The organism is Arthrobacter sp. LjRoot78 (assembly GCF_964254335.1).
Classification (GTDB): Bacteria; Actinomycetota; Actinomycetes; order Actinomycetales; family Micrococcaceae; genus Arthrobacter.
Window position 1 is genome coordinate 2,040,205 of the sequence record NZ_CAXUTG020000001.1, and the last position, 109,409, is coordinate 2,149,613.

The window sequence follows — 109,409 nt, forward strand, 5'->3', positions numbered from 1 at the left end:
CGGCTCCGCCTACGCACGCGTGCTTCTTGAGCAGGTCCCGAACGCCCGGGTGGTGATGTTCGAAGCCGGGCCGCAGCTGACGGAAGTTCCCGGTGAGAGCGTCCGGAACATTCCCCACGCCGCGAAAAAGGCCCGCGCGAGGGAAATATCGCAGGGGCCGCAGGCCGGTGCCTACCGCGAGTCGCTCGGTATCCCTGCCGGGACCGTCACCGAGGGAATGTTCACCGCACGCCAGGGCACCCACCTGCTGGACTTCGGCGGCGCCGGCTCAGCCCACGCGCCAAGTTTCCCCGCAGCGGCGGCGGCCACCAACGTTGGCGGCCAAGGGGCGCACTGGACCTGCGCGACGCCGTCGCCCGCCTTCAGCGAGAAAATCCCGTTCATTGCAGGCAACGAGTGGGATGCGCTCATCGAGGAGGCCAAGCAGTTGCTGCACGTTCACAGTGCAGCGTTCGCTGATTCCGCGGTGGGCGAAGCCATTAGGTCCCTCCTTGATGAAGAGTTCGGCGCGGAACTGCCGGACGGCTACGGCGTTGGCACGCTGCCAGTGGCCGGCGATCCGCAGCCGGACGGCTCAGTGCGCTGGGCGGGGGCCGACGTCGTCCTCGGCCCGCTGATCGATCAGGGCAGCCCGCTCTCGAAGCAGTTCGAGCTCCGTGACCTCACCCTGGTCCGTCGCGTGGAACTGGACGGACGGCGGGTCACCGGAGTCACCGTCCAGGACCTCCGCACGGGGGAGGTGTCGTTCGTGGCAGCTGACGTCGTTGTCGTGGCGGCGGACGCCTTCCGTTCCCCCCAGCTCCTGTGGGCATCGGGTGTTCGGCCGAAGGCGCTCGGGCACTACTTGACTGAGCATCCCGTGGTTATCTCCACGGTGGCCCTGGACGCCGAAAAGATGGGGCGGCACGCCACCGAAGAGGACCTCAAGGCCGAACTGGCCCGGCGTGCACAGAACCCCGCAGATCCCGTCGCTGCCGTGAACCGCATTCCGTTCTCCGAGCCGGAGCACCCTTTCTCCGTGCAGGTGATGTACACCGAGACAACGCCATTCCCGATGGAGCCGGGAACCCCGTACTCCGAGAACCGCTGGGGCTACGTCAACATGGGCTACGGGACGCGAAAGCACCCCCGCTACGAGGATGCCGTCACCTTTGACGACAACGAGACGGACTACCGGGGATTCCCAAACATGACCATTGAGTACACGCTCACCGAGAGGGAAGACGCGGAGATCGCTCAAGCCACGGAGCGGCTCCGCCGTGCCGGGAAAGCTCTCGGCGTCTTCGTCGCCGAGCCGCGCCTCATGCCGAACGGCTCCAGCCTGCACTACCAGGGCACAATGCGCATGGGCGACACCGACGACGGCACCTCGGTGGCGGATCCGTGGTCTCGGGTGTGGGGGTACAACAACCTGGTGGTGGGCGGCAATGCTTTGATTCCGACGGCTACGGCGATGAACCCGACGCTGATGAGCGTAGCCATCGCAGTGCGTGGCGCCCGAAAAATGGCCGAGGCGATCAGTCTCGCGGCCGAGTCCGCTGCCGGCTGAACTACCGCGCGGGCCATAACGTGTCACGGGGGCAATCGAACGGGACCTTGCCCATGGAGTCCCAAGCCGGTTCCATATTTTCGAAGGCAATGGCGTTGTCGGGCCCTACGGGCTTAGCCTGGGGGCCCGGTACCTCTTCCAGCGCTGGGCAGCTCTTTCAACTTCTCCGGGACGGCAGGTCCAGAACACGCGCAGAATTGGCCCGCAACACGGGTCTTGCGCGTTCAACGGTCAAATCCCGCATCGAGGACTTGTTTCATTTGGGGCTCATCAAAGATGGTGGGGGGACGGCGTCCAGCGGAGGGCGGCCTCCGGCGACAGTTGCGTTTGACCCGTCTGCACGCGCAGTACTCGTCATTGAGATGGCCGTCAGCCGGATCCTGGTTACGGTGACAGACCTGTCGGGGAAGGTACTTGCGGACCAACAGTGCCAGCGTCTGCAAGCACAAGAGCCGCCGGCAACCTTGGGCCGGGCCATTGCCGTGGGCAGGCAACTTCTGGGAACTGCCGGCTGCGGGGGCGAAATGCTTGCGGGCGTTGGGATCGGGCTGTCCGGTCCAAGCCACCGCACCGACAACCACGCGGGGTCTCAACTCAGGCCCGGCTGGCATGGATTCGACTTCGAGAGCTTCATTCAACGGTCACTCCAAGTGCCCGTTGTCGTCGATAGCGTCGTCAATCTGATGGCGCGGGGGGAGCACACAGCCCATTGGTCCGGTCACGGCAACTTCATGTTCGTGAACGTCGATTCGAGTATTGGCTCTGCGATTATCAGCGGCGGTAGATTGCAGCCTGGCGCCAATGGGGCGACGGGTGGCTTGGGGCACGTTCGCGCGTCCAACGGTGGCGACCTTGCGTGCCCCTGCGGGAACTCTGGCTGCTTGGACATGATTTCTTCAGTGCCGGCACTGGTCCGGAAAGTTCGCCAGCACGGCGTGGATGCCCGAACGGGTGAAGATCTTTTGCGTCTGGCAGCTGACGGTCAGCCCGAAGTCATATCCGCGCTGCATCAAGGGGGCCGTGAAATAGGAGACGTCCTGGCAACGGCCGTCAGCTTGCTGAACCCCTCGGTCATCGTTCTCGGCGGTAGCCTGGGGGAGTCGGCGGATGTCCTTGCCGGGGTCCGGGAAGTTGTTTACCAGCGGGCTCTGCCGCCGGTGACGTCCCAGCTGCAAATCAACCACTCGCTTCTGCATCACCAAGCCACAATTGCCGGAGCCACTCAGGTGGTCGCGGACCGTGTACTCTCACCGGCGGCAATAGATGCAGCTGTGCTGGACCTACTGTCGTAGCGGCGCAGCCGGGGGCTTTGATAGTCCCGTGATGGTAGGAGACTCCGGCCGGCGGCCCATCTCCAAGGCTCACCAGGGACTGTTCCAGCCGATTTGTCTCACCACTTCACTCAGAGGCCGCGGCGTCCCGCCCACAGCCCGTGCAGCAGCGGCACGAGCGACGCGATCATCAGCAGGTTGCCTAGCAGCGTGTCGTCCCCCCTGACCACAGAACCTGCGATGAGCAGGGCGCCGAAAACCAGCGCCGCTGCGGTTCGCTGCGCCGTCCGGTCCAGCCGTGCCATCTGACGTTCGAGACGCGGATTGGCCACGGATAGTGAGCCGTCCTCGATTCGAGTGAGAAGCCCGTCCAGGCGTTTCGGCAGCCCCAGTGCGACGCCGGCGGCGTCGAGCGCCTGCTTGGCCACGTCCTGGACGATGTTTCCACGCTCGTCGCGCAGCAATTGCGCCGCATAGGGTTCCACCGCGTCCCACAGATTGAACCTGGCATCCAGCGAGCTGCACACCCCCGAGGTGAGTGACATCGCCCGGATGATGAGCAGGAAGTTCTCCGGCAACTGGAAAGGCAGCGAGCGGACCAGGTCGCCGAACTCCACCGCAAAATCGAGGAACTCCCGCGGGTCCACTTCGCGCAGTTCTGCGAAGCCCATCCCGCCGAACCGGGCAAAGAGATGCGTCATTGCCCGCTCAAGCTCGGCCGTGTCCGCCGACGGCACCAGCACACCCACATCGCGGATCGCGGCCACCAAGCCCTTGCCGTCACGCGAGGCGGCCGCGATCAAAAGCTTCCGCAGGCCGCTGCGGGTACCGGCAGGAACCTCGCCCATCATGCCGAAGTCGATGAACGTCAGCTTCCAGGGGCGTCCTGCGGTTGCATTGGAAGCCGGTGTGACGAAGATGTTCCCGGGGTGCGGATCGGCATGGAAAAAGCCGCTGCTGAACAACTGGTCGAACATGACCGAGGCGAAAACCGGGGCAACCTGAGCCGGATCGATACCCGCGGCAAGAAGTTCCTCCGCATCAGTGATCTTGATTGCCGCGACATTTTCGAGGACGAGCACGCGGCGGGTGCTCCACTCCCACGCGACTTCGGGCACACCAACCCGGTCGTCGTCGGCGAAATCAGTCGCGAAGCGTTCGGCATTCGCTGCTTCATGCAGGTAGTCGATCTCCTCAAGGCTAATTTGCGCAAACTCCTCGACCAGCGCGGGCATGTCCGCACGATCGGACACCAGACGCACATGGCTGAGCCAGCCGGCCACTTTGCGCAGTGCCGCCAGATCGACGTCGACAATCGCGTTGATGCCGGGGCGCTGCACCTTCAAGACCACGCTGTGGAGCCCGGCGTCGGCGGCATTGGCGGGAAGGAGTTGCGCACGGTGCGCCTGCCCGAGGGATGCGGCGGCGATTGGCATCTCTTCGACTGAGGCGAAAACCTTGTCCAGCGGCGCGCCCAGCTCCGCCTCGGCAAGTGCTCGGATTGCGGGAAACGGGACGGGGGGCACCTCGTCCTGGAGTCCCTCAAGTTCCTTGGTGATCTCGGGCGGAAGCACGTCGAGTCTGGACGACAGGAACTGACCCACCTTGATCATCAGGCCGCCCAAATCCACGGCCAGCACGTGGAAGCGCCGCGCGAAGCGCCGCATCCTCGTCGTCCGGGTGCGCTCGGCAATTTTGCCTAGCCCGACGCGGGGGAGGAACAGCTCAAACCACCAGGTCACCGCGAGATGCCACGCGGCGAAGCGCAGGATGCGACGGTAACGGGCGCGGGTGCTCCCGGCGCCGGGTACCGGATCCGCCCGGTCCCGGCGGACCGACGTCACCCCGTCAGTCCTGGGCGAGGATCGAATACAGCCGGCGACGTGCCTCGTCGAGCACCGCCACGGCCTGCTGCACCTGCTCCGGCGAGCCGGTGCGACCTACCTGCGACGCGGCCTGCGCTAGCTCAAGGCCAGCCTTGGGCAGTGCCGCGAATCCGGTGCCGGAAGCCTGGCCTCCTGACTCCCACGGCGCTGATGCATGCGCACCCGCCACTTCCTCCCGGCCTGCTTCGGTGAGCGAGTAGATCTTGCGGCCGTTGGACTCCTCGGCACGGATCAACCCCTCATCGGCCAGAAGTTGCAGCGTGGGGTAGACGGAGCCGGCACTGGGCTTCCATCTGCCGCTGCTGCGCTCCTCGATTTCACGGATGATCTGATAGCCGTGCATCGGCCGCTCCGCGAGCAGGGCCAGCACCGCCGAGCGCACCTCGCCCCGCCCCGCGCGGGTGCCGGAGCGATTCTCAAACCTTGAACGCAGCTCTTCAACGGCGTGCCACATACCCTCGATGTTGGGGCCGCCAAATCCGCCCGCAGGGTATGAATTACGCATGCTGCTCTCCTAATGGGACGCGAACGATACTCAACGATACATCCCGATACAGGCGAAAACCAGCACCTCGAAGAGGGCTGCGGAGTGGAGGATTACGCACAAGGTTCCCGGCAACGTCGACGTAAAATCCCACCCCACCGGATCTGTGCCGCCCGGTTGTGGAGCCTTGGGCGTGGGCTGGTTCGCGCTAACGGGGGTCAGTCAACCCCCGAGGCGCTGGCTAAATGACATAAGACGCGATTGCATCTCCCAGTACGAAGTGGCGGCCGGCGATTGCTTGCCGTCACGCAGGGCGCTGACGACGTTCACGGCCGCGTCAACTGCTGCGCGGTACGGCAGGGAACCGGAACTCACCCGCCGGACGCCCAGCGCACCCAGCTCGGCAACAGTCAGCGAGGGATGCGCCAGCACGTTGAGCGGCAGCCCAATGCCGGCGGTAATGGTCCGGATGTCCTCCGGAACCACAAGTCCGGGGACAAATATTCCGTCCGCCCCGGCGTCGGCGTAGGCAGAGGCACGGAGCAGGACGGCATCCACAGTGGCCTGTTCGCCGAACCATATGTTGTCCACCCGTGCGTTGACGAACATGGCCGGGCTGCGTCTCTTGACGGCGGCAACCTTGTCGGCAAAGGCTGCTGGATCGACCAGGTGCCCGGCCGTGCTGTCCTCCAGGTTGACCCCGGCCACGCCAAGGGTAGCCAGTTGGGCCACAAGTTCCGCAACCTCTGCAGGGTCATCGGAGTAGCCGTCCTCGATGTCCGCCGTGACGTGGACAGGCAGGCGGCACAAATGCTCCACGAGTGCCGTGGTTACTGCCTTGCTGGATCGACCTCCGTCCGGCAGGCCGGCACTTGCCGCAACGCCAAAGCTGGTGGTGCCGACTGCCGGGAACCCCGCTGTCGCGAAAGCCAAGGCGGATCCGACATCCCATGCGTTGGGCAGCAGGAGTGGCGCCGCAGCGTGATGGAGTTCCCGAAAAGTGGCCATTTCATTGCCATCCCCTGCTAACCGAATAGGTGAATCCCCGTTCAGTCTACAAACGCGGCCGGACGCCGCAAGGGACCGACGTTTCGCGGAACAAGTGATGGCCTAACGGGACAAGATGCTCGGGTCGTGGCCGCCTGGTCGGTACCGGCGGACATTCGTGCTGTGGATGTACTGTACGGATAACCTGTGGGTATGAAGAACCTGGACCTGAACCTGCTGCCCCAACTTCAGGTCCTGCTGGAGCTACGCAACGTTTCCCGGGCGGCCGAGAGGCTTCAGCTCAGCCAGCCTGCCACCAGCGCGGCGATGGCCAGACTCCGCCGGCACTTCGACGACGAACTCCTGGTCCGGAACGGCCGCACCTACGACCTCACGCCCTTTGCGCAATCCCTGGTCCCGCTGGTAGATGAAGCCATGCTTCACATCCAGCGGGCCACCCGGGTGCGGTCAGGTTTCGACGCCGCCACGAGCGAACGGGAATTTGTGATTGCGGCGTCGGACTACGCTGCGGCGCTGATTGTTGGTCCGTTGCGGGGGATTCTGCGGGAGGAGGCCCCAAGCGTGTCCGTGGACTTCGTCCCGACGGCCAAGTCCGGCATCCAGGGCCAAATGGCCGACTATTCAAAGATTGACCTTCTGGTGGGGCCAACCGGTTACCACATGCAGGGTACGAGCAAGCAGGTGTTCCGGGACAGTTTCGTGGCAGTGGCTGATTCCGGAAATTCCCTGCTCCAGCAGCCCCGCCTCACGCTGGACGACCTGGCCACGGTGCCTCACGCCGTCGGCTATTTCGGTGAGGGCATCAGCACCCCGGCGGACAAGCTGTTTGAATCCCGCGGTGTTCAGCGCCGCGTGGCAGCCGTGGTGGCCGGGTTTCTGTCGCTGCCGCTGCTGGTCGAAGGAACGGATCTGGTGGCACTGGTCCCGATGATGCTGGCGGCACGTGCCCAGCGCGGAGGGGACATTGTGGTGCTGGAGTTCTCCGAAGGCACCGAGGCGTCCCTTGTGGAGGCCATGTACTGGCACCCCTCCCAGACGGAGGACCCCGCCAGCGCCTGGTTGCGCTCCGTGGTGCAGCGGGCCTGTTCGCGGCTGCACGGACTTTTCCCCGTCACGGTCCACCCGGTGACTATCGACGCGGCGGATACCAGGTAGACCAAACGCGCTGTTCCCCATCCCGGGCATCACTGAGAGAGTCGGAGAAACATCCCTTCGAAAGGAAGACCCATGCCTGTCTCCAGCCAGCGCCTGGCCGGCAAAACCGCCGTGATCACCGGAACCGCCAGCGGGCAGGGGAGGGCGGCCGCCCTCGCCTTCGCTTCCGAGGGTGCGCTGGTGGTCGGCTGCGACATGGACGACGACGGCGCCGCGGCCACCGTTGAGCAGGTCACCGCGGCCGGTGGCCGGATGGCCAGCAGCAGGGTTGACCTGACGGATGAGGGCGCTGTGGCGGCATGGGCGCAGGATGTGGCCGCAACCCACGGCCAGGTCCACATCCTGTATGCCAACGCGGCGGTCACCCGCTTCGCCCCGGTGGAGCAGCTCACGTTCGCCGACTGGAAATGGAACGTGGCGCATGAACTGGATGTGGTGTTCCTGCCGGTGAAGTACTTCTGGCCCCGGCTGATCCAGGCGCGGAACACGGCCATTGTCCTGGTGGGCTCAACGGCAGGGGTCACCGGTTCCATGACCAACGGCCGCCTGGCACACACCGCCACCAAGGGAGCCGTGGTTGCCATGACGAAGCAGCTCGCGGCCGAAGGGGCTCCGCACGGACTGCGCGTCAACGCCGTCAGTCCCGGAATGATCCGCACCGCCGCAACCGAGGGCAACCTCCTGGCCGCAGACCACCCTATGCGAACCATCGCAGGCAGCATCCCGCTGGGCCGGATTGGCACGCCGGAAGAAGTCGCCAAGTGCGCACTGTTCCTTGCCTCGGACGACGCGTCCTACGTGACGGGCGCCAACCTGATGGTCGACGGCGGCTGGTCGGCGGTGCTGCCGGGCTAACGCATGGCGTCCGAGACCGACTTGGCGCCGCCGTGGCCCGACTGGCCGCCATCCACCGGAATTTCCGCGCCTGTCACGAAGGAGGACAAAGGACTGAGCAGGAACAGCACGACGCCGGCCACCTCCTCCACGCCTCCGGTGCGGCCCAGCGGGATTTCGGCCAGGGTGGCCTGCCGGAACTCCGGCTTGGCGCTCGCCGTCATGGGCGTATCAATGAAGCCCGGGTGGACGGTGTTCACCCGGATACCCTGCGGGCCAAGCTCCGTGGCCGCCACCAGGGAGAGCCCGCGCAGGGCCCATTTGCTGGCGGTGTAGGCGACCGGATAGTGCGCCGTCAGTCCTGCGACCGAACCCACGTTGACGATCGCGGAGCCGGACCTCATCAGGGGTGTGAGGGCCTGGATTCCCAGCAAAGCTCCGGCAACGTTCACTTCGTACACCTTCTGCAGGTCGGCCACCGAGGCATCCAGAAGCCGGCTCCTCCGGGTGATTCCGGCATTGTTCACCAGGCCGTCCACCCTCCATCCCCGGGACTGTATCCATTGAGCGAGACCGGACCAGCCGGAGGCATCGGCAACATCAAGCTGGCGGTACACCAACGCACCACCGGACGACGACGACAAAGCGGCCAACTCAGCCGGCATATCCGCCGCGAGGTCCGTCGCGATGACGCACGCTCCGGCCTCCACCAACAGCCGCGCTTCGGCAGCCCCCTGACCCTGGCCGGCCCCCGTTAGCACCACTGTCCTGCCCGCGAGCTGGAAGGAAACCACTCTCAGGCCCCCGAAGCAGCCGCAGCCGCAACCCGGTTCCGCGGGCGGGTCCGGGCAGGAATACGGGTAACGGCATCGCGCCGCTCACCCACGGTGTTCTCGATGCGGCCAATGCCTTCCACTGTCATCCGGACCACGTCGCCGGTCTTGAGCGGCGGGGGAGTCTTCGAGCCGTTCCGTCCCCAGAGTTCCGCGAGGCAGCCACTTCCACACGTGCCGGAGCCCAGGACATCGCCGGGCTTCATCACTGAGTCCTGCGACGCGTAGGCAACGAGCTCGGCGAAGGGCCAGCCCATGTTGGACAGCAGGTCCTGCCCGATGGCTTCCCCGTTGACTTCCACGGCCATGGAGATCGGCAGGAACCCCTCGGCGTCGTGCAGGTCCTCGAACTCGTCCGCCGTGACTATCCACGGGCCCAGGGTGTTGGCGAAGTCCTTGCCCTTGCACGGGCCAAGGCTTACTTTCATCTCGCGGCGCTGCAGGTCCCGCGCGGACCAGTCATTGAGCACCGTGTAGCCGAAGATGTGCTGGTGCGCCTCCGCTGCTGTCAGGTTCCGGCCGTCGCTCCCGGGAACGCGTCCGACGACGGCGGCGACTTCGGTCTCGAAGTCCAGGTCGTCGCAGCCGGCCGGAATCCCGACCACCTCGCCGGTTCCCGTCACGGTGTGCGGATTGGTGAAGTAAAACGTGGGTGCCTCGTACCACTCGGGCACCACGCCGGCCACGCCGTCGATGCTTTTCCGCACCCCTTCGACGTGCTCCTCGAAGGCCACAAAATCACGGATGGTGGCAGGCGCCAGCGGGGCAATCAGCTGCACGTCCGCCAGCGGCACGGGCGCCGCCGACCCGATGCTTTTGCCGGCGAGGGCCAGGGTTTCGGCAAGTCCGGCTTCCAGCAGGCTGTTGACGGTCCTGCCCGCGGGCAGGGCGTAGCAGTTTCCGCCGACCACAAAGCCGGACTGCGTCCCGCCGTCGTAATTCCAGCGTGCAATCTTGACCATGACGTTGTCCCTTAAGCTGTGGGTCGGGCGGTGAGGATTGAAGCGGGCGTGATGCCGAGGGCTGCGGCGTTACCGGCCAGCACTTTGGCTTCGTCGTCCGCGGGAAGGCTGGCCGCGCGCACTTCGTCCACAGGGAGGTCGGATCCCATGTCGAAGGGGTAGTCGGAGCCCAGCAGCACCTGCTCCGGGCCGGCTGCCGCCACCAGCGCCCGCAGCTCAGCCGGGTCATGGACCAGCGAATCGAAGTAGAGCTTCTTCAGGTATGACGACGGCGGCTGGGCGCAGCCATGTGCTTCCGGCCGGACTTTCCACGCGTGGTCGGAACGGCCCAGGCTTGTGGGAAGGTATCCGCCGCCGTGGGCAGCCACAACCTTCAGCAGCGGGTGGCGGTCCAGGACTCCGCCGAAGATCAGGTGCGACAGGGCCACCGCGTTTTCGGCCGGCTGCGACACGGTGTTGGCCAGGTAAAAGCGGTCCAGCCGTTCATCCAGGGAGCAGCCGAACGGGTGCAGGAACACCAGTGCGCCCAGCTCTTCAGCCCGGGCCCAGAACGGCTCAAGCCTCGGATCGGAGAGTTCAACGGTGCTGCGTTCCGGGTCGCCGGGAGTGGCGGCGAACGAGCCGATCTCCACGCCGAGCAGCCCGCACTCCAGCACCGCGTGCTCCAGGGCGTCCACCATCAGCCCGGGATGCTGGAGCGGCACCAGGCCCAGGCCGTTGAGGCGTTCCGGGGCGCGGTCAACGAACTCGCGCACCGCCCGGTTGGCGGCCAGGGCCAGCTGAAGCGACAGTTCCTCGCCGGCGAAGTAGTAGAAGTGCGACGGCGACGGCGAGACCAGCTGCACGTCCACGCCCTGGGCGTCCATGTCCTGCAGCCGGCGGTCCAGGTCCGTCAGCTGTGGCCAGCGCTCCTTGATCATCCGGCCTGAAGCGGCCATCGACTCCGGGCCGTTACGGCGCACCTCCAAGGCCTGTTGGGCACCAAAACCTTCGGAGTCGGCGTCGGAAACCAGCTGCTGCAGGGCCGGAAGCAGGATGTGGGCGTGGACGTCCACCGTGGGGTTTGCAACAGGATCGGTGCTCATGCGGGTTCCTTGACCATGCTGGAGATCGAGTGCATGAGGCCCGGCACGTCGGCGTCGCGGACGCCGTCGAGCATCCACTGGCCCAGCTGGACGGAGGCGTTGACCACTGCCTTGGCACGGTCCAGCCGGCGGTCGGCGAACTCCTTCCAAAGCGTCTCGGTGACGTCATCGGCGCTGATCAGCAGTTCGGCGAGCACCGCCGCGTCCTCGAGTGCCATGGCAGCGCCCTGCGCGATGGTGGGCGGGCAGCTGTGCGCGGCGTCCCCGATGATCACGGTGCGGCCGCGGTTCCAGGGCCCGTCCACCAGGTGCGTGGTGAACCACGTGTAGTTGATGCGGGCACTGTGGTCCAGGTTGGCGCGGATCTCGTTCCATGGCCCGCCGTAGGCAGCGGCGAGTTCGGCCATGATGCGCGGGCCGTCCTCGTGCCTGCGCTCCTGGGCCTTCTCCACCAGGTAGGCGTAGATGGTGTCCGGGCCGGTGGGGCAGTAGCCGGCGATGAAGCAGGGGCCGCCGTAGGTGAGGTCGGTGCGGACCACATCCGCGGGACGCTCCACAAAGGCACGCCAGATGCCCATGCCGGTGGAGGCAGGTTCCACGTCGATGCCGATCGCCTTGCGGACGGCTGAGTGCAGGCCGTCGGCGCCGATCAGGAGGTCATAATTCTCGGTCGTGCCGTCGGCGGTGCTGACGGTGACGGAGCCGCCGTCGTCCGCTATTCCGGTGACCGTCCTGCCGTAGCTGATGCGGGCCCCTGCCTGTTCGGCGCGTTCGCGGAGGATGGTGGTGAGGTCGGGGCGGTACATGCCCAGGGTGGCGGGGAGGTCGTCGCCGCCGGTCCGCATGTCCTCCAGGACCGCGATCACGGTACCGGCGGGGTCCGGTGCGCGCAGGCCGAGGGTGCCGAATGCGTAGCCCTTGGCCTCGACCTGCTCCCAGACCCCGAGCTGGCGCAGGATCCGCAGGGCGTTCCCTTGCAGGGTGATTCCCGATCCGAGGGTCTGCGGAGCGTCCGCCTTTTCCAGGATTTCGACGTCGATTCCGGCGTCGGCCAGGAGGATGGCTGCGGTCAGTCCCGCGGCTCCCGCCCCCACGATTCCGACGTTCTGTACTGCTGCCATCGCTGACTCCTTTGTGTTGACGGCGTTACTGCTGGTGGATTGTTGTTGCTGTTTAGCTGAAAGCTACCGGACGGCGATCGGGTTGACGGGCGATCCGACCGCACCCGTGATGGGGAGCGGCGCAGCGGTGAGTATGAAGTCGTACCGGCCATCAGCCGCGCAGGCCTCGGCCAGCGCGTCCGGGTCCCACATTTCGCCCAGGAAGAGCCCCAGGTTGGGGATGGCGATCTGGTGGAGGGGCTGGAAGGCGCCGTCGAATTCGTTGGGACGGACTTCGAAGCCCCAGGTGTCCGTGGCGATCCCGGCGATTTCGCTGTGATGCAGCCACGGTGCGGTGCTGAAGGACAGTCCGGGTGCGGGGCCGCCGGCGTATTCACCCCAGCCGTCGCGGCGGACCCGGGTGTGCTGGCCGGTGCGGATCACCACAATGTCGCCGCGGCGGACGATGGAGCTGGGTCCCTGCAGTTCGATGGTGCGCTCAAGGTGTTCCGGGGTGATGGCAAACCCGTCCGGCAGCTCGCCGTCGGTCCTTCCCAGTTCCGGGCCGAGCGCGCGGCCGACGTCCAGCAGGACGCCGCGGGTGACGATCTTGGCCGCGGCGGTTTCGATGCCGGTCACAAGGTCGCCCTCGGAGGTGACCACGTCGCCGGCGGCCCGGCCGTTCCAGGCCTTGCCTTGGTCGAAGATATGGCCGAGGCCGTCCCACTGTGTGGAGCACTGCAGCGGCATGGCAATGACATCATCAGCGCCGCCGAAGCCGTGCGGGAAGCCCTGGTTGCCGCGTTCGGCGTCCACGCCGGTGTCCGTCATGGTGTGGACAGGGTTGGTGCGGCGCCGCCAGCCTTTTTGCGGGCCGTTGGTGTCGAACGGCTGGGAGAGCGAGAACGCATCGCCGGTCTTAACGAGCGCCGCAGCTTCAACGCGCTTCGCAGCGTCGATGAAGTTGAGGGTGCCCAGGACGTCATCTGCGCCCCAGCGGCCCCAGTTGTTGTGCGCCTCCGCCATGGCCCGGATGCTGCCCAGCGGATCCTCACGCCGGATCACCGGGGAATCGGCTGATTCCCCGGTGCCGGTGGTGCGTGTGTCCTGGGTGGTCACGGCTTGCTGCCTTCAGTGTGAGCTTCATCCTTGCAGCGGATCAGCTGGGTGCCCAGGCCGGTGATGGTGCCTTCCATGACGTCGCCGTCCTGGAGCAGCCGGCCCCAGTGCTGGCCATTGCCGGCAGGGCTGCCGGTCAGGACCAGGTCGCCCGGACGCAGCGGCATGATCTGGGAGGCCTCGCTGACCAGCTTGGCCACTCCGAAGATCATGTCCTGCGTTGACTCGTCCTGCATGGCCGTGCCGTTGAGCTTCAGGGTCACCTGCACGTCCTGCGGGTCGCCGAAGAACTTGGCCGGCAGCAGCACCGGACCGGTGGGGAGGAAGCCCGGGGCGTTCTTGGCGCGGTACCAGTCCGATCCGATCGCGGGCATGTCCTTGCGGAAAACGTACTCCCGCGTGGTGATGTCGTTGACCATCGTGTAGCCGAACACATACTCCAGTGCCTCCTCTGGTGTGACCCGGAAGGCCGTCCTGCCGATCACCGCCGCCAGCTCCAGTTCCCAGTCATGGGACTTGGAGTAGGCAGGCAGGGTGAGGTCGTCCGTTGCGGAAGCGATCGCCGTCGGAAGCCCGATGAAGAAGTACGGGGTGCCCTGGCCTGCCCGCTTGTCCATCATCGCGGCGGTCGTGGCGCGGACTTCTTCTTCGTCCTGGCCCGGTTCGCGGTGTGCGGCGGCGAGGTCGATCACGTGCTTGCGGTAGTTCGCGCCGGTCTGCAGGACCTGGACCGGCTCCACCGGGGCAAGAATTTCGACGTCGGCCAGCGCCAGGCCGGTCTCCTCACCTGCAGAGGCGGCCAGGCTGTCCAAGCGGCCCTCGGTAGTGTTCCAGTGCTCGATCAGGGAGTTGATGTCACCGTCCACCGGCAGGACCCGCTGGTCCACCAAGAGGCCCACGCGAGCTTTGCTGTCACCCGGCTCCTGGAAACGGATAAGGGAGTACGTTGCTTCGGTCATGGTGTTTTAACCCCGACCCTGCTTGGCGTAAGGGTTCAGCAGGGCTTCCTTCATTTCGGGAGAGGCGCCTTCTTCGGTGGCTGTGAAGCCTTCGGCCGGCGGGAAGGATTCGGTCATGGAGTGCGGCATGGCGCCGTTCTTGTAGAAGTTGTTGGAGCCCTCGGACGGCTTCCAGGTGTTGGCTTCCCAGTCCGGGACGTAGTTGCGGTAGCCGCCGGAATTGAGCTCCACGCGCAGCCCTGACGGGTCCCGGAAGTACAGGAAGTTCTGCTCGCCCACGCCGTGGATGGAGGGCCCGTATTCCATGGCGGTGCCGTTTTCCATCATGACGTCCGCAGTGCGGAGGAGGTCTTCGGTGGCATCCACCCAGAACGCGATGTGGTTGACGCGGCCGGCGCGGGTGGAGGTGTCCAGGACGACGCCGAGGTCGTGGGACTTTTCGTTTGTGGTCAGGACGGAGAAGACGGTGATGGGTGCTTCGTCCAGGTCCACGAAGGCCATGACGCGGAAGCCCAGGGATTCGTTGTGCCACTTAGCGAAGCCACGGACGTCCGAGCAGGCGACTGTGACGTGGTCCAGGAAGCGGGGTGCTGCGGCGTGGCTGCTGCGGCGCTCCGGCCGGTCCGGGTAGGTGGACTCGAAACCGGGTTCTGCCACGAACTTTTCGACGTCGAAGAAGAGGCGCATGCGGTGGCCGTAAGGGCCCGTGAATTCATAGGCCTTGCCGTAGCCGTGGCCGCCGGCGGTCCAGGTGCCCTGCACGCCCGTTGCTTCGACGCGCTGGGCGGCCGCTTCGAGGGCTTCCTGGGAGTTGGTGCGCCAGGCCATCCGGCCCAGGGATGCTTCCGGTCCTTCGGTAATGACCAGGCTGTAGCGGTAGTAATCGCCCCAGCAGCGCAGGTAGACGTTGCCGTCCGCCCGGTCGATGATGCGCATGCCGAACTTTTCCTCGTAGAACCGTGCCGAGGCGTCGACGTCCGGGGTGGTGATTTCGAGGTGGGCAAGATGGGACAGGGGAGTTTCCACGTTGAATTCCTTCTGCGTACTGGCTGCTTGTTTTTGCAGGTCTTGGAACTACTCTGCGGCAGGTTTGGTATACGTGGAAGCCGTAAATCAGGATATGTGCTATTCGCCGTACGGATATATGAGGGAGGTTTGCCGCCGGCCGTTCGAGACGGCTAGTGGATTCTCCGCAAGGCGTAGCGATGGTGGCCATGACGCTCGACACGGGGAGAGGCGATCACGGATGCTATTGAACATGCCCCGCACCCAAAGGGGAGAGTCGGTACTCTCCCGAGTCGTCCGCATCGTCGAAGCCTTCGGGCCGGGCGATTCCGCGCTGACCATCACCGAAATTGCCCGCCGTTCCGGATTGCACATCGCTACCGCCTCCCGGCTGGTGGAGGAACTGGGCAGCTTCGGCTGGCTGCAACGGGACGAGGACCGGAAGGTGCGGATCGGGGTCCGCATGTGGGAGCTCGTCTCCCGGGCTTCACCGACGCTCAGCCTGCGGGAAGCAGCGATGCCTGTCATGGAAGACCTGCATGCAATCGTTGGCCAGCACATCCAGCTCGGAGTCATGGAAGGCGATGAGGTGCTCTTCGTGGAGCGCCTGACCGCGCGCCAAGGGTATGCATTGCTCGCCGGGCACATTCACCCCGACGCCACCGGCGTCGCCATGCCGGTCCGGGACCCTGCGGGCAAGGTGGTGGCCGCCCTGGCAATCATTGTGCCCAATGACGATACTGCACGCTCCCGCATCGCAGTCCTTCAAGCCGCGTCAGGCGCCGTTTCCCGGGCGATGCTGTACCCGGCACCGCCACTCCCGTAAGTCGTCCCACGTTTTCCTCTCAACCATTGAGAGTTGCGTAGTGGCGGCGGTCACCCGTGAGTGAACCTTTGTGAAGAACAAGACGAGCAAAGGAGCCGAGATGTTCACTGGAGAGAATTCCGCCGCCGAAGCGTCACAGGTCAAGCTGACGGTGACGGCGAAGGCCGGGGTCGCTGACGAAGTGGTAGCCCTGACATTGGCCCATCCCGACGGCCGCAGGCTGCCTGACTGGACACCAGGATCCCATGTCGATGTGGTGCTTATGGTGAAGAAGAAACCACTGTGACGGAGCATACGTCGGAAAGAACTTCCGCCGTACCGGCACTATAAGGTTCAGTGATACGACGCAAAGCTGCATGGATATCGGTTTTAGTGATGCGGCTCGCTTGAATGGCCGACCTTGTGAGGTGATTTGAGTAAGAATGCAGTATGACTGCTCAATTTAGAGCAAACTTAACGACTCGAGGAGTCGTTCTTGGAATGCTTGCGGCGCCGTTATTTGTGTCGGTTCTGATCGGCACCTGGATTGCTTCGGGCAAGTTTAGCGTTCTGACCTTTTCCGTTGCTGTTTTTCTGGCCGCAATTGTAGGTTCTACTTTTGGGTACTCGGCATGAGCATAGTGTTCGGCCTTATTTCCTCTGAAGCAGCAAGGCTGGCAGGGTTGTCTACAGGAACGTGGAGGCGCCACTCGACCACTGATCGAATGGCGCCTCGTTCCGAATAAACTAACGGAATTCTGTCCAGGTTACAGGATACGGATCGTAGTACTCGCCAAATGCTGTCATGATATTGACAGCAAAGGCCTGCCATGACTCTTCCGCGCCAATCACGTACAGATGATTTCCGGCATCTCCTAGATCGTTATCGGCAATCCATCCTGAAACTGAAAGAAATGTAGTCGTTTCCAGGGGTCCGTATTTATCGAAGTCAAACGAAATGGATGACCCTAATCCATCTACATGCCCTGCCGCGGTCAAGAAGCGAAAGCCAAAGCCGGTTATCTCTTGGCTCCGTCCATTTGCCGGATACCAATGAATGTACGTAGAATCAAAATGTTCAGTTGTAATTTGCCCCAAGCGCAGTGAGCGGTAAGAACTGTCCTATGGATGGAAAACCTCGTGGGGCTCCGGCGATTGGAAAGTAGCAATCGTGCATTATGTCGCTGATCGCTAAGGGAGACATAGCAACGGGAAATGCAGTTTCGGTGTTCGGAGAGACTTTCTGCGTCAAAGTTCTTGTCTCGGGAGACCAGTCATAAGAAGTTTCAACAGAGCCAAATGCCGCCCGCCACCTGCATCGTGGTAGTGTGTCGCCGATGACGCACCTTGCTCGCCTTGAAACTTGGGTTGCGGCGCACCGGGATGTGCTCGAGCAGCACGGTCAAGTCACGCTTCTGTCCGGCCCGCCGGGCACGGCAAACCCGTCAGTTCATCTCCTGGTGGCTCTGTCTACTGACTCGGACGTTGAGTTGTTACTTTGGGAGTCTGGTGACGCCGAGTTCAACCATGGGCCCTTCACTGCCTCGGTCTTTGAGCACCTCGAGTTGGAGTCTCCCGAGGAACTGGCCGATCTCCTCGGGAGATTCCTAGATGCTGTGACAGGCGGAGCGCGGTGATTCGTCTCCTGTTCTCGCATTCTCGTGCGCGCTTTGGTCACGGTTGGCATCGTCTGAGCGTTGCCAACCGCAACTCGGTGACGAGCGCACAGAAGACTTGCTTTATGCCCTTTCTTCAGCGCCGGAGCCAGCTACTACTACAGCACTGATGTTCGGTTCAACCATTTTGCTCGGTTGGGCCGGTCGCTGATCGACGTGCTCAACACCGTGACCCTGCTGCGCGACCACGGCGTCCATGTGCGCTCGATCGCCGACGGCATTGACCCGGCGACATCGACCGGGCGCACGATGCTGAATATGCTCGCCACCCTCGCCGAGTACGACCGCGATCTGATCGTTGAGCGGGTCAACGCCGGCATCGCAGCCGCGAGGCAGAATGGCACACGTTTCGGCCGGCCGGTCTCCGTGGCCCCGCCGCACGTGAGTCAATCGGCTAGCGTGCAGCCGCGAGTGGAGGGGCTTCCAGATAGACGTCGATGAGATCTTCGTGATCGAGGACGAATCCGTGGCGCTCGTACAAGTGGCGTGCAGGGCTGCCTCGAAGGACGTTAAGACGGTAAGGTCGACTGTCATCGCGTTCCGCCATGATCTGGGCCAGAACTTTGCTCCCAATACCCTGTCCCTGATGTGCCGGCGCGAGGTAGAAGTGTTCTAGCCATAGAGCATCGGATTCTGGACGGAGTGCCACGAGCCCAATGTCTTCCGCGTCGACTTGGATAACGCGAGTGTGCGCGGGAATGAAGGCGTCAAGGAAGCGCTTGCGAACACGGCCCGGGTCATAACGACCAAGTCGTTCCAGGTCGGGGCGCATGACTTCGGCTCGCAACTCCGCCATCCATTGCGCGTCAGAAAGATCACTTGGCCGGAACACCCATTCAGCTGACACAACAATCATCCAACCGGACAGTCCGCTTCGACGCAAAACGCTTGCCGGATAGCTGCTCGACAGCAACGCCCGTAAGGCGGTGGCTGATCGACGACTCCAGCAAGAAACGTTGACTTTTCGTTGATCGGCACCCGGGGATACCCTTGTTCCGTTCCGTCTTCAGGACACGCGGCCAGGCTCCGCAAGACTGTCAGTGCCCGGGAGCACCATGGAGATATGACGGCTCCAACTGTGGAGGCGGCCATCCATGACCTGATGGATCTCGCCTGGAAAGTTGTCTATAACCTGCTCGAGGAGCGGGGCCTGCTCGGCGACGGGTTGTTCGTCGAGGAGTACACCGGCATCCACTCCTGGCTCGACGGGCCCACGCGCTACACCATCGTCCACTCCCGGACGGTCGGGGTCCTGTTTGTGGACACCCGGCCCGTTGACGCCATCGCCTTCCACCATGACTTGCTGGGCTCCGACGACCCGAAACGCTTCTTCAGCATCCCTGGCTATATTGGACGACCCCCGTCTAGATGCCCGACTCTTCGGTGGCAGACGGATTGGCCAGCCGGTCGATCTCGAATTCGGCAACGTCCAGAAGGCGGCGGCTTCCGGTGAGGTAGTCCGTGATCCAGAACAGCTCCTGGCTGGGGGCGATCTCCGTGACCTGGCCGCGGTTGCACCAGGGTGCCCTTGTAGGAGGCTTCAATTTGATCGCCGCAGGAAAGGGCCGCCATCGAGAGGATAGCGGTTCTTTCAGGACTGGAAGTGCCGGGCGTGTCTGTCGTGGTGCTCGTGCTTGAAGGATGGTGGGCGAAGGTTGCCTGCTGATGTCCGCAGGATGATGGGCAGGAGGCGGCCGTTAACCCCGCCCGGCGAAAAAAACCAGTCTTGTATCAGGGGATGGCCGGCCCGAAACTCTCCCAATGGGAGTCATCGAAGAATTGCGGGCACTTGACCATGTCGTGGACCGGCTCGCCGAAAAGTATCCGGCCGTGCCGCGGCAACACATCGAAGACCTCGTCGAGCAGGAACACCGGACGTTGGACACCGGCAGGGTCCGTGACTATGTTCCGATCCTGGTCGAACACGCCGTCAAGGACCGGCTAAGACAGTAGTAGCTGCACGCGTCCCGAGGCTTCTCCGCCCAGATATAAGGAAGCCCCTGCCCAGTGAAGGTGCAGGGGCTTCCAGTGGCCTGGCTAGTGGTCACCTTGTTGCCAGCGCAGGGGTAAGGGTGTACTGGTTGGGCAGCTTCAGTGACCCGTTCAGCCGACGTCGCGCAACCGGTCCGGGAAGTCGGCGTCTTGGCCTGTGCCGGGCTACGGCTTGCGGCCGGGCAAGACGAGGAGTGCGTCTCCGACCGGGCGTTCACCGGCCGCGTCGGACGGGGAGTTTACGACCTGACCGCTCTGGACCATCGTTGTTGATCCGCCGCCGTCCAGGTTGATCGCGTTGACCATGCCCAGGGACCGGGCCACGTCGGCGGATTCTTTGATGCTCAGTCCGAGAGACGTCGTCTGGCGCCCGTCGGCGGTGACCAGCAGGGTACGGCCCTGGGCGTCAACGCCTGCAATGGTGCGCGGATTCCGCTTGTGCACCCACCCGTAGAAGAAGGAGTTGCCGTCTCCGGTGCGCACCATGCCGTCGCGCTTGGCGGTCACGTTGAGCTCGCCGTTTTGGACCAGTGTCGGTCCGCCGTTGACCACGTCGGTGGTGGCGCTGGTCTTGAGGGGTTTCCCGGCTTCGTTGAGCAGATCCGTGTTGACCGTCAGCTTGGAGCCGGCCTTAGCCAGGGCTGCGAGCTTGTCGACCTCCGCTCCTGTGGCCTGCAGGGTGTGGCCGCCGGCCGGGACAGTGGTGCCCCGGGTGTTGTTGACGGCGGTGACCGTGCCATGGGCGTCGAGGAGGGCTTCGAGTCCGGGACCGGACGGTGTTGTAGCGCCGAACTCCGGGGTGAAGGCGACGATCTCGTTTGCGTCGGTGCAGGTGAAGTCGTGCAGCGGAAGGTTCGTCGGCGTGTCGTCGGTGCCGCCGCAGTTGCGGATGAGGCCCGGCACGCGGTTCAGACCGTCCAGGGCGAGCTCTGCCGTGTTGACGGGGGTGGTGACTGTGCCGTGCCATTGCAGTCGCTGGATGGAGGTCTCGTTCTTGGCGCCGATGACGAGGGAGGGCCGGTCCCCGACGGGTTCGCTGAGGACCTTGCCGTCGTGCACCGCGGCGCCTGCGGGATCGCCCGGGGCTCCAGCGGCGGGGTCCATGACGAAGTAGCCGCCGTTGGTCGCTGCCAATGCGCCGGAGGCGGCCGCGAGCTGGCCGGTCGTTTCCCGGTCTTCGAGGTTGGGGCCGAAAGAGGACGTAAGGTCGCCGCGGAATTCCTTGGGATCAATGGTGAGGACCTCCAGCTTCCAGGGCCCGCGGTCGTTTTGGCTGGAGCCTTCGTCGCCATCCCAGCCGGTGTAGATCACTGAGGATTTGTAGCCGGCCGCCTGGATCTGGGCGACAGTGGCGGCACCGTCGGTTTTGGCCGAGAAGTGGCCGGCACGCACACGGTAGCCGAGGTCCCCGCCGGCATCGGCCAGCTGCGGTGACTGGACATGCTCAACCCGTGCAACAACACCTGCGGCGGTGAGCTTGTCGGCGACTTCATCGGCTTTTGCCTGGGTGGACAGCGCTGATGCCGGAGCGTCCGGATCCAGGGAGGTGGACGGAACGGCAACCTCAGCGGTCCAGAAGAAGTCCTGGTTAGGGGCACCCCGGGGTGATTGTGGTCCGGGTAAGGCCCGGGGCCAGAGTGGTCACGTTGCGCGTCTCGGGCAGGTCCGGCGCGCCCAGATCCAGGTGGGAAGGCTGTAATGATCGGGCGGTCTGCTGATCCAGTTCCGGAGCCGTGGGTGCCGCGGTGGAGGCGCCTGCTGGTGCCAGGAAGGCAATGGGGAGGGACACGGCAAGCGCGGTGATAACCGCACGGCGGTGACGATGATTGGGATTGATCATGGTTACCGACACTAGGGTGTTTCGGGGTCGGACTTGGCACGCAAGCGCCCTCGTTAACTATGCTTTCGGGAAGTGTTCTCCACGCGTTTGGGAGGCGGTGTCCAGATGTTCCCGACAGTCGCCACCCAAGCAACCTTCACTCCTATTTTCGTCGAGAACCGGGTACTGGTCCTTGGTTGATACGCGCGCGTACCTTGTCCAAAACGGCTTCATTAGTTTGTTCTTTCAGAAGTCGGTCCTGGAAGATACCGCTGAGTGGCTTGCCCTCCATGGTTACCGGGTCATTTCGCTTGACGCCGCAGAGTGGGAAGAGTTGGAGCAAATGCACGTCGACATCGCTTCGGCCCTCGAATTTCCCGCCTATTACGGAGGCAGCTTGGACGCGCTCAACGATTGCCTGAGCGAGGTTGCTGTCGGTTCTTATGGATGGTCCGTCGCCGCAGATACCGGGCTAGTCTTGGTACTTCGCGGCTACGCGGAATTTTCAGTTGTTGACCCCGTCGGGGCTCATAGGCTTTTGGACGTGTTTGCCCGCCAAGCCTCCTACGCAGCCTTGTTTGGTCACCGCCTGATGTGCTTGGTGCATAGCTCAGACCCGAAGCTTTCCGTTCCGCCTGTCGGCGGAACAACAGTCATGTGGAACTACCTTGAAGCTGCCGATTCAGCACGCCAAACCCGCGGCCTCTAAGTAGTTTTGAGATCCGTCCCGCATAGGGTTCCCCAAACGCGACAGCAGCATCGCACCGCGGTATGGAGTCCCGTACGCATCAAGCGATTTCGACGGCTTCTCCGTGCACGATGATCCCGCCGGACGGAGGCATGTCGACGGTGAGCACGCTCGGGCGGCCGACATGGCTTCCCTGTCGCACCACCACGCGGCTTGGCGGTTCCACGAGTGAGAGCAGGCGCAGGTATCCGCCGAAAGCGGCGGCAGCCGAACCGGTCGCCGGATCTTCGGTGATGGTGCCCACCGGGAAGAGGTTGCGCGAGTCGAATTCGCCCGGCCCCATCTCGTAGAGCGTCGTGACGGTGCCAGCCCAGTCTTGCGCATCCATCAGTGTGCGCATGGTATCCGGGTCGAAAACGAACGAGTCAAAGGCCTTGCGTTCCGCGAAGACGAGAATGGGGTGCCAGTTTCCGGCAAAAGCGACCATCGGCGGGTACGCCGGGTGCAACTCGCCCCGGCCCATGCCGAGCAATCCGAGCAGGGTGGTTAGAACATCGTCGGGGAACTCGGCCACTCGCGGCTCCACGCTCGTGAAGGATGAGGTCACCGCTGAGCCATGGCCTGCAGTCTCGATCACGACGGGCCCCACCAGAGTCTCGAAAACAAAGGTCCCCGCGCCATCCCGCCCTGACAGCGCGACGGCCAAAGCAATTGTGGCATGGCCGCAGAACGGCACCTCGGCGATCGGGGAGAAGTACCGCACCCGGTTCCGGCGGGAGTCCCCGTCAACCGACACCTCCGTGACAAAGACCGTTTCCGCATACCCGACGTCGGCCGCGATGGCCTGCATCCGGGCGTCATCGAGACGGGTTGCGCCCAGTACTACTCCCGCCGGATTTCCCCCGTCGGGGGTGCTGGTAAAGGCGGCATAACGAAGTACGTCGGGTGTCTGATTCATTGCTACATCCTCGGTGGGTTGTGAAGATACGGGCGTGGCGAAGACCAACAGGGCGAAGCGAAATGCGACTGTAGCACTAGTCCTGTACGGCTCTGCCGGCCATGGCGAGGGCGATGTTTCGGGGGAGGCGCTGCGCGATGCCGGCCAGCAGGCGATTTCCGAAGCCTGAGACGACGCTCACGGGTGTAGTGCGGCGATCGAGAGCGCGCAGGGCGGTGTCGATGACATCGCTGGCGCCCTGCAGCCGGCCGACCGCTGCGGCCTGGCTCCCGAGTACATCGAAAAACTCGGTGCGGGTAGCCCCCGGGCAGAGCGCGAGTACACGAAGGCCGGATTCCTTCGTCTCATGCGCCACGGCTTCGGTGAAGCTCAGGACAAATGCCTTGGTTGCTCCGTAAACCGCCATCCCAGGCACCGGCTGAAAAGCTGCGGTACTGGCCACATTGATGAGTGCGCCCCTCCCGGCGGCGAGCATCTCGGGGAGGAATGCCCGCGTGGTCTCGACGAGAGAGGCCACGTTGAGGGAGATCTCCGATGCGATGACCGCGGGGTCTTCCTTGACCAAAGGGCCGCTCGTGGCGAAGCCCGCGTTGTTGATCAGGGTGTCGATGCGGATGCCCCGGCCGGCAAGCTCCTCGCGGAGTTCCGCTCCGGCTCCCGCACGGCTCAAATCCTTCGAGAGCGTAGTCACTGAAATGCCGTGCGCGTCGCGCAGCTTCCGGGCGAGATCCTCAAGCCTGTCGGTCCGCCGTGCGACCAGCACAAGGTTGGCCCCGCGCGCTGCAAATCGTGCGGCAAACTCCGCGCCGAGCCCGGAGCTCGCTCCAGTGATGAGTGCCGTGGTTCCGGTGTAGCTCATGGTCATGTCGAATCCATTCCGTGTGGCAGCTACTCTATGTAGCCAATGGCTACATAGTAGACATTGGCATCATTGTAGTCAATGACTACTTTGTGGCTATACTCATCTCATGACCGATCAGCCCTACCATCACGGCAAGCTCCGCGAGGCGCTGCTGGCCCGTGCAAGGGAAGTCATCGAAGAAGCAGGAGTCGAGGGGCTTTCCCTGCGGCAGCTCGCGCGTGACCTGGGTGTGAGCCACGCGGCACCCGGCAAGCATTTCCGTGACAAGCAGGCGCTTCTCGATGCCCTCGCCCTAGACGGTTTCCGCAGCATGAATGCCCGGATCACAAGAGCGTCCAAAGCCGCCGGAGGCCATCGGTCACGCTTTGTCCGGATCGCCAGGGCCTATGTGGACTTCGCGGTCGCCCACCCGGTCCTGTTGGCCGTGATGCACTCCACCAAACACCATCCTGACGCCAGCGATGAACTGCGCAGCATCGGTGAAGACGGCATAGCGGTCGCCAGGGCGCTCATCGCTGAAGCCCAGGACGCCGGGGAGCTGGCGCCAGGGGACCGCGAGATGCTCGCGCTCGTCTGCTTTGTGAACCTGCATGGAGCCGCTGTGCTGGCGGCGGGCAACCTCCTGGATGGAACTTCCATCGACGCCCTGACGGTTGCCACAACAGACCTGTTGTGGGCAGGCATGGCCGCAGGTCCCGCACCCCAGGGAGCCTCGGGAATCGGCGCCTGAGCCGCTCGCCTAGATGAACTCAGCGTCATAAACCCCCGTTGAGACGAACCAGCCGTCAGGCATCCTTCCTGCAGAGAAACCGCATCATCGCCGCCCTTGCAAGGGTGACCTGTGTCGTGGAAGCCCGCTGGCGCTCAGGGGCGCCCAACACTGCACACCACGCCGAAACCATTGCCTGGCATGTCGCGGCCGTCCCCGGGAGCGTGCACAGCGCCAACTCCGCAGGATGCCACAGGCTCCTGAAAGAAGGCGCGGCGGTGCTGGTGTCCGATGCAGCCGAACTTCTCGCAGACTAATCCTTCAGGTGGCCGTCCCGTTGCCGGGGCGGTCACCGCTGGCGGTCCGCCGCCGTGGTCGGCTTGCGCCGTGGGTCGGCGGCGGCGGACCGCCATACGCACACGCACCGCCGGCGACCGGGGACGCGCGGCCACCGAAGTCAGGGAGGCCGAAAGAAGACCGGGGTCCTGATGGAGCGTCCGCAGGGCTCACCAGAAAAGGGCGTCCGCTGGCGCGGCCGGCTGTGGGGCCAGTGCCGGCTCCGCAGGGCTCCGCCGCCCCTGGCCCTGTTCTGGAGGACCCGCTTCCCTTCCAGGCAGACCTCCGCGCCGCGGGCCCGGTGGTCCATCTGGACGAATACGATATGTTCGCGATGGGCCGCTCCAACGAAGTGCACGCCGCCCTGACCGACTGGCAAACCTTCCAGTCCGCGGCCGGCGTCGGACTGAGCAACTTCCGCTATGACAAGCCGTGGCGTCCCCCGAGCCTGCTGCTCGAAGCGGACCCACCCCACCACGACGCGCCCCGCGCGGTCCTCACCAAGATCCTTGGGCCCCGTGAAATCCGCAGGCTGGGCGAATCCTGGGCCACCGACGCTGAGGAACTGGTCGAGGACCTGCTGGCAAGAGGCAAAGAGTTCGATGCCGTCACGGACCTGGCCGCGGCGTTTCCCCTCCGGGTCTTTCCCGACGCCGTGGGAATACCCCAGGCGGGCAGGGAAGACCTCCTTCCCTACGGGGACCGGCGTCTTCAACGCCTTCGGCCCGCCAAACGAGCTCGTCGCCAAAGGGGCGCCGCGCGTGGCCGGGCTCTCGGCCTCGATAGCCTCCCAATGCGCACGCGACGTCCTGACCGCTGACGGATTCGGTGCCCAGATCTGGGCCGCCGCGGACAGGGGAGACATCACCGAGGCCCAGGCGCCCCTGATTGTCCGCTCGCTGCTCACCGCCGGAGTGGACACGACAGTGAATGGCCTGGCAGCCGTCCTCTACGCCTTCGCCACCCACCCTGACCAGTGGGACCTGCTGCGCGAAAAACCCGCCCTGTCGTGCACCGCCTTTGACGAGGCCGTACGGATCGAGTCACCTGTCCAGACGTTCTTCCGGACCACGACACGGGACATCGAAGTCGGCGGCGCACTCATCCCCGAAGGCCGCAAGATCCTCATGTTCCTCGGATCAGCCAACCGGGATCCGCGACGCTGGGAAAACCCGGATGCTTTCGACCTGAACCGGGATCCCTCCGGCCATGTAGGTTTCGGTTTCGGCATCCACCAATGCGTCGGCCAGCACATCGCGCGCCTGGAGGCAGCGACCATCTTGAGCGTCCTGGCCAAGAGGATCACCTCCATAGAGATTTCAGGACCAACCCGCAGGCACCACAACAACACCCTGCGGGCCTGGGCATCCCTGCCCGTCCGCGTCCGAACCGCCTGAACAACCCGAAGGCAGTACCGGCCGCGTACTACCGCAACCACAACCAGACACGACGCCAGCAACCAGACAGCCGCTTGCGGCTGCCCGGTTCAGTGCGCCAATTTACAAGGACGTAAACATGTCAACGAAGTCCGCTCATCACCGATGAGCAGGCTCCAATGCGGGCAGTCGCCGTCGCCATTGCCCTGATGCTGATAGACGGTATGGACGTGGCAGTCGCCGCCTACGCAGCGCCGTCCCTCTCCAAAGCCTGGAGCCTTGACCCCGTTACTCTCGGGTTCCTGCTCAGCTCCGGCCTCGTGGGCATGGCCGCTGGCTCCCTATTTCTAACGCCGTTCTCGGACAAGATCGGCCGCCGCAGGATGATGCTGGTCGCCCTGGTCCTGGTCAGTGCAGGCATGGTCCTGTCCGTCTTCGCCGGGGACGTCGTGCAGCTCATGGCGTACCGCGTTCTCGCCGGTCTCGGTATCGGAGGCATGATCGCGAACCTGAACGTGTTTGTTTCGGGGACCCGACCGGCCTACGAGTGCTGGCAGGCAGACAGCGGTGAGGGCGGCATCAGCGGCCCTCACCGTCGTTGGTTCGTCCCGAGGACTTCGACCTGGACACCATCGGCAAAGCACCGGCAACCGCCAGCAACGATCGCGCGCCCAGAACGTCTACCCGCTGACCTCCCACAAGCCGGACCAGGCAACCCCCGGCCAGCAAAGACGGGTCCCACGGCTAAGCCGCGGGACCCGTCTTCCTGACATTTGCGCGGGAGGCTTTGAAGGGGGTGCCTCGTCACACGAGGGCATGTCCGATCAATCCGCCATGCAGCGGCGCAGCTTCGCCTTTTCCGTGATGTAGGGCGAGGTGGACCGCTAGATTTATGATCCCGGGGCGCCAAAATAGCTTGAAAGCCGTCGACCCCCATCGCAGGCCAGGTCGATGATGCTGGGTGAGGAATCCGGTTGGTGGAGGATACCGTCTCGTAGTCCGCTGACCGATAGGGACGCCATCACATGGCCGCGGTGATCAAAAATCGGGGCAGCGACGGCGGCCATTCCCAAGGTGACTTCGTCGTCGCTGAGGGCGAAGCCGGCATCGCGGATTTCTTTGAGCTTTCCATAGAATTCCGCGCGGGATCGCGCGCCGAGACTAAAGTCCGAGCTCTGGACCATGACCGCAGCGTAGTCCTCCCAGGACTTGGGGGTGTCGAAAGCCAACAAAGCGCGAGGTGCGGCACCGAGGTGCAAGGGCAAAGAGCTTCCAAGGGCCAAGCGGCGACTGTTCACTCGCTTTCCGTCTATCCGCTCGATGCATACGGCACGGGTACCGCTCCTGATGCAAAGGAATACAGTTTCCCCGGTTGCATCGTGGATTTCGCGGAGCACGGGAAGCGCAGCCCGCCGCAAGTCCAGTTGGTTCAGCAGATTCCCCGCGAGGGAGATCATCTTACTGCCGATTCGATAGGAACCGCGGTGGCCAAGCTGCTCTATCCAACCGGTCTCAACAAGGGTTCCCAACATGCGGTATACGGAGCTGATGGGTTCGCCTGTGAGGTCGGCGAGTCTAGCGGAGGTTGAGACGCGTTCGACAGCCAGCGCATCCATGAGGGAGCTGGCTTTGGCCAATACCGACTCGTTCGATTCGGGGGCGTTGAACTCATGAGTGGTCGGGACCGGCTTGAATTCCGCCATCAGATCGGTCAGGGCCTGCGCTGCAGCCGCGAGAACGGTTTTGGCTTCTTCCTGCTGGTTGACCACTTGGTCGACCAGACCCGCTGCCGTCAACGCACCGAAGATGCTGCCGTCCGCGTTGAATACGGGAAATCCCAAGGCCGCGATCCCATCGACAACCTCATTGGATTCCATTCTCCAGCCGTCGCGTTTAGTGTCTGCGACCAGTTGGCGGAGAGTCTCGGAGTCAATGGGCGTCCTTGACGCCCATTGAGCATACGGGGCTTGGGCAAGGAGCTCGTCGAGTACTTCGGGGGGTTGCCACGCCAGTAGCACATGGGATGCGGCACCGGCGTGGAGTGGAAGGATCCGCCCGGATGAGAGCTCGTGCAGATCGACTTCCGTGGAATCAACCTGCTCCAAGCAGACGGCAGTGCCGTTGCGCGGTATCCAGAATGCCGCCGTTAAACCCAGCTCGGACTGGATGCCCTCCAGCAAGGTATTGAGGGCTTCATGATCGAGGAGGGCGTCGGTTGCCGCCTCCGCAAATCGCAAGATCCCAATGCCCAATTCAACGAGCCCGGCCGGGGAGCGGCGGAGAATCCCGGACTGTTCCAGCGCGCTGATGATCCGGTAGACAGAAGGCCGCGGTTCGTCGACAGCTTTCGCCAGGTCCGCCGGAGTCGAGGGGCCGAGGGCGGACGCTTCATCAACCACTTGTGTAGCCTTGAGCACCAGCTGAATCAGCTTGGCTGCCTGTGTCATGGTTGCACCCCTCGAATCGAACTGCCTCGCGCCACAAGCGACATGAATCGGGGGACCGGGCAGGATGTGTCGCCTTTCATGAACAACCTGTCCAGTATATGCGACTAGCAGTCGAGGGCGACCGCGCCAGGCCGATCTCGCCGCGATCCCTTAGGGCCACACTGGAGCGCCCGACTTGGCGTTGGACGCTATGAAACTTCCAGGCCTGAATCAGCATAGGCAGTCTTGGCCTGCGGCCCGGTGAGGAATCGGGTGAGTGCTTTAGCCGCCGGTTTCCGTGCCGCTGGCGCAGTGAAAGCAATCGCAAAGTTCGTGTAATGCTGGACGGAGTCCGGCAGCGGGCCGATGACCCGTGCGCCGGGCACATGCAGGAGTTCGCTGATCTGCTGGACCGCGAGGTCTGCTCGTCCGTCGATGACAGCTGCCGCGGTGGGCCCGTGGTCGATGAGCGTGGCTCGCGAATTCACCTCGTCGGCAATGCCGAGCTTCGTGATCAGGGTCTGGAAGTACAACCCGCTGGGGCTGTTGCGTGAATAGGCGACGGAGCCGGCGGCGGTTAGGGTTCCCGCCAGCGTCCTGACTGTGGAAATGTCCGGCTGTTTCCTGCCAGGGCATGCCGCGATGCCTATCCCGGATTTCGCTAAAGGGACGATGGTGCCGGCCGCCAGGACGCCTGAGGCTGCCAGAGCTTGGAGGGAGGCCGACATGCCGATCATCACGTCCGGCAGAGCGCCGGCGTCGATCCGCTGCACCAACACGTTGGTTGAGGCGTAGACGATGTCCACGGCAGCGCCGATCTCGGTGCTGAGGGACTCCTGGCCGAGGCTTTCTAGGGCCGGCTTCAGTGCGGCGGCGCAGAAGAGCGAAACCCTCGGGCTGCTCTTGTGATGGGAGCTCATGTGGCTGTCCTTATCCAGGGTGGGCATGCGGGTACTGCCCAGCAGGTATGTGGGGAGGGGAGGCAGGAGCTGCTGTCCTTCCCCTGGTGACTACGGTCAGCTCGTGAATGGGGCGAGAACGATGTCGAAGCGGGTTCTGGCCCAGGACCGGCCCCCGAGGTCGCGTCCGTCGGGCGCAGCCGTACCGGGTGCCTGTTCTTCGAAGTCCCTGATGAGAGATTCCTTGACCCCAAAAACGCTGTCGTGCTTCAACAGTTCGTCGCCGCGGACAAAGATATGCGTTACCAATGTCCGCAGGCCCGGCGCGGTGACCATGAAGTGGAGGTGCGAGGCCCGCATGGGTGACCGTCCGACGGCCTCCAGCATTTCCCCCACCGGGCCGTCGTGGGGGATCGGGTATGGGGTCGGCGTCAGCCCCCAGAACCGGTAGTTACCATTCGCGTCGCTGAAGAGATGGGCCCGGCCGGACACTCGCTGGTCAGAGTACTGTACGTCGTAGAAGCCGTCCTCGTCGGCTTCCCAAACTTCGATTCTCGCATTTGGGATGGGGTTGCCGGCGGTGTCCTTGACGCTGCCTTCGATCCAGCATGGCTGGCCGGGAGCGGCGCCGGCGATGTCCCCACCGTTCTCGATTTCCGGAGCGTCTTCGACGAAGAAGGGGCCAAAAACTGTGGCCTCGGTCGCGTTGTCAATGGTTTCGTTGTTGACGGCGATCGTTTGCATCGATGCCCCGAACACGTCGGAGAGCAGGATGAATTCCTGCCGTTTGTCGTCTGTGATGTGGCCGGCCGCCGTCAGGAAGCTGATTGCGGCATTCCATTCGGCTTCTGTCAGGCGCACTTCACGGATGAAGGAGTGGATGTGCCGGGTCAATGACTGCATGAGTTGTTTGAGTCTCGGGTCCTGGCAGCCCTCGAAGGAGGCCAACACATTCTCGACCAGTTTCTGCTCGACCCTTTGCTGGGCCTCGGAGACTGGGTGCAGGGCTACATGAGTGCCGGTTTCAATGACTCGGGTCTGGTTGTTCACGATGGTTCCTAGCTGTCGGTGGGGGTGGTGGTGCTTCTCAGGACGGGGGCAATGAATCGGTTCTCTAAGCGCGGACCAAGGGCTGGGATGCGGCGTCGAGGGCCTGAAGTTCGGCGTCGGTGAGTCTGATGTCCATGGCCGCCAGCAGAGGGGGAACCTGCCCGTTAGTCCGCGCACTGGCGATGGGGGCGACGACCCCGGGTTGAGCAGCCAACCACGCGAGGGCGATGGAGGCGGGCTGGACATTATGGTTGGAGGCAACGAGACGCACAACGTCCAGAACCCGGAGTCCTTGAGGCGTGAGGTACTTCGAGGCGTCGGCGGCTCGAGGACCCTCGATCGGCGCCGTGCCGGCGTATTTTCCCGTCAGGAAGCCGTGGGCCAAGGAGTAGTAGGGCATGACTGCCAGGCGGTGCTTGATCGCCAGGGGCAGGATGTCTGCTTCGACGCCACGCTCCATGAGGCTGTATTGGGGCTCCAGCGCGACAGGTGTGTGGAATCCTTCCCGCTCGGAGATCCTAAGCCATTCCTCGATGCGCTCTGCTGAGTAGTTAGAGATCCCGAGGGACCGCACCTTTCCTTCGTCCACCAGCGAGGACATTGCAGCGATGCTGTCGGCCAGGGGTGTCCCCGGGTCGTCGAAGTGGGCGTAGTAGATGTCGATGGTGTCGACGCCGAGGCGGGTGAGGGAGCCGTCGACGGCGGTACGGATTGTCTTGGGGGCCATCCCTTGGAGGTCGGGGTGGTGGCTGACTTTGGTTGCCAGAACGAGATCATCCCGGTTGGAACGGCCGGCCAGCCACTTGCCGATGATGGTTTCGGACTCGCCGCCAGAATTTCCCTCTCCCCAGAAGGAGTAGGAATCGGCGGTGTCCAGAAAATTCCCGCCGCCTTCGATGTAGGCGCCGAGGATCGAGTGGGAGGTCGCGGTGTCAGCGGTCCAGCCGAAGACGTTGGTGCCAAGTGCCAGGGGAGATACTTCGATTCCTGGGGCGATGGTCCGCATGGTGGGCAAGGTCGGTCTCCTAAGTAGTTCTGCTGAACGAGATTCCGGATGTTCGAGGTTCAGGGGGTTGGGCGGGCCAGCGGGCCTCCGGCGGGTCATCGTTCAGACGTTTCCGGAGGCCGCCTTCCGTGCCTCAAACGGAGGGGGTGGGGCTTGGCGGCTTTCCGGCCCAGGCGGCGTTCAGGATTCCCACGACATCGTCGTAGGTGATAGGGCGCGGGTTGCCGTAGGAGCGGCTGGTTACCTCTTCGGCGATTCGGGGGATGTCCTCCTCCCGCATGCCAAGTTCGGCGAGGGACCGTGGCGCGTTAAGTTCGCCGGCGATCTCCCACAACCGTTCGGCCGGGTCGGCCGCGCCACCCAGGGCCCGTGAAAGGGCCGCGGTGGCCTCGGGTGCTGCCGGCTGGTTGAAGCTGAGGGCGTGGGGGAGCACCACCGTGTGGGTTTGGGCGTGCGGAAGGTTGAGGGTTCCGCCCAGCGCGTGGCACAGCTTGTGGTGCAGGGACATCGTGGTGGCTCCCAGGCACGCGCCGCACAGCCATGATCCGTAGAGGGCGTTGCTTCTGGCCCCTGGGTCCGAGGGATCGGCGACTATCGCGGGGAGGGCGGCGGCCAGGGCTTTGACGCCTTCCTCGGCCATCAGCGAGATGATCGGGGTGGCGTCCGGGGCATAAAGGGCCTCGACGGCGTGCGCGATGGCGTTGATGCCGCTGGTCACCGACATGGAGGCTGGCAGTGTTGCGGTCAGCTCGGGGTCGTAGACAACACTGCGGGGCAGTACCCGGGGGTCGCGGCCGGTTTCCTTACGCCCGTCGGTGGTGAGGCCCCACACGGGGGTCATTTCGGAGCCGGCGTAGGTGGTGGGCACGGCGACGATCGGAAGGCCGTGCTTGAGAGCGATTGCCTTGCCGAGTCCGATGGCCGAGCCGCCGCCGACGGCGACGCAGCCGTCGGCACCGACCCTTGCTGCCTCGTCGCTGGCGCGTTGGGCGACCTCGTTGGGGACGTGCATGACGGCTTCGGGCAGCACACCCACGCAACGGTCACCCAGTGCCTCGGCCACCCGCCGGCCGGTGTCCTCCTGTTCTGGGGAGCAGAGGACCAGGACCCGCTTGAGCCCGATCTGGTCGAGTTCCTCGGGGAGAGTCGAGAGTGAGTCGGCGCCGAACCGCACTCGCATGGGCAGGGCTTCGTATACAAACTGGCGAGTCATAGGGGTGAGCTCCTTTGTAAATTCTTGTCGCTGAACATTGTGCGCAGGCGAGGTGTTCCGGAAAGGGTGGGGCGGGCGGGTCAGCGTGAGCCGGCGCGGCGCTTGTTGTAGATGTCGAATGCGACGGCCAGCAGCAGTACCAGGCCCTTGATCACGGACTGCACGGACTGGTCGATGCCCATCAGCTGCATTCCGTTGCTCATGACGGCCATGATGAGGCCGCCCGCCATGGCGCCGGCCACTTTGCCGACGCCGCCGGTGACAGCGGCGCCGCCAATGAATGCTGCGGCGATCGCATCAAGTTCGAACATGTTGCCGGCGCCGGGCTGGGCGCCGTTGGATCGGGAGGAGAACACGATGCCGGCCAGGGCCGAGAGGAGTCCCATGTTCACGAAAATCCAGAAGTTGACGGTGCGGACCTTGACTCCTGAGAGTGCGGCCGCGACCACGTTGCCGCCGATGGCATAGACCTGTCGACCGAAGACACTTCGCTGCATCACGACGCTGTAGGCCAGTATCAGGATGGCCAGCATGATCAGGACGATCGGCATGCCGCGGGCCGTGGCCAGCTGCCAGGCGAAGGTCATGACCGCGATGGCGACAACGACGATTTTCGCGATGAACAGGGGGAAAGACGGGACCAGCTGGTTGTAGCTGATGAGCGCCTTGCGGGTGCGGTACTGGCTGAATGCGTAACCGGCCACTGCGATGGCGAAGATTACAAGGGTGAAGACGTCGTAACCGGCACCGCCCAGGAGCCCGTTGAGGAAGCCCGACGCGATCTGGCCGTACTCGGCAGGGAACGGGGAGAGCGAGACGTTGTCCAGCACCACCAGGGTCAGGCCGCGGAACAGGAGCATGCCTGCGAGGGTGACGATGAAGGCCGGGATCCCGACGTAGGCCACCCAGTAGCCGTGCCAGGCCCCGATGAGCAGGCCTGTTAGGAGTGCGGCGATGACGCCCACCCACCATGGCTGGCCGTATTGGATGACGACCACTGCCGAGACGGCTCCGGTGAGGGCGACCACGGAACCCACCGAGAGGTCGATGTGGCCGGCGATGATCACGATGACCATGCCGATCGCCAGGATCAGGATGTAGGAGTACTGGAGGACGATGTTGGTGATGTTTCCCGGTCCGAGCGAGGCTCCGCCGGTCAGGACGCCGAAGAGCGCGACGAGCGCTACGAGTGCGACGTAGATTCCGCTGGTGCGCATGTTGCGGGTGAGCAGTTCGCGGATTTCGCTGGTGCCGGCGGTGACGACTGATGCGGGAGGCGAGGCCTTCCCCATTTGGGATCCCTTGGGGGCTGTCATGGTCATGCGATGAGTTCCTTGTCTTTGGTCATGAGTGTCATGAGGCGTTCCTCTGAGGCATCGGCCGCCGGCAGTTCCCCGGTGATCCGTCCTGTAGAAAGGGCGTAGATGCGGTCGCAGGTGCCGAGGAGTTCGAGCAGGTCGGAAGAGATGACCACTACTGCTTTCCCGGCGTCCACAAAACTGTTGATCAGCGTGTAGATCTCGAACTTGGCGCCGACATCGATGCCGCGGGTCGGTTCGTCGAGTATCAGTACCTCGGGGTCGGTGAGCAGCCACTTGGACAGCACGACCTTCTGCTGGTTACCGCCTGAGAGTTTCCCTACGATGGATTTCACGTTCGGCGCCTTGATGTTCATCGATTTCATCGCGAACTCGGCCGCGGCTGCTTCCTCGTGGTGATTGACGAAGCCCCAGCTCGACAGCTTGCCCAGCGCCGCGCCGGAGATGTTGCGTGCAATGTCGTCGATGAGGTTGAGGCCGAAAGCCTTGCGGTCTTCGGTTGCGTAGGCAATCCGCGCTTCGATGGCTTCCGCCACGGTGCGGGTTCTGGTTTCCTTGCCGTGCATGAATACCCGGCCCGAGATGTAACGGCCGTAGGACCGGCCAAAGATGCTCATCATCAGTTCAGTGCGCCCTGCCCCCATGAGCCCGGCGATCCCGATAACTTCTCCGGCCCTGACCTCGAAGGTCGCCTGGTCCACAACCTGGCGGTCCTGGGTCGGGTGTTTCACTGTCCAGTCCTCTACCCGGAGCACAACTTCTCCGGGTTTTGAGTCTCGGGAGGGGTAGAACGCTTCGAGGTCGCGGCCAACCATTCCCCGGATGATCCGGTCGACGTTGACGTCGGGGTCCGCCATATCGAGCGTTTCCACGGTCTTTCCGTCGCGGATGACCGTGGTGTGGTCCGCTATCGCTTCGATCTCGTTGAGCTTGTGGGAGATGATGATCGACGTGATGCCGCGGGTGCGCAGATCGCGGACGAGTCCGAGCAGGTGGGCGGAGTCGTTGTCATTCAGCGCTGCGGTGGGTTCGTCGAGGATGAGCAGCTGCACCTCCTTGGACAGGGCTTTGGCGATCTCCACAAGCTGCTGTTTGCCCACGCCGAGTTGCCCGACCGGAGTGGTGGGTTCTTCGCGGAGGCCCACAGAGTCCAGCAGCACGCCGGCCTCGGCGTTCGTCCTGTGCCAATCGATGAGTCCGGACTTGCCGCGGCGCTCGTTGCCCAGGAAGATGTTTTCGGCGATGGATAGGTGGGGCACGAGGGCCAGTTCCTGGTGGATGATCACGATGCCGGCGTGTTCGGAATCCCGGATACCGGAGAAGGAACAGGTTTGCCCCTTGAAGAGGATTTCGCCGCCGTAGCTCCCGGCCGGGTAGACGCCGGAGAGCACCTTCATCAGGGTGGACTTGCCGGCGCCGTTCTCGCCGCAGATCGCATGGACCTCGGCGCGCTCCACGGCGAGGGACACTCCGGACAGCGCCTTGACGCCGGGGAAGGACTTGGTAATGGATTGCATTTCCAGGATGTGTTCTACCATGGCACGCCGTCCTAATCAGGGGTCTTGAAGGGAAAGGGTTTGGGGGAGGGGCACCGGCGAAGGCTCGGCACCCCTCCCGGGGTGCTACTGAAGGCGGCCGGCTTCAACCTCAGCAGCGGTGTAGTAGCCGCTGTCGATCAGCGCGGTTTTGATGTTGTCCTTGTAAATCGGCTGGATGGGCACGAGGAACGAGGGGACGATCTTGGAACCGTTGTCGTAAGACTTGGTGTCGTTGACCTGGGGCTCTTTGCCGGCCAGGAGATCCTCAGCCGCGCTTACCGCCTGCGCGGCAAGAGTGCGGGTGTCTTTGAACACGGTGGAGAACTGGATGTCGTCGTTGACCAGCTTCACGGACGCGACCTCGGCGTCCTGACCGGTGGTTACCGGCATGGGCTTAGGCCCGGAGGTGAGGGTCGGGCCATAGCCGGCGTTTCTCAGCGAAGTGATGACGCCGCGGGCGACGCTGTCGTTGGGGGTAAGGACTCCGTGGAGCGCGGGACCTCCGGTGTAGCTGGCGGTCAGCAGGTTGTCCATGCGCTCCTGGGCCTTCTGCTGGGACCAGTTTTCCGTGGCGACCTGGGCGAGTTTGTTCTGCCCCGATGTAATGACGAGCGTGCCGTTATCGATGTATTTCTGCAGGATGGACATGCCGCCATTGAAGACGAACGTCGCGTTGTTATCGTCCAGTGAGCCACCGAACAGTTCGATATTGAACGGGCCCTTCGCGCTGCCCTCGGATCCGTCTTTGTTGAGCACGCCCAGGCCGATGAGGAGCGAGGTTGCCTGCTGTGCTCCGACTTTGAAGTTGTCGAAGGTGACGTAGACGTCCACATCAGCGCTGTTCCTGACGAACCTGTCATAGGAAATGATCGGGATGTTAGAACCTGCGGCAGCCTGGAGTTGGGGGGTCAGCGCGGTCCCGTCCAGCGGAGCCAGGAGCAAAAGGTCAGCGCCCTGGGTGATCATCTGGTCCACTTGCTGCTGCTGGGTGGGAATGTCGTTGTTGGCGTACTGAAGGTCCACCTGGTAACCGATCTTCTCCAGGCCCTCCTTGATGGCGGAACCGTCGGTAATCCACCGCTCCTCATCCTGGCTCGGCAGGGAGACACCGATCCGGGTGTCCTTGGGTGCCGCGGGGGAGCCGTTGGATCCGCCGCCGGAACCGGCGCCGCCACCGGCACATCCCGCCAGTAGCAGTGAAGCGGCAGTAGTAGTTGCAGCGATCAGGAAAAATTTCTTTTGCACCGTTCTCCTCCTTTGGAGCCCGAGTGGCCCTTGGGGCCACTTCCGCGCGTCGTGGTTGCCGCGCCTAAGTTTTGTCTGTGACTGCCAGCACCTAGTGCCGTACAGTGGACAACATGTTCGCACAGTACCACCTAAGAAAGCTAGTGGTGTCGTGCATTACATTCGGGCAGGGTCAGCCGCGGCCGGGGAGTTCAAGCGCTAGCGCCCTTGAGGGGTAATGGAAGAGACGGTCAATGAGCACCATTCAGTTGTTGAAAAAGGCCAGCCAGGTGGTCGACGAACTTGCCCGCATCGGGCAATCTACGCCGGCGGAATTGGCGAGGGTCATCTCGGAACCGCGGCCAACCGTCTACCGAATAGTTGCAGCATTGGAACAGGCCAAACTGATCCGTTCGGCGGGTGACGGCAGGCTTGAACTCGGTACAGCCCTACTCAAGCTTGGCGACGCGGCGGCCGATGCCCTCGTCGATCGGGCCGAGTTACATTCCCGGCTGCGCTGGGTCCGCGGGCAGTTGGGCATGAGCGCGTACTTCTGTGTCCTGCGCGAGAACGGAGCGGTGTGCCTCGACCAAGTTGAGGGTTCCGATGTCAACCTGCTTGACCTGGCCCCGGGGCGCACCATTCCGCTTCATGCAGGGGCAGCGTCCCAGGCCCTTCTTGCCTCGGCTTCAGCGGAGTTCCAGACAGCCGTGTTGCAGAGTGGCCCCTACGGGCGCATTGCATCACAGACGCCCCTCACTGCCGATGCGCTGAGAAAAAAGATCGAGCACGCGGCCGAGCGCGGGTGGAGCGTCGAGGACAGCGAAGTAACAGAAGGTGTCGCCTCGGTTGGTGTCCCGGTTTTCCACCGCGACGGCAGCCTGCTCGGTGCCATAGCTGTTGCCGGACTTCGGGGAAGTGTTCTGGGCCAGGCGGCGATCGCCAGGCAAACGCTGGATGAAGCCGCGCAGGCCATCACAGCGTTTACGACCCAAGATGGCGCCAATGACACCAGGGATACCGCCGGACCCGAAAAGCCGCAGGGGTCCGAGCGGGAGGCTACTCGGACCCCTGCAGTCATCGCCAAGGCCAGTGCCCTTATGGCGGCGCTGGCGGAAGAGCGGATCGCCACCTCGGCCCGGCTGACCGAACTCCTCGAGGAGCCCGTAAGTTCGGTCTACCGCATGCTGGCTACTTTGGCGGAAGCTGGCTGGGTGGAGCAGATCGGTCACCGTGGAGCCTACCGTGTTGGCAGCAAGCTGCTCGCGCTCTCGGGCGAGTTCTCCCGCAGGGCAGATATCCGGCGGGCTGCCGCCCCGATTCTCCGGGAAATCCATGAAGCGACCGGCGAGACAACCTTCTTGTGCATCCGACGTGGGACCCGGGCCGTTTGCATTGAGCGTATCGATGGGATTCGGGTGAACAGCCGTGTCCTGCAGTTAGGGGAGTCACTTCCGCTGCACGTCGGTGCTGCGCCCCGGGCGCTCCTTGCATTCGAGGGGCGCGAATCATGGGAGGAGTACGCCGCGATCTCAGCCAACACCGGCGAACCATGGCTGCGGGGGCGGTCCCGATCTGAGTTCTACGCGGAGCTCGAAGAGATCAAGGAGCAGGGCTTCGTGCGCAGCGATAATCAGGTGACCCCGGGCATAGCCGCCATCGGCGCGCCGATCTTCAACCACCGCGGTGAGGTGGCCGCCTCGCTGTCGGTCAGTGGACTGCGCGAAGGGCTCCTCGCGCGCCCTAACGACGATCCCATAGCTGAACTCGTTCTCCGGGGGGCGCATGCACTGTCGGACTACCTGGGCGCACCGCCCCTCCGGGCCGCGAATCACGTCGATGTGCTTCGCGCCATAGTTGACCACGCATCCTCGGCATGAAATGATCTGGACAGCCTGTCCATTAGATGACACCAAGTTGGCCCCTGTAAATCACTGCACCGGAGCAGGGACAGTGCTGGCCAACAAGCACAACCACACAAAAATCCCGATCGAGCCTCAGGGCTCAACCGACAGGAGACAATGTCTTGAAACCGATTGTCGTAGGACTTCTGGGAATAACTCACCCGCACGCCTCCGCGAGGGTTCGTGCGCTGAGGGAGATTGAAGGAGTCGAAGTAGTCGCCGCTGCCGACGACGACCCGCGCCTGACATATTTCACCGAGAAGTACGGCGTGGAGGCCAGGACCGTCGACGAGGTCCTCCAGGACGACCGCATCGATGCGGTCATGGTTCACTCCAAAAGCAAGGACATGGTCCCGCATGCACTGCGGGCACTGGCGGCCGGGAAATCAGTCGTCGTGGAAAAGCCCGGCGGCGGTACCGTCGAGGACCTTCTGCAGCTGGCCCAGGCCGAAGCGCAGGCCGTGCCCGGTCTGGTCGTACAGGTGGGCTACAACGTGCGCCTGGCCGGGTCCATCGGCCAGGCGAAGGAGCTGATCGAGGCCGGCGTGATCGGGGATGTGGTCAGTGTTTCGGCCCGAGGCGCCGCTTTCGTGGGTGAACATCTCACCGCACACCTCAACCAGCCGGCAGACATGGGCGGGGCGCTCTGGATCATCGGATGCCATATGCTCGACTCCCTCGTGCACATGTTCGGCGCCCCGGACTCCGTCAACGCCCGCGTGCACAAGTCAGCCCGCCTCTCCGACGACACCAGCCGCGAGGACTCCGCAGCTGTCCTGCTGAATTACCCGGACATGTCCGTGACGTTCAGTTTCGACGGCCACGATCGTCTTGAGTGGTTCGAGAGCTCACGCATTTCCGTGTACGGCACCGCCGGGATGGTCGAAATTGGCATTCTTCCCCAGAAACTTCGGGTCTATGTCGACCAGGACCGGGCAGGATGGAAGGCCGGCTGGACTGAATGGACCGAAAGCTACTTCACGCCCCCGTTTGCCCGCACCGAATCGAATAAGTTCTCCGAGCTGCCCGAGCTGGAGAACATCAGCAACTTCCACCCCGAAATGCGCGGCTGGGTCGACAGTATCCGCACCGGTTCTCCTGTTGTGGCACCTGTCGCGGATGCACTGGCCGTCGCCCGGATTGTCGACGCCTGCTACCGCTCGGAAAAAGAGCTGGGAGCCTCCATCGAGGTGGAGTCAGCATGACCAAGGAGAACACGATGACACCGCAGCTGATTGCCTCCTGCTGGATCAGTGCCGGCGACGCCGCGCCGGGGCGCACCGACGAACGCAGCCCCTTACCGATCGCCGAGCGCATCGCTTCGGTCGGGCAGACAGGGTGGTCCGGCATCGGGCTCGTTCATGCGGACCTGGTCCAGGTACGCGACACCATCGGGTATGCCGAACTCTCGCGCTTGATCCGGGAGGCTGGCATCGACATCGTGGAGGTCGAGTTCCTCAACGGTTGGTGGGCCACCGGAGCTGAACGCGCCGAATCCGACATCCACCGTGCAGAGCTTTTCGAGGCCGCCAACGCCCTGGGCGCCCGCCACATCAAGGTCGGCGCCGGCATGTCGGATGACCCGCTTCCCCTCTCGACCATTGCCAGCGCCTTCTCCGACCTCGCAGATGAGGCCGACGAATCCGGCATCCGCCTGGCACTGGAGGCGACGCCCTTCTCCCATCTGCGCACCACACAGGAAGCGGTCAAAGTAGTCACCCAGTCCGACAGCCCAGCTGCTGGACTCATGATTGACATCTGGCACACCTACAGGGGCGGCCTGTCGCACAATGACCTGTGGGACGTCGTGCCCATGGAAAGGGTTGCCGCTGTGGAGATCGACGACGGCTACAAAGACGTCGTCGGCACACTATTCGAGGACACCATCAACAACCGCGTTTACTGCGGCGAGGGTGACTTCGACACCCGCACGTTCATTCAACGGACCCTCGACGCCGGGTACGAAGGTCCGTGGGGCGTTGAGATCATCTCGGCCGAACACCGCAGCCTCACCCTCACTGAAGGCCTCAAGCGGGCGTACGAAACCGCGATCGGCTGCTTTCCTGGCGCGCAGCACCAGCGCTGACACCCCTGTACGCCTCACCAAACAACTTGAAAGGTTCACACACCATGTCTAAAGACCGACGCTTGCGCCTGGCCCTGTTCGGCTCCGGCCGCATCGGGCAGGTACACGCCCGCAACATCGCAGCCCACCCCGACATCGACCTCGTCCTCATCGCCGATCCCTTCATCGACGGGGCCCGCCGTCTGGCAGTGGAGACCGGCGCGCGGGCGGTGCAGGACCCCGAGGAAGTTTTCGCCGAAACCGGACTCGACGGTGTCATCATCGGCTCACCCACAAGCACCCACGTCGACCTTATTTCACGCTCGGTCGCCAAGGGCCTCGCCGTCCTCTGCGAAAAGCCCATTGATCTGGACATCGACACCGTCCTGGCTTGCCGCGAACAGATCAAAGACTCCAACGTTCCAATCATGCTTGGATTCAACCGACGCTTCGATCCTTCTTTTGCCGCCGTACGGAACCGGGTCGAGGCAGGCGAAATCGGCAAGCTCGAGCAGCTCACCATCACAAGCCGCGACCCGGAACCCGCCCCACGCGACTACATCGCCGGCTCAGGCGGCATCTTCAGGGACATGACAATCCACGATTTGGACATGGCACGTTCCTTCGTCCCGAACATCGTCGAGGTTACGGCCGTCGCATCGAACGTCTTCAGCGAAGACATCGCTGAGCTGAACGACTTCGATTCCGCCGTGGTGACACTACGCGGCAGCGGCGGGGAGCTGATCACCATCACAAACTCCCGTCACTGCGCCTTCGGTTACGACCAGCGATTGGAAGCCTTCGGCGCCAAGGGCATGCTTTCCGCCGGCAACGTAGCACCGACAACCGTGCGGAAGTCCGGTGCCTCCGGGACGGAAGAGTCCGACCCCTACCTTCCGTTCTTCCTCCAGCGCTACCCCCAGGCCTACTACGCGGAACTGGAGGCCTTCGCCCACTCGATCCGAACGGGATCGCCATGCTCGCCCAGCTTCGCGGACGGAGTGTCCGCCCTGGTCCTGGCGAACGCAGCGGCCGAGTCTGCCGCCACCGGAAAGTCCGTGAGCGTCGTCGAATACTAGTCCTGCTGGGCGGAGGCTTCCCTGGAACCGCAAGGAAAGCCTTTGTCCCAGGAGCCCGGCGTCCCAAGGATTGAACATTCGATCACACCACCCCCTGGACGACGACTTTGACGCAAGCACGAAGGACGACGGGTCTCCGGATCCCGGGAAAGTGGAGGAAGCAGCACCGGGGTGTGCACAACCTGCACCCTTCAGGTGTCGGATAGGGGTCGTAGTGCGGCTGGATTGCCTCGGATCGCCTTGCGGCCGACCCGTCGCCGGACTTGTTTGGTTCGGCGGCGGGACGTGGTGCTGATCGTCTGATTAGAAGAACGTGGGCTGGCGTGGGGTGTATGCGGCCTCTAGTGTGGCCACTTCTTCGTCGCTGAGCGTCAGCTCGAGGGCTGCTGCCGCATCTGCGAGGTGCTTCCCCTTCGTTGACCCAATGATCGGTCCAGACCGGAGATCGTGACCATGAAAGTCACCAGGGCTCCCAAGGTGAAGTTCGTGGCGAACGCCGTAACGAAGGCCTGTTGGCGGGCACGCAGCATAGCGATTCCGCCCAGGGCAAGAACGAAAGCTTCGGGGGTGGCCAGCATGAGGCGGGTGTCGCCCGCTCTGCGGATGTAGACGCCTTCGTTGCGGCTTATTCGAGCCGGCGCTAACCCATGCCGGCCGGACCCGCCCAGGCGCCGCCGGTACCGGTTCCGCCGCCTCCACGGTCGTCGTCTTTGCCGCAACGTTGACAACGTTTATACAGGGAGCCGTCTTCGGCGTGTTCGAGGTGCCAGTCGTGCTGAATGTTCAGCTTGCATAGCAGGGCCTTGAGCATGGGCTTCTCCGATCTGACGAGTGATCGACCGACGTCGGCACTCCAATCATCGCCTGTCCGTCAGATTTGTGCGTCGATCTGATACGGGACTCACCGCTGGGTCGGAGCGCCGAACCAAACTTTGGATCGTGAGCGGCCCGTGATAGCGGCTGCAGTCCACCACCGTGCCCGTCGTTCGATCCACCGCGTACGCCACGGCAGCGCCACAGGCATAGGCCAACACATCCGCGGCGCCGAACGTGGTTCCGAGGATCAGACGAAGGGGTGGCCAGGATTCTCCGAGACTGGCAGGAAGGCCGGTGAGTTGGAACAACTCGATCATCAGGCAGACCGTGACGGCTGCGGCGGCAATCAGTGCCTTGGACCTCGACGGAATCAGGATGGCCACCAGAACATAGACCAGAACTGCGTACAGGCCATCACCTGCAGGACCCGTCCACGCCGCATCACGGAGCGTCCGAATGCTCAACCCAAGCACAACGCTCATCACCCCGGCGATGCACAGCCAGGACCGTCTGATTCTTGAACGCCCCGGTACGACGGTACAGCTCACAGCCCCGGCACCGTCGCTGTTGGCACACAGATCATTGCCCCAAGCCCCCCCGTTGACGAAGCTGCATTTCCCCCGAGTGCGGCAACAGGGGAATCTTCCCATTCAGCCTAGCCCAGCGCTCTGCCCAGAATTACTGGGGCTCAGTGGAGGTCATTAGGAACCGAAGGAGAACGCTCAGGAAGCAGGTGCCACATTGATCGGTTCTCGGGGGAGGCGGAGCCCTCGCCACCCTGGAGATAGTCGCTTCGCCTTCTCGCGCTGGTGCGGAATAATGCTCTCCATGACGAGCGGGGAGATCAGCGAGAGCGAAGCCCGAAAGCCGGCCGCGCGCGCAGCGGCAGATGGCGATGCAGCCATCACGCTGCCGGAAGCCATGACCGGCAGGGCCAGCCCCGCGAAAGCGGCCGTCGGGGACAAGCCGGTCTTCGCCTATATCGCCAGCCTGCCCCAGCCGCAGCGCGGCATTGCCGAAACGGTGGATGCCTTGGCGGCAAAGACGCTGCCCGGCCTCCGGCGCTCAGTGAAGTGGGGTATGTCGTACTACGGGGTTGGCGACGGGTGGTGCTTCAGCTGCGGCGGTTTTGCGGGCCATGTAAAACTCATGTTTGTCAATGGCGCGGCGCTCGAGCCTGTACCGCCGGTGACACCGGTCGGGATGGGCAAGTCGACGCGGGGCGTGGAGCTCGAATCCATCGAGGACATCGACGAACGCCAGATTGCGGCGTGGATGAAGCAGGTCGCGTCCGTGCCGGGTGTCGGGGGCGGGAAGCGCTGAACCCTAGGGGACGGTTTGTTTGCAGCAGATTCAGCTGGAGGAGCCAGGCTGGTCAGGGCGAGCCAGGTCGGACTGGATCGCTCGGATGATCGCGGCAAGGATTCCAGACGCGAGGAGTCCCGACCCCAGCGGACCGGCGGAATTCCCACCCAGAGGGGGCAACTGCCGAAGCGCGGAGCGGACTTCGGCAGTCATGTGATCGAGTTGCCAGCGGACCTCGTCGTCGACCGTCAGGGACCGGTCGGGCGCTGCCAGTCCGGCCGCTTTAGCGGCATACGCGGCTGCCCCCAAGGCGTGCGCGCCCATGTGGGCGACGGCTGCGGCTTGCGTTGCAGACCGGGCGGCAGCCACCGCAGCAGGGCTGGTCACCTCTCGTGCGGCACGGCCGGCAACGAACCGCCGGCGGATCTCCTCGGCGGCACTGAGCTCACCGCGAGCGAAGGCCCGGGCTCGGGCGATGGCGTCGCGGGGGCGACCATCCGCCGGTGCCTCTGCCTCAAATAGGGCGACGACCCGCTCGGCGCAGTCGGCGGCCCAAGTCGCGACGACGCGGCGCTCGGCCTGGCTTAGCGTCTGCGGAGAAGCCATATCAGTACAGTACACACTGCTCGCAGACAGATCCTGGCGCGGGCATCCGGCGCCCCGTTTAGCGATACCCAGCGAATCTCCGCTGCCCCTGCGCCGTACCTAACAGCGTGGACGGACGACGGCGGGCCCGCCTCCCGCTACAGTGAGCCCATGAGCATGGCTGGAGGGGAACAAACCCCGCCGGACGGCAATCCCGGGGCCCCGACGGACGGCCCGGTCGGCGTCGGTCCGGCTGCTGCTGCGCCCGCCAACAGGAGGGCACGGAATCCTGTTTCCCGGCCCTCTACCGCGCCGACTGTCCCGCTGCCTCAGCGGCTGCCCGCCTGGCTAGTCCGGAATCCGCTGCATGCTGGCTGGACGTGGACGGGGTTCTGGGCGTTGCTGATCGTTGTTGACGAGTTCGTGGACCTGGCCGGTTGGACCTGGTACGTGCTTGTGGGGATGGCTGCGCTGCCCACACTGGCCTGCACTGTGGTCGTTCTCCATGCGACACCCCGCCGCTACCTCAAGTCGCAGAAAGAATCGGTTCTCGCCCACTTCTTTGTCCGGTTCCTCGCGCTGACGGCAGCGTTTTTGGTGTGGGGCCTCTCCGTGGTGGCCAGCGCCTCGATTTCCACAACGGTGCAGGCACTGGCCGGGAACTCGGAGCGTGAGGTCACGTCGTTGGGGTTCAACCTGCTCCTTGCGGCGGTCCCCTTGGTTGTCTCGGTGTTGTGGATGGCCCTCATTGTGCGCTGTGCGTGGTTCCTGCGCCGTCTACGCGGCTGGCGCCAGAACCCGGAAGGCTCGCGGCTGCCCAAGAGGTTCCTGCGGGATTCGCCCCAACTCCGGCGCGTTGTGGTGGGTCTCGCCCACCCCGGCCTGCTCCTGGTGGCCGGGCTTGGCACGTCGGTTCTGGCACTCTTCCTCGGCGCCGTGGAACTCACGCTCAACCTGATTTCCTGATTTCCTGAGGACCGGCAGGATCCGGCCGGAATGAAACCGCTACCCCGGGCGCGGGCTGTTGCGCCGGGTCTATTCGATTTGGGTGGGCGTACGATCACATCATGGGTACGGCAGTCAGAGGCCGGTCACAATAATTGCCTGAAGACAGCTTGAAGGAGGCGTGGGCACTATGTTCACAAAGAAGGGTGACGCGGCTGTTCTCAGCAAGCTCAGTGAAGCACCCGCACAGTACCGTGAGATTGGGGAACGCCTGCACAGGCATCATCCGGGAGAGCGCGCCCTCGCTAGAGCCGATCGTGCGCTGGGGACTGCCGTTCTATGTGAAGGACGGTAAGGACATCTGCTACATCAAGCCGGATAAGGACTTCATCGCATTCGGCTTTGGCGAAGTTGTGAACCCCGCACGGGAGGAGGGTGCCCATATGCACCCAATCGCGTGGACCATCACCTCGCTGGATGCTGCGACGGAGGCCAAGATTCGTGCGCTCGTCGAGAAAGCGGTTGGCTGACTCGGGCGTGCGCTGGGAATTACCCGGCGTCCGGCTTTAGGGGTCCTCTGTCTCTGGCCGCCGTCTGTGCCTGCCTGAATTGGTCTGGGCGTAGGGTGGAAGTGAGACAAAAGGAGCACTTCATGAAAAAAATCCTCATGGTTCTGACCAGCGTTTCCGAGATCGGCGATACCGGAGAGAAGACCGGCTACAACGTGGCCGAAGCTGCACATCCCTGGAAGGTCTTCAAGGATTCCGGGCATTTCGTCGACTTCGCTTCCATCCAGGGAGGCCAGCCCCCGCGCGACGAGGTGGACTCGGAAGATCCCATCCAGGTCGCCTTCACGGAGGACGAGGCCACGCGAGCCGGTCTCTACAACACCGCCCGCGTCGACGTCGTTGATCCCGACCAGTACGACGCCGTATACCTTGTGGGCGGCCACGGCACCATGTGGGACTTCCCGGACAGCGAAGGCCTGCAGAACCTCGTAGCCAGCGTCTACAACGCAGGCGGCTTGGTGGGCGCGGTCTGTCACGGACCGGCCGGCCTGCTGAACGTGGAACTGGAGAACGGGCTTCGCCTCGTCGAGGGCAGGAAGGTGGCAGCCTTCACCAACGACGAGGAAGTGGCTGTAGGGAAGGACAAAGTGATCCCCTTCTTTTTGGCTGACCGACTTGTGGAACAGGGCGCCACCCACGTTTCCGCTGATGTCTTTGAGGAGAAGGTCGTGGTTGACGACCGGCTGGTGACCGGTCAGAACCCGGCCTCAGCGGCTGGCGTGGCCAAGGAGATGGAGAAGCTGTTCGCTCAGGTCATTCACCAGGAAAAAGCCGCGGAACAGCACGACGCGGAGGCTCTGCGCGCCGAGAAGGACGCCGAGAAGAACGCCAGGAAGGCTGCTGCGGCAGGGACCGAGCACTAACGCCCGCAGCGCACTGGCAAGCCGGGCAAGTCCCGCGGGCGCGCAAGAGGGATGTCCTCACCACCCGGCGGTACCCGGGGCACCCTTGAACGGCCCAACGATCTGCTGGGTGATCCAGCCGCCGTAGAAGTTGCCTTCCTGGGCGGTCACTTGCTCGCCGTTGACCTCGCAGGAATCCATGGAACCGGGGTAGAGGGCCACCCGGGTGCTGAGCGCCTCGAAGCCACGGGTGGGTTCCGGGTAGGTCCATCCGGCACGGGGAGCAGTGACTCCGCCGGCAACAACGTCGAAGTAATGCGCTTCTCCCTTGAACTCGCAGAAGCTGGTGCCTCCGGCCGGGACGAGTGCGCCGGCCGGGAACGCCTCCATTGGCAGGTAGTAGACAGGCGGATGACTGGTCTCCAGGACGCGCACCGCGTCGGTGGTGTCGGCAATCACCTGCCCGCCGAGTCTCACGATGACTCGTTCGGATCGCGGCTCGACCCTCGGCGGACGCGGGTAGTCCCACACCGATTCTTGACCGGCCTTGGGCTTGATGGGTTGGGGACGCCGAAAGAGGCCGGAAAAACCGTGAGCAGGAACCATATCCCTATGGTGCCATCTTCGGGTCCGGTGATGGCCGTTACGGCAGTCCATAGACCCTTCGGGCGTTGTCCCGCGCGACAAGCTCCACAACGCGGCGGGCATCTGCCTCCGACCACTCGTCATCGTCAATCCATCGGCCGACGATGGCTGTGATCGCGTTGCGCCACAGCCGCGCGCCGAGGTAGTGGAGTTCAGCCGGGCCGATGGCATCGGACGAGTAGAGGATTTTCCTGAATGGGGCGAGTTCGAAGGAGCGCGCGATGAGGCTCCGGCTACGGGCGCCGAGATGGTTCACCGCCAGGCCGACGTCGAGGTAGACGTTGTCGAAGGCCTGGGCGAGATAGCCGGCCTCACGCTCGAACGGGTAGCAGTGCAGGAGCAGGACGGGAACCTTGCTGGCCTCCACAGACCGGAGAAACTCGAGCAGAAGCAAAGGGTTTGCCTTATCAAGGTCCAGCTCGCGGTCCCCGAATCCGACGTGGAGTTGGAGTGGCAGCCCGAGTGAGATGGCGCAGTGCAGGCCGAAACAGATGAGGGTGGGGTCATCAAGGCGCACCGCCCCACCGGACTCCATCCGCTGCCGCCACATCTTCGCGGACTCAGCGACGTCGCTGTCGGCCGGCCGGCTAAGGTCGTGCTTGAAGCCGGCCCGATAGGCAAGAACTGACTTCGCTCCCACAACAATAGGGGGAAGGCCGGCCAGCAGCCCGGTGAACGCGTCCACGTAGCCGCCCGGGTCCTGGTCCGATTGGATCAGGGTTTCGGCGAGGGCTTCCAGTCGCACGATCTCGTGGACCGTGGCCCCCGTAATTTCCGCCATCCCGGGTGGATCGAGCAGGGCCCCGGTCTTGAACCCGGTATCGATCAGCCAGTGACTGACTCCGGCCGCCCTGGTCATCCGTCGGCTGATTTCCAGTTCGCCCAGTTCGGTGCGGCGCTTCCAGTATTGCTCGGCCGTGGCCTGCCGGGGCAAGTCCATGATCTCGGCGCACCAGCGGCGGAGGGCGAACCCCAGCTGGGAGTCGTAGGCCGTCGAGGGTTCGGCGAGGAGTTCGCTGTTGCCCTCGTTGAGCGAATTCTGAAAGCGTTCTTCGTCGCCATCGACCCCATACGCGCCGTGCACGTGATGGTCGATGAGCTTCACGTCTTCGACAAACCCGGCGAAAGACTCTGCCATCAGATTGACCATGCCAGGCGGAAGAGGGCGCCCAGTTCCCTGTGGTCCTTGGCCCCGTGCGTCTCCTGCTCATGGCGCCGCACCGCAACGGTGGTGTCGACCACCTCGCTGCCGAGCAGCCGACGGGCGTAGGCGGAGTTGGCCAGCGATGTGATGATGGCCGACGGCGAGTCCGACACGGTGCCGATCCCCGCAGCCTGCCGTTCCGCCGCGGTGAGGCGCGTTGGGTCGCCGGGAACTTCATCGGGCAGGCGACTGCCGCTGGTGATGCCCTCGAGCGCGAGGGCCAGGATGGCGGCGGAGGCCAGGTATACGTTGGCGGACGGGTCAATGACCTTGACTTCGACGCTGGCCCCGTGGGGGTTTCCCACACCGCCTTCGACGAAACGGACCGATGCTTCACGGTTTTCCAGGCCCCAACACAAGAAGGCACCGGACCATGCTCCGGGCGCGAGCCTGATACCGGACAGGATGGAACCGGTGAGCAACCCCTGCACCTCGGGAAGCCCCCGGAGGATTCCGCCGATCGCGGCTCCGCCCTCCTCGGTGATGCCGTACGGGCCGGCGCCGCCGCTGAAGAGGCGTGAACCGCCACGGGAGAAGGAGAAGTGCTGGTGGGCGCCATTGCCGACCGAGCCGGGGAAGGGTGCGGGAGAGAAGGAGGCCTGCAGCTTGTGTGCACGGGCGACCCTGCCGATGATGATCTTTGCCAGCACCACGGTGTCCGCTGCTGCGAGTGGATCATTCGGGGCGAGGGAGAGCTCAAACTGGTTGCGGCCGTATTCAGCGTGAAGCTGTTCAACCTGGGCACCCGAATCCTTCAGGGCGGCCAGCAACTCGGCCAGGAATTGCTCGCGGTCAAGCAAGCCGGTCAGCCCGTACGGAGCCCAGGGGGCGTCGTCGAGCGCCGTGCCGTCGGTGGCGACGAGCACGAACTCCAGCTCGTGGCCCACGAGTGCCTGATAGCCGGCGTTCCCGGCCCGCTCCTGGACGCGTGCCAGCGTGCCACGCGGACAGGCCGGATCCCGGCTCCCGTCCTGGCGGAACATGTCCGCGGGCGCCCACGCCAGGCCTCCGCCGAGACTGCGCAACCCTCTGGGATCGATCCTCAGGCGCAGGTCACCAACGGCGCTGATGCTGTCCGTGAAGGCGATTTCGCCGTCGATGCAGAACACATGCCAGACCGGAGCGGCACCCATGCCTGCCCGGTGGAAGGCGCCAAGCCGGGCCACCGGGACGCTCTTGGCAAGCGTGATTCCGGCCGCGTTCACCATCGATCCGATGACCAGTCGAACGCCAGCCTCTTGGAGCCGGCCCGCTTCCGGATCCAGGTCGGTCGCGTCGAGGGCAGGGAAGCCCGAACCATCGCTCATAGGGATATTCTGCACCTTCTGTCCAGCGTCTAGTGGTGGCGACGGCAGCCAACCACCGTGGCCGACATCCGGTCCACGATGTAGGCGACTGCAGCACCACCGGTGTATGCCAGCAAATCCACGGTGCCGAACGTGGTTCCAAGGACCAGCCGAAGGAGTGGCCAAGATTGCCCGAGCTCGGCAGGAAGACCAGTGAGCTGGAAGAGCTCGATCATGACACAGACAGTAAGGGCAGCGGCCGCAATCAATGCCTTGGACTTCGACGGAATCACGATTGCCACGAGAACATAGACCATTACCGCGTACAGGCCATCGCCTGCAGGACCTGTCCATGCCGCATCGCTGAATGTGCGAATGCTCAGCCCAAGCACAACGCTCATCAGCCCGGCAATGCACAGCCAAGCCCGTCTGATTATTGAGCGCCCCGGTTCGACGGAATCGCTCACGGCCCCAGCACCGCCGCTGTTCCCAGCCAGATCATTGCCCAAGCCCCCATTGTCGAATCTGCACTTTCCATCCCTGATGCGGATCCACGGGAATCAACGCGTTCAGCCTAGCTCAGGGCCTTGCGTCGGTTGACGGGCCGGCAGAAGAAAGCGAGCCGTCCTGCCGGAATGTCAACGGCCGCCCGGGCCCAGGAGGTCCTGTGGCCCTAGTCCAACGGGACGCCAAAGGACAAGACTGAGTCATGGAACAGGTTCAGCACATGAGCGCTGAAGAACCGGCGTTGTCTGTCACCACCGCTTTTGCCAGCCTTTCTGAGCTGAGGGACGCCCCGGCTACAGCCCGAAGGCCATCGCCGAACGGCTCATTGGATCGTTGGGCGCGGACGCCGCGGCACCGCTGCTGGGGGTCAGCGAAGAACTCCTAGAACGCTGGGCATCTGCCCAGGATGCGCCGGACGTGCATGGCAGGCTTCAGTTGGCGGACCTCGACGCTCTGGTAGGTCATCTCCACGGTGCTTTCACACCTGCCCAGGCCATGGTCTGGATGTGCAGCCACAACACGCAACTGGGATCCAAGCCAATCGATGTGTACCGCATCCAGGGGTCAGGACCGGTGATTGGGGCCATTCGTGCCCAGGCGAAGGAAGCCTTCGGCTGACCGCATCTGCTGTCAAGCACCATCCGATCCGTACGGACGTGTGATCGCCTCCAGGAAATGCCCGTCAGGGTCCGCGAAGTAGACGCCGCGTCCGCCGTCGTTGTGGTTGATCTGCTGCGGGCGGGACCGTCCCGGGTCCGCCCAGTAGGCGACGTTCTCGGCCTGGATCCTGGCGAAAATTCCGTCGAAGTCCTCCTCGCTGACCAGGAAGGCGTAGTGCTGCGGGGAGATCGGTCGGTCCGTCGTGGCGAAATCGAGGGTCACTCCATGGTCCAACGCAACGGTCACAAAGGACCACATGGCTTGGGGTGCCGGCAGTCCAAGCACGCTGGCCAGGAACCCTGCCGAGCGCTGCTTGTCCGTTGCATAGACGATGGTGTGGTTGAAAGCGACTGTCATGGAGACCTCCTCGGGTGATTTGTCTGCAACCATCTACGTCCGGCACTTCTCAGGTTTCAGGAGCGCCGGATTCTTCCTTGCAGTTCCGGTCAGGCCTTGGCGACCGGCAGCACCAGCAGGTAGCCGGTCGGGAGATCGGTGCTCCAGCGCCGCGGTTCGCGGACGACGAACTGCGTGGCCAACTGCTCGGGGGTGAGCAGGCTGTTGGGCGCCGGGGACGGTCCCCACTGCACGCCGCCGTACGGGTAGAGCGGATCTTGGACGCGGATTCCGGTGACAGAGAACTCCGGGAACTGGTCGGGATCGCCGAGGGATTCGAAGCCGCTCATCACCGATACGTGGCGGCCGCGCCACAGGACCAGCCCGACCGGCCGGTCCGTCTCGGCGATGGCATGCGCCGCGGTCCGCAGCGCTTCGCCGTAGTCAGCGACGCTGACGACGGCGTACGGCCCCATCCCGAGCTCGTTCAGCACCTGCGCCCAGCCCAAGGGGTTGGCACCGTTGAACGAGTTGAACGACCGTGCCCGGGCCATCTCCCAGAGCTCACCTTGCTGGGCACTATCGGCCCATGTGCCGGCCCGTGCGTCGTCGGTGAGGTTGTGCATGATCTGGATGCTCGCCGCCACACACCACTCAAACGTGTACTGCGGGACGAAGTCCCCCTCCCGGTAGAGGTTGAGGGCGAACGCTTGGGGCACCGGGGGCGGCGCGGGAATCGATGTCGGGTCCGGGGACGGGGTCAGCAGGGGAACGGGGGCGGCTGGCGGCGCTGAAGCGGTCTGGATTGGTTGACCGGTGGTGGTCTCATCGAGTCTGGTCGGGGGCGTACAGGCCGAGAGGAGGGTCGCCAGGATGACTACCCAGATCAGAAGACGACGGAGCGGGGCACCGATCATGATCGGTCCAGTTTATCGCGATGAGGCGGAATTGGGTCCAGCAGGGATGGTCTGCCCTGACGTCCGAACTCTGCTGGGATGACCTCGGTCTTGTCCGCTGCGGCGAAGCTGAGCGCGGGCTGACAAGCCCAGACGTCGGGGCGAGGGCCTCGACCCGGCCCAGGCACCGAATCAGATGTCCGCAAGAGTAAGGACTGGCGGCGAACTTCCATCGATGTCCAGTACGCCGAACTCCTTCGCTGCCGCGGCGGCAACGAGCACCCGGCCGGTGCGCGACATCAGGTTCGGGTCGCGGAACAGTGCATTGATCACGCGGCCGATGAACTCGGGGCTTTCGCTGGTCGAGAGGTCGAACGCGCCACTTTCCGCAGCCGCCAGAACCGCCTCGGTTCGAACCAGGCCGGGGTAGAGCGCGATCACCGGAATGTCGAACGGCTTCAGCTCGACCGCCATGTCGGACGTCATCTTGTCCGTCGCCGCCTTTGCGATGCCGTAGATAGTGTTGCCGAGGTGACGCTGCGCGGCCCAGAAGCTGATGTTGACTATCAGGCCGCGGTGCCGCGGCGTCATCATGCGCGCCGCGTGCGCCGAACAAACATAGGCCGCGCGGACGCCGGCGTCCATCATGCCGCTCCAGCGGTGCATCGGCTGCTCCCAAAACGGCACAGTCCACGTAAACGCACCGCCTTCGACCATCTTCTCGTAGCCGCCCCAGGCGCAGTTGACGACGAGGTCGAGGGCGCGGCATTCGGATCGTATCACTTCAAAGACATGGGCGGTGTCCTCGTCGTTGAGATGGTCGCAGCGCACTCGCCGAACCTCCCTCGGCAGATCCGCCTGGTCGATTGAGCGCCCCGTGCCGTACACACGAAAGCCCGCCGACAAAAGGCCCAGCGCGACGCCCCGGCCTACGCCTCGGCTCGCGCCTGTCACAAGCGCCACGCTTCTCGTCTGCGCTTCGTTGCGTTCACCATCGTTGGCCATACGACGCGGCCCCCGCTCACCCTCAATCCGTCGATGTCCACGATACGCCGGGCCCGAGTCCCCGGGCCAGCAACGCACGTCGGTTCCGTTTCCCCTGGACGTCGGATCACGGCCCCGTTCGTTACCTTGTGCTTCGGGCCGTGAAGCAAGGTTGCGTTGCGCGTCGGTGCGTTTCAGCCCCGGTTGAACGCGGTGCAGGGCGGGTGGTTGGTTTGGTCTACCGGCCTTGAAAGGAAAAAACATGACCGACCACCTTGATCTCACGCCGCAGCGCCTGCGTCACGTCCTGGGCCATTTTGCGTCCGGGCTGACGGTGATTACGGCCGCGACGGATAACGGGCCCGCGGGTTTCACCTGCCAGTCCTTCTCGTCCCTTTCCCTGGATCCGGCCCTGGTCACCTTCAGTCCGGCCCGCAGTTCCAGTACCTGGCCGCTGCTGCGGCAGGCCGGTCGCTTCACGGTGAACATTCTTCCTGCCGGGCACCGGCATCTTGCGGCCCAGTTTGCCCGCTCCGGGACCGATAAATTCGCCGGTGTGGAGTTCTCGGCGTCACCGCTGGGCAATCCGGTGCTGGATCAGGCCCTCGCCTGGGTGGACTGCGAACTGCACCAGGAGTACGACGGCGGCGACCACACCATTGTGGTGGGGGCGGTCCGTGCCCTTGGCGCGCGGGACGGTGCGGAGCCGCTGCTTTTCTTCAAGGGCGGGTATTTCGACGGCGTGCCGTCCCGGGCCGGGCTCCTGGAAAGCGTCGCATAACGCGGACCAAACCAGGCACCCGCAGGTGCATGCCTCGCCGGCTTTAGAGGACGCCGGCCGTGGAGACGAGCTGCGCCCGGCCCTCTTCCAGCCGGTACGCGACGCCGACCACCGCGGCGGAGTAGTTGTCCACTGCGTCGAAGATCATCCGTGAACTGTCCAGCAGCCGGCGGACGGTCTGCTTGACGTGCTCGACAACCATGTCGTTGACCTCGGTCTTGTCCTCTCGCATCGACCTCAGCACCGACGGTGTGATCCGTTCTACCAGGTCGCGGATGTGGCCGAGGGGCGACTCCCCGGTTTCGACGGCTTCCTTCGCGGCCGTGACGGCGCCGCAATTGTCGTGCCCGAGAACAACAACCAGCGGGACATGGAGGACCGAGACCGCGTACTCTAGCGAGCCGAGAACGGCGTCATCGATCACGTGTCCGGCTGTGCGCACGACGAAAACGTCGCCGAGACCGACGTCGAAGATGATCTCCGCGGCGAGGCGGGAGTCCGCGCAGCCAAAGATGACCGCGAACGGATTTTGGGTGTTCACCAGCTCGCTGCGCCGGGAGGCGTTCTGGTTCGGGTGCAGCGAAGCTCCCGTAACGAAACGCTCGTTGCCGTCAAGGAGCCGCTGCCATGCCTCGTACGTGCTGATTCTGCTGCTCACCCTAGTTACTGTAAGGGCGAGCATGACCCTCTACTCGACACCCAACTGGAGCTCACGGGGAAATGGACGCTTAGGTCAGGTGGTCGAAGTCGCCTCGCGCCCAGGCAGCGTGCCGTTGGGCTGCATCGTGCAGAACGGCCTTGGCTCCGGACGCGATTGCATTGTTGAAGTTGCCGTAGATGCGGTCGAACTCAAGGTCCTCCAGTTGCGCCGCGATTCGCAAGGCCACCGCACCGGAAAGCGGCAAATGATTCGGGTAGCTGCGCATGAAAGCGATGGAGCGACGGTCCGGATTCGGATACACACTGTCACCGCTCAGCAGAACTCCTCGGCCGCCCGCTCCTGCAGCCCAGTGCACCACCGCGCTACCCGGGAAGTGCCCACCGGTCTGGTGGAGGGTCAACCCTTCGGCGACACTGTGACTGCCCGCCCAGTATTCGATCATCGGATCATGGCGGCCCAGCCATCGCCGGTCTGCGTCCGCCACAAGGACCGGGACGCCACCGAGCCGGTGCGACCACTCGACCTGCACGCCGAACATGTGGGGATGGCTGGCCGCGACCGCCAGGACCGGGCCTCGCTCGAGCACTGCCTTCACAGCGTTGTCGTCGACATATCCGACCGGATCCCATAGCAGCGAACCCCGGGGTGTCACCACAAGCTGGGCGGTCTGTCCGATCCCGACCTTTGGCTCCGTCCTGATCCCGATGAGTCCCGGCTCATTCTCCTTCAGCGATATCTGCTGGCCCTCCTGGGCCAGCGCGTCCAGCGTGAGCCACTTTTGTCCGTCCTCGGGCACGTATTGCCGCTCATCGGTGCAGATCGGGCAGAGCTCCGGGGCAGGTTCGTCGCGTTCGACGGCGCAGGTTGCGCAGATCAGCATGGCTGGTCCCTTCCAAACGTCTTGCGTACTGCCTTCCGCCTTGATCACCTTCGGCCGCAGGCCGGCGTGCCCAGAATATGGCACGCGAAAGTCTCTTAGGAAGACAAATCTTTTATACAAAGCCGGACCTGAGGACAGCGAGTAGATTGTTGGCATCTGCTGATCTTGAAGGGCTTGGGTCGGCGCACAGAGTACGTTGGGCAGGGGATCTGGATGAGTCGGCCGCACCGTATTGATACTCACCAGCACATCGTTCCGCCTGAGTATGCGCGTTGGCTCAACGGGAAGGGCATCCGCCCGGGAGGTTTGCGCCTGCCGTCCTGGTCGGAGCACTCCGCGTTGAAGTTCATGGACAGCCACGATGTGCAGACGGCCATCCTGTCCCTGTCCACGCCCGGTGTCTACCTTGGGGATGCTCTGGAGGCGCGGCGATGGGCGCGGGAGGTCAATGAGTACAGCGCAGAGGTCGTAGCCAGAAGGCCGGCACGATTCGGGTTCTTCGCGACACTTACGCTGCCGGACGTGGAAGGCGCCTTGGCGGAGGCGCAATACGCCTTGGACAGCCTGCATGCGGACGGCATCGTGTTGCTGGCCAACAATGAGGGCCGCTACCTCGGCGATCCGGACTTCGAGCCTCTGCTGGAGTTCCTGCACCACCGGCACGCCGTAGTGTTCATTCACCCTGGCGAGCTCCCCGCTCCGGCGGTGCCGGGCATCCCCGCCTTCGCCGCGGATTTCTTGCTCGACACTACCCGCACCGCTATCAGCTTGATCCTGTCCGGCGCGATGGAGAAGTACTCGGGAATCAGGTTCCTCCTGGCCCACGCGGGCGGCTTCGTGCCGTACATCGCCTTCAGGATCCTGCTCACGATGCTCAACGACAAAGAGCTGGCCCTCAGCGCGTTGGCAGCGTTGATAGACGAGAAGCAATCAATCCTGCGGCGGTTTTACTACGACGTCGCCCTGTCCGCGAGCCCGTCGGCGCTACCCAGCCTGCTCGAGGTCGCTGACCCCGGCCGCATCACGTACGGCACTGACTTTCCCTTCGCCCCGTCGATGGCGGTCGGGTTACAGAATGCGCAGTACGAGAACTACCCGCTTGACCCCATCCTGCGCACAGCGATAGACCGCAACAACTCCGAGGCGCTTTTTCCCCGGCTGAAGAGTACCCAGGCCTAAATCGATTTCAGCCGGGACTGACTTTGAGGACCTCACCTGGTTCTACAGCGGTGTGGTTTTCCGGAACGACAGTGGCCAGCTCTGGTTCAGGTATCGGGGATCCGGAAAGTGGAGGCGGGGCGACCTCGTGGTCACCCCGCCTCCTCTGCGTGCTGCGCAGTTCTCGCGCCCGTCTTTCGGGCTACCTGTTGCGATGAAGTGCGGGAACGGCAGCACGCGTGCCGGATGCTGAGTCCGGCGGTATGCGGGACAGGCAGCTTTCCCTCATCGGCCTCGCCCAGGCCGTTGGATGAGGTGCGGGGCCCGTCACATGATGCCGGTGGGTACCAGCAGGACCCAGGCCAGGGCCGGGGCCGCCAGCACTACTCCGCCTGCATAGGCCATCAGTTGCTTGTAGACGCGCTGCCGGTCGTCCTCCCGGGCGTTGGCGACAACCAGCGCACCGTCGGTGGAGAACGGAGAGACATCCACCACGGTGGCAGCGATGGCAAGCGCCGCGACAGTTCCGGAAGCGCTCAGCGAACTGGTGGCCAGCAGCGGACCGGCCAGCGGAATGAACGCGGTCAGCAATGCCGTGGAGGACGCGAAGGCTGAGCCGACTCCGATGACGTAGCAGAGGACCAGTGCGACCAGCAGCGGTGCGCCCAGCGCCAGGGCCTGCTCGGCGAGCGTGTCGATGACGCCTACATGCTGGAGCAGTGAGACGTAGGTGATCATGCCGGCCACCAGCAGGACGGTGGACCAGGAGACGCCGCCGATGAAGGTCCGGTGTTCCTTGATGTTGACCAGTGCCAGCAGGAGTCCGGCGGAGAGAGCGACGAAGCCGATCGGCATGTGGAAGCCAAGGGTGCACAGCAGCATGACAGCGATCAAGGCCAGGGTAAGGATCTGCTGTCCGCGAGGCCGGATGGTTCGGGCGGTGTCGACGTCGGCCTGCTGGCCGCCTATTCCGTCGCGGAGACGTCCGATCAGGGCGAACAGGACGATGGTCAGGGCGGAAAGAATGAGGTTCAGGGCGAAGCTGGCAGTGAAGAGTGCGCCCTGGGAGATGGGAAAGCCGTTTTTAAGGGCGATGTCGTGCACCAGCACACCGGCCACGGACAGCGGGGAAAAACCGCCGGCGTGGGCTCCGTTGATGATGAAGGCACCCATCAGGACAGGATGGATGCGGGACTCGTAGGCAAACCCGATGGCTGCCGGTGCCAGCAGTGCGACGGCGGCGGGCGAGAAGGTGCCCAGTGACGTCAGCGCGGCAGCGATCAGGAAGAAGACCCAGGGGAGCAGCATTGTCTTGCCCCTGACGAGGCGCACGCAGGACTGGACGATGATGTCGATGGTGCCGTTGCGCTGGGCCATGCTGAAGAAGTAGGTGACTCCGATGATCGTCAGGACGATGCTGGCAGGGAAGTCCTTGAGGATTTCCTTGTCGGTCATTCCAAGCATGAAGTAGCCGACGCCGAAGGAGGCGACCAGCCCCATTACCCCGATGTTCAGCGGCCATTTCGTGGCGACGACGAACATGACGACGAGGATGACGAGCGGGATGATCTGGACTGCTGTCATGGTGTGCTCCGGTTCCGAGGTAGCAGCCGGGTTGAACATGTCACCCCCCAGCAGGAGGGCGATCAACGCCAGGATCGCGAAACCGGCGGCCACCGCCACCAGTAGGATACGGCGACGGGTTGGACGCTTGGGACCCTTGTCACGGGTCTCGGCCGCAGCGGCGGCGGTGCGGTTCTCAGTCTTGGTCATGGTGGTCTCCTCAGCGAGTGGCTCCCGCGAGGAAGGCGGCGACGGCGCTGCCGGGAACCTCGGGGAGATGGATGATGGTGGTGGCGATGGTGCGGGCTGTGCGGTCGACGCCGACCAGGAGCGTCCCGTTATGCTCCTGACTCCACGTCTCGATCACTCCGGCAGGGGTGCGGAGCCGGAGCTTGCTCCCCGGAGTGTCACCCGTAATGCCGTGCATCACGGTGCCGGGGGTGCGGGCCGCCAAAGTCAGTGCGATGCTGCCGGTGATGGCCAGCGCCGGGTGGGGCTTGCCCATGGAGAGCATCATGACGTTGACGTCGCAGGTCTGATCCGTGGCCGCGGGGGCGGCGGCGATGGCGAGTTTGGGTATGGCCCGTGCCGCTTCAGCGGTGGAGGGGGCCAGCCCCATCCGCACCGCCGCCTGACGCCGGATCTGCTCCAGGGTGTCCAGCTGTAGCTCCAGGCTGGCGCCCCAGCTGTCGTACCGGGCCTGGTCCAGGCCCAGTTCTTCGGCGCGGACAATCACCACGGGCGCTCCGGCGTCGACCATGGAGACTGTCCAGCGGGTTCCCCCCGCGGTGATGGTGTCGGTGGCCGCGCCGGTGGGCAGCAACGCACCTGTGGTTTTGCCGGCGGGGTCCTGGAAACCGAGCCCTACAGGGTGGCCGGGGAACGGCACACCGGGCATCCGCGCGTCCGGAACGCTGGCCAGTGCACCACCGGGGGTGGCCACGCGCTGGACGATGATCTGGTTCGTGTTGGTGTTGCGGGTTACGATCCGGGTGACGTCTCCGCTGGGGAGCACCCATCCCTTCTCGATGGCGTACAGGCCCACAACGGCTGAGCCGTTCCCGCAGTTGCTGCCCCAGTCCACGGCGGCCTCTTCGATGCCCACCTGGGCGAAGGTGTACTCGACGTCGACGTCGACGTCGTCGCCGACCGGCCGGTGCAGGATCACGGCTTTGCTGGTGGTCGAGGTGGCCCCGCCTACGCCGTCGATCTGGCGGGGGTCGGGACTGCCGAACAGCCGCGGCAGTAGCACGTCCAGGCTGGTGCCGCCCTCCTGAAGGTGCTCTGCTTCGAACACCCAGCACTTGCTGGTGCCTCCGCGCATCCATTGCGCTTCGATCTTCATGGTGGTTCCCACTTCTCCTCGTGCCTCAGATTTGGATGAGGGCCTGAAAAGAGATTGAGCCAGATCACAATTTTAGACAATGTTGGATTTTCGAGGGGGGATGTAGAGTTACTTAATTCATGGAGAGCCCAAGGGATTATTCCCACTGTTTTCTTCCCGCGTCCCGGAGACTGCCACCGGCATCGCGGGGCGATGTCGTCTCCCGGCAGGGAATGAACCAAGTTTGCAGAAGGGTGAAGCGTTGCTTAATGATGAGAAGCAGGATTTGTTCGACATAAGGCGGCTCGCGTTGCTGCTTGAGGTGGTGGAGCAGGGATCCATTACGGCCGCGGCCGAGCTGATGATGTACACGCCCTCGGCCGTCTCGCAGCAACTGCGCAAGCTTGAACAGGAGGTGGGGCAGCCTCTGCTCAATCGCCGCTCCCGCGGTGTGGTGCCCACCGAGGCCGGCCAGGTGCTGGCCGGCCACGCCCGCAAGATCGTCTGGCAGATGCAGGCAGCCCGGTCAGACCTGGACCAGATCGCCGGCCTGAAACGCGGGTCACTGACCGTGGGAACCTTCCCAACCCTGGCAGGGTCCTTCCTGCCCCTCGTCATCCGGACGTTCAAGAAGCGCTACCCGGCCATCGGACTGTCCTTGCGCAGCGCACGTTTTGATGAACTCGTGGCGGATCTGCACTCCGGGGTCACAGGGCTGTGCCTGCTCTGGGACTACCCCTGGAACCCCTTCCGGGACGATTCCATCCGCGTAACAGAGGTCTTCCGGGAAAGCACAGTGATCCTGGTGGCCCGCAGCCACCCGCTCGCCGACCGCGAGCAGGTCAGCATGGAGGACTTGCGCAACGAGTCCTGGATCGTGCGTGCGGAGGCCCACCCGGTAGTGGAGGTTCTGCAGCGTTCCGCCCACGACGCCGGATTCGAGCCGGAAATTGCCTTCCTGGCCAACGACTACCAGGAGGCCCAGGCCATGGTCAGCGTGGGAATGGGTGTGGCCATGGTGCCCAAGACCGCCGTGGCGCTCCAGCATCCTGACGTAAAGGTGCTGAGCCTGGGTTCCGCCGCCCCGCTGCGGCGGGTACTGCTGGCGCAGCGTGAGGACAAGGTCTACGCCCCTGCTGAGGTGGCGTTCCACTCCACCCTGCTGGAAATCGCCCGCGAGCGGGCCGGCGACTACCTCTAGCAACCCGGTCGGGACGCAGATATTCGTGACTGGCCTGCCCAACGCAGTGGCCCGGCCGTACCATGGAAGCAGATAATTGCACGGGGTTGCCAGTTCGCTGAAAAGGACTCGAGACGTTGCCACTCGAAACACTGCCCGTAGTCGACTTCTCCCGATTGAACTCGGGCGCGGAGGAGGCGGCGCAGTTCCGTGACGAGCTGCGCAACGCCCTGCATAAGGTCGGTTTCCTGTACCTGGCCGGCCACGGCATCCCGCAGGAGCTCACGGACGCCATGCTGGACGTGTCCCGCCGCTTCTTCGAGTTGCCGGAAGAACAGAAGCTCGACATTGAGAATGTCCACAGCCCCCAGTTCCGTGGCTACACCCGCGTCGGCGGCGAACTCACCGACGGCGCCGTCGACTGGCGCGAGCAGATCGACATCGGAGTTGAGCGCCCCGCGGTGGCGCCGGGTCCGGGCGTCGCGGACTATTGGCGCCTCGAAGGGCCCAACCTGTGGCCGGCGGCGCTGCCTGAAATGCGAGGGATCGCCGCGGAGTGGATGGAGCGGCTGAGTGCCGTCTCGTTGACTCTCCTGCGGGCCCTGGCGGTGTCCCTCGGGGCGCCCGAAGACGCCTTTGATGACGCGTTCGCCGCACGGGCTTTCCCGGTGCTCAAGGTTGTGCGTTATCCGGGGTCATCCCACGAGGAACCCGGGCAGGGGGTGGGCTCCCACCGCGACGGCGGGGTGCTGACGCTCCTTCTGGTGGAACCTGGCAAGGGCGGCCTCCAGGTGGAGTACCAGGGGACATGGATCGACGCCCCTCAGGTGCCCGGAGCCTTCGTGGTCAACATCGGCGAGATGCTGGAGCTGGCCACGAACGGCTACCTCAAGGCGACCCTGCATCGCGTGATCTCGCCGCCTCGCGGCACCGATCGGATCTCCCTACCCTTCTTCTATAACCCGGCGCTGGATGCGAAGATGCCCCAGCTCGCGGTGAGCCCTGAGTTTCAGGCCAAAGCCCGCGGCCTGTCGGTTGACCCGACGAACAGCCCGATTCTGGAAACGTACGGGGACAACGCCCTTCGCTACCGGCTTCGGGCCCACCCGAACGTCGTAGCGGTGCAGCACGCGGACCTGATTTCAGGCTGACGGCGTCACCATCTGATGTTCGTACCCGGTCCGGCCTTCCGGGACAGCTACCATATGGCGGGACCTTTTGATAGGAAACGATGGCACGGGACTATCATCTCTTCGACGCGCCATTCCGCCCGGCATTCTGACCGGGTTTTCCCTTCATGGTCGGCAGGGACTATTGAGCGTGGATAGCGGGGGCCGTCCAGCTGGCGAGAATCCGCATGGCGTCGGCGGTCGGGGATCCGGGCTCGACGGTGTACACGAGCATGACAAGGCCAGGGTCGGTGGACAGTTCGAATGATTCGTAGCCGAATTCGAGATCGCCGACGGCGGAGTGCGTGAGCATCTTGGCCCCGGACCGGTAACGGAAGACGTCGTGGGAGGCCCAGAGCGCGCGGAACTCCTCGCTTTGGGTTGAGAGGGTGCCGATGATGTGGATGAGCTCTTTGTCGTAGGGGTCCCGGGCCGTCGCGGCGTGGAGGAGTGCGACGACGTTGTGTTTGGCTGTGTCGAAGTCGCGGTGGAATCGTGGCGCCCGTGAGTCCAGGAAGAGGTAGTGAGCGTAGTTGAATCGGTCCCGTGATCCGTTCTCGGGCAGCGAGTACAGTGCGCGGCCAATCCGGTTGGAGGCGAGGCGGTCCAGGCGTGCGTTCTGCACAAAAGCCGGGGCGTCGATGGAGTCGAGGACGCGTTGGATGCCTGGCCTGACAGTGGTGCGGTTGGAGGGTTTGCGCCGCGGGGACCGGCGTTGGGTGAGGCTGGCGAGGTCCAGGAGGTGGTCGCGTTCGTCTTCATCGAGCTGCAGTGCCCGAGCGATTGCTTCCATGACTTCGCGGGATGCGCCGGAGATCTTGCCGCGCTCGAGCCGGGCGTAGTAGTCCACGCTGACGCCGGCGAGGTGCGCTACCTCTTCGCGTCGCAGGCCGGGGACGCGGCGGCTGCCGCTGTATAGCGGGACACCTGCCTGCTCCGGTGTGAGTTTGGCGCGGCGGGAGGTGAGAAAGCTGCTGATCTCAGACCGGGAATCCATATCTCCAAGGGTAGGCCCGGATCCTTGATGCCGGGCAGGAGCTGCCGAACCAGGACCTGCCAGGCCCTCCCGGAGCCTGTTGTCAGTCATTGCCGCGGGAGGCGGGTCGCAACGATTGCCATGGCGAGCGCCATGCCGGCAGCAATCAGCAGGCTGGTGGAGAAGCCCTGCAGGAATGTTGTTGAGCGGGCCAGCAGGGACCCGAACACCGCGACGGCCAGGGCTCCGCCAATCTGGCGGCTTGTGTTGAAGATGCCGCTGACGGTGCCGGCGCGCTTCGCGTCCAAGCTGTTGAGCAGCACGGCGGTGATGGTCGGGATGACCAGCGGGCCGGCGAGGCCGACCAGGATCATCACAGCGGCGAGGACCCAGACCGGTATCGCCGCCGGGAGGAACGCGATGGTTGCGAGTCCTGCGGCCATGACTGTCATTCCGCTGGCGATGAGGGTGCGGGCGCCGAAGCGTTAGGAGAGCCTGGCGATGAACGGTGTCAGAACCGCACCTCCGAGCATCATCGGAACGAAGACCGCTCCTGTCTCGACGGGTGAGAGGCCGCGCTCCTGTTGTGCATAAAGGCTCATGACGAAGGGCAGGCCGAAGTATCCGACCATGTACGAAAAACCGACGCCGATCGAGACGGCCATCGTGCGGTCGCGAAGGAGCGGGAGCGGAACCATCGGGTGCTGACCGCGGCGCTCTGCTGCGATGAAGCCTGCTCCGGCCACGACAGCAACAGCGAATGCTGTGAGCGTCTGCGGGGCCGTAATCCCGACCGCGCCAGCCTCGATGGCACCATAGGTCAGGACGCCCATGGCGGTGACAGCGGTGAGCTGGCCGGCCCAGTCGATCGGAACGGATCGGTGCGCAGACCGCGGAACCCGGCGAAGCACGATCAGCGCCACGGCGCCCACCGGAAGGTTGATCAGGAAGATCAGCCGCCAGTCGACGAGGGAGAGCGTCCCGCCGAGCACAGGCCCGGAGATCGACGCTAGCGCACCACCCATCGCCCACATGCCGACGGCGCGTGCGCGCTTCGCCGGGTCGGGGAACGCCTCACCGATCAGCGCCATGGATGCGGGCAGCATCACCGCGACCGCCGATCCCTGCAGAATCCGGGCGAAGATGAGCACTGCGACTGTGGGGGCGAGTCCGCACGCGAGCGACGTGATGACAAAGGCCGCCATGCCGAAGGCATAGGCGCGCCGCGCCCCGATCCGGTCAGAGAACGCTCCGACAGATAGGAGACAGGACGCAAACAGCAGCGTGTAACCGTCAACGATCCATTGCAGCCCGGTGAGGGTGGCCCCGAGGTCGAGGCTGATTTCGCGGAGGGCAACGTTGACTACAACAGCGTCGAGGGTGATCACGAAGAAGCCGGTGACGGCGGCGAAGAGTGCGGCCCGCGAATGGCGTAGTCCCGGCGCAGCAGCGACCGTGGTTGTGGAGTTCACGGAAGGTTCCTTCTCAAGGGGCGGCGTGGGTAGCTGAGGTCCGTCAGTACCAGGCTGGTCCTTGGTTGACGTACGGGGCCTCCAACGTCTGGACTTCCTCATCGCTGAGTTCCAGGGACAGGGCGTCGACCGCTTCCTGGAGGTGGTGCGGCTTGGTCGCGCCGACGATGGGCGCGGAGACGATCGGGTTGCGCAGCACCCATGCGAGGGCGATTTGTGCCATGCTCACACCGCGGGCGCCGGCCAGGCTCTGTACTGCGTTGATGACGGGCTCGTCGTGTTCGCTGTCGAATGACTGGACCACCTTGTCAGTGGTGGAGCGGGTGCTCTGTTCGCCCACTGGCCGTGCGAGGCGGCCTTTGCCGTTGGGTGAGTACGGCACCAGGCCGACGCCCATGTCTGCACACATGGCCATGAGTTCGCGTTCGTCCTGGCGGCGGAGCAGGTTGTACTGGTTCTGCATGGACACGAACCTGGTCCAGCCGCCAAGGTCGGCCGCGTGTTGGAGCTTCGCGAACTGCCACGCGTACATTGAGGAAGCGCCGATGTATCGGACTTTGCCGGCCTTGATGACGTCGTGGAGAACCTCCATGGTTTCCTCGACCGGGGTGCCGTCGTCGAAACGGTGGATCTGGTACAGGTCGATATAGTCCGTGCCGAGGCGGGTGAGCGAGGCATCGAGCTGTTCAAGGATGGCTTTGCGGGACAGGCCCTCACCCCCTGGCCCGTCGTGCATTTTGCCGCGCACTTTGGTGGCCAGGACGATGTCTTCGCGCCGCGAGTACTCTGTGATTGCCCGCCCGACGAATTCCTCGGAGGTGCCGGCCTGGTACACGTTGGCAGTGTCCCAGAACGTGATGCCCAGTTCGGCGGCCTGCCGGAAGAACGGCCCTGCGGTGTCTTCGGTCAGCGCCCAGGAATGTGCGTTCGGTGCGGTGGGGTCCCCGTAGCTCATGCAGCCGAGCGCAAGCCGGCTGATCTTCAGTCCGGTGTTACCCAGTCGGTTGTATTCCATCGCAGGGGTTCCTTCTCTAGGGGTCTTTTGTTCGACGTTACGAGAGTCGAACGGGGCGAAACAGGACCTGTCAGACCATGTCTCAGCAGGTCCTTCCGCGCGGTAAACAGGTACGGCATGGTCGAAGGGGCGGAGCGTTCCCGGCTCCCAACCCGACCCCTGCGAAGGAACCACCGAACGAATGACAACGTCCATCACTTCGACAGCGCCAACACGCCAACGGCTGCCCTTCGTCGTGCCACTGCTCGCGCTTGGCACGTTCCTCATGATCACCACCGAATACCTTGTGGCAGGACTCCTCCAGGAGTTGGCCGAAGACCTGCAGGTGGGCCTGGCCCAGGTCGGCCTCCTGATCACAGCCTTCGCGATCGGCATGATCATCGGATGGCCCGTCATGGCCCTGGCCACCCGGCGCCTCCCGCGGCGAGCCACGCTCGTCCTCGCGCTTCTTGGATTCGCGACCGGGCACATCATCGCAGCCCTCAGTAGCGACTTCGCGATTGTTCTCATGGCCCGCGTGGTCACCGCGCTGGCAGCCGGTGCGTTCTGGTCCGTCGCCGCGGCTGTTGCCACCCACGCGGCCGGACCGGCCAACAGCTCACGCGCCCTCGGCGTCATGATGAGCGGGGTAGGTCTGGCGACCGTCGCCGGCGTCCCGCTCGGTGCCTTTGCCGGCCAACTCCTTGGCTGGCGCGGAACCTTCTGGGCACTGGCAGTCCTCGCCGTCCTGGCGTCACCGGTCATCGCACGCTTCACTCCCGCAGACGCCGGCCGCGGCACACCATCCATTCGCGCCGAGCTGCGCGCGATTACGAGCCGCCGCATGGCCGTCCTCGTCATCGCCACCATTCTTGCCACCGGCGGCTACATGACAGCCTTCAGCTACTTCTCCCCGCTGGCCACCGACCGCGCCGGGTTACCGTCCTGGGCTGTCCCCCTGGTGTTCGTGGTGTTCGGGCTCGGCGCCATCATCGGCACCAACCTCGCCGGACGCTTCGCCGACACGCGTCCGGTCACGACGTTCATCACCGCCACAGCTGGAACGGTCGTCGCGATGGCGTTGCTCGTGCCGCTATCCACGAATGCAGTGGCCACCTTCGTACTCATGTTCCTGCTCGGCACCGCAGGCATGGGAATTCCGCCCGTCGGCACCGGCCTTGCCGTCCGCTTCGCCCCGGCAGCGCCCACGCTCGCAGCCGCCATTGCGGTGTCTGCTTTCAACGGCGGAACCGCGATCGGCACCTGGCTCGGCGCAGCGGCCCTGGAGTCGACGCTGGGTGTCTTCGGCCCGCTGACCGTCGCGATCATTTTGGCCGCCCTCGGCCTCCTGGCCCTCCTGATCCTGGCTCGTAGCGAGCACTCGTCTCGACATCGCCGCGCGAGCGCTGGCTGGCCCGATTCGGTAGCCGGTCGCCGTCGCAGTTAACCCGCCGTCCGTGCCGGCGCTTCGGTCGCCGCATAAGTCGCCGAGACCCGGCGGTAGACGGGAGTCAGGAACGCCAGCAGCGCGGCCGCGATCATGACAATCCCGGCGACCAGGAACACCAGCGCGATGCCGCGGGACGTGCCCTCGCCCAGCAACGGGGCCAGCTGCGCGGCGCCTTCAGAGGACCGCGCGTACGGGATGATCCAGACCTGGGCGATGGGCGCGATCAGGAACGCGGTGATTGGCGCTGCCGCGGACTCGAACGCCATGGCGAATCCGAACACCCGGCCTTGCCGGTGAAGGGGCACCACTTGCTGGATAACGGTCTGCTCCGCGGCCTCCACAAAAGGCACCAGGACCAGGTATAGCCAGATGCCCGCGATGTAGAGCCATGCCCACTCCCGCAGCGTAAACACCGCACCGAGTACGCCCATCAGGATCACGGCGATGAGCATGGAGCGCAGCGGGTTGGACCCGAGTCCAAACTTTCCGATCAGCGCGCCACCGACGATGAATCCGGTGGCACCCAGCGCGAAGTACGTCCCCCAAAGCTCCACGGGGAACATTTCGAGGCCGTAGGGATCCATCAGTGCCATGTAGACGCCGCCGATGAAGTTGTTGAACGTCGAAAAGAGGATGAGCGCGAACAGCCCGGAAATGGCCAGCACGGCGGCGAGGGAACCCCGCAGGTCGAAACCGCCGTGTGCGTCCGTGGCAGCAGCGCGCACCTCCTCGGGCATACGCAGCGTGACCAGGTGCGCGAATGCCAGCGCCGTGAGTGCCAAGGCGACCGCAATCGTCCAGCCCATGCCCAGCAGGCCGACCGACAGACCGGAAAGCACCGACGTGACGATGAACATCAGTCCCTGCACCATGCCTACCAGCCCGTTGGCGTTCGCCCGCCGATCCGGCTCGATGAGGATGGTGACCGTGGTGGAGAGGGCGATATTGCGCATGTTTTCCACCACCGCGCCGACCAGGATGACCAGGGCGAAGAGCCAGAACCACGGCTGCGTCAGGTCCAACAGCCAGGTGGCGGGTGTCAGCAGGAACATTACCCCGGACAGTATGAACATCACCAGGGTGAAGCCGGCTGCGAAACGCATCACGGCCAGCTTGCGGTAGCGGTCCACGAAGGTGCCGAAGCTGATGCTGGAAAGGGCGATCAACAGCATGTACGCGCCACCGATCACGCCGGTGGCGATCACGTTGCGCGTCTCCAGATACACCCAGAACGTCAGAGCGAACCAGAGGTAGCTGGTAGTGATGTTGGCCAGGGCGGTGTTCGCCAGGATCCCGGCGAACGTGCGGGACCGCTGTTCCGGGCTGCGCAAGGACGTGTCCACGCCGTCGGGAGCCGCAGCCGCCCTGAGCGGGGCAGGTTCCTGCTCGGTCATGCGTCCCAGTTTACTGACATCTGACTGCTGCGGACATGGCCGCCGCCGCGCTTCAGAAAAGCGTGATGCCGGTGAGTTCGGCGAGTTTGTCGGTGAGCCTGTCCTGGAACGTCGCGTCGGTAACTTCCGGCGCTGGCGGCCGCTGCCGGCGGTGATACCAGTAACTTCCGGAGACCAGGGCGGCGGGGTCATTGCTGACGGCGAGCCAGGCCTGGGTTTTGTGGCCCTCGGCCAGGTCGTCAGGGGCGCCGGAGCCGCCCATTTTGGTGGGTACCCAGCCGGGGTCAACGGCGTTGCTGAGCACCGCGGGCCAGTGGCGGGCCACCGAGGCGGAGAGCGCGGAAAGGTGGAGTTTGCTCTCGGAATAGGCGGTGCTGGCACTCCATCGTCGTTCGGTCCAGTCAATGTCCTGCAGGTTGCCGGCGGCCCCGTGGTGCATGCCGCTGCTGACGTAGACCAGGCGGCCGGGCCTGTCGATCAGGGCGGTGAGGATGTAGGGGGCGAGAACGTTCACCGCGAGGGTGTAAGAGTGTCCCTCCGGGGTCGTGACGCGCCCCGACGAGAGGTAGACGCCGGCGTTATGGACGACGGCGTCCATCCGCCCGTGCGCGTTGACCTGATCGGCGACGCTCCGCGTTTCGGCGGCGCTGCTGAGGTCACCAATGACGACACCGGCCGCTTGCGGGGCGATTTCATCGAGGACGGCGGCGCGTTCCCTGGAGCGGGCGTGCAGCAAGACCTCGTGGCCTTCATCCAAGAGAGTCCTTGCGGTGGCGAGGCCGAGCCCGTCGGTCGAGCCGGTGATGAAGATGCGAGACATGGCCCGGTGTCCTAGTGCCGCAACGCCGTCAGCGCTTCGATTAGGGGCATGTGGAGTGCCGGTCCGTGGCCGGGAAGTATGACAGAGGAGTTAACGCCGTCGAGTAGGTGAGTCGCCTCCAGCGCCGTGGCGGGTTCTGTGTGATACATCCGGTGGAGCATCTGGGGTCCGGTTCTACGGCTGAGAGGATGCCCGCTCACAAAGGAGTCACCTACGGCGATCACTCCTGCTTCGGGAAGAAGGACCGAGGCGTTGCCCGGGGTGTGGCCCGGGAGCAGGATCGCTTCAGGGCTGCCGGGCAGGCTTCGGAGCCTCTCGGTGTTCCAAGCCTCGGCGTTGGGTGCAGGTTTTGCCGTCAGGGATCCTGCCTTGATGGCGTGGACCGTCCAGCGGAAGACTCGGGGGCGCCAGGCCCGGCGGATGACCTGACCGAATGTGACCTGGTGCTTTTCCCGCCCCTGGACGTGGGCCAGTTCTTCCGGGGCGCACAGGACCGGCGTTCCGTATGTTTCGGAGAAGTAGGCCGCGGAGCCGGTGTGGTCGACATGGCCGTGGGTGATCAGCACCGCCCGGGCGTCGGCCGGATGCAAGCCCAGATGACGGATGGACCCTAGGACCAGCGCGCGGTCTGCGGGATATCCGCTGTCAATGAGCATGAAGCCGGTTTCGTCGCCAACCACGATCCAGTTGGACGCTGGTCCTTCGACGAAAAAGACGCCAGGTGCCTGCTCGGAAACGTTGCCTGAGGGGTGCCATTCATTGGCTCGGACGTGCACGGGTACATACTAGCCCGCCAACTTTCCCTCCAACTGGAACGGATTCCGTGGAGGGGAGGGACCCCGGGCATTCCGCCCCTATTCGGGCGGGTGTGCCGGGCCGACGATTGAGTGAGACGGACCTGCGCGAAGGGAGGCGGCGTTGTGCAGTGGGATCTGGGACTCCAGGGGTTGGCGTTGCTCCTTGCCCTGTCCCTTGGGTTTGGCGTAGTCGCCGGGTTGGCCGTCGGCAGGGGAGCGGCGCACCGGCTGTGGACGATGGCGATCGCGGTGGTCGCGTGCTTCGGCATCGGGCTGTTCACCAGCGAGGTGTGGTTCGGTTGGGCCACCGAGGAGGAGCTGCAGCCTAACATCGACGGGCTCTCGTTCGACGAGGTGCTCCTGTCCGGAGCTGTAACGACCGTCCTGGTCGTCCTGTCCGCGAGGCTCCTCCCGCGCAAAGCCCGACCCCTTTCTTCCCGGAGTCGAACCCGTTCTTGACCTTGCCGCAGCGTCAACCTTTAGAGTCGAATTATTGGACGGACACTGGCGCGGAAGGAGCAACAGATGGACTGGTCGATCCAAGAGATCGCCAGGATCGCGGGCACCACAAGCCGGACGCTGCGGCACTATGACGAGATCGGCCTGCTAAAGCCGAGCCGGATCGCCCACAACGGATACCGGCACTACGACCAGCAGTCTCTCGTTCAGCTTCAGCGAATCCTGTTGCTGCGGGAACTGGGCCTTGGGCTGTCCGGAATCGCCGAAGTGCTCGGCAACGAGTCGGACGCCGCCACGGCCTTGAGCAGTCACCTGAAGTGGCTTCGACAGGAGCAGGACCGGCTGAACCGGCAGATCATGTCCGTCCAGAACACTATCGAGGCAGTAAAAGAAGGTGCAGAACTTATGGCAGAGAACATGTTCGACGGCTTTGACCACACTCAGTACAAGGAGGAAGTGGAAGAACGCTGGGGCAAAGATGCCTACGCCAGCAGCGATGCCTGGTGGCGTGGAATGGATGGCGCGGAAAAGACGGCATGGAAGCAGCGCTCGCAGCAGCTCGGAAGCGACTGGATTCGAGCGGCCGGCAAGGGGCTTGCCCCCGGCAGCGACGAGGCGCAGGACCTCGCCCGGCGGCAGGTGGAATGGCTCCGGGGCATCCCCGGGACCCCGGCGGCAGCCCCGGGCGGCGACGTGAAGGGCTATGTGCTCGGTCTCGGCGAGATGTACGTTGCCGATCCGCGGTTCAGCGCAAATTATGGCGGCGAGTCGGGAGCTGCTTTCGTCCGGGATGCACTGCGAGTGTATGCCGAGGCGAACCTGTAAACGCTCACTGATTCCCCGTACCGCGCTCCTACGTATCCTGTCGTCGGCGCACTATCTCCGTAATCCAGATGGGTGCGAACGGAGACGTGCAGTTTGGGGGAGTCGGGTAGTCCTTGAGCACTTCCAGGCGTTCACCGATTCTGATTGCACGAGCGCGAAGTTCCGCATGCTCAATCCCGATCTGGGCCAAGCAGTGGTTCATCGCCCACTGCAGTCGATCCGGGGCTTCTTTCATCTCCGCCTCGATGACGTCGAGCAGTCCTGCGAGGTCCAGGCCCTCGGGCTTCTTCGCCACCAGTTCGGTGGTCAGTGCCCAGCCGGCACTCGCGACTACTGGATCCGGATCGGCGGACCAGACCAGTCGAAGCTCTTCGGAGTGCGGGCTCTTCTTCACGACGTAGTTCACAAGCCAGTCGTGCACCTTGGGAGTGCGCGCCGCGCGCAGCATGGCGTCCAACTCGTCACGGTCGAACGCCTTGGGGCGGCAGATCAGGATCGCCAGCAGCCTCGCCGCGGTGTTCTCCGTCTGCCAGAGCTGGCGTGCGAGTTCCTGCTGCGTCTTCAGCCGCTTCGCGATCCCGCGCAGTTTGCTGAGATTCACGCCGTGATCGTCACCGTGTCTCTCGTTCACCTCGCGTGCCCTCGGGTCCTCAAGCGCGTCCAGCTCGGCCATTACCGCAGCCACAGTGGTCTCTGCCAACTCAGCCTCCTGTCCGTATGTGTGGATTCAGCCTACTTGGAAAGCAGTGCGAGTCAGGTGATCAGCGGCGGCATCGCCACCGATCCAGGCGGAGCTTGGGCATCTGGTCCTAGGGAACCGCTCGACGGGCGGGCGTCCTGCTCCGGTGCTGGCTGTGCAGGCGGAAGGCAACGGTGAAGAGCCACGCCATCATCGCGATCAGCAGGACGCGCTGCACCAGACCCTTCCACTCGAACAGTCCGCTCCCGGCCTGCTGGCTGATCTTGAGCACCACAATCCCGACGGCGAGGACGAAGCCGATGGCGAGCGTCCATCCCGCCAGTGGCTGCCAGAACGGCTCACGGCGGAAGCGCCGGTAGAACACGAAGCAACTGATCGGCGCGAAGGTAAAAACCAGGGCGCCGAAGATGCCGTGCACGATCCCTCCGGCACTGGTTTGGCCGAACATCGCCGACGGGTCGGTGGTGAACGGTCCCGAGGCCATCAGACTGACTCCGATGCCCTGTATCAGTGCGGGGCCGGCTCGGGACGCGGCACCTGTGGTGAAGTGTGCAGCGAGGCCGACGCCGAATACCAGCATCAAGGCACCGGTCAGGAGGAAGTTCAGGATCTGGACCCAGCCACAGGGGCCGAGGGAAAGTTCGCTGACGAACATCCTCGTGGGAGAGTATCCCGGCAACAGCCACCCGTAGATGGTGAACACGGACACGAAAAGGACTGCGCCGATCATGCCCGCCACAGCGGTCAGCCTGACGCGCCGTCCTGCGTCCGCCGTCGGACCCGGGGCGGCCTTGGAGATCACAAGCGAAGCCTAGTACGCTAGGACGTTTGCCTGCCTGCGGTGCCGGACTGCTACGAGCCGGCCGTCCTGGATGCGTGCGGCAGGATGACGTCGTCCGCGGTGTTGGCCGCTGAGGGGAACAGGGCCGTGAGGAGGCCAAGGCCAATCGCCGCGCCGATAAGCTGCGCAACAATGAAGCCGGGAACGGACGCCGGTGCGATGCCGGCGAAGGTGTCACTGAAGATGCGCCCGACTGTCACGGCCGGGTTCGCGAACGACGTCGAGGACGTGAACCAGTACGCGGCACCGATGTAAGCGCCCACCGCCGGTGCGGCCAGGGCGCCCCTTTTGGTCGCCGCCAGTGCGAAGATCAGCAGGATCAGCCCGGCGGTCGCCACGACCTCACCCATCAGGTGTCCGGGGGTTGCCCGCTCCTTGGCGGAGATGGACGTGCCCACCTCGAACATTGCGTTCGCGACCATACAGCCGCTGACCGCACCCACCGTCTGCGCCACGACATAGGTACCGAGCTCCGGCAGGCTTAGTCCGGTGCCGCTGCGTCGGGCCAGGGTCCAGTCGGCAAGGGACACCGCCGGATTGAAATGCGCACCGCTCACGGGCCCGAGCACCAGGATCAGGACGGTCAGGCCCAACACGGTGGCGGTGCTGTTCTGGAGCAGCTGTAGCCCAACGTCGCCGGGGGAAAGTTGCTGTGCGGCGATTCCGGAGCCGACGACGATCGTCACGAGCAGGCTGGTGCCGATCAGTTCGGCCACGGCGCGGCGCCAGAGCGGCGGCTTGTTGGAGGTCATGGTCATAACAAACAGCTTGACCGAAAGAATTAACTCAGTCAAAATTGAATCAATGAATATTGAGGGGAAAAGCCCGTTTATGGCGAGGGTGGCCAAGTACGCTGCCTTGGCCGATCCCGCCCGGCTGCGCATCGTTGATCTGCTGACGTTGGGGGACTTTTCCCCGATGGAACTGCAGGCCGAACTGGGGATGCCCTCGAATCTGCTGTCCCACCATTTGCGAACCCTGGAAACAGCCGGGCTGACCATCCGCCACCGCTCAGAAGCTGACCGGCGCCGCAGCTATGTCCGGCTTGCGGCCGGCGCCCTGGAAGGTCTGGTGCCAGCGACGGAACATGGAGCCCGCCGCGTCCTGTTCGTCTGCACGCGCAACAGCGCCCGGTCCCAGCTGGCCGCCGCGCTCTGGCAGCGGGTCAGCGAAGTCCCCTCAACGTCGGCCGGAACGCACCCCGCAGAACGTATCGCGGAAGGCGCCATCGACGTTGCCCGCCGTCATGGCATGGACCTCGAAGACCGAACCCCGCGCAGGTTGGACCTGGTGGCTGGGGAGGGGGACTTCGTCGTAACGGTCTGCGACAACGCCCATGAGGAGCTTACGGGCCTTCGCGGTGTCCACTGGTCAGTGCGGGACCCGCTGCGCCTGGGTACCGCTGAGGCTTTTGAGGATGCCTTCGCGGACATCGCCCACCGCGTCAACGACCTGGCACCCCGAGTGCGCGCCGCCTGACTACTACGAATCATGAATCCATGGCTGTACCAACTAACTTCAGGAGAAACCCCGTGAGCACCGAAACCGCCAAGAAACCATCCGTCCTCTTTGTCTGCGTCCATAACGCCGGCCGCTCCCAGATGGCCGCGGCGTTCCTGACCACCTTGGCCAAGGGCGGGATCGAGGTCCGCTCCGCAGGGTCGCAGCCGGCTGACAAGGTCAACCCGGCCGCCGTTGAAGCCATGGCCGAACTCGGCATTGACATGTCCGCCGAAATACCGAAGGTCCTCACCACCGAGGCCGTGAAGGAATCCGACGTGGTGATCACCATGGGCTGCGGCGACGAATGCCCGTACTTCCCCGGCAAGCGCTACGAAGACTGGGTCCTTGAAGATCCGGCGGGCCAGGGCGTGGACGCGGTCCGCCCCATCCGCGATGAAATCAAGACCCGCATCGAGGGCCTGATCGCCTCACTCCTCACATAGGGGGTCTCCTCACGGAAAGATGGGATCGCTTCCCCGGCTTCGGTTCATAAGGGGCCTTTAGGCACAACGCCAGGGGACAGATACCGGCCTACCATGAAGCATGCCCGGGACGGAGAATTTGGAAGTGGAACGAAAGTTCGACGTCGGAGGGTCCGTTGCGCTGCCGGGATTGACGGCGATTGCCGGAGTGGACCACGTGGGAACGCGATCGGATCAGACTCTCGATGCAGTGTATTTTGACACCGCGACGTTAGCGCTTGCGGCCCGCCGCATTACGTTGCGCCGGCGCACGGGCGGCAAGGATGCCGGATGGCATCTGAAACTGCCGGTGGCCGCGGGCGAACGGCGCGAAATCAAGGAACCGTTGAACAAGGACCTGGACTCAGTGCCCTTACGGTTGAAGCAACTGGTGCTGGCCCATACCCGAAACCAGGAACTGGTTGCGGTGGCACACCTGACAACCCGACGTACAGCTATTCCCCTGGTCGCAGCCGACGGAACGGTCCTGGCCGAATTTAGCGACGATCGGGTGGAATCCCGGATCCTCCTCGAACCGGTTGACAAGGCCGCCTGGCGGGAATGGGAGATCGAACTGATCGACGGGCACCGGAAACTTCTGGATGCCGCAGGTATGGTCTTCGCCCGGGCCGGCCACCTGCCGGCGGAGCTGCCCTCGAAGCTGGCACGGGCGCTTGGTGCCCGATATCCAGCTGGCACCAACCCGGCGCCCGAGCCTCGGCGCAAGGGCGACGCCTCGGCGGTGCTGCTTTGGTACATGCATGCACAGGTCGAGGCCCTGAAGGCGCATGACCCAGGGGTGCGGGAGGGAGCGCCGGACGCTATACACCAGCTCCGCGTGGCAGCGCGCCGGATGCGGTCCGTACTCGCAAGCTTCCGCAAGCTGACGGATAAAGGAACCACACAGTTCCTCCGTGGAGAACTCAAATGGTTGGCCGGGGCGGTGGGAGCGGCACGGGATCTGGAGGTCATGCGGACCCATTTGAACGACCTGATCAGCGCCGAACCGCCGGATCTGATCATTGGCCCGGTGAAACAACACATCGAGGACCAGCTCGGGGCAGCTTATGAGGCTGCCCTCGCCGAAGGCCTGGCCGCCATGACGGGCGACCGGTACTTTCGGCTTCTTGATGCACTGGACGACTTTCTTGCTTCCCCTCTACTGGGCGGACCTGCCGACAAAAGGGCCCCGGGGACGATAGCCCGGCTGGTCAATGCAGAACGGAAGCGCCTGCGGCGTGCTGTGAAAGGCCTGGACGAGATGCCGGATGAAGCGTCTCTCGACGCAGCGCTACATGAGGTCCGGAAGAGCGCAAAACGCGTCCGCTACGCGGCAGAAGCAGCCCTGCCGATTTTCGGAAAGCGGGGAGCCAACCTTGCCCGCACCGCTGAAGAAATCCAAACAATTTTGGGCGACCAGCAGGACAGCGTCGTCATCCGGGAGAAGTTACGGTCACTTGCCACGGAGTCCCGGGAGGGCGGCGAGGGAAACGAATTTACCTATGGCCGTCTCCACGCGTTGGAACAACAACGGGGCGCCGACGCCCGGACCCGGTTCTTCCGGGCATGGCGCCAATCCCCGCCCAGGTCACTTCACTGAAGCGGAGCCGACCCAGACGGCTCCGGGGCGAATTCGCATTGAAGCCGGGCCCTGGCTTCATGCTCTATGAGGGTAGGGATGAAGCTCCTGATTCGCCCGTCAGCCAGTGACTCGTACTCTTCGCCGACGATTCGCGCGATGTGGGTCCGCTCCGCCTCCGGAAAGCGCGCTGACAGACGGTCGACGACCGAACGGACAATGGTTTCCTTTTCCGCTTCGCTCATTACGCCAGTGTCGCCCCGGGGCCGAACGGGCGTCAACCACCGAGGATAGGTGACGACCGACGGTCGCGCGTGCCGAGCGTAGCTGCCTTCCGGTGCGGCGGTATTCTTGGGCGCATGGAGATGCGCCTTGAAGTTGTTCAGGTCCCGGTAGCTGATGTCGACAGGTCGAAAGCGTTCTATACGGAGCAGCTTGGTTTTGTCCTCGACCACGACGTTGAGTACATACCGGGAATGAGGGTGGTCCAGCTGACTCCGCCGGGTTCGGCCGTTTCCATCGTGATAGGTACGGGGATGACCAGTATGACGCCTGGCAGCCTCGAAGGGCTGCAGCTCGTCACGCCGGAGTTGGGTGCCTTGCGCGCGGAACTCCTGGGCCGCGGTGCCGATATCAGTGAAATTCAAGACATGGGCGGCATCCAGTTTGCCTACTTCGGCGACCCGGATGGCAACCGCTGGGTCATTCAGGGCGCAACACCCCAGGACGTCAGGGATGCCCACCTGGATAGGTGACTAAACAGAATCAGGACCGAAAGCCGATTAGTAGCCCCCGGCCCTGATTGCGCCTATTCATTGTGCTGAGCCTCAGTCCGGCTATGACGCCATCCGGTGTGAAGGGCCATGGCCTGGGTTCTTTTAGAGCGCTGCTGCGTAGCGCTCCAGCACGTCAGCTTGAATTCGGCCCCGGGCATTCACGGGGATACCATTCTCAATCGCCCACGCGCGGACAGCCTTGGCGTCCTTGGTGCCGCTGCTGGGTCGTCGCGCCGGCCTGGCGCGTCCGGTGGTCTTTCTCGCAACGGCGGTGTACTTATTCATTGCCTCACGCAGTTCGGCGGCGTGGACATTATTGAGATCAATCTCATATTCAGCAGCATCGATAGAAAAAATGATTGTTTCATTCGCTTCGGAACCGTCGAGATCGTCTTCAAGCGTGGTTATTACTCGTTTTGCCATGCCGGTCAGGTTATCACTCATCGCAGATAGTAAATCCGGTATCGATATTGCTTAATTCACGAAATGCCTCGATTAGCTGAAGTATTTCAAAGCTGAATAGGCTGCTATGTACATGCTCCTGCTCCCGATGGCGAACGTCTTCGGAGCGGGGCGCTACTCGAGCGACGGCCGCCTTCGTTGCTGTTTTGTCGCCGCACGCTGTTCCTTTGCGGCAAGGCGCCGACGATTGGAGCCGCGGGTGGGTTTGGTCGCCCGGCGGGGAGCGGCTTCGGGGGCAAGGGCACCTGCCAGGAGGCCGGAAAGTTTCGCCAGGGCGATCTCCCGGTTGCGCAACTGAGAGCGCTGCTCGGCGGCGGTCACTGTGATCACCCCGGCGATAAGCCGCCGTGCGAGTCTCGTGATCAGCATGAGCCGTTGGTCGTCCGAAAGCGCCGCCGAGTTTTTGACGTTCCACGAGAGCTCGACTCGGCTGTCCGAGGTATTGACGTGTTGACCTCCCGGGCCGGACGAGCGGGAGAACCGCCAGCGGAGTTCAGACGCGGGAATTGTGAGCGCGGGCGACACCTCCAGGTCCATGCAACCAGCGTTGCACAATCCGGGCCTGATCGAGGCCTCGATGTCCGGCTTCGTGTTCCAGTCCGACGTCGAAATCGCCTTCGTCACCCGCACTATTGCAGGAGACAGACTGGTCTTTCTGGTTATAGGCTTGGATCAGAATTCAGATGCAACCGGGAGGGAGATGCTGATGACGGTCGACCGTTTTGATGATCAGTCGGCTTTGCGGGAGCCGCGGGAGGGGGACCGCACCTGGGTTAGCCACCGACCCACAGCAGACGGCCCGGTCAGTGGCCATTGGCTGGTATACAGCGCGGAAACGGGCACCTGGCACTCCGACGCTTGAAGAAGGCGGGACGTTGCGGACCTGGCGATCCGGAACGCCGCCGCCATCGCCTGCGGGTTGTCCGGCTACCCCACGTGGATGCGTGGGCGGCGAGCAGGATCCGGTTCGTGCTTCCGCAGGATTTCCCGCACCACCGGCGGGGTGTCGCCGCGGCCCAGCAGCAGGTAGCGCATCAGGTGGGCGAGCGGGTTGCCTTCGGACCATTCGAAGTACGCGTGGGGTATGACGCCGGCAGTGTCCCGGAGAGCCAGGAGGACCGCGGCGATGGCGTTGGGAGCGGCGGGGCTCTCTACCCGCAGGATGCGGTGGCCGTCGACTTCGACGCCGTGCACGTCCAGGGTCCCGCCGAAGTTGGAGGGGTCGATGATGTCGATTTCGAGGAAAATGACGTCAGCGGTCCCGGGGACTGCGTTCTGGCCCCGTTGCTCGTATTCCTTCTCGGAGTATTCCCGGTTGTCGCCGGTCTGGCGGCGGTTGGCGATCAGGTTCAGGGCGCCGTCGTAGTCAAGCGAGTCTGCGATAAAGCGGCGGGTATTCTCGTCAAACCTGATCAGGTCCGCGCGCAGCTCCGTGGTCCGGGCGACACGGGAAACCAGCGAGATGGCGATGATGCCCAGAATGAAAAAGGCGGAGATGGTCAGGCCGTCGGGCTTTTCGATGACGTTCGCGGCCAGCGCGTAGAGCAGTATCAGGGAGAGCAGCGTAAAGCCGGCCCCGGCCCGTCGGTTGCCCCGACTGAAGGCGGAGATCGTGACAGCGATGGATCCCGAGACCATCATCGCTAGGATGCCGGTGGCGTACGCGCCGGCCTGGGCGTTGACGTCGGCGTTGAAGCCGATGGTGATGAGGATGCTGACCGCCGTGTAGACCAGGACCACGGGGCGGACCGCGCGTCCCCACTCGGGGGCCATGCCGTAAGCGGGGAGGTAGCGCGGGACGATGTTGATCAGGCCGGCCATGGCCGAGGCGCCGGCAAACCACAGAATCAGGATGCTGCTGATGTCGTAGACCGTACCGAAGCCGTTCCCCAGTTGTTGGTGTGCCAAGTAGGCCAGGGCGCGTCCGCTGGCCTCACCTCCGGGTTCGAATTCCTTGGCCGGGATCAGGACTGTGGTGACGAAGCTACTGCCGAGGAGGTAGACGCTCATGATGGCAGCAGCCGTAGTGAGCAGTTTGCGGGTGTTCCGCACCCTGGAAGTGAGGCGTTCCTCGGCCGTCCTGCCTTCGGCGGCCACCAGCGGCATCATGCTTACGCCGGTTTCGAACCCGGACAGGCCGAGGACCAGCAGTGGAAAGGCGATGACGGCGGGGCCGATAATGTCCCCGAAACCGCCGCGTGCCGACAGGTCTCCGGTCCAGGCGGCCAAGGCGGCGGGATCGCTGATGACCGTCGCCACGCCGGTGATGATGACCACGGCATTGAGGAGCAGGAATAGTGCCACGAGCGGAATGGCCACCACGACGGCTTCGCTGAACCCGAGCAGGAACACACCGCCCAGTATCAGCAAAAGAACCACGGTGATAAGGACGGCCTGTCCATCGAGGAATTCCGGGAGATACGGGTTTTCGAGCATGTGCACGGTGGCATCAGCCGACGAAAGCGTAATGGTGATGATCCAGGACGTTGCCACGAATCCCAGGAGGATCAGGACAAAAATTTTTCCCCGCCAGAACGGCAGGAGGCTTTCAAGCATGGCAACCGATCCTTGTCCGTGGGGGCTTTCCCTGGCCACACGGCGGTACATCGGCAGCATTCCCAGGAGCGTGAGGGCAACGATCAGCAGGGTGGCCAACGGCGACAGCGCACCGGCTGCGAGAGCGGCGATGGCCGGAAGGTAGGACAGCGTGGAGAAGTAGTCAACACCGGTCAGGCACATGACCTTCCACCAGGCCTGGGGAGCGGCGTGGTCTTCGGGACTTTCCGGGCCGATCACCGGCTGGACCTGGTGCTTGAGCAGCCACCGCCCCAGAGCGTTTCCCGTATCGGTCGGTTGCCCCGGCCTGCGGACTTCCGCGGGAATGATCTGGTGGCCTGTACCGCTCATCTGCGTCTCCTAAGGTTCGGCCGGCGCAGCACACTGAACTGCACCCACACTTCGGCGATTCAACCTATGCCGAGACGAGAGGGAAAGGGCGCTTTTGTGCGATTCCTTTACGCTTTCTTAACGCCGACGGTTCTTAACGCCGGCTGCGGTCCCGCGACAGTCAGGCTGCCGGCAGCCTACGGCTCCTACACTTCTTCGATCCAGCGTGCCAGCGTCGTCCTGATCCATGCTGCTTTTCAGCCATCCGGTTCACCAAGGAAGGCGCGGATCTATTTCGTGTGGAACAGGGCAACGACTTCCTGAACCCCTGATCCAGCGGATTGTGTCACCGTCCCGGATGGGGTGCCGCGCGGACGTGCGCGCGTTGGCCTTCCTTCCCGATGAGGCTGAGGAATTCGACGGGACCGGTGCCGGTGGCGCCGAACCAGTGCGGCGTGCGCGTGTCGAACTCTGCGGCCTCGCCAGGTTTGAGGATGAGGTCGTGTTCACCGAGAACAAGACGCAAGGTCCCGTCGAGCACATAAACCCAGTCGTATCCGTCGTGGGTGCCTAGCTGCGGCTCCTGTTCATCCTTGCCTTCCGGGAGGATGAATTTGTAGGCCTGAATGCCGCCCGGCCGGCGAGTCAGAGGCAGGATCGTCGCCCCGTCTGCGCTGGCTACGGGCCGCAAATTGACGCGGGGGTCCCCGGTCGGTGGCGCGTCCACGAGCTCGTCCAGCGTGACCCCGTGGACTCGGGCCAACGGCAACAGCTGCTCGAGGGTAGGTCGCCTCAGGCCTGCTTCGAGCCGCGAGAGCGTGCTGGCGGAGATCCCTGTTTGTTCCGCCAGGTCCACGAGCGTCACGTCCCGGCGGAGTCGGAGACGCTTGAGCCGTGGCCCGAGAGCGTTGAGGGTGTGGTCTGGATCGTGGGTCATCCCTCGATTTTGCCATTTGGCAATGCAGCTTGCACATTCGCCGACGCGCTGGGCACGATCGACACTGAAGCTTGTATCAGATCGGAAGGGATTCGACGTGGACCAGACTGCACACGCGTTCGGCAAGGGCTATTGGGAACGGCACTGGGAACAGGCCCACGATGGTGCGCCGGCAGGTTTGGGCGCCGGCGGCCCGAACCCGTATCTCGCACAAGAGGCGGGCGGACTGGCCCCCGGTACGGCGCTGGATGCCGGATGCGGGACCGGGGCGGAAGCACTATGGCTGGCATCTCACGGCTGGGAGGTCACAGGAGCCGACATTTCCGCCGCTGCCCTTGCTCAGGCGGCCGCGAGCGCAGCAAAGCAGTCCGTGGGCAACGGTGTGACCTGGGTCGAGGCCGACCTGACCACCTGGAAGCCGGAAAGCCGTTTCGACCTGGTGACCACTCATTACGCCCACCCCGCGATGCCGCAGTTGGCGTTCTACCAGCGCATCGCGGACTGGGTCGCCCCGGGAGGCACGCTCTTGATCGTCGGGCACCGGCACGACCACGCCGCAACTGGACACGGAAGCCACCCGCCCGCCGAGGCCACTTTCACTCTCGAGGACATCACCGGGGGCCTCGACCCTGCCATGTGGAGCATCGACAGTGCCCGGGTGGAGACGCGGACAGCCAACGGAGGCGGGGACCACGGCGCGCCCCTGCACGACGTCGTGGTTCGGGCCACCCGGCTGTAAACCTGCGTAAACCTGCGTCCGAGCTGTCCAGGGAATGGGGCCGTGGCCGCTCACACGAGCGGCCACGGGTAGCGCATGCCAGTGCGGGCTTGTAGACCGCGCCCTGAGTCGACAGGCCCTGAGTCAAGGCGCCCTCAGCCCGTTCAATGGTTCCAGGGTCGAATTCACCATGAGGACGGCAGGGGGCCGACCCTCGCCGTAGGAAATGACCGAGACCGAGCCCGGGCTGATGAGGATCCGCTGGAAGTGATCCAGTTGAGTACCCAAGGCGTGGGCCACGGCCGCCTTGATCGGGTCGGCATGCGAGAAACACACGACGACGCCCCCGGCGTGGGCGGAGCGCATCACCTCAAGTGCTCCGACTATCCGCGCCTGCATCTGCGCGAAGCTCTCGCCGTTCGGGAAACGGAAAGTTGACGGGCTGTTCTGTACGGTCTGCCAGTCCGGCAGGACCGCCAGGTCGGCGAGCGCGACGCCGGTCCACTCGCCGACGTCGCACTCGATCAAGCCGGCGTCCTGATTCACGTCACGCCCGGTGGAGGCGGCCGTGGGCTCTGCCGTCTCGCGGGCGCGTTCCAGTGGTGAAGAGTAGATGGCGTCGACGCCAAGCCCCGTGAGCCGTTCCGCGACCCGTACTGCCTGGGCACGCCCGCGCTCGGAGAGATGCAGTCCCGGGGCCCTGCCCGGCAGCACCGTGCCCGTCGTCGGCGTCTCCCCGTGGCGCACCAGAAGGACGAGGGTGTCCTCCGGCCCCGGGGGTGGGGTGGACGGTGCCGAAGCCATTGCTGCAGTCATCAAAATCCAGCGTAGGCCGTGGCGCGGACCCGCAGGTGAAAAACCGGGGAAATTCCCTCGATTCCCCGGACCGTGGAGGTCTACGGTAGAGAGGTGAGTGATCGTCCCGATATCTTCACCGTTGGCGAACTGCATGCCGCCGGCCACGTCCACAAGGATTTGCGCCACGAGATCCGCGGCAACCTGCTCGCCGCGCTCGCCGCCGGACGTGATCCGTGGCCGGGGATGTACGGTTTCAGCCGGACCGTCCTTCCCCAGCTTGAGCGCGCCTTGATCGCCGGGCATGACGTCGTATTGCTCGGTGAGCGGGGACAAGGCAAGACACGGCTCCTGCGAACCCTGGTCGGGCTGCTTGACGAGTGGTCGCCGGTGATCGAGGGCTCGGAGCTGAACGAGCACCCCTTCGAACCGATCACGGAACACTCCCGCGCCCGCGTGCTCACCGAAGGCGACCGGCTGCGTGTTGCCTGGCGCCACCGCTCGGAACGTTACGTTGAGAAGCTCGCCACGCCGGATACCTCCGTTGCCGACCTCATCGGCGACGTCGACCCGATGCGGGTGGCCGAAGGCCGGCGGCTGGGGGACCCGGAAACCATCCACTACGGCCTGGTTCCGCGCTCCAACCGCGGCATCATCGCCATCAACGAACTGCCCGACCTCGCCGAGCGGATCCAGGTCGCAATGCTGAACGTCATGGAGGAACGCGACATCCAGATCCGCGGCTACGTGCTGCGGCTGCCCCTCGACGTGCTCGTCGTCGCGTCCGCGAACCCGGAGGACTACACCAACCGCGGCCGGATCATCACGCCCCTGAAGGACCGCTTCGGCGCCGAGATCCGTACCCACTACCCGATAGAGCTGGACGACGAGGTCTCCGTCATCCGGCAGGAGGGGCGGCTGGTGGCCGACGTCCCGCCCGTCATCCTCGAGATCCTTGCCCGCTACACCCGGGCGCTGCGGCTATCCCCGGCCATCAACCAGACCTCCGGAGTTTCGGCACGGTTCGCCATCGCGGGTGCCGAAACCGTCGCCGCCGCAGCGCTGCGCCGGGCGAGCGTGCGCGGTGAGGGCGAGGCGGTCGCGCGGATCATCGACCTCGAGCCCGCCGTCGAAGTCCTCACGGGCAAGATTGAGTTCGAATCGGGCGAGGAAGGGCGGGAACAAGCCGTCCTCGACCACCTCCTGCGGACTGCCACAGCTGAAGCCGTGCGGGCGCACTTTCATGGGATCGACCTCGGCCCGCTCGTTGCCGCGCTTGACGGTCACAGGACAGTGACCACGGGGGAACATGTCACCGCGCGGGAGTTCCTCGAAAACCTGCCGGCCCTTGACTCGTCCAGCCTCTACGACGAGATCAGCGGACGCCTCGACGCCAGGAACGACGGGCAGCGCGCCACCGCAATCGAACTTGCCCTGGAAGGTCTCTACCTTGCCCGGCGGATCTCCAAGGAGTCCGACGACGAGGAGACGATTTACGGCTAGCAAGTAAGCCACAGTAAAAAATACGGCTAGGGGATAGGCGGCATCATGAACGCTCACAGCCGGTCCAAATACGGCCGGTACAGGGGAGGACCCGACCCGCTCGCACCGCCGGTCGACCTGGCTGAGGCGCTCGACGCGATAGCCGAGGACGTCATGGCAGGCTACTCGCCCCGGCACGCCCTGCAGGAGTTCCTCCGGCGAGGAGGCCGTCACCGGGAAGGCCTGGACGACCTCGCCGGCCGCGTACAACAGCGCCGGAAAGAACTCCTGAGCCGCCACCGGCTGGACGGCACCCTCAGTGAGGTCCAAAAGCTGCTCGACACCGCAGTGCTGGAGGAACGCAAGCAGCTGGCCCGCGACGCCATGATGGACAACACGGACCGCGCACTCAGGGAGATGCAGCTGCAGAACCTGCCTTCATCCACGGCGGCAGCGGTCAACGAACTCGCCTCCTATGATTGGCAGTCGAGCACCGCACGGGAAGCCTACGAGCGCATCAAGGACTTGCTGGGCCGCGAGGTCCTCGACCAGCGGTTCGCCGGTATGAAGCAGGCGCTCGAGAGCGCCACGGATGAGGACCGCGCGGCGGTGAACGAGATGCTGCGGGACCTGAACGAACTGCTGGACAAGCACCGGCACGGCGAAGACACCGACGCGGACTTTCAGGAGTTCATGGCCCGGCACGGACACTTCTTTCCGGAAAATCCACAATCCGTCGAGGAGCTGATCGACGCGCTGGCCCAGCGCGCAGCCGCGGCCCAGCGGCTCCTGCAATCCATGTCCCCGGAGCAGCGCGACGAGCTGATGCGCCTGTCCGCCCAGGCATTCGGCTCGCCCGAACTCATGGCCCAACTCGATCAGCTCGACTCCAGCCTGCGTGCACTGCGCCCGGGAGAAGACTGGAATGGCTCCGAACGGTTCGAGGGTCAGGAGGGGCTCGGGCTGGGCGACGGTACCGGCGTGCTTCAGGACATCGCCGAGCTCGACGAGCTGGCCGAACAGCTCTCCCAGTCCTACAACGGATCACGCCTTGATGATCTGGACCTTGACGCGCTGGCCCGCCAACTCGGGCAGAATGCCGCCGTGTCGGCCCGCACCCTCGCCGAAATCGAGCGGGCCATGCAGGACGGTGGCTACCTGCGGCGCGGCGCCGACGGCGACCTCCGGCTGTCCCCGCAGGCCATGAGGCGGCTCGGCAAGTCACTGTTGCGGGACACCGCAAAACAGCTGTCCGGCCGGCAGGGGCGCCGGGACACGCGTGTCGCCGGGACCGCCGGCGAGCAGACGGGCTCAAGCCGTCAGTGGGAGTTCGGCGACGCCGGGCCGTGGGACGTTACGCGCACCATGACAAACGCAATCCGCCGGACCGTGGCCGACGGCGGCGACCCGGGCCGCGGATTACGGCTTCGAGCGGGTGACATCGAGGTGACGGAGACGGAGGCGCGCACGCAGGCTGCCGTCGTCCTGCTCGCCGACGTATCGTTTTCGATGGCCGCCGAAGGGCGGTGGGTGCCGATGAAGCGCACCGCACTCGCCTTGCACCATCTCGTCTCCACCCGGTTCCGCGGCGACCGGCTGCAGCTGATCAGCTTCGGCCGCTACGCGCGGACCATGGACATCGGCGAGCTCACGGCCCTGCCGGCCTTCCGGGAGCAGGGCACCAACCTGCACCACGGGCTGCTGCTGGCCGGCCGGTTCTTCCGCCGGCACCCGTCAATGCAGCACGTCCTCCTCGTGGTGACGGATGGCGAGCCCACCGCGCACCTGTTGCCGGACGGGGACTCGTGGTTCGACTACCCGCCGGCCCCGGAGACCATCCGCGTCACGATTGCCGAGCTCGACCGCCTTGGCCGGGCAGGAACCCAGGCCACGTTCTTCCGGCTGGGCGATGACCCGGGCCTCGAGCGGTTCGTCCAGCGCATGGCGCGCCGAATCGACGGCCGGGTGGTGGCGCCGGAAGCCGGCGACCTCGGGGCTGCCGTTGTGGGGGAGTACCTCCGCGCTCATTTCCGCGGCCGTCCCTTCGACGACGCCGACTGGGCTTCTTAGGGCAGCTTCCCGCGCCTTCACCGTCGCCAGCGATCGTACTTGTATAGTTGTATACAAGTACACGAGTTTGGAGATCGCCAGTGGTCGAATCACAGTCCCGGAATACCGGAGCGCACCTGGTCTACGGCGAGCTAAAACGCCGGATCCTCAGCCTGGAACTGAAGCCGGGGGAGCGGATCTATGAACCGGCAATGGCAACGGCGCTTCAGGTCAGCCGGACGCCGCTGCGGGAGGCAATACGGCGGCTGATCTCGGAAAGCCTGCTGGAACAGCAATCCACGGGAGGCGTGCTTGTCCCGACCCTGGACGAGGGAGTGATCGCCGAGTTGTACGGCGTCCGCGCCGCCCTGGAATCCCTGATGGCCCGTGAGGCATGCGCCAAAGCGACGCCGGCCGATATCGCGAACCTGGAGGGGATCGTGGAACGCAATGCGGCCATGGTGAAGTTCGCCGACGAAGCCATGAAGTATGGAATGGCTCTGCACGCCGCCATCGCGGACATAGCCGGAAATTCCTGGGCGCAGAGGTTTCATGACCAGGTCTCCAGCCAGATGGAACGCTACCGCCACTTCACCAACAGCACACAGGAACGCCGCGACCACGCTCTCGCCGAACACCGCATCCTGGTGGAGACCCTTGCCTCGGGCAAGCCGGAAGCGGCCGCCAAGATCGCTTTTGACCATGTCGTCGGCGCCCGGGACGCAGCGGTGCGCGCCGTCTCCGGCACCGCCCCCGTCATCCCGTGATCGGCGAACTGGGCCGCCGTTCGGCGCTGGCACTTCTCCTTCATTCGACGCTGATCCAGGCCGTGACGTTCCTGGTCCGGCCGGCAACCACCTACCGGGCGCTGGAACTGGATGTGCCCGGATATGCCCTCGGCGTCCTTGCGGCCAGCTACGCCGTCTTTCCCCTGCTGCTGGCCGTCCCCACCGGCGCCCTCGTGGACCGGTTAGGCGAGCGGCGGCTCATGGTGATCGGATCCGCCGTCGTGCTCGGCTGTTCCATTTTCCTGCTGTTCTGGGGAACCTCAGTCCCCGCGTTGGTTGTGGGCACGGCGCTACTGGGCGCAGGCCAGCTGGCATGTGTTGTGGGGCAGCAGGCCGTCGTGGCGAACAATGCCGTGGCGTCAGGGCTTGACTCCGCGTTCGGATACCTGACCTTCGCGGCGTCTTTGGGGCAGGCGCTTGGCCCGCTGGCAATCTCCGTGGTGGGCGGAGCTTCCGTCCGCCCGGACACGCAGGCAATTTTCTTTCTCTCTGCCGGCATGAGCCTGGTTCTCTTCCTGACCACCTTCGTGATCTCGACGAAGGCCACCGGAAGGAAGTCCGCCGTCACGGCGACGGACGGCTCGCAGGGAAGTGTTGCATCCCTGCTCAGGACGCCGGGGCTGGTCCGGGCACTGGCAACCAGCGCCACAGTGCTGGCCGTGGTGGACCTGACGGTGGTTTACCTGCCTGCGCTCGGTACGGAGCGCGGCTTCAGCGCGGCCACGGTGGGCCTCATGCTCGCGGTGCGGGCCGGGTTCTCGATGGTTTCGAGGCTGGGGCTCGGGCGCCTGTCCCGGAGATTCGGCCGGGGGCGGCTCATGGTTTCAAGCCTGGCGCTCTCCACCGTCGCGCTGGCCGTCGCCGCGATTTCGATGCCGGAGTGGCTGCTCTTCGTGGTGATGGCCGGACTGGGCCTGGGGCTGGGCATCGGCCAGCCGCTGACCATGTCCTGGCTTTCTGCCCAGGCCCCGGACGGACAGCGCGGAAAAGCTCTGGCCCTGCGGCTTGCCGGGAACCGGGTGGGGCAGGTGGTGCTGCCCAGCGCCATCGGGGTTGTGGCCGCCGGGCTCGGGGCGGCCGGAGTGTTCCTGGCGTCAGCGGTTGTTGTGGGCGGAACGCTCCTGCTGGTCCGCGGCGTCCGCCTGGACGACTAGCTATCACCCCTGTCCGACGCCGTGTGCCCTCATGCCAGCCGGGCGACACTTCGGCGTGTGGGCCGCAGGGCCGCGCCGTCGGAAAAAAGTTGCGGCGTTGCCTGCTGAATCCGCTGGACATCCTCAAAAACGCCCCGCAGGTGCAGCCGTAGGGAGCTGTCGGCGTCCGCCAGGTTCTTGGCTTCAAGCGCATCCACCACTGCAGCGTGCTGCTGGATCAGGGTTGCTATCGGCCTGGTGTCCAGAAGGCTCAGGCGGCGTGCACGGTCCAGATGCGCCTTGGCCGAGTTGACCGCGGCCCACGCGGATTCGTGCCCCGCAAGCCTCAGGAGCTCGCGGTGGAAATCTTCGTCCAGCCGGAAGAACTCATCCACGTCGCTGGCGGCATCAGCGTCCGTTTGGCTTTTGAGTATCACGCGGAGTCCGGCAATTCCCGCTGCGTCGACTGACAGGTCGCGCAGGGACGCGCATTCAATGGCCTCGCGGACAAACTGAGCCTCGGATACCCGCCCCAGGTCCACGAGCGAGACAAAGGAACCGATCTGCGGGTACACCTGCACCAGTCCCTCCTCCCTGAGCAGAATCAGGCTCTCCCGGACCGGCGTGCGGCTGACACCCAGTTCCTGCGCGAGCTCGTTCTCGGAGAGCGGCTCACCCGGAGGCAGCTGGAGGGAAATAATGCGACGCCGCAGCGTCTCCAGGGTCTGGTCACGCACAGAGAGCCGCGGGGACTGTCCCTTGGCGGGTTTATCGGATGCCATGCCCCCAGTCTATTCTCTTGACACACTAGAATGGTAGTGCTTGTATGGTAGTAGTTAGCGAGGTGCCGCCGGTCACAACGACCAACCGCCGGCCTTCTTCCTTTCACTCACCCCCTTCATTTTTCATCGCCTGCAAAGGAGCACCAGATGACTGAGAGCATCGCGCCGCCCACCGCCCGGCCGGAGACCAAACCCACGAAGGAACTGGCAAAGGTTGCCGTTTCCGGATGGCTGGGAACCGCCATGGAATTCATGGATTTCCAGCTCTACTCCCTGGCCGCAGCCATCGTCTTCAACAAGATCTTCTTCCCCGACGTGAGCCCGGTCATTGGCCTGATCGCCGCGATGGCGACCTACGGCGTCGGCTACGTTGCCCGGCTCGCCGGCGCCGTCTACTTCGGCCGCATGGGCGACAGGATCGGCCGCAAGAAGGTCCTCTTCATCACCATCGCGCTGATGGGTGCGTCAACAACCCTGATCGGCGTTCTCCCCACCTACGCGATGATCGGGATCTGGGCCCCCATCCTGCTGGTTGCATTGCGGCTGGCACAGGGCTTTGGCGCCGGCGCCGAGATCGCCGGTGCCACTGTGATGCTGGCCGAGTTCGCCCCGGCCCGCCGCCGCGGCCTCATCTCCTCCCTCGTGTGCCTCGGCACGAACTCCGGGACGCTCGCCGCTTCGGCGCTCTGGGCGCTTCTGGTGAGCACACTTCCGGAGGACCAGCTGTTGAGCTGGGGCTGGCGCATCCCGTTCCTGTTCAGCTTCGTGCTGATGATCTTCGCCGTGTGGGTCCGCCGCTCCCTCAAGGAAAGCCCGGTCTTTGAACAGCGGGCCGATGTTGTGGAAGGCGTGGCACTCTCCAAGCGGGAAATCGCCGCGGCAGACGAGCTCGCCAAGACCAGCACCATCGAAGCCGCCCTGCACCAGCGCAAGGGAAAGGCCTTCCTGATCGCCCTGGGCCTGCGCTTCGGGCAGGCCGGCAACTCGGGGCTGGTCCAGACATTCCTGGTGGGCTACCTCGCCACAGTCCTGCTGGTGGACAAGAGCGTGGGCACCACCGCCATCGTGTACGGCTCGCTGCTTGGCTTCCTGACAATCCCCGTCATGGGCATGCTGGGTGACCGCTTCGGCCGGCGGCCCCTCTACCTGGTGTTGAGCACGCTGACCGCCCTGTTCGCCATCCCCATGATGCTGATGGTCACCAGCGGAAACACCGCACTCATCACCATTGCCATGGTCATCGGCCTCAACCTCGGCGTGCTCAGCCTGTTCGCCATGGAAAGCGTCACGATGGCCGAGTTCTTCGGAGCCCGAACCCGCTTCACCCAGCTCGCCCTGGCCAAGGAAATCGGCGGCATCCTCGCCACCGCCATCGGCCCGCTGCTGGCTGCAACCCTCACTGCCATCACCGGGCACTGGTGGCCGCTTGCTGCGATGCTCATCGGCTACTCCCTGATCACCCTGATCTCAGCCTTCGTTGGGCCCGAAGTCCGCGGCCGCGACATGGTCCGCCTGGAAGACGCTGTATGAAAGCCGTCGTAGTCCACGGAGCGAACGACCTCCGCATCGACGACCGGCCCGAGCCCGTTGCCGGCCCCGGTGAAGTAATCATCGACGTCGAATGGGGCGGGATCTGCGGCTCGGACCTCTCCTACTGGCGACACGGCGCCTCGGGGACGGCGGCGCTGAAGTCGCCGCTCGTCCTCGGCCACGAGGTCGCCGGCCGGATCGCCCAGCTGGGCGCCGGAGTACGGAACCTCGACGTCGGCCAGCCTGTCACGGTACATCCGGCGGAACTCGTGGGGGACGGCATCATGCCGGACCGCCTGGCCGGACGCACCAACCTGTACCCGCAGATCAGGTACTTCGGGTCCGCAGCCTTTGACCCGCACACCGACGGCGGGTTCAGCGAACGCAAGCTCGCCAAGGCAACCCAGATCCGGCCGCTGCCCGACGGCGTGGACACCCTGCACGGCGCGCTTGCCGAACCGCTCGCCGTCGCCATGCACGCAGTCCGGAGGGCAGGACCGCTGACCGGCAAGGACGTACTGGTCAACGGTGCCGGACCCATCGGCTCGCTGGTGGTTGCAGCAGCCAAGTTCGCCGGCGCCAGAAGCGTCATTGCCGCCGACATCAACGACTCCGCGCTGCAGATTGCGAAAGCAATGGGCGCGGACCACGTAGTGAACGTGTCCGGCGGCGGCAGCCTCCCGGAGGACATGGAACTGGTCTTCGAGGCGTCCGGCATCCCTGCGGTGCTGGGCGGCGTCCTGCGCGCCACCGCCCGCGGCGGAACGCTCGTCCAGGTCGGCAACCTGCCCGGCGCACCGGCCCCCGCAGCGCTCGGTGACCTGGTGACGCGGGAGATCACGTGGATCGGCTCGTACCGGTTCGTTGATGAGATCAGCGACGCCCTCCGGGCCATGGCCTCGGGGCTGGACGTCTCCCCGGTTATTACGCATACGTTCGGGATCGACCAGGCGGCGGAGGCCATGCGCGTCTTCGGCGATCCGGCGTCCGGGAGCAGCAAAGTCATGCTGCGGCTCAACCCGACTGAGTAGCAGCAGGTGTCGTTTCGGCGGCTCAAAACGACACCTGCTGCGACCTACCTGCATCCATCCCACACATCTGAAGGACCAACCAGTGAAGATCACCGACGCACGGGTAGTGGTTTCGTCTCCCGGACGAAATTACGTCACGCTCGTTATTGAAACCGAGGACGGTATCACCGGCATCGGCGACGCCACCCTCAACGGCCGCGAGCTGGCCGTGGCGTCCTACCTCTCGGAGCACCTCTGCCCGCTGCTGATCGGCCGTGACGCGCGCCGGATCGAGGATGCGTGGCAGTACTTCTACAAGGGTGCCTACTGGCGCCGCGGACCGGTGACCATGACGGCTATCGCTGCCATCGACGTCGCCCTCTGGGACATCAAGGGCAAGGCCGCCGGCATGCCGGTGTACGAACTCCTCGGTGGTGCCGCCCGCGAAGGCGTCATGGTCTACGGGCACGCCAGCGGCTCAACGCTTGAGGACCTCAGCGCCGACTTCCAGCATCACCTGGACCTCGGCTACAAGGCCATCCGTGCCCAGGCTGCAGTTCCGGGGCTGGAGAAGACGTACGGAATCGCGCCGGTGGACGGCAAGACGTATGAACCTGCCAGCGGCAACGTGCCGCAGGAGGACATGTGGGAGACCACGTCCTACCTGGACTTCGCACCGAAGATGATGGCGCACGTGCGCGAACAGTTCGGCTACGGCGTGCACGTCCTGCACGACGTCCACCACCGCCTGACGCCGATCGAGGCCGGCCGGCTGGGCGCGTCCCTGGAACAGTACCGCCCGTTCTGGATTGAGGACCCCACGCCTGCCGAGGATCAGTCCGCGTTCCGCCTGATCCGCCAGCACACCACCACGCCCATAGCCGTCGGTGAGGTGTTCAACTCGATCTGGGACTGCCAGCAACTGATCACCGAGCGGCTGATCGACTACATCCGTACCTCCGTTTCGCACGCGGGCGGCATCACGCACTTGCGCCGTATCTTCTCCCTCGCGGACCTCTACGGGGTGCGCTCCGGATCGCACGGTGCCGGCGATCTCTCCCCGGCTTCGTTCGCCGCCGCCCTGCACGTGGACATGAGCATCCCGAACTTCGGCGTCCAGGAATACATGGGCCACCGGGAACCGGCCAACGAAGTGTTCACCACCTCGTTCACCTTCAACGACGGCTACATGCACCCCGGGGACGCTCCCGGCATCGGCGTAGAGTTCAACGAGGACGCGGCCGCCCGCTTCCCCTTCGACCCCAAATATCTCCCCATCAACCGGCGGCTCGACGGATCGGTGCACGACTGGTGAACAACGCAATGCTCGAAAACGAGAACCAGCCGTTCGACGTCGTCGTCATGGGTGAAATCCTGGTGGAGGTGGCAACCGACGTGGCGTTCGGCCACGGCGTGCCGGCCCGGCTCGGCATTTCCGGCGACGCCCTGAACGTCGCCGCTGCTGCCGCCGCCGCAGGGGCCCGCACCGGGCTGCTGGCAGTGCTGACCGACGACGACCTCGGCCAGGCGATCGCCGCCAGGATCGCGGAACTCGGCATCTCCACCAGCCTGCTGAAGTTCAGGACCGGACAGCAGGGCGTCTACCTGGTGCACTCCGATCCGGAAGGGCAGCGCGAGTTCTCCTACGCCCGCAACGGAAGCGTCGGGTCCAGCCTCGGCCCCGGCGACGTCGACCCGGCCGTGTTCGCGTCCGCCGGCGCCGTGGTGGCCGGCGGGATCGCGTGCGCCATTTCTGACACATGCCGGGCGGCGGTCTTCAAGGCTGCCGATCTTGCCGGCCGCTTTGTGTTCGATCCCAATTTCCGCCCCCGGCTCACGTCCGTGGAGGACGCGACGGCGGCGCTCCTGCAGCTCGCGCCGCAGAGCCACCTGGTGACCCCGTCCTTTCCCGGCGAAACGTCTGCCCTGCTGGGCAGCGCTACGCCGGCCGAGGCTGCCGCCCGGCTGCGTGGCCTCGGCGCCACCAACGTGGCCGTGACCTGCGGCGCAGAAGGAATCCAGCTGGAGGGCGAGGGGCTGGACAGCACCTGGACTGACTCGATCCCTGCCCCGGCAGTGGTGGACCAGACCGGGGCCGGTGACGCGTTCGTCGGCACGTTGTCCGCCCGGATGGTGCTGGGCGATACCCTTCCCGAAGCAGCCCGGCTTGGTGCAGCGGCGGCATCCCTGGTGGTGGGCGGCAAGGGCGGCACCGGCTTCATTCCCACCCTTGACCAGACCCGCGCCCATGCGGCCGGCGCCGCCAAAGGAGAACTGACATCGCACGCCTAAGCAACGCCGCGCTTGCAGCCGCCGGGACCCGGAAGGCACTGCTGCCCCGCGAAGACCTTGGTCCCGGCATCGTCCACCTCGGACTCGGAGCCTTTGCCCGCGCCCACACCGCGGTATTCACCGAAAATGCCATGCTCGCATCCGGCGATTTCAGGTGGGGGATCGTGGGGGTGACCCAGCGTTCCGATACCGTCGTGCAACAGCTGGCGCCGCAGGACGGCCTGTTTACGGTCGCCGAACGGGGAAACGGCGCGTCCCCGCTCCGGGTCGTTTCCAGCATCGCGGAGGCCATTTCCGGGAGGGACCACCCGGAAACGGTGGTGGACCGGATCGCCGCCGCCTCCACCCAGGTCGTGACGCTGACGGTGACTGAGAAGGGCTACCGGATGCATCCGCAGACCGGATCACTTAACACCGACGACGAACAGGTGCAGGCGGACCTCGCCGGACTCCCGCCGCAGACAGCCATCGGGCAGATCGCCCGCGGCATCCAGCAGCGGGCCCGCACCGGCGGGGGTCCGCTCACCGTCCTCTCGTGCGACAACCTCCCGGGCAATGGTGAACTCACCGGTACCCTGGTCCGAGCCTTTGCTGCCGCACTCCCGGACGCTGAATCCGGGCCGTTGGTTGCCTGGCTGGACGCCAACGTGACGTTCCCGAGCACCATGGTGGACCGGATGGTGCCCGCCACCACGGAAGGCGACCTTAACGCCGTCGAACGCGAACTGGGGCTCCGGGACGAGGCTGCCGTAGTGGCTGAACCCTTTATGCAGTGGGTGATCGAGGACAGCTTCGCCGCTGACCGGCCGGCGTGGGAGGAAGCCGGCGCGGTCTTCAGCACCGACGTTGCGGCCTGGGAAGCAGCCAAACTGCGCCTGCTCAACGCCAGCCACTCCATGCTGGCCTATCTTGGGCTGGCCACCGGCAAGGCGACCATCAGCGACGCCGTAGGCGAGGACGCGTTCCGCACAGCCTGCAGCCGCATGATGGCGGAGGACGCGCTGCCCACCATCGAACTTCCGCCCGGGCTTGACGGTAAACGGTACTGCGCACAGGTCCTGGAGCGCTTCGCCAACACGGCCCTCGGTCACACCACCGCCAAGGTGGGCAGCGACGGTTCCCAAAAAATCGGGCTGCGGCTGCTGACTACAGTCCGCGCAACCCTCGACGCCGGCCGCGAACCCCGCTGGGCTGCCCTCGCCGTCGCCGCCTGGATGCACCACGTGGCGTCCACCCCGACGACGGAACTCAACGATCCGCTCGCGGCCGGGCTCCACGCTGTATTGCCGGTGACGCGCTCGGCGGAAACTGTGGTGCCCGCGCTGCTTGGCTTCAGCAGCATCTTCGACGGCGAACTCGCGGTCCATCCCGGATTCACTGACCTGCTCCTGCACTGGTACCGCCTTATCGACACCCACGGCCTGGAAGGCCTGAGAAATGAGATCAACCATGGCTGACGCCACCAGCGTCCTGCACGTTTCACCCGTCATTCCTGTGGTCACCATCGAGGACCCGCAACACGCTGTTCCGGTGGCCCGGGCACTGGCCGACGGCGGCGTCCGCATCATCGAACTCACCCTCCGCACAGCGAGTGCCCTGACGTCGATGAAGCTCATTGCCGAAGAAGTGCCTGAGATCCTCGTCGGGGCGGGGACCGTGCTGACTCCGGGCCAGGCCGATGCCGCCGTCGCCGCCGGCGCGCAGTTCCTGGTCAGCCCGGGCGTCACCCCGTCCCTGCTGGACCACCTTCTGACGCTCGGCGTGCCCGTCCTGCCGGGTGTTGCCACCGTGGGCGAGGTCATGGGCGTCCTGGAGCGCGGCCTGACCGCCATGAAGTTCTTCCCCGCCGGACCGGCCGGCGGCCCCGACTATCTCGCGGCCATCGGGGCACCCATCCCGCAGGTGCAGTTCTGCCCGACAGGTGGCGTCAGCCTTGGCTCCGCACCCAAATACCTTGCTTTGCCGAATGTGGCCTGCGTGGGCGGCAGCTGGCTTACCCCTCGCGGGGCAATCGAGAATGGGGACTGGCTGCAGATCACCACACTCGCGCGCGAAGCTGCCGGACTTGGGCTGAACCAGGGCTGAACCCGGCGGTAGCGGAACGGGGCACTTACTCGAAGCGCACGGCATTCCACTCGAGGATGCGTGGCTCCGCGAGGCCCTCCGTAACGAACGGATCTTCGGCGATGAACCGCTCGGCATCCCCGCGGGAGCTGAAGATGCCCATCGACCCGGCGGTCGGATCCGTCGTCTGGAACGGGCCCAGCGCGATGAGTCCGCCGCCGGCAGCGCGGAAGGCTTCGAAGTAGGCCTTGTGGCGGGGGTACGTTTCCATCAGGCGCGAGCGATCGGCCCCTGCACGCAGGCTGTACATCACGACGAATTCCATGTCAGTGATCCTACTCCGGGGCCCCAGGCCGGATTTCTGGCCTACCGGATCGGGGTCTCGGTGCCCAGAAGAGTGCGTGCCTGGAGGATGGCCTGTTCCACGTCGTCATTCAGGTCTCCGGTGGGCAGCGAGCCGAGTTCGCCGCGGAGCAGTCCGACGTCCTTCAGGAGCAGGTCGTACTGGACATCGATGAGGCTGTCGCTGATCCAGCTCTGGCCGGTGGAGACGCCGATGACTTCGAAGAGGCTCTTCGCCGGCACGCCGTGTTCGGCCGCGAGGTTAAGCATGCGTGCGGTGGCGGCCTGGATCGGCTCCGAGAGCGCCGCAGGGATCCTCGGGATGGACCCTTTGGCCCGGACCGCCGGGCGCGGTGCGCACGCGCATCAACGCCTGGGGCATCGACCCCTCGATCGTGAACCGGCACGGCGGCGCGATCGCGATGGGCCACCCCCTCGGTGCGTCCGGCGGCCGGATCCTGGGCACGCTGGCCCGGTCCCTGCAGGCCTCCGGTGAACGCTGGGGCGTCGCGGCGATCTGCATCGGCGTCGGCCAGGGCCTCGCCGTCGTCATAGAAAACGTTTCACACCGGCACTAAGGCATACTAAGCATGAGTTTTAGGGACCCGTCAGCTTCCGGCTGACGGGTTCCCGTCTGACAGACGGGTCCAGCTTTGATAGACGAAGCTCCGTCTGAAGGGTCCCTGAAGAAATGAACCAACGGTGGTTTGCCCGGCGGCGGAATCGCGCCCCGGGCTTTTTGTATGGATGAGGGAGAGTGAACGTGACACGTATTGGCATTGTGGCCGAATTGGGTCGCGAGACGAGGGTGGCGGCAACGCCTGCCACCGTCGTGCAGTTGTTGGGGTTGGGCTACGAGGTTGTGGTCGAGAAGGGTGCGGGGGAGTCGGCGTCGTTCCGTGACGACGCCTACGAGGCAGCGGGTGCGCTGATTGTGGGCGCCGATGAGGCGTGGGGCAGTGACGTGGTGCTGCGGATCAATCCGCCCACTGAGGAGGAGATCGGCCGCCTGGCCGACGGCGCGACGCTGATCGGGTCGCTGAGCCCGGCACTGCGTCCGGAGCTGGTGGAGGCCCTGGCGGCGCGGCCGATCACGGCGCTTGCTTTGGATGCCGTGCCCCGTATTTCGCGGGCGCAGTCGATGGATGTGCTCAGTTCAATGGCGAACATTGCCGGCTACCGGGCCGTGATCGAGGCAGCCCACGAATTCGGCCGGTTCTTCACCGGTCAGGTGACCGCGGCCGGCAAGGTTCCGCCGGCGAAGGTCCTGGTGGCCGGTGCCGGGGTTGCGGGCCTCGCAGCCATTGGCGCGGCCAGCAGCCTGGGTGCGATCGTCCGTGCGACCGACCCGCGGCCCGAAGTGGCCGATCAGGTGAAATCCATCGGCGGGACCTACCTCAAGGTTGAGGTGGAGGAGGAGATGAAGTCCGCCGACGGGTACGCCAAGGCCACGTCCGAGGCGTACAACGCCCGCGCAGCCGAGATCTACTCCGAGCAGGCCCGGGACGTGGACATCATTATCACCACGGCCCTCATTCCGGGGCGTCCCGCGCCGAAGCTGCTCACGGCCGAGGACGTGGCCGGCATGAAGTCGGGCAGCGTGATCGTTGACATGGCTGCCGGGCAGGGCGGGAACGTGGAAGGCTCGGTCGCCGGGGAACGCGTGGTCACGGAGAACGGTGTGGTGATCCTCGGTTACACGGACCTTCCGGCCCGGTTGCCGGCCCAGGCCTCCCAGCTGTACGGGACCAACATGCTGAACCTCCTCAAGCTCCTGACCAAGGACAAGGACGGCCAGCTGCGGATCGACTTCGACGACGTCGTGCAGCGCTCCGTGACCGTGGTGCGTAACGGGGAGAAGACCTGGCCGCCGCCGCCGGTCCAGGTTTCCGCCGCGCCCGCGGCCCGGACGCAGAGCCCGGCCGCGGAAAGTACTGCGCCGAAGAAGAAGGAAGGCCTCAGCGCCGCCGGTAAGGCCGGACTCTTTGCCGCGGGCATCGCTGCGTTGTTTGTGGTCAACGCGGTTGCCCCGGCGCCGCTGCCGCAGCATTTCACGGTGCTGATGCTCTCGGTCGTCGTGGGTTTCTACGTCATCGGGAAGGTCCACCATGCCCTGCACACCCCGCTGATGTCGGTCACCAACGCCATTTCAGGGATCATCGTCGTCGGTGCCCTGCTGCAGGTCACCTCCGAGAACCCGGTCATGCAGGTTCTCGCTGCGGTCGCGGTCCTGCTGGCCAGCATCAACATCTTCGGCGGCTTCGCTGTCACCCGGCGGATGCTCGCGATGTTCTCCCGTGGTGACAAGGCACGTTCATGAGCGCCGTACCCGAAGCAGCAGCAGGAATCTTAATGAGGAGCTTTACTGTGTCTGACACCGTCTCCGGTCCGTTGACCGCCGACTCCATCGCGGGGGCGGCCTACATTGTCGCGGCCCTGCTGTTCATCCTCAGCCTCGCCGGGCTGAGCAAGCATGAAAAGGCACGGGCAGGGGTCATCTACGGCATCACCGGGATGATCATCGCCCTGGCCGCGACGATCTGGCTGACCCTGCAGGGCGCCTGGGGCACCGGCCACGGCCTGACCGGACTGGTCCTGCTCCTGGCCGCGGTGCTGGTCGGCGGTGCCATCGGGCTCTGGCGCGCCCGTGTGGTGGAAATGACGGGCATGCCCGAACTCATCGCCCTGCTGCACAGCTTCGTTGGCCTGGCCGCGGTGCTGGTCGGCTGGAACGGGCACCTCGAAGCCCCCGCGCTGTCCACGGACCTGATGGCCGTCCACCATGCCGAGGTCTTCATCGGCGTCTTCATCGGCGCGGTGACCTTCACCGGCTCGATCGTGGCGTTCCTGAAACTCTCGGCCCGGATGAAGTCCTCACCGCTGATGCTGCCGGGGAAGAACGCGATCAACCTCGGCGCCCTCGCCGGGTTCGTCGCCCTGACGGTCTGGTACGTCAACGACTCCCGGCTGTGGCTCCTGATTGTTGTCACCGTCCTGGCCCTGGGGCTGGGCTGGCACCTGGTCGCCTCCATCGGCGGCGGGGACATGCCGGTGGTGGTGTCCATGCTCAACAGCTACTCCGGCTGGGCCGCGGCAGCAGCGGGTTTCCTGCTCAACAACGACCTGCTCATCATCACCGGCGCCCTGGTCGGCTCCTCCGGTGCCTACCTGTCGTACATCATGTGCAAGGCCATGAACCGGTCCTTCATTTCGGTGATCGCCGGCGGCTTCGGGATCGCCGCGCCCGCGGCGGCGGACGCGGACTTCGGCGAGCACCGTGAAATCACCGCCCAGGCAACCGCGGACATGTTGACGAACGCCTCGTCCGTCGTCATCACTCCCGGCTACGGCATGGCCGTCGCCCAGGCCCAGTACCCCGTTGCTGAACTGGCCCACCAGCTACGCGAACGCGGCGTGAACGTCCGGTTCGGCATCCACCCCGTTGCCGGGCGCCTGCCCGGGCACATGAACGTGCTCCTCGCCGAGGCAAAAGTTCCCTACGACATCGTCCTGGAAATGGATGAGATCAACGACGACCTTGACGGGACCTCGGTGGTCCTGGTGATCGGGGCGAACGACACCGTCAACCCCGCCGCGGCCGAAGACCCCTCCAGCCCGATCGCCGGTATGCCTGTTCTGCGGGTGTGGGAAGCGGACAACGTCGTGGTGTTCAAGAGGTCCATGGCCGCAGGCTACGCCGGCGTCCAGAACCCCCTGTTCTACCGCGACAACTCCCAGATGCTCTTCGGCGATGCCAAACAACGCGTCGAAGACATCCTCCGCGCGTTCTAGCTGGGAACCGGCTCCGCGGCACGGTCGTGCAATTGCCGCCGGAGTGGCAGACTGCGGCCATGACTATGGAGCAATGGTGGCCGCGGCTGAAACCCTCGGCCAGGGAATGGCTTATTGCGAACAACGGCGACGCGGTTCCGGCGGAGATGGTCGCTGAGATCGCCGATGCCGGAGGCGATGTTGCGGGCGATGCCTGGTGGGTCGGTCAGAGTGGTCCTTCGGGTTTCCATTTCTCGGACGAGGCCGTCGACTGGATCGAGGCGGTCGCGAACGGCGAAACGCCCGAACCCCGCTGACAACGAGCCCGGGGTCCGAAGTGTGCGGGGCGCCGCAGCGCCGCCGCTCACTGCATCATCACTACCGGTAACAGCACAAAAGGGCAGAGTACGACGGCGGGGATCCTCCGCCGTCGTACTCTGCAGTGAGGCGCCGATGCAGCCCGGCCGCAAGCGTCGGGTCAGGAGCATCGGGCCAGGACGAAGACGTCCATATAGCCAGCAAAGGAATACCGAATGACGAGAATGCTGATTATTGGTCCGCCCGGTTCCGGCAAGGGAACGCAGGCGGAGCGGATTTCCGAACGCCTCGGCGTGGTGGCGATCTCAACCGGCGACATCTTCCGCGCCAACGTTAAGGGCGGCACGCCGCTCGGCGTTGAGGCCCGGAAATATATGGATAACGGTGACTTCGTGCCGGACAGCGTCACGAATGAAATGGTCCGGGACCGGCTCAGCCAGGACGACGCCAAGGAGGGCTTCCTGCTGGATGGTTATCCCCGCACTGTCGCACAGGTGGAGTACCTCGACGGGATCCTCGCTGCCTCCAGTCAGGCACTCAGCGTGGTTCTCCAGCTGACAGCGGACGACGAGGAACTGGTGACCCGCCTGCTGGGCCGGGCCAGGGAAACCGGCCGGAGCGACGACAACGAAGGCGTCATCCGCCACCGGCTGGACCTGTACCACCAGCAGACGGAGGCCGTGGTGGCCAAGTATGCGGAGCGCGGGATCCTCACGCAGGTGGACGGGATCGGCGGAATCGAGGACGTCACGGACCGGGTCCTGGGAAGCATAGACGACGTGCTCAGCGTCCCCGTTCGCGGACTGTAGACCCGCCCCGGACTGCAGAGCAGGAGTGAAGGGATGACGACGGCGGTCCCTCCGCCGTCGTCATCGCGCCTTTTTGACCTTGCTAAGCCAATTAGTGGCTCACCGCGTGCCCGAGGCCCTTGATGAGGCGGGTAATGGCCTCTTCGGCGGTGGGCAGCGCGCCAAAGACTTCGCGCTGCCGGCTGGTGTCAGCAACGTACCGGCCGGACTCGAACCAGGCGGTCATGGCTCCCAAGTCCTTGACCATGGGGTTGACCGGCCCGAGCGCCGTACCGACGGCCCGGATTAGCCTGCCGGGGATGGCCCGGACCCGGATGCGCCTGCCGAGGAGCCGGCCTGAAATATCAGCAACGTCCTGCATGCTGACGGGCCGGTCCCAGCCGATATCGATGCGCTGGCCTTCGACTCCGGACAATTCCGTGGCGGCAGCGAGGTAACCGGCCAGGTCGGATGAGAGGACGAAGGTCAACGGAACATTCGCGGACCCGAGCCAGGTCAGGCGCCCTTTGCTGAACGGATCGCCGCCAAACCGGGTGACCTGGTCCAGGAAGGCGCCCGGACGCAGCGCCACGAACGGGACGCCGAGCTGCTCGAGCCGGTCCTCGGCCAGTTTCTTATGCCAGAAGTGCGGGACGTCAGGCGTCTGGTCACATGTGAGGATGCTCGTCAGCACGAATCTGCGCACCCGGGTCCGGCTGGCGGCTTCGGCGAGGTTGCTGTTGCCTATGGTGTCGATCTGCGGGGTGTCGCCTTTGCTGTGCCGTGTATAGCCGGCAGCCGAGGTGATCACGCTATCGGCACCGTCCATCGCCCGGACCAGGGAGTCAAGGTCCATCATGTCGCCCCGGGCGATAGTGGCACCGGCGGCTTCGAGGCGCGTGGCGTCGGACCCCGGACGCACCAGGGCGCGGACCTGCTTTCCCGCTGACAAGAGCTGCCACACCACCTGGCTTCCGAGCATGCCGGTGCCGCCAACCACCAGCACAGGTCCATCGCTTGTCATGGCCGCCTCCGGTGTAGTGGGACAGGTGGAAACCCCGTGTAAGGCAAATCTACTCAGGCCGGGGGCTGCCGCAAGGCCACGGCGCAAGGATGCCCTGAACTGCAGGCTAGACTCTGATCGGGCTGCCGGGAGGCGGCCCAGAGGATGCAGAGCAGGGGTACGGACCGGAGAAGGAGCCACGATGGCGGGCGGCAGCCGCGAACCCGGCAGGACCGTGACCTCGAAGGTCCTATCCATCCTGGAAGCCTTCGAAAAATCCCGGGGCGCCCTCAGCCTGACCGACATCGGCGAAAAATCGGGACTGCCCCTGAGCACCGCCCACCGGCTGGTCAACGAACTCACCGACTGGGGACTCCTTTCCCGTGAGCCCAACGGCCGCTACCAGCTCGGCATCCGGCTCTGGGAACTTGCCCAGAACACCGGGCGGCAGCTCCGGGACGCGGCCCGGCCGTACGTTCAGGACCTCTTCTCGCTCACCGGTGAAACTGCGCACCTGGCGGTCCGGGCCGGCCATGAGGTGCTGTACATCGACCGCGTCTACGGTTCGAAGCGGGTGCCCCGCGCCGGCCGGGTCGGCGGCAGGCTGCCCATGCACGCGACTGCTGTCGGCAAGGTCCTCCTCGCTTTTGAGGAGGACTGGGTCCGGGACGCCTACCTGAACCGGCAGCTGGAGCGGCATACCGCGCACACCCACGTGGATCCCAGGAAGCTGGCCGAGGAACTGGCCCAAATCCATGAGCAGGGCTACGCCACCACCCTGGAGGAAGTTCGGCTGGGCTCCTGCTCGATCGCCGTCCCGGTTTTCCATACCGGCAGGATCGGGGCGTCGATCGGGCTCGTGCTGCCCACCACCCAGGCCTCCACGATGACCCGGCACCTGCCTGTCCTGCGGGGCATCGCCGCGCAGATTGAGCGAGCCACAGCCCGGATCCCGCTGGAAACGCTGCTGGGAAGCCACATCGACGGCACGGACTGAGCCGGATCCCGGCCAGCGGGGGCTGGAATTAACTGGTTTCCGCTGAGTGGAAGGCGATGCTGTCCGCGGATGGTGATCGGGGCCACACTGGTGAACAAGAACCCCCGGCAGGCACTGACGCCGCCGGCGGGACCGAAAACCAAGGAGCCCAGATGTCATCGTCGACTGAAACGGCAGGCCGCTGTCCCTTTGGCCACGGCGCCGAAGCCCCCGCCGGGCACCACGGCTACGAGCCGTTCCAGATGAAGGATCCGTTCCCCGCTTACGCCGAACTCCGGGCCGAGCAGCCCGTCATGTTCGACGAACGCGTCGGCCTCTTTGTCGTCTCCCGCTATGACGACTTCAAGGCCGTTTTCGAGGACTGGGAGACCTTCTCCAGCGAAAACGCCCAGGCCCCCGTCCGCGAACGGGGCGCCGCCGCGAAGAAGATCATGGAAGACGGCGGCTTCACCGCCTACTCCGGCCTGTCCGCCCGCCGCCCGCCGGAGCACACCCGCATCCGCGCCGTGGTGCAGAAGGCTTTTACGCCCCGCCGCTACAAGGCGCTGGAACCCTTCATCCGGCAGAACGTCGTCGAACTGCTCGAGAAGATGCTGGCCCGCCCGGAACACCGCGGCGACATGGTCAAGGACCTCGCCTACGACGTCCCCACCATCACCATCCTTACGCTCATCGGCGCGGACGCCTCCCAGGTGGACACCTTCAAGCGCTGGAGCGATTCCCGCGCCGCGATGACCTGGGGCGACCTCACAGATGAGGAACAGATCCCGCACGCCCACAACCTCGTGGAGTACTGGCAGGAATGCCTCCGCCTGGTCAGGGTGGCCCACGAGCAAGGCGGCGACAACCTGACCGCGGACCTGGTGAAGTCGCAGCAGGAAGGTGCCGAAATCTCCGACCACGAGATCGCCTCTGTCCTCTACAGCCTGCTCTTTGCCGGCCACGAGACCACCACCACACTGATCTCCAACGCACTCCGCGAGCTCCTGGCCCGCCCCGAACAGTGGAAGCATCTCGTCGAGGACCCCAAAAAGATCCCCGCCGCCATCGACGAGGTCCTCCGCTACGCCGGCTCGATCGTCGGCTGGCGTCGCAAGGCCCTTATAGACACTGAGGTGGGCGGCGTCGCGATCGAAGAAGGCGCACAGCTGCTGCTGCTGATGGGCTCCGCCAACCGCGACGAGAACAAGTTCAACGACAGTGAAGACTTCGACATCACCCGTCCGAATGCCCGCGAGCACCTTTCCTTCGGGTTTGGTATCCACTACTGCCTGGGCAACATGCTCGCCAAGCTCCAGGCCAAGATCGCACTCGAGGAAGTGGCCCGGCTCGCTCCGGAATTGCAGTTGGAGGCCCCGGAAGCCATCGCCTTCCGCGAAAACCTTTCCTTCCGCGTCCCCGAGTCCGTCCCCGTCAGCTGGAAGGCCTGAGAAATATGCAAAGCAACGAATTCGTCCAGTTCTTCGACGGCGGCATCGAGCCGAAGCTCGAAAATCTCGGCGGCAAGGGCGCCTCCCTGGTCACGATGACGGCGGCCGGCATGCCCGTCCCGCCGGGCTTCGTGGTCACCACGGCGCAGTTCGACGCCTTTATGGAGGAAGCGGGCATCACCCGGGACATCCACGAGCTCCTTGCCGGAATCGACCCCGAGGACATGGCGCAGGTGGACAAAGTCTCGGCTGCCATCCGTGAGGACATCCGCTCCCGCTCCGTGCCCCCGGCTCTGCGCGAGCTCACCATCACGGCCTACGAGTCCCTGATGTCCCGCTTCGACGTGCCGGTCCGGGTGGCCGTACGCTCCAGCGCCACGGCCGAGGACCTTCCGGATGCCTCCTTCGCCGGTCAGCAGGACACCTACCTCTGGCTCAACGGCGTCAAGGCTGTCACCGAGCACATCCGGCAGTGCTGGGCCTCGCTCTTCACCTCCCGCGCCATCATCTACCGGCTCAAGAACAACATCCCCAACGAGGGCCTCTCCATGGCTGTCGTGGTGCAGAAGATGGTCAACGCACGCGTCTCCGGCGTCGCGATCACCATGGACCCCACCAACGGCGACCGCTCCAAGATCACCATTGACTCCTCCTACGGGGTGGGGGAGATGGTGGTCTCCGGCCAGGTCACCCCGGACAACATCATGCTGGACAAGGTCACCCTGGCCGTCATCTCCGAACACCTCGGCGACAAGCACGCCGAGCTCGTCCCGGACGCCGCGGCCGGCCGCTTGGTGGAACGGGAGGTCGACGCCGAGCGCCGCGGCCGCCGCAGCCTCACCGACGCCGAACTCACCGCCGTCGCTCAGATGGCCAAGCGTGCGGAGAAACACTACAAGTGCCCGCAGGACATCGAATGGGCCCTGGACACGGACCTGCCCGACGGCGAAAACCTGCTCCTGCTGCAGTCCCGCCCGGAAACGGTGCACTCCTCCAAACCGGCCACGCACACCGCCCCGCAGCCGGTCGTCGCCGGCGGCTACTTCAGCGGATTCAGTGCCGGCACACTCAAGCCGTCCGCCTAGAACTTCACGACCTGAACTCCACGCCCACAGCTGCACGCACCAGGCTCCACCCAACCAAGGCTCACCGTCGAGCCCACCTGAAAGGACCGCCATGTCCATGAAGTCCTTCCCCAAACCGTCCGAGCTCCCGGTCCCCGCCGGCGCAGAGGGCTGGGAAAAGATCTACCCGTACTACCTGGTCTTCCAGGACAAGCTCAAGGAACAGGAAGACGCCAAGTTCTGGTTCTGCGACAGCCAGCACTGGCCCACCGTGTTCAAGCCCTTCGAGACGATCGGCGGCGAATTCGCGGTCAAGTGCCTGGGCCAGTACAACGCCCGGCACCTGATGATCCCCAACGCCAACGGCATCGAGTTCCGCATCCACCTGGGCTACCTCTACATGTCGCCCATCCCGGTGCCGGAGGACCAGATCGCCGCGCGGGTGCCCCTGTTCGAACAGCGGGTGGGCCACTACTTCCAGAACTGGGACCAGCTGCTCAAGGAGTGGCACGTCAAGGTCAAGGGCACCATCGAGGAGATGGAAACCATCTCCTTCCCCAAGCTCCCGGACATGGTCCCGATGGAGGATATCCTCTCCGGCAAGGGCAAAGACGGGTCCGAGAAGCTGCTGGAAAGCTACGACCGCCTCATCCAGCTCGCGTACCAGAACTGGCAGTACCACTTCGAGTTCCTGAACCTGGGGTACATCGCCTACCTGGACTTCTTCAACTTCTGCAAGCAGGTCTTCCCCAACATCCCGGACCAGTCCATCGCCACCATGGTGCAGGGCGTGGACATGGAGCTCTTCCGCCCGGACGACGAACTCAAGCAGCTAGCGAAGCTCGCCGTCGAACTTCAGCTGCAGGGACACTTCACGAACTCGGACGACGTCGAGTCCACCCTGGCGGCCGTCGCCGCCGCACCGGGCGGGGAACGCTGGATCAAGCAGTATGAAGATGCCAAGGACCCGTGGTTCAACTTCACCGTGGGCAACGGCTTCTACGGCCACGACAAGTACTGGAACGAACACCAGGAAATCCCGCTCGGCTACATCGCTGACTACATCCGCCGCGTGGACGAGGGCCAGGAAATCATGCGGCCGGTGGAAGCCCTGATCATCGAACGCGACCGCATCATCGAGGAATACCGGGACCTGCTGGAAGGCGAAAACCAGGCGCTCTTCGACGCCAAGCGAGGGCTTGCCGCCACCGCCTACCCGTACGTGGAGAACCACAACTTCTACATCGAGCACTGGACCATGGGCGTCTTCTGGCGCAAGATCCGCGAGCTCAGCCGCATGATGCAGGCCGAGGGCTTCTGGACCGAACCGGACGACCTGCTGTACCTGGGCCGCAACGAGGTCCGCGATGCGCTCTTTGACCTGGTCACCGGATGGGGCGTCGGAGCCAGGCCCATCGGCCCGGACTTCTGGCCGGAGGAAATCGAACGCAGGCGCGGCATCGTGGATGCGCTTAAGACCGCCCGGCCGGCCCCCGCGCTGAACACACCGCCGGAGTCCATCACCGAACCCTTCACCCGGATGCTCTGGGGCATCACTACCGAGCAGGTCCAGCAGTGGCTGGGTGCAGGCGAAGCGGTGGAAGGCGGCGGACTACGCGGCATGGCGGCCTCGCCCGGCGTCGTTGAGGGACTGGCCCGCGTCGTCACCGATGCCGACCAGCTCTCCGAGGTGCAACAGGGCGAGATCCTTGTGGCCACCGTTACGGCCCCGTCCTGGGGCCCGATCTTCGGCAAGATCAAGGCCACGGTGACGGACATCGGCGGCATGATGAGCCACGCGGCGATCGTCTGCCGCGAGTACGGTCTTCCGGCCGTCACCGGGACCGGCTCGGCGTCCACCACCATCAAGACCGGCCAGCGGCTGCGGGTCGACGGCACCAAGGGCACGGTCCAGATCCTCGACGCGCTGGAACCGGAACTCCTGGCCGCGGGTCCCGGCGCGCACGCCCGCAGCCATGTCTGACGTGACCATGCCTGAAGCAGGGAAAACCGTCCTGATCACCGGTGCCGCCGGCGGGCTGGGCCGGGCGTTTGCGCTCGGCTTTGCCGGCCGCGGCTACCGGGTGGCGGTGGCCGACATCAACGTCGAAGGCGCCGAACAGACGGCGAAACTGGTCCGCGAAGCCGGCGGCGAAGCAGCCGCCTTCTCAGCGGATGTCACCAGCGTGGAGTCCACCGAGGACCTCGCCAGAAGCTGCGCGGACTTCGGCAACGGAAGTATCGACGTCGTACTCAACAACGCCGCTGTCTACGCGGGGGTGACCCGGAGCCCGTTCGAGGACATCGACCCGGCCGAATGGGACCTGGTGATGAACGTGAACCTCAAGGGCCCGTGGCTGGTCACCCGGGCGGCGAGCCCGTTCCTGCCCGAGGGCGGGCGCGTCATTAACCTCTCCAGCGCCACGATCTTCAGCGGCTCGGAGCAGTGGCTGCACTACGTCGCCTCCAAGGGCGGCGTGGTGGCCCTGACCCGGGTGATGGCCAAGGAACTGGGCCGGCGCGGGATCACGGTCAACGCGATCGCCCCCGGCTTCACCCTCACCGAGGCCAGCTACGGGCTGATGGACAACGCCGAAAGCTACGGCGTGGACCGCGGAGCGATCAAGCGGGCCAGCCAGCCGGAGGACATTGTGGGCGCCGCGCTGTTCCTGGCCGGGCCGGACAGTTCCTACTACACGGGGCAGACCATGGTGGTCGACGGCGGCCGCCAGTTCATCTGACTCTGCCCCTTTACCAACTTTCCGCTTTCAACCCCAAGGAGAACCAATGCCAACGGTTCATTTCACCGACGCCGAGGGCGAGGTCCGCGATGTCCAGGGCAATCCCGGCGACTCCGTCATGGAAACCGCGGTGCGCAACGGCGTCCCCGGCATCGTGGCCGAATGCGGCGGATCACTGTCCTGCGCCACCTGCCACGTCTTTGTCCGCGAGGACTGCCTGTCGCAGCTTCCCCTGATGGAGGACATGGAGGACGAGATGCTCTACGGCACCGCCGTGGACCGCGAAGACAACTCGCGGCTGTCCTGCCAGCTCCGGCTGACGGATGAGCTCGACTTGTTTGTCACCACCCCGGAAACCCAGGTGTAGCGATGGGTACCCACACTGCCGAGCAGCCGGCCCCCGTCGCGGACCTAAGCGTTCCCACGCGCACCGGCCTGCTGATCATCGGCGCGAGCCAGTCCGGTGTCCAGCTGGCAGTCTCCCTCCGCG

The 109,409-nt window shown here is 64.9% G+C and carries 114 protein-coding genes and 3 pseudogenes (2 of these 117 only partly in view); 58 read left to right on the forward strand and 59 right to left on the reverse strand.

Annotation, left to right across the window (positions count from 1 at the left end; translation table 11 throughout):
• Both ACSQ1X_RS09365 and ACSQ1X_RS09370 read left to right on the forward strand, forming a co-directional pair.
• Positions 1 to 1,549, forward strand: the 3' portion of a protein-coding gene (locus ACSQ1X_RS09365) for a GMC oxidoreductase (RefSeq protein WP_436057455.1). 41 nt of this gene lie to the left of the window's left edge; only the last 1,549 of its 1,590 coding nucleotides appear in the window; the start codon falls outside the window, past its left edge; the stop codon is at positions 1,547 to 1,549.
• A gap of 362 nt (positions 1,550 to 1,911) precedes the next feature.
• Positions 1,912 to 2,841: an ROK family protein gene (locus ACSQ1X_RS09370; RefSeq protein WP_436059307.1), complete on the forward strand. Its 930-nt coding sequence runs from the start codon at positions 1,912 to 1,914 to the stop codon at positions 2,839 to 2,841.
• A gap of 110 nt (positions 2,842 to 2,951) precedes the next feature.
• Here ACSQ1X_RS09370 and ACSQ1X_RS09375 read toward each other — a convergent pair whose 3' ends face one another.
• The 3 genes from ACSQ1X_RS09375 to ACSQ1X_RS09385 form a co-directional block, all read right to left on the reverse strand.
• Entirely contained in the window at positions 2,952 to 4,664 is a 1,713-nt protein-coding gene (locus ACSQ1X_RS09375) for an ABC1 kinase family protein (protein ID WP_436057456.1), read from the reverse strand.
• Positions 4,665 to 4,668: 4 nt separating this feature from the next.
• Entirely contained in the window at positions 4,669 to 5,211 is a 543-nt protein-coding gene (locus tag ACSQ1X_RS09380) for a PadR family transcriptional regulator (protein ID WP_055806393.1), read from the reverse strand.
• 201 nt (positions 5,212 to 5,412) lie between these two features.
• Positions 5,413 to 6,198, reverse strand: a complete 786-nt coding sequence (locus tag ACSQ1X_RS09385) for an isocitrate lyase/PEP mutase family protein (RefSeq protein ID WP_055806389.1) — start codon at positions 6,196 to 6,198, stop codon at positions 5,413 to 5,415.
• Between the two features lie 192 nt (positions 6,199 to 6,390).
• On the opposite strand from ACSQ1X_RS09385, the gene ACSQ1X_RS09390 reads away from it, so the two are divergent.
• A complete protein-coding gene (locus ACSQ1X_RS09390; RefSeq protein WP_082506988.1) occupies positions 6,391 to 7,353 on the forward strand; it encodes a LysR family transcriptional regulator in 963 nt (320 codons plus the stop codon).
• 72 nt (positions 7,354 to 7,425) lie between these two features.
• Positions 7,426 to 8,208 carry an SDR family NAD(P)-dependent oxidoreductase gene (locus tag ACSQ1X_RS09395; protein WP_436057457.1) on the forward strand — a complete coding sequence of 261 codons (783 nt, stop codon included), beginning with the start codon at positions 7,426 to 7,428 and terminating at the stop codon, positions 8,206 to 8,208.
• Here ACSQ1X_RS09395 and ACSQ1X_RS09400 read toward each other — a convergent pair.
• The 7 genes from ACSQ1X_RS09400 to ACSQ1X_RS09430 form a co-directional block, all read right to left on the reverse strand.
• The gene (locus ACSQ1X_RS09400; RefSeq protein ID WP_436057458.1) at positions 8,205 to 8,981 is read right to left on the reverse strand and encodes an SDR family NAD(P)-dependent oxidoreductase; all 777 of its coding nucleotides are present in this window, start codon (positions 8,979 to 8,981) and stop codon (positions 8,205 to 8,207) included. The genes ACSQ1X_RS09395 and ACSQ1X_RS09400 overlap by 4 nt on opposite strands.
• Before the next feature lie 2 nt (positions 8,982 to 8,983).
• The gene (locus ACSQ1X_RS09405) at positions 8,984 to 9,982 is read right to left on the reverse strand and encodes a fumarylacetoacetate hydrolase family protein (RefSeq protein WP_436057459.1); all 999 of its coding nucleotides are present in this window, start codon (positions 9,980 to 9,982) and stop codon (positions 8,984 to 8,986) included.
• Positions 9,983 to 9,993: 11 nt separating this feature from the next.
• Complete coding sequence (locus ACSQ1X_RS09410; protein ID WP_436057460.1) at positions 9,994 to 11,067, reverse strand: amidohydrolase family protein; 1,074 nt, start codon at positions 11,065 to 11,067, stop codon at positions 9,994 to 9,996.
• Entirely contained in the window at positions 11,064 to 12,188 is a 1,125-nt protein-coding gene (locus tag ACSQ1X_RS09415) for an FAD-dependent oxidoreductase (protein WP_436057461.1), read from the reverse strand. The genes ACSQ1X_RS09410 and ACSQ1X_RS09415 overlap by 4 nt, the downstream gene beginning before the upstream one ends.
• A gap of 63 nt (positions 12,189 to 12,251) precedes the next feature.
• Positions 12,252 to 13,286, reverse strand: a complete 1,035-nt coding sequence (locus tag ACSQ1X_RS09420; protein ID WP_436057462.1) for a cyclase family protein — start codon at positions 13,284 to 13,286, stop codon at positions 12,252 to 12,254.
• Positions 13,283 to 14,245, reverse strand: coding sequence for a fumarylacetoacetate hydrolase family protein (locus ACSQ1X_RS09425; RefSeq protein ID WP_436057463.1), 963 nt, complete (start codon positions 14,243 to 14,245; stop codon positions 13,283 to 13,285). The genes ACSQ1X_RS09420 and ACSQ1X_RS09425 overlap by 4 nt, the downstream gene beginning before the upstream one ends.
• Positions 14,246 to 14,251: 6 nt before the next feature.
• Entirely contained in the window at positions 14,252 to 15,271 is a 1,020-nt protein-coding gene (locus ACSQ1X_RS09430) for a VOC family protein (RefSeq protein WP_436057464.1), read from the reverse strand.
• A gap of 232 nt (positions 15,272 to 15,503) precedes the next feature.
• On the opposite strand from ACSQ1X_RS09430, the gene ACSQ1X_RS09435 reads away from it, so the two are divergent.
• The 3 genes from ACSQ1X_RS09435 (at position 15,504) to ACSQ1X_RS09445 (ending at position 16,691) form a co-directional block, all read left to right on the forward strand.
• Positions 15,504 to 16,076, forward strand: a complete 573-nt coding sequence (locus tag ACSQ1X_RS09435) for an IclR family transcriptional regulator (RefSeq protein ID WP_436057465.1) — start codon at positions 15,504 to 15,506, stop codon at positions 16,074 to 16,076.
• Positions 16,077 to 16,176: 100 nt separating this feature from the next.
• Entirely contained in the window at positions 16,177 to 16,362 is a 186-nt protein-coding gene (locus tag ACSQ1X_RS09440) for a hypothetical protein (protein ID WP_436057466.1), read from the forward strand.
• A 143-nt stretch (positions 16,363 to 16,505) separates the two neighbouring features.
• Positions 16,506 to 16,691: a hypothetical protein gene (locus ACSQ1X_RS09445; protein WP_436057467.1), complete on the forward strand. Its 186-nt coding sequence runs from the start codon at positions 16,506 to 16,508 to the stop codon at positions 16,689 to 16,691.
• A 111-nt stretch (positions 16,692 to 16,802) separates the two neighbouring features.
• Here the strand turns inward: ACSQ1X_RS09445 and ACSQ1X_RS09450 are convergent, their stop codons facing one another.
• The gene (locus ACSQ1X_RS09450) at positions 16,803 to 17,153 is read right to left on the reverse strand and encodes a hypothetical protein (RefSeq protein WP_436057468.1); all 351 of its coding nucleotides are present in this window, start codon (positions 17,151 to 17,153) and stop codon (positions 16,803 to 16,805) included.
• 704 nt (positions 17,154 to 17,857) lie between these two features.
• Between ACSQ1X_RS09450 and ACSQ1X_RS09455 the strand changes: the two are divergent.
• A pseudogene (locus ACSQ1X_RS09455) lies at positions 17,858 to 18,097 on the forward strand (recombinase family protein); the annotation flags it as partial.
• Between the two features lie 28 nt (positions 18,098 to 18,125).
• On the opposite strand, the gene ACSQ1X_RS09460 reads toward ACSQ1X_RS09455, so the two are convergent.
• Both ACSQ1X_RS09460 and ACSQ1X_RS09465 read right to left on the reverse strand, forming a co-directional pair.
• The gene (locus tag ACSQ1X_RS09460) at positions 18,126 to 18,587 is read right to left on the reverse strand and encodes a GNAT family N-acetyltransferase (RefSeq protein WP_436057469.1); all 462 of its coding nucleotides are present in this window, start codon (positions 18,585 to 18,587) and stop codon (positions 18,126 to 18,128) included.
• Positions 18,588 to 19,095: 508 nt separating this feature from the next.
• Positions 19,096 to 19,275 carry a hypothetical protein gene (locus tag ACSQ1X_RS09465; protein ID WP_436057470.1) on the reverse strand — a complete coding sequence of 60 codons (180 nt, stop codon included), beginning with the start codon at positions 19,273 to 19,275 and terminating at the stop codon, positions 19,096 to 19,098.
• A gap of 217 nt (positions 19,276 to 19,492) precedes the next feature.
• Between ACSQ1X_RS09465 and ACSQ1X_RS09470 the strand changes: the two genes are divergently transcribed.
• Positions 19,493 to 19,684, forward strand: coding sequence for a three-helix bundle dimerization domain-containing protein (locus ACSQ1X_RS09470; RefSeq protein ID WP_305940793.1), 192 nt, complete (start codon positions 19,493 to 19,495; stop codon positions 19,682 to 19,684).
• Positions 19,685 to 19,888: 204 nt separating this feature from the next.
• Here ACSQ1X_RS09470 and ACSQ1X_RS09475 read toward each other — a convergent pair whose 3' ends face one another.
• Entirely contained in the window at positions 19,889 to 21,265 is a 1,377-nt protein-coding gene (locus ACSQ1X_RS09475) for a phosphodiester glycosidase family protein (RefSeq protein WP_436059308.1), read from the reverse strand.
• Positions 21,266 to 21,311: 46 nt separating this feature from the next.
• Positions 21,312 to 21,563, reverse strand: a complete 252-nt coding sequence (locus ACSQ1X_RS09480) for a hypothetical protein (protein WP_436057471.1) — start codon at positions 21,561 to 21,563, stop codon at positions 21,312 to 21,314.
• Between the two features lie 172 nt (positions 21,564 to 21,735).
• Here ACSQ1X_RS09480 and ACSQ1X_RS09485 point away from each other — a divergent pair, with 172 nt between their 5' ends.
• Positions 21,736 to 22,251, forward strand: coding sequence for a barstar family protein (locus tag ACSQ1X_RS09485; protein WP_436057472.1), 516 nt, complete (start codon positions 21,736 to 21,738; stop codon positions 22,249 to 22,251).
• A 79-nt stretch (positions 22,252 to 22,330) separates the two neighbouring features.
• Here the strand turns inward: ACSQ1X_RS09485 and ACSQ1X_RS09490 are convergent, their stop codons facing one another.
• Together ACSQ1X_RS09490 and ACSQ1X_RS09495 are read right to left on the reverse strand one after the other, a co-directional pair.
• Entirely contained in the window at positions 22,331 to 23,188 is an 858-nt protein-coding gene (locus ACSQ1X_RS09490) for a PhzF family phenazine biosynthesis protein (RefSeq protein ID WP_436057473.1), read from the reverse strand.
• Between the two features lie 76 nt (positions 23,189 to 23,264).
• Positions 23,265 to 24,053 (reverse strand): SDR family NAD(P)-dependent oxidoreductase, encoded by a 789-nt coding sequence (locus ACSQ1X_RS09495; RefSeq protein WP_436057474.1) that lies wholly within the window; start codon positions 24,051 to 24,053, stop codon positions 23,265 to 23,267.
• Positions 24,054 to 24,156: 103 nt separating this feature from the next.
• Here ACSQ1X_RS09495 and ACSQ1X_RS09500 point away from each other — a divergent pair, with 103 nt between their 5' ends.
• From ACSQ1X_RS09500 to ACSQ1X_RS09520, 5 genes are all read left to right on the forward strand, one after another.
• Positions 24,157 to 24,780 (forward strand): TetR/AcrR family transcriptional regulator, encoded by a 624-nt coding sequence (locus ACSQ1X_RS09500; RefSeq protein ID WP_055806340.1) that lies wholly within the window; start codon positions 24,157 to 24,159, stop codon positions 24,778 to 24,780.
• Positions 24,781 to 24,818: 38 nt separating this feature from the next.
• Entirely contained in the window at positions 24,819 to 25,076 is a 258-nt protein-coding gene (locus ACSQ1X_RS09505; protein WP_436057475.1) for a DNA-processing protein DprA, read from the forward strand.
• A 233-nt stretch (positions 25,077 to 25,309) separates the two neighbouring features.
• Positions 25,310 to 25,915 (forward strand): hypothetical protein, encoded by a 606-nt coding sequence (locus ACSQ1X_RS09510; protein ID WP_436057476.1) that lies wholly within the window; start codon positions 25,310 to 25,312, stop codon positions 25,913 to 25,915.
• Positions 25,857 to 26,492 carry a cytochrome P450 gene (locus tag ACSQ1X_RS09515; RefSeq protein ID WP_436057477.1) on the forward strand — a complete coding sequence of 212 codons (636 nt, stop codon included), beginning with the start codon at positions 25,857 to 25,859 and terminating at the stop codon, positions 26,490 to 26,492. Before ACSQ1X_RS09510 ends, ACSQ1X_RS09515 begins: the two co-directional genes overlap by 59 nt.
• A 158-nt stretch (positions 26,493 to 26,650) precedes the next feature.
• The gene (locus ACSQ1X_RS09520; RefSeq protein ID WP_436057478.1) at positions 26,651 to 27,241 is read left to right on the forward strand and encodes an MFS transporter; all 591 of its coding nucleotides are present in this window, start codon (positions 26,651 to 26,653) and stop codon (positions 27,239 to 27,241) included.
• A 120-nt stretch (positions 27,242 to 27,361) separates the two neighbouring features.
• Here the strand turns inward: ACSQ1X_RS09520 and ACSQ1X_RS09525 are convergent, their stop codons facing one another.
• The 8 genes from ACSQ1X_RS09525 to ACSQ1X_RS09560 form a co-directional block, all read right to left on the reverse strand.
• Positions 27,362 to 28,918 (reverse strand): IclR family transcriptional regulator, encoded by a 1,557-nt coding sequence (locus ACSQ1X_RS09525; protein WP_436057479.1) that lies wholly within the window; start codon positions 28,916 to 28,918, stop codon positions 27,362 to 27,364.
• Between the two features lie 188 nt (positions 28,919 to 29,106).
• Positions 29,107 to 29,817 carry a molybdate ABC transporter substrate-binding protein gene (locus ACSQ1X_RS09530; RefSeq protein WP_436057480.1) on the reverse strand — a complete coding sequence of 237 codons (711 nt, stop codon included), beginning with the start codon at positions 29,815 to 29,817 and terminating at the stop codon, positions 29,107 to 29,109.
• Between the two features lie 96 nt (positions 29,818 to 29,913).
• The gene (locus tag ACSQ1X_RS09535; RefSeq protein WP_436059309.1) at positions 29,914 to 30,801 is read right to left on the reverse strand and encodes an intradiol ring-cleavage dioxygenase; all 888 of its coding nucleotides are present in this window, start codon (positions 30,799 to 30,801) and stop codon (positions 29,914 to 29,916) included.
• 109 nt (positions 30,802 to 30,910) lie between these two features.
• Entirely contained in the window at positions 30,911 to 31,852 is a 942-nt protein-coding gene (locus ACSQ1X_RS09540) for an aldo/keto reductase (protein ID WP_436059310.1), read from the reverse strand.
• 133 nt (positions 31,853 to 31,985) lie between these two features.
• Positions 31,986 to 33,065, reverse strand: coding sequence for a maleylacetate reductase (locus ACSQ1X_RS09545; RefSeq protein ID WP_436057481.1), 1,080 nt, complete (start codon positions 33,063 to 33,065; stop codon positions 31,986 to 31,988).
• An 80-nt stretch (positions 33,066 to 33,145) separates the two neighbouring features.
• Positions 33,146 to 34,357: a multiple monosaccharide ABC transporter permease gene (gene mmsB, locus ACSQ1X_RS09550; RefSeq protein WP_200939432.1), complete on the reverse strand. Its 1,212-nt coding sequence runs from the start codon at positions 34,355 to 34,357 to the stop codon at positions 33,146 to 33,148.
• Positions 34,358 to 34,383: 26 nt separating this feature from the next.
• The gene (gene mmsA, locus ACSQ1X_RS09555; protein ID WP_436057482.1) at positions 34,384 to 35,922 is read right to left on the reverse strand and encodes a multiple monosaccharide ABC transporter ATP-binding protein; all 1,539 of its coding nucleotides are present in this window, start codon (positions 35,920 to 35,922) and stop codon (positions 34,384 to 34,386) included.
• An 84-nt stretch (positions 35,923 to 36,006) separates the two neighbouring features.
• On the reverse strand, positions 36,007 to 37,167 hold the full coding sequence (locus ACSQ1X_RS09560) for a substrate-binding domain-containing protein (RefSeq protein WP_436057483.1): 1,161 nt from the start codon (positions 37,165 to 37,167) through the stop codon (positions 36,007 to 36,009).
• 233 nt (positions 37,168 to 37,400) lie between these two features.
• On the opposite strand from ACSQ1X_RS09560, the gene ACSQ1X_RS09565 reads away from it, so the two are divergent.
• The 4 genes from ACSQ1X_RS09565 (at position 37,401) to iolG (ending at position 42,194) form a co-directional block, all read left to right on the forward strand.
• Complete coding sequence (locus tag ACSQ1X_RS09565; protein WP_436057484.1) at positions 37,401 to 39,026, forward strand: IclR family transcriptional regulator; 1,626 nt, start codon at positions 37,401 to 37,403, stop codon at positions 39,024 to 39,026.
• 146 nt (positions 39,027 to 39,172) lie between these two features.
• Positions 39,173 to 40,255, forward strand: coding sequence for a Gfo/Idh/MocA family protein (locus tag ACSQ1X_RS09570; protein WP_436057485.1), 1,083 nt, complete (start codon positions 39,173 to 39,175; stop codon positions 40,253 to 40,255).
• The gene (locus ACSQ1X_RS09575; protein ID WP_436057486.1) at positions 40,252 to 41,136 is read left to right on the forward strand and encodes a sugar phosphate isomerase/epimerase family protein; all 885 of its coding nucleotides are present in this window, start codon (positions 40,252 to 40,254) and stop codon (positions 41,134 to 41,136) included. The genes ACSQ1X_RS09570 and ACSQ1X_RS09575 overlap by 4 nt, the downstream gene beginning before the upstream one ends.
• A gap of 44 nt (positions 41,137 to 41,180) precedes the next feature.
• Complete coding sequence (gene iolG, locus ACSQ1X_RS09580) at positions 41,181 to 42,194, forward strand: inositol 2-dehydrogenase (RefSeq protein ID WP_436057487.1); 1,014 nt, start codon at positions 41,181 to 41,183, stop codon at positions 42,192 to 42,194.
• 371 nt (positions 42,195 to 42,565) lie between these two features.
• On the opposite strand, the gene ACSQ1X_RS09585 is transcribed toward iolG, so the two are convergent.
• Positions 42,566 to 42,772: a hypothetical protein gene (locus ACSQ1X_RS09585; protein WP_436057488.1), complete on the reverse strand. Its 207-nt coding sequence runs from the start codon at positions 42,770 to 42,772 to the stop codon at positions 42,566 to 42,568.
• Positions 42,773 to 43,051: 279 nt separating this feature from the next.
• Positions 43,052 to 43,492 carry a DUF2809 domain-containing protein gene (locus tag ACSQ1X_RS09590; RefSeq protein WP_436057489.1) on the reverse strand — a complete coding sequence of 147 codons (441 nt, stop codon included), beginning with the start codon at positions 43,490 to 43,492 and terminating at the stop codon, positions 43,052 to 43,054.
• Positions 43,493 to 43,838: 346 nt separating this feature from the next.
• Between ACSQ1X_RS09590 and ACSQ1X_RS09595 the strand changes: the two genes are divergently transcribed.
• Positions 43,839 to 44,333, forward strand: a complete 495-nt coding sequence (locus ACSQ1X_RS09595) for a DUF1801 domain-containing protein (RefSeq protein WP_436057490.1) — start codon at positions 43,839 to 43,841, stop codon at positions 44,331 to 44,333.
• 30 nt (positions 44,334 to 44,363) lie between these two features.
• On the opposite strand, the gene ACSQ1X_RS09600 is transcribed toward ACSQ1X_RS09595, so the two are convergent.
• Positions 44,364 to 44,936 carry a putative immunity protein gene (locus tag ACSQ1X_RS09600; RefSeq protein WP_436057491.1) on the reverse strand — a complete coding sequence of 191 codons (573 nt, stop codon included), beginning with the start codon at positions 44,934 to 44,936 and terminating at the stop codon, positions 44,364 to 44,366.
• Positions 44,937 to 45,071: 135 nt separating this feature from the next.
• Here ACSQ1X_RS09600 and ACSQ1X_RS09605 point away from each other — a divergent pair, with 135 nt between their 5' ends.
• The 3 genes from ACSQ1X_RS09605 to ACSQ1X_RS09615 all read left to right on the forward strand — a co-directional run bounded on the left by ACSQ1X_RS09605 (position 45,072) and on the right by ACSQ1X_RS09615 (position 47,277).
• Positions 45,072 to 45,866, forward strand: a complete 795-nt coding sequence (locus ACSQ1X_RS09605; RefSeq protein WP_436057492.1) for a hypothetical protein — start codon at positions 45,072 to 45,074, stop codon at positions 45,864 to 45,866.
• A gap of 134 nt (positions 45,867 to 46,000) precedes the next feature.
• Positions 46,001 to 46,375, forward strand: coding sequence for a DUF1801 domain-containing protein (locus ACSQ1X_RS09610; RefSeq protein WP_436057493.1), 375 nt, complete (start codon positions 46,001 to 46,003; stop codon positions 46,373 to 46,375).
• 122 nt (positions 46,376 to 46,497) lie between these two features.
• Positions 46,498 to 47,277 carry a type 1 glutamine amidotransferase domain-containing protein gene (locus tag ACSQ1X_RS09615; RefSeq protein WP_436057494.1) on the forward strand — a complete coding sequence of 260 codons (780 nt, stop codon included), beginning with the start codon at positions 46,498 to 46,500 and terminating at the stop codon, positions 47,275 to 47,277.
• 57 nt (positions 47,278 to 47,334) lie between these two features.
• Here ACSQ1X_RS09615 and ACSQ1X_RS09620 read toward each other — a convergent pair whose 3' ends face one another.
• From ACSQ1X_RS09620 to ACSQ1X_RS09635, 4 genes are read right to left on the reverse strand one after another with little or no spacing between them, the layout of a single operon-like run.
• Positions 47,335 to 47,862, reverse strand: coding sequence for a DUF427 domain-containing protein (locus ACSQ1X_RS09620; protein ID WP_436057495.1), 528 nt, complete (start codon positions 47,860 to 47,862; stop codon positions 47,335 to 47,337).
• 37 nt (positions 47,863 to 47,899) lie between these two features.
• Positions 47,900 to 49,039, reverse strand: coding sequence for an amidohydrolase family protein (locus ACSQ1X_RS09625; RefSeq protein ID WP_436057496.1), 1,140 nt, complete (start codon positions 49,037 to 49,039; stop codon positions 47,900 to 47,902).
• On the reverse strand, positions 49,039 to 50,412 hold the full coding sequence (locus tag ACSQ1X_RS09630; protein ID WP_436057497.1) for a glutamine synthetase family protein: 1,374 nt from the start codon (positions 50,410 to 50,412) through the stop codon (positions 49,039 to 49,041). The genes ACSQ1X_RS09625 and ACSQ1X_RS09630 overlap by 1 nt, the downstream gene beginning before the upstream one ends.
• Before the next feature lie 29 nt (positions 50,413 to 50,441).
• Positions 50,442 to 50,792: a DUF2809 domain-containing protein gene (locus ACSQ1X_RS09635; RefSeq protein WP_436057498.1), complete on the reverse strand. Its 351-nt coding sequence runs from the start codon at positions 50,790 to 50,792 to the stop codon at positions 50,442 to 50,444.
• Between the two features lie 439 nt (positions 50,793 to 51,231).
• On the opposite strand from ACSQ1X_RS09635, the gene ACSQ1X_RS09640 reads away from it, so the two are divergent.
• A complete protein-coding gene (locus ACSQ1X_RS09640) occupies positions 51,232 to 51,516 on the forward strand; it encodes a hypothetical protein (RefSeq protein ID WP_436057499.1) in 285 nt (94 codons plus the stop codon).
• A gap of 12 nt (positions 51,517 to 51,528) precedes the next feature.
• Here the strand turns inward: ACSQ1X_RS09640 and ACSQ1X_RS09645 are convergent, their stop codons facing one another.
• The 3 genes from ACSQ1X_RS09645 to ACSQ1X_RS09655 all read right to left on the reverse strand — a co-directional run bounded on the left by ACSQ1X_RS09645 (position 51,529) and on the right by ACSQ1X_RS09655 (position 53,795).
• Positions 51,529 to 51,915: a VOC family protein gene (locus ACSQ1X_RS09645; protein ID WP_436057500.1), complete on the reverse strand. Its 387-nt coding sequence runs from the start codon at positions 51,913 to 51,915 to the stop codon at positions 51,529 to 51,531.
• 89 nt (positions 51,916 to 52,004) lie between these two features.
• A complete protein-coding gene (locus ACSQ1X_RS09650; RefSeq protein ID WP_436057501.1) occupies positions 52,005 to 52,811 on the reverse strand; it encodes a hypothetical protein in 807 nt (268 codons plus the stop codon).
• 171 nt (positions 52,812 to 52,982) lie between these two features.
• Positions 52,983 to 53,795, reverse strand: a complete 813-nt coding sequence (locus tag ACSQ1X_RS09655; protein ID WP_436057502.1) for an SDR family NAD(P)-dependent oxidoreductase — start codon at positions 53,793 to 53,795, stop codon at positions 52,983 to 52,985.
• Between the two features lie 241 nt (positions 53,796 to 54,036).
• Here ACSQ1X_RS09655 and ACSQ1X_RS09660 point away from each other — a divergent pair, with 241 nt between their 5' ends.
• A complete protein-coding gene (locus ACSQ1X_RS09660; RefSeq protein ID WP_436057503.1) occupies positions 54,037 to 54,555 on the forward strand; it encodes a flavin reductase family protein in 519 nt (172 codons plus the stop codon).
• A gap of 43 nt (positions 54,556 to 54,598) precedes the next feature.
• Here ACSQ1X_RS09660 and ACSQ1X_RS09665 read toward each other — a convergent pair whose 3' ends face one another.
• Complete coding sequence (locus ACSQ1X_RS09665) at positions 54,599 to 55,213, reverse strand: carbonic anhydrase (RefSeq protein ID WP_436057504.1); 615 nt, start codon at positions 55,211 to 55,213, stop codon at positions 54,599 to 54,601.
• Positions 55,214 to 55,283: 70 nt separating this feature from the next.
• A complete protein-coding gene (locus tag ACSQ1X_RS09670; protein ID WP_436057505.1) occupies positions 55,284 to 56,096 on the reverse strand; it encodes a hydrolase in 813 nt (270 codons plus the stop codon).
• A 213-nt stretch (positions 56,097 to 56,309) separates the two neighbouring features.
• Here ACSQ1X_RS09670 and ACSQ1X_RS09675 point away from each other — a divergent pair, with 213 nt between their 5' ends.
• Positions 56,310 to 57,275, forward strand: a complete 966-nt coding sequence (locus ACSQ1X_RS09675; RefSeq protein ID WP_436057506.1) for an amidohydrolase family protein — start codon at positions 56,310 to 56,312, stop codon at positions 57,273 to 57,275.
• A gap of 306 nt (positions 57,276 to 57,581) precedes the next feature.
• Here ACSQ1X_RS09675 and ACSQ1X_RS09680 read toward each other — a convergent pair whose 3' ends face one another.
• Together ACSQ1X_RS09680 and ACSQ1X_RS09685 are read right to left on the reverse strand one after the other, a co-directional pair.
• On the reverse strand, positions 57,582 to 59,027 hold the full coding sequence (locus tag ACSQ1X_RS09680; protein WP_436057507.1) for an SLC13 family permease: 1,446 nt from the start codon (positions 59,025 to 59,027) through the stop codon (positions 57,582 to 57,584).
• Positions 59,028 to 59,037: 10 nt separating this feature from the next.
• The gene (locus ACSQ1X_RS09685) at positions 59,038 to 60,162 is read right to left on the reverse strand and encodes a PrpF domain-containing protein (protein ID WP_436059311.1); all 1,125 of its coding nucleotides are present in this window, start codon (positions 60,160 to 60,162) and stop codon (positions 59,038 to 59,040) included.
• A 241-nt stretch (positions 60,163 to 60,403) separates the two neighbouring features.
• Here ACSQ1X_RS09685 and ACSQ1X_RS09690 point away from each other — a divergent pair, with 241 nt between their 5' ends.
• Together ACSQ1X_RS09690 and ACSQ1X_RS09695 are read left to right on the forward strand one after the other, a co-directional pair.
• Positions 60,404 to 61,342, forward strand: a complete 939-nt coding sequence (locus ACSQ1X_RS09690) for a LysR substrate-binding domain-containing protein (protein ID WP_436057508.1) — start codon at positions 60,404 to 60,406, stop codon at positions 61,340 to 61,342.
• A 116-nt stretch (positions 61,343 to 61,458) separates the two neighbouring features.
• Entirely contained in the window at positions 61,459 to 62,472 is a 1,014-nt protein-coding gene (locus tag ACSQ1X_RS09695; protein WP_436057509.1) for an isopenicillin N synthase family dioxygenase, read from the forward strand.
• 160 nt (positions 62,473 to 62,632) lie between these two features.
• Here the strand turns inward: ACSQ1X_RS09695 and ACSQ1X_RS09700 are convergent, their stop codons facing one another.
• From ACSQ1X_RS09700 to ACSQ1X_RS09715, 4 genes and pseudogenes are all read right to left on the reverse strand, one after another.
• Complete coding sequence (locus ACSQ1X_RS09700) at positions 62,633 to 63,487, reverse strand: helix-turn-helix transcriptional regulator (protein WP_436057510.1); 855 nt, start codon at positions 63,485 to 63,487, stop codon at positions 62,633 to 62,635.
• An 86-nt stretch (positions 63,488 to 63,573) separates the two neighbouring features.
• Positions 63,574 to 63,939, reverse strand: a pseudogene (locus ACSQ1X_RS09705) (MFS transporter); the annotation flags it as partial.
• Positions 63,940 to 63,951: 12 nt separating this feature from the next.
• Positions 63,952 to 64,938, reverse strand: a complete 987-nt coding sequence (locus tag ACSQ1X_RS09710; RefSeq protein WP_436057511.1) for an MFS transporter — start codon at positions 64,936 to 64,938, stop codon at positions 63,952 to 63,954.
• A gap of 43 nt (positions 64,939 to 64,981) precedes the next feature.
• Positions 64,982 to 65,953, reverse strand: a complete 972-nt coding sequence (locus ACSQ1X_RS09715; RefSeq protein WP_436057512.1) for an aldo/keto reductase — start codon at positions 65,951 to 65,953, stop codon at positions 64,982 to 64,984.
• A 181-nt stretch (positions 65,954 to 66,134) separates the two neighbouring features.
• Between ACSQ1X_RS09715 and ACSQ1X_RS09720 the strand changes: the two genes are divergently transcribed.
• The gene (locus tag ACSQ1X_RS09720) at positions 66,135 to 67,379 is read left to right on the forward strand and encodes an MFS transporter (protein ID WP_436057513.1); all 1,245 of its coding nucleotides are present in this window, start codon (positions 66,135 to 66,137) and stop codon (positions 67,377 to 67,379) included.
• Here ACSQ1X_RS09720 and ACSQ1X_RS09725 read toward each other — a convergent pair.
• Genes ACSQ1X_RS09725 through ACSQ1X_RS09735 form a run of 3 tightly spaced genes read right to left on the reverse strand, consistent with a single transcriptional unit; the run spans position 67,376 to position 70,372 of the window.
• Positions 67,376 to 68,776 carry an MFS transporter gene (locus ACSQ1X_RS09725; protein ID WP_436057514.1) on the reverse strand — a complete coding sequence of 467 codons (1,401 nt, stop codon included), beginning with the start codon at positions 68,774 to 68,776 and terminating at the stop codon, positions 67,376 to 67,378. The two genes, ACSQ1X_RS09720 and ACSQ1X_RS09725, sit on opposite strands and share 4 nt — an antisense overlap.
• 52 nt (positions 68,777 to 68,828) lie before the next feature.
• Positions 68,829 to 69,596, reverse strand: a complete 768-nt coding sequence (locus tag ACSQ1X_RS09730) for an SDR family NAD(P)-dependent oxidoreductase (RefSeq protein WP_436057515.1) — start codon at positions 69,594 to 69,596, stop codon at positions 68,829 to 68,831.
• A gap of 11 nt (positions 69,597 to 69,607) precedes the next feature.
• Complete coding sequence (locus ACSQ1X_RS09735; RefSeq protein ID WP_436057516.1) at positions 69,608 to 70,372, reverse strand: MBL fold metallo-hydrolase; 765 nt, start codon at positions 70,370 to 70,372, stop codon at positions 69,608 to 69,610.
• 144 nt (positions 70,373 to 70,516) lie between these two features.
• Between ACSQ1X_RS09735 and ACSQ1X_RS09740 the strand changes: the two genes are divergently transcribed.
• Both ACSQ1X_RS09740 and ACSQ1X_RS09745 read left to right on the forward strand, forming a co-directional pair.
• Positions 70,517 to 70,852, forward strand: a complete 336-nt coding sequence (locus ACSQ1X_RS09740; RefSeq protein ID WP_436057517.1) for a hypothetical protein — start codon at positions 70,517 to 70,519, stop codon at positions 70,850 to 70,852.
• A 66-nt stretch (positions 70,853 to 70,918) separates the two neighbouring features.
• A complete protein-coding gene (locus ACSQ1X_RS09745) occupies positions 70,919 to 71,677 on the forward strand; it encodes a MerR family transcriptional regulator (protein WP_055806271.1) in 759 nt (252 codons plus the stop codon).
• A 28-nt stretch (positions 71,678 to 71,705) separates the two neighbouring features.
• Here ACSQ1X_RS09745 and ACSQ1X_RS09750 read toward each other — a convergent pair whose 3' ends face one another.
• The 3 genes from ACSQ1X_RS09750 to ACSQ1X_RS09760 form a co-directional block, all read right to left on the reverse strand.
• On the reverse strand, positions 71,706 to 72,350 hold the full coding sequence (locus ACSQ1X_RS09750) for a DNA alkylation repair protein (RefSeq protein WP_436059312.1): 645 nt from the start codon (positions 72,348 to 72,350) through the stop codon (positions 71,706 to 71,708).
• A 136-nt stretch (positions 72,351 to 72,486) separates the two neighbouring features.
• Positions 72,487 to 73,179, reverse strand: coding sequence for a DUF998 domain-containing protein (locus ACSQ1X_RS09755; RefSeq protein ID WP_436057518.1), 693 nt, complete (start codon positions 73,177 to 73,179; stop codon positions 72,487 to 72,489).
• A 50-nt stretch (positions 73,180 to 73,229) separates the two neighbouring features.
• On the reverse strand, positions 73,230 to 73,970 hold the full coding sequence (locus tag ACSQ1X_RS09760) for an aquaporin (protein WP_436059313.1): 741 nt from the start codon (positions 73,968 to 73,970) through the stop codon (positions 73,230 to 73,232).
• Between the two features lie 52 nt (positions 73,971 to 74,022).
• On the opposite strand from ACSQ1X_RS09760, the gene ACSQ1X_RS09765 reads away from it, so the two are divergent.
• The 3 genes from ACSQ1X_RS09765 to ACSQ1X_RS09775 all read left to right on the forward strand — a co-directional run bounded on the left by ACSQ1X_RS09765 (position 74,023) and on the right by ACSQ1X_RS09775 (position 76,782).
• On the forward strand, positions 74,023 to 74,697 hold the full coding sequence (locus tag ACSQ1X_RS09765; protein WP_436057519.1) for a helix-turn-helix domain-containing protein: 675 nt from the start codon (positions 74,023 to 74,025) through the stop codon (positions 74,695 to 74,697).
• A gap of 53 nt (positions 74,698 to 74,750) precedes the next feature.
• Complete coding sequence (locus ACSQ1X_RS09770) at positions 74,751 to 75,164, forward strand: arsenate reductase ArsC (protein WP_436057520.1); 414 nt, start codon at positions 74,751 to 74,753, stop codon at positions 75,162 to 75,164.
• Between the two features lie 124 nt (positions 75,165 to 75,288).
• Positions 75,289 to 76,782 carry a CHAD domain-containing protein gene (locus tag ACSQ1X_RS09775; protein ID WP_436057521.1) on the forward strand — a complete coding sequence of 498 codons (1,494 nt, stop codon included), beginning with the start codon at positions 75,289 to 75,291 and terminating at the stop codon, positions 76,780 to 76,782.
• Here the strand turns inward: ACSQ1X_RS09775 and ACSQ1X_RS09780 are convergent.
• Entirely contained in the window at positions 76,776 to 77,006 is a 231-nt protein-coding gene (locus tag ACSQ1X_RS09780; protein WP_436057522.1) for a three-helix bundle dimerization domain-containing protein, read from the reverse strand. The two genes, ACSQ1X_RS09775 and ACSQ1X_RS09780, sit on opposite strands and share 7 nt — an antisense overlap.
• Before the next feature lie 114 nt (positions 77,007 to 77,120).
• On the opposite strand from ACSQ1X_RS09780, the gene ACSQ1X_RS09785 reads away from it, so the two are divergent.
• Positions 77,121 to 77,516 carry a VOC family protein gene (locus ACSQ1X_RS09785; protein ID WP_436057523.1) on the forward strand — a complete coding sequence of 132 codons (396 nt, stop codon included), beginning with the start codon at positions 77,121 to 77,123 and terminating at the stop codon, positions 77,514 to 77,516.
• Between the two features lie 123 nt (positions 77,517 to 77,639).
• Here ACSQ1X_RS09785 and ACSQ1X_RS09790 read toward each other — a convergent pair whose 3' ends face one another.
• The 4 genes from ACSQ1X_RS09790 to ACSQ1X_RS09805 all read right to left on the reverse strand — a co-directional run bounded on the left by ACSQ1X_RS09790 (position 77,640) and on the right by ACSQ1X_RS09805 (position 81,822).
• A complete protein-coding gene (locus ACSQ1X_RS09790; RefSeq protein ID WP_436057524.1) occupies positions 77,640 to 77,981 on the reverse strand; it encodes a histone-like nucleoid-structuring protein Lsr2 in 342 nt (113 codons plus the stop codon).
• A 132-nt stretch (positions 77,982 to 78,113) separates the two neighbouring features.
• Positions 78,114 to 78,536: an alternative ribosome rescue aminoacyl-tRNA hydrolase ArfB gene (gene arfB, locus ACSQ1X_RS09795; protein WP_436059314.1), complete on the reverse strand. Its 423-nt coding sequence runs from the start codon at positions 78,534 to 78,536 to the stop codon at positions 78,114 to 78,116.
• 390 nt (positions 78,537 to 78,926) lie between these two features.
• Positions 78,927 to 80,906: an amino acid transporter gene (locus ACSQ1X_RS09800; RefSeq protein ID WP_436057525.1), complete on the reverse strand. Its 1,980-nt coding sequence runs from the start codon at positions 80,904 to 80,906 to the stop codon at positions 78,927 to 78,929.
• A gap of 325 nt (positions 80,907 to 81,231) precedes the next feature.
• Positions 81,232 to 81,822 (reverse strand): helix-turn-helix domain-containing protein, encoded by a 591-nt coding sequence (locus ACSQ1X_RS09805; RefSeq protein WP_436057526.1) that lies wholly within the window; start codon positions 81,820 to 81,822, stop codon positions 81,232 to 81,234.
• Between the two features lie 97 nt (positions 81,823 to 81,919).
• Between ACSQ1X_RS09805 and ACSQ1X_RS09810 the strand changes: the two genes are divergently transcribed.
• The gene (locus tag ACSQ1X_RS09810; protein WP_436057527.1) at positions 81,920 to 82,561 is read left to right on the forward strand and encodes a class I SAM-dependent methyltransferase; all 642 of its coding nucleotides are present in this window, start codon (positions 81,920 to 81,922) and stop codon (positions 82,559 to 82,561) included.
• Between the two features lie 123 nt (positions 82,562 to 82,684).
• Here the strand turns inward: ACSQ1X_RS09810 and ACSQ1X_RS09815 are convergent, their stop codons facing one another.
• Positions 82,685 to 83,356: an MSMEG_4193 family putative phosphomutase gene (locus ACSQ1X_RS09815; RefSeq protein ID WP_436057528.1), complete on the reverse strand. Its 672-nt coding sequence runs from the start codon at positions 83,354 to 83,356 to the stop codon at positions 82,685 to 82,687.
• 93 nt (positions 83,357 to 83,449) lie between these two features.
• On the opposite strand from ACSQ1X_RS09815, the gene ACSQ1X_RS09820 reads away from it, so the two are divergent.
• From ACSQ1X_RS09820 to ACSQ1X_RS09835, 4 genes are all read left to right on the forward strand, one after another.
• Positions 83,450 to 84,838: a sigma 54-interacting transcriptional regulator gene (locus ACSQ1X_RS09820; protein WP_436057529.1), complete on the forward strand. Its 1,389-nt coding sequence runs from the start codon at positions 83,450 to 83,452 to the stop codon at positions 84,836 to 84,838.
• A gap of 45 nt (positions 84,839 to 84,883) precedes the next feature.
• Positions 84,884 to 86,887 carry a vWA domain-containing protein gene (locus tag ACSQ1X_RS09825; RefSeq protein WP_436057530.1) on the forward strand — a complete coding sequence of 668 codons (2,004 nt, stop codon included), beginning with the start codon at positions 84,884 to 84,886 and terminating at the stop codon, positions 86,885 to 86,887.
• Positions 86,888 to 86,967: 80 nt separating this feature from the next.
• Complete coding sequence (locus tag ACSQ1X_RS09830) at positions 86,968 to 87,633, forward strand: GntR family transcriptional regulator (protein ID WP_436057531.1); 666 nt, start codon at positions 86,968 to 86,970, stop codon at positions 87,631 to 87,633.
• A complete protein-coding gene (locus ACSQ1X_RS09835; RefSeq protein ID WP_436057532.1) occupies positions 87,630 to 88,808 on the forward strand; it encodes an MFS transporter in 1,179 nt (392 codons plus the stop codon). The genes ACSQ1X_RS09830 and ACSQ1X_RS09835 overlap by 4 nt, the downstream gene beginning before the upstream one ends.
• A 29-nt stretch (positions 88,809 to 88,837) precedes the next feature.
• Here the strand turns inward: ACSQ1X_RS09835 and ACSQ1X_RS09840 are convergent, their stop codons facing one another.
• The gene (locus ACSQ1X_RS09840) at positions 88,838 to 89,569 is read right to left on the reverse strand and encodes a GntR family transcriptional regulator (RefSeq protein ID WP_436057533.1); all 732 of its coding nucleotides are present in this window, start codon (positions 89,567 to 89,569) and stop codon (positions 88,838 to 88,840) included.
• A 147-nt stretch (positions 89,570 to 89,716) separates the two neighbouring features.
• Here ACSQ1X_RS09840 and ACSQ1X_RS09845 point away from each other — a divergent pair, with 147 nt between their 5' ends.
• From ACSQ1X_RS09845 to eda, 6 genes are all read left to right on the forward strand, one after another.
• A complete protein-coding gene (locus tag ACSQ1X_RS09845; protein WP_436057534.1) occupies positions 89,717 to 91,099 on the forward strand; it encodes an MFS transporter in 1,383 nt (460 codons plus the stop codon).
• On the forward strand, positions 91,096 to 92,130 hold the full coding sequence (locus ACSQ1X_RS09850) for an L-idonate 5-dehydrogenase (protein WP_436057535.1): 1,035 nt from the start codon (positions 91,096 to 91,098) through the stop codon (positions 92,128 to 92,130). Before ACSQ1X_RS09845 ends, ACSQ1X_RS09850 begins: the two co-directional genes overlap by 4 nt.
• An 82-nt stretch (positions 92,131 to 92,212) precedes the next feature.
• The gene (gene manD / locus ACSQ1X_RS09855) at positions 92,213 to 93,424 is read left to right on the forward strand and encodes a D-mannonate dehydratase ManD (RefSeq protein WP_055806210.1); all 1,212 of its coding nucleotides are present in this window, start codon (positions 92,213 to 92,215) and stop codon (positions 93,422 to 93,424) included.
• Between the two features lie 47 nt (positions 93,425 to 93,471).
• The gene (locus tag ACSQ1X_RS09860) at positions 93,472 to 94,401 is read left to right on the forward strand and encodes a PfkB family carbohydrate kinase (protein ID WP_436059315.1); all 930 of its coding nucleotides are present in this window, start codon (positions 93,472 to 93,474) and stop codon (positions 94,399 to 94,401) included.
• A gap of 68 nt (positions 94,402 to 94,469) precedes the next feature.
• Entirely contained in the window at positions 94,470 to 95,858 is a 1,389-nt protein-coding gene (locus ACSQ1X_RS09865; RefSeq protein WP_436059316.1) for a mannitol dehydrogenase family protein, read from the forward strand.
• Entirely contained in the window at positions 95,851 to 96,486 is a 636-nt protein-coding gene (eda, locus tag ACSQ1X_RS09870; RefSeq protein WP_436057536.1) for a bifunctional 4-hydroxy-2-oxoglutarate aldolase/2-dehydro-3-deoxy-phosphogluconate aldolase, read from the forward strand. The genes ACSQ1X_RS09865 and eda overlap by 8 nt, the downstream gene beginning before the upstream one ends.
• A 25-nt stretch (positions 96,487 to 96,511) precedes the next feature.
• Here the strand turns inward: eda and ACSQ1X_RS09875 are convergent, their stop codons facing one another.
• Positions 96,512 to 96,790 carry a YciI family protein gene (locus tag ACSQ1X_RS09875; RefSeq protein WP_436057537.1) on the reverse strand — a complete coding sequence of 93 codons (279 nt, stop codon included), beginning with the start codon at positions 96,788 to 96,790 and terminating at the stop codon, positions 96,512 to 96,514.
• A gap of 41 nt (positions 96,791 to 96,831) precedes the next feature.
• The gene (locus ACSQ1X_RS09880; RefSeq protein WP_436059384.1) at positions 96,832 to 97,077 is read right to left on the reverse strand and encodes a hypothetical protein; all 246 of its coding nucleotides are present in this window, start codon (positions 97,075 to 97,077) and stop codon (positions 96,832 to 96,834) included.
• Between ACSQ1X_RS09880 and ACSQ1X_RS09885 the strand changes: the two are divergent.
• From ACSQ1X_RS09885 to ACSQ1X_RS09905, 5 genes and pseudogenes are all read left to right on the forward strand, one after another.
• Positions 97,049 to 97,385, forward strand: a pseudogene (locus ACSQ1X_RS09885) (3-oxoadipyl-CoA thiolase); the annotation flags it as partial. The gene ACSQ1X_RS09880 and the pseudogene ACSQ1X_RS09885 sit on opposite strands and share 29 nt — an antisense overlap.
• Positions 97,386 to 97,570: 185 nt before the next feature.
• Complete coding sequence (locus ACSQ1X_RS09890) at positions 97,571 to 99,127, forward strand: Re/Si-specific NAD(P)(+) transhydrogenase subunit alpha (RefSeq protein ID WP_436057538.1); 1,557 nt, start codon at positions 97,571 to 97,573, stop codon at positions 99,125 to 99,127.
• Positions 99,128 to 99,159: 32 nt separating this feature from the next.
• Entirely contained in the window at positions 99,160 to 100,599 is a 1,440-nt protein-coding gene (gene pntB, locus ACSQ1X_RS09895) for a Re/Si-specific NAD(P)(+) transhydrogenase subunit beta (RefSeq protein WP_436057539.1), read from the forward strand.
• Positions 100,600 to 100,658: 59 nt separating this feature from the next.
• Positions 100,659 to 100,895: a hypothetical protein gene (locus ACSQ1X_RS09900; protein ID WP_436057540.1), complete on the forward strand. Its 237-nt coding sequence runs from the start codon at positions 100,659 to 100,661 to the stop codon at positions 100,893 to 100,895.
• A 225-nt stretch (positions 100,896 to 101,120) separates the two neighbouring features.
• Positions 101,121 to 101,705 (forward strand): adenylate kinase, encoded by a 585-nt coding sequence (locus ACSQ1X_RS09905; protein ID WP_436059317.1) that lies wholly within the window; start codon positions 101,121 to 101,123, stop codon positions 101,703 to 101,705.
• A 91-nt stretch (positions 101,706 to 101,796) separates the two neighbouring features.
• Here the strand turns inward: ACSQ1X_RS09905 and ACSQ1X_RS09910 are convergent, their stop codons facing one another.
• Positions 101,797 to 102,708: an SDR family oxidoreductase gene (locus ACSQ1X_RS09910; protein WP_436057541.1), complete on the reverse strand. Its 912-nt coding sequence runs from the start codon at positions 102,706 to 102,708 to the stop codon at positions 101,797 to 101,799.
• A gap of 181 nt (positions 102,709 to 102,889) precedes the next feature.
• On the opposite strand from ACSQ1X_RS09910, the gene ACSQ1X_RS09915 reads away from it, so the two are divergent.
• From ACSQ1X_RS09915 to ACSQ1X_RS09945, 7 genes are all read left to right on the forward strand, one after another.
• Complete coding sequence (locus tag ACSQ1X_RS09915; protein WP_436057542.1) at positions 102,890 to 103,684, forward strand: IclR family transcriptional regulator; 795 nt, start codon at positions 102,890 to 102,892, stop codon at positions 103,682 to 103,684.
• A gap of 152 nt (positions 103,685 to 103,836) precedes the next feature.
• On the forward strand, positions 103,837 to 105,114 hold the full coding sequence (locus tag ACSQ1X_RS09920) for a cytochrome P450 (protein WP_436057543.1): 1,278 nt from the start codon (positions 103,837 to 103,839) through the stop codon (positions 105,112 to 105,114).
• A gap of 5 nt (positions 105,115 to 105,119) precedes the next feature.
• The gene (locus tag ACSQ1X_RS09925) at positions 105,120 to 106,199 is read left to right on the forward strand and encodes a PEP/pyruvate-binding domain-containing protein (RefSeq protein ID WP_436057544.1); all 1,080 of its coding nucleotides are present in this window, start codon (positions 105,120 to 105,122) and stop codon (positions 106,197 to 106,199) included.
• A gap of 91 nt (positions 106,200 to 106,290) precedes the next feature.
• On the forward strand, positions 106,291 to 108,162 hold the full coding sequence (locus ACSQ1X_RS09930; RefSeq protein WP_436057545.1) for a PEP-utilizing enzyme: 1,872 nt from the start codon (positions 106,291 to 106,293) through the stop codon (positions 108,160 to 108,162).
• A complete protein-coding gene (locus ACSQ1X_RS09935) occupies positions 108,155 to 108,919 on the forward strand; it encodes an SDR family NAD(P)-dependent oxidoreductase (protein WP_436057546.1) in 765 nt (254 codons plus the stop codon). Before ACSQ1X_RS09930 ends, ACSQ1X_RS09935 begins: the two co-directional genes overlap by 8 nt.
• A gap of 46 nt (positions 108,920 to 108,965) precedes the next feature.
• A complete protein-coding gene (locus ACSQ1X_RS09940; RefSeq protein ID WP_436057547.1) occupies positions 108,966 to 109,286 on the forward strand; it encodes a 2Fe-2S iron-sulfur cluster-binding protein in 321 nt (106 codons plus the stop codon).
• A gap of 2 nt (positions 109,287 to 109,288) precedes the next feature.
• Positions 109,289 to 109,409: the beginning of an NAD(P)/FAD-dependent oxidoreductase gene (locus tag ACSQ1X_RS09945; protein ID WP_436057548.1), read on the forward strand. 1,187 nt of this gene lie beyond the right edge of the window; only the first 121 of its 1,308 coding nucleotides appear in the window; the start codon lies at positions 109,289 to 109,291; its stop codon lies off the right edge, out of view.

What these genes read in the sequence shown, in the direction of transcription:
- ACSQ1X_RS09370 (WP_436059307.1), top strand. Translation starts at nt 1,912, where the DNA reads ATGGCCGTCAGCCGGATCCTGGTTACGGTGACAGACCTGTCGGGGAAG.
- ACSQ1X_RS09380 (WP_055806393.1), bottom strand. Translation starts at nt 5,211, where the DNA reads ATGCGTAATTCATACCCTGCGGGCGGATTTGGCGGCCCCAACATCGAG.
- ACSQ1X_RS09385 (WP_055806389.1), bottom strand. Translation starts at nt 6,198, where the DNA reads ATGGCCACTTTTCGGGAACTCCATCACGCTGCGGCGCCACTCCTGCTG.
- ACSQ1X_RS09390 (WP_082506988.1), top strand. Translation starts at nt 6,391, where the DNA reads ATGAAGAACCTGGACCTGAACCTGCTGCCCCAACTTCAGGTCCTGCTG.
- ACSQ1X_RS09395 (WP_436057457.1), top strand. Translation starts at nt 7,426, where the DNA reads ATGCCTGTCTCCAGCCAGCGCCTGGCCGGCAAAACCGCCGTGATCACC.
- ACSQ1X_RS09405 (WP_436057459.1), bottom strand. Translation starts at nt 9,982, where the DNA reads ATGGTCAAGATTGCACGCTGGAATTACGACGGCGGGACGCAGTCCGGC.
- ACSQ1X_RS09410 (WP_436057460.1), bottom strand. Translation starts at nt 11,067, where the DNA reads ATGAGCACCGATCCTGTTGCAAACCCCACGGTGGACGTCCACGCCCAC.
- ACSQ1X_RS09415 (WP_436057461.1), bottom strand. Translation starts at nt 12,188, where the DNA reads ATGGCAGCAGTACAGAACGTCGGAATCGTGGGGGCGGGAGCCGCGGGA.
- ACSQ1X_RS09425 (WP_436057463.1), bottom strand. Translation starts at nt 14,245, where the DNA reads ATGACCGAAGCAACGTACTCCCTTATCCGTTTCCAGGAGCCGGGTGAC.
- ACSQ1X_RS09435 (WP_436057465.1), top strand. Translation starts at nt 15,504, where the DNA reads ATGCCCCGCACCCAAAGGGGAGAGTCGGTACTCTCCCGAGTCGTCCGC.
- ACSQ1X_RS09440 (WP_436057466.1), top strand. Translation starts at nt 16,177, where the DNA reads ATGTTCACTGGAGAGAATTCCGCCGCCGAAGCGTCACAGGTCAAGCTG.
- ACSQ1X_RS09445 (WP_436057467.1), top strand. Translation starts at nt 16,506, where the DNA reads ATGACTGCTCAATTTAGAGCAAACTTAACGACTCGAGGAGTCGTTCTT.
- ACSQ1X_RS09460 (WP_436057469.1), bottom strand. Translation starts at nt 18,587, where the DNA reads ATGATTGTTGTGTCAGCTGAATGGGTGTTCCGGCCAAGTGATCTTTCT.
- ACSQ1X_RS09470 (WP_305940793.1), top strand. Translation starts at nt 19,493, where the DNA reads ATGGGAGTCATCGAAGAATTGCGGGCACTTGACCATGTCGTGGACCGG.
- ACSQ1X_RS09480 (WP_436057471.1), bottom strand. Translation starts at nt 21,563, where the DNA reads ATGATCAATCCCAATCATCGTCACCGCCGTGCGGTTATCACCGCGCTT.
- ACSQ1X_RS09490 (WP_436057473.1), bottom strand. Translation starts at nt 23,188, where the DNA reads ATGAATCAGACACCCGACGTACTTCGTTATGCCGCCTTTACCAGCACC.
- ACSQ1X_RS09495 (WP_436057474.1), bottom strand. Translation starts at nt 24,053, where the DNA reads ATGACCATGAGCTACACCGGAACCACGGCACTCATCACTGGAGCGAGC.
- ACSQ1X_RS09500 (WP_055806340.1), top strand. Translation starts at nt 24,157, where the DNA reads ATGACCGATCAGCCCTACCATCACGGCAAGCTCCGCGAGGCGCTGCTG.
- ACSQ1X_RS09520 (WP_436057478.1), top strand. Translation starts at nt 26,651, where the DNA reads ATGCGGGCAGTCGCCGTCGCCATTGCCCTGATGCTGATAGACGGTATG.
- ACSQ1X_RS09525 (WP_436057479.1), bottom strand. Translation starts at nt 28,918, where the DNA reads ATGACACAGGCAGCCAAGCTGATTCAGCTGGTGCTCAAGGCTACACAA.
- ACSQ1X_RS09530 (WP_436057480.1), bottom strand. Translation starts at nt 29,817, where the DNA reads ATGAGCTCCCATCACAAGAGCAGCCCGAGGGTTTCGCTCTTCTGCGCC.
- ACSQ1X_RS09540 (WP_436059310.1), bottom strand. Translation starts at nt 31,852, where the DNA reads ATGCGGACCATCGCCCCAGGAATCGAAGTATCTCCCCTGGCACTTGGC.
- ACSQ1X_RS09545 (WP_436057481.1), bottom strand. Translation starts at nt 33,065, where the DNA reads ATGACTCGCCAGTTTGTATACGAAGCCCTGCCCATGCGAGTGCGGTTC.
- mmsB (WP_200939432.1), bottom strand. Translation starts at nt 34,357, where the DNA reads ATGGGGAAGGCCTCGCCTCCCGCATCAGTCGTCACCGCCGGCACCAGC.
- mmsA (WP_436057482.1), bottom strand. Translation starts at nt 35,922, where the DNA reads ATGGTAGAACACATCCTGGAAATGCAATCCATTACCAAGTCCTTCCCC.
- ACSQ1X_RS09565 (WP_436057484.1), top strand. Translation starts at nt 37,401, where the DNA reads ATGAGCACCATTCAGTTGTTGAAAAAGGCCAGCCAGGTGGTCGACGAA.
- ACSQ1X_RS09575 (WP_436057486.1), top strand. Translation starts at nt 40,252, where the DNA reads ATGACCAAGGAGAACACGATGACACCGCAGCTGATTGCCTCCTGCTGG.
- iolG (WP_436057487.1), top strand. Translation starts at nt 41,181, where the DNA reads ATGTCTAAAGACCGACGCTTGCGCCTGGCCCTGTTCGGCTCCGGCCGC.
- ACSQ1X_RS09585 (WP_436057488.1), bottom strand. Translation starts at nt 42,772, where the DNA reads ATGCTGGCCACCCCCGAAGCTTTCGTTCTTGCCCTGGGCGGAATCGCT.
- ACSQ1X_RS09590 (WP_436057489.1), bottom strand. Translation starts at nt 43,492, where the DNA reads ATGAGCGTTGTGCTTGGGTTGAGCATTCGGACGCTCCGTGATGCGGCG.
- ACSQ1X_RS09595 (WP_436057490.1), top strand. Translation starts at nt 43,839, where the DNA reads ATGACGAGCGGGGAGATCAGCGAGAGCGAAGCCCGAAAGCCGGCCGCG.
- ACSQ1X_RS09605 (WP_436057492.1), top strand. Translation starts at nt 45,072, where the DNA reads ATGAGCATGGCTGGAGGGGAACAAACCCCGCCGGACGGCAATCCCGGG.
- ACSQ1X_RS09615 (WP_436057494.1), top strand. Translation starts at nt 46,498, where the DNA reads ATGAAAAAAATCCTCATGGTTCTGACCAGCGTTTCCGAGATCGGCGAT.
- ACSQ1X_RS09620 (WP_436057495.1), bottom strand. Translation starts at nt 47,862, where the DNA reads ATGGTTCCTGCTCACGGTTTTTCCGGCCTCTTTCGGCGTCCCCAACCC.
- ACSQ1X_RS09625 (WP_436057496.1), bottom strand. Translation starts at nt 49,039, where the DNA reads ATGGCAGAGTCTTTCGCCGGGTTTGTCGAAGACGTGAAGCTCATCGAC.
- ACSQ1X_RS09630 (WP_436057497.1), bottom strand. Translation starts at nt 50,412, where the DNA reads ATGAGCGATGGTTCGGGCTTCCCTGCCCTCGACGCGACCGACCTGGAT.
- ACSQ1X_RS09635 (WP_436057498.1), bottom strand. Translation starts at nt 50,792, where the DNA reads ATGAGCGTTGTGCTTGGGCTGAGCATTCGCACATTCAGCGATGCGGCA.
- ACSQ1X_RS09645 (WP_436057500.1), bottom strand. Translation starts at nt 51,915, where the DNA reads ATGACAGTCGCTTTCAACCACACCATCGTCTATGCAACGGACAAGCAG.
- ACSQ1X_RS09650 (WP_436057501.1), bottom strand. Translation starts at nt 52,811, where the DNA reads ATGATCGGTGCCCCGCTCCGTCGTCTTCTGATCTGGGTAGTCATCCTG.
- ACSQ1X_RS09655 (WP_436057502.1), bottom strand. Translation starts at nt 53,795, where the DNA reads ATGGCCAACGATGGTGAACGCAACGAAGCGCAGACGAGAAGCGTGGCG.
- ACSQ1X_RS09660 (WP_436057503.1), top strand. Translation starts at nt 54,037, where the DNA reads ATGACCGACCACCTTGATCTCACGCCGCAGCGCCTGCGTCACGTCCTG.
- ACSQ1X_RS09670 (WP_436057505.1), bottom strand. Translation starts at nt 56,096, where the DNA reads ATGCTGATCTGCGCAACCTGCGCCGTCGAACGCGACGAACCTGCCCCG.
- ACSQ1X_RS09675 (WP_436057506.1), top strand. Translation starts at nt 56,310, where the DNA reads ATGAGTCGGCCGCACCGTATTGATACTCACCAGCACATCGTTCCGCCT.
- ACSQ1X_RS09680 (WP_436057507.1), bottom strand. Translation starts at nt 59,027, where the DNA reads ATGACCAAGACTGAGAACCGCACCGCCGCCGCTGCGGCCGAGACCCGT.
- ACSQ1X_RS09685 (WP_436059311.1), bottom strand. Translation starts at nt 60,162, where the DNA reads ATGAAGATCGAAGCGCAATGGATGCGCGGAGGCACCAGCAAGTGCTGG.
- ACSQ1X_RS09700 (WP_436057510.1), bottom strand. Translation starts at nt 63,487, where the DNA reads ATGGATTCCCGGTCTGAGATCAGCAGCTTTCTCACCTCCCGCCGCGCC.
- ACSQ1X_RS09715 (WP_436057512.1), bottom strand. Translation starts at nt 65,953, where the DNA reads ATGGAATACAACCGACTGGGTAACACCGGACTGAAGATCAGCCGGCTT.
- ACSQ1X_RS09720 (WP_436057513.1), top strand. Translation starts at nt 66,135, where the DNA reads ATGACAACGTCCATCACTTCGACAGCGCCAACACGCCAACGGCTGCCC.
- ACSQ1X_RS09725 (WP_436057514.1), bottom strand. Translation starts at nt 68,776, where the DNA reads ATGACCGAGCAGGAACCTGCCCCGCTCAGGGCGGCTGCGGCTCCCGAC.
- ACSQ1X_RS09730 (WP_436057515.1), bottom strand. Translation starts at nt 69,596, where the DNA reads ATGTCTCGCATCTTCATCACCGGCTCGACCGACGGGCTCGGCCTCGCC.
- ACSQ1X_RS09745 (WP_055806271.1), top strand. Translation starts at nt 70,919, where the DNA reads ATGGACTGGTCGATCCAAGAGATCGCCAGGATCGCGGGCACCACAAGC.
- ACSQ1X_RS09750 (WP_436059312.1), bottom strand. Translation starts at nt 72,350, where the DNA reads ATGGCCGAGCTGGACGCGCTTGAGGACCCGAGGGCACGCGAGGTGAAC.
- ACSQ1X_RS09760 (WP_436059313.1), bottom strand. Translation starts at nt 73,970, where the DNA reads ATGACCTCCAACAAGCCGCCGCTCTGGCGCCGCGCCGTGGCCGAACTG.
- ACSQ1X_RS09765 (WP_436057519.1), top strand. Translation starts at nt 74,023, where the DNA reads ATGAATATTGAGGGGAAAAGCCCGTTTATGGCGAGGGTGGCCAAGTAC.
- ACSQ1X_RS09780 (WP_436057522.1), bottom strand. Translation starts at nt 77,006, where the DNA reads ATGAGCGAAGCGGAAAAGGAAACCATTGTCCGTTCGGTCGTCGACCGT.
- ACSQ1X_RS09785 (WP_436057523.1), top strand. Translation starts at nt 77,121, where the DNA reads ATGGAGATGCGCCTTGAAGTTGTTCAGGTCCCGGTAGCTGATGTCGAC.
- ACSQ1X_RS09790 (WP_436057524.1), bottom strand. Translation starts at nt 77,981, where the DNA reads ATGAGTGATAACCTGACCGGCATGGCAAAACGAGTAATAACCACGCTT.
- arfB (WP_436059314.1), bottom strand. Translation starts at nt 78,536, where the DNA reads ATGGACCTGGAGGTGTCGCCCGCGCTCACAATTCCCGCGTCTGAACTC.
- ACSQ1X_RS09800 (WP_436057525.1), bottom strand. Translation starts at nt 80,906, where the DNA reads ATGAGCGGTACAGGCCACCAGATCATTCCCGCGGAAGTCCGCAGGCCG.
- ACSQ1X_RS09805 (WP_436057526.1), bottom strand. Translation starts at nt 81,822, where the DNA reads ATGACCCACGATCCAGACCACACCCTCAACGCTCTCGGGCCACGGCTC.
- ACSQ1X_RS09815 (WP_436057528.1), bottom strand. Translation starts at nt 83,356, where the DNA reads ATGACTGCAGCAATGGCTTCGGCACCGTCCACCCCACCCCCGGGGCCG.
- ACSQ1X_RS09825 (WP_436057530.1), top strand. Translation starts at nt 84,884, where the DNA reads ATGAACGCTCACAGCCGGTCCAAATACGGCCGGTACAGGGGAGGACCC.
- ACSQ1X_RS09840 (WP_436057533.1), bottom strand. Translation starts at nt 89,569, where the DNA reads ATGGCATCCGATAAACCCGCCAAGGGACAGTCCCCGCGGCTCTCTGTG.
- ACSQ1X_RS09845 (WP_436057534.1), top strand. Translation starts at nt 89,717, where the DNA reads ATGACTGAGAGCATCGCGCCGCCCACCGCCCGGCCGGAGACCAAACCC.
- ACSQ1X_RS09850 (WP_436057535.1), top strand. Translation starts at nt 91,096, where the DNA reads ATGAAAGCCGTCGTAGTCCACGGAGCGAACGACCTCCGCATCGACGAC.
- ACSQ1X_RS09860 (WP_436059315.1), top strand. Translation starts at nt 93,472, where the DNA reads ATGGGTGAAATCCTGGTGGAGGTGGCAACCGACGTGGCGTTCGGCCAC.
- eda (WP_436057536.1), top strand. Translation starts at nt 95,851, where the DNA reads ATGGCTGACGCCACCAGCGTCCTGCACGTTTCACCCGTCATTCCTGTG.
- ACSQ1X_RS09875 (WP_436057537.1), bottom strand. Translation starts at nt 96,790, where the DNA reads ATGGAATTCGTCGTGATGTACAGCCTGCGTGCAGGGGCCGATCGCTCG.
- ACSQ1X_RS09880 (WP_436059384.1), bottom strand. Translation starts at nt 97,077, where the DNA reads ATGCTTAACCTCGCGGCCGAACACGGCGTGCCGGCGAAGAGCCTCTTC.
- pntB (WP_436057539.1), top strand. Translation starts at nt 99,160, where the DNA reads ATGAGGAGCTTTACTGTGTCTGACACCGTCTCCGGTCCGTTGACCGCC.
- ACSQ1X_RS09900 (WP_436057540.1), top strand. Translation starts at nt 100,659, where the DNA reads ATGACTATGGAGCAATGGTGGCCGCGGCTGAAACCCTCGGCCAGGGAA.
- ACSQ1X_RS09905 (WP_436059317.1), top strand. Translation starts at nt 101,121, where the DNA reads ATGCTGATTATTGGTCCGCCCGGTTCCGGCAAGGGAACGCAGGCGGAG.
- ACSQ1X_RS09910 (WP_436057541.1), bottom strand. Translation starts at nt 102,708, where the DNA reads ATGACAAGCGATGGACCTGTGCTGGTGGTTGGCGGCACCGGCATGCTC.
- ACSQ1X_RS09915 (WP_436057542.1), top strand. Translation starts at nt 102,890, where the DNA reads ATGGCGGGCGGCAGCCGCGAACCCGGCAGGACCGTGACCTCGAAGGTC.
- ACSQ1X_RS09920 (WP_436057543.1), top strand. Translation starts at nt 103,837, where the DNA reads ATGTCATCGTCGACTGAAACGGCAGGCCGCTGTCCCTTTGGCCACGGC.
- ACSQ1X_RS09925 (WP_436057544.1), top strand. Translation starts at nt 105,120, where the DNA reads ATGCAAAGCAACGAATTCGTCCAGTTCTTCGACGGCGGCATCGAGCCG.
- ACSQ1X_RS09930 (WP_436057545.1), top strand. Translation starts at nt 106,291, where the DNA reads ATGTCCATGAAGTCCTTCCCCAAACCGTCCGAGCTCCCGGTCCCCGCC.
- ACSQ1X_RS09935 (WP_436057546.1), top strand. Translation starts at nt 108,155, where the DNA reads ATGTCTGACGTGACCATGCCTGAAGCAGGGAAAACCGTCCTGATCACC.
- ACSQ1X_RS09940 (WP_436057547.1), top strand. Translation starts at nt 108,966, where the DNA reads ATGCCAACGGTTCATTTCACCGACGCCGAGGGCGAGGTCCGCGATGTC.